Genomic DNA, 115,343 nt, shown 5'->3' on the forward strand with positions numbered 1-115,343 from the left:
GCTTTTCTCCCTTATAACAACCAAAACAACAGAAAAATAAAAGAAAAGTATAAATAGTAACCATCGCCAGATTGAGATTGTTTGCAAGGTCTTTTGAAGCCCGTTGCCGGACTTCGTTGCCGACACCCTCTGTCTGGCTATTTTCATGTATGGAGGATAACTGCCTATGGCAAAAAACAAAACAGAGATTCATGTGACCACTGTATTTGACGGGGAACTGGACGCAACCGATGTGTTCGTCAGCCTGATTTCCCAGAAATACGGTAAAATAAATACAAAAGAATATCTTGCTAAAAAGAAAGATATAGGCTATAATGAAGATGAGGTTCAAAAGAGCCAGATACCGTCTGGATTGTGTGGGTAAATGGCTATGATGAACGAAATGGAATACAGAACAATCGGTTCGGCACTTGCCGGGGGCTATCGTGCGGCGGTCTATTGCAGGCTGTCAAAGGACGATGACCTGCAAGGCGAAAGTGCCAGTATCGCCAACCAGCGGGATATGCTGGAAAAATACTGCGAAAAGCAGGGATGGGAGGTTGTGGCAGTCTATCAGGACGATGGCTTCACAGGTCTTAATATGGAGCGTCCTGATTTACAGAGGATGTTGAGAGCTATTGAGCGCAGGCAAATCAACCTTGTCATCACGAAAGACCTCAGCCGACTGGGGCGTAACTATCTGCAAACCGGGCATTTGATTGAGGACTTTTTCCCAAGAAACGGTGTCCGCTATATTGCCATGAATGACGGTATCGACACCCTGCGGGATAACAACGATATCGCCCCGTTCAAGAATATCCTGAATGAGATGTACAGCAAGGATATTTCCAAGAAAGTCCATTCCTCTTATCTTCTGAAAGCGCAGAAAGGACAGTTTACCGGGTGTCTTGCCCCGTTTGGGTATCGGAAAGACCCGGAGGACAAAAACCATCTGCTCATTGACGAGGAAACCGCCCCGATTGTGCGGCTGATTTTCGGATATGCCCTGAACGGTCATGGTCCGAACTATATCCGCAGACGGCTGGAGGAAGAAAAAATCCCCTGCCCCACATGGTGGAACCGGGAACGGGGGCTTCGCAACACCCGAACCAAATGGGAAAAGAAAGACCCGGAAAACGGGCGGTATATGTGGGACTTCTCCGTTATCAAAGACCTTTTGATGAATCCCGTCTACACCGGTGCGATTGCTTCCCAGAAAAAAGACTACCGTTTCAAAATCGGCACAATTGGGGAAAAGAAGCCGGAGGACTGGATTGTGGTGGAGGGACAGCATGAACCGCTGATTGACCGCATGAGCTTTGACATTGTGCAGAACAAGCTGAAATCCCGCCAGCGTCCGGGGCAGACCGATGAAATCAGCCTGTTTGCCGGATTGTTAAAATGCGGCGAGTGTGGGAAGTCGCTGACGGTACGCTACACAAACGCAAAACATCCCCAGCGGATTTATTCCTGCAAGACCTACAACGCCTTTGGAAAGAACCACTGCACCCAGCACCGGATTGACTATGACACCCTTTACAGCCATGTGCTGCGGAAAATCCGGGAATGTGCCAGAGCTGCCCTGATGGACGGGGAAGCGGTTGCCGACCGCCTGACCAATACCTGTGAAGCAGAGCAGCGGGAACAGCGGGAAGCAATGGAACGCTCCCTTACAAGGGACGAGGAACGGATTGAGGTTCTGGACAAAATGGTCATGCGGCTTTATGAGGATATGATTGCAGGGCGTATCAGTGAGCAGAATTTCAACACCATGCTGGAAAAGACACAGACCGAGCAGACGGAGCTTAAAGCAAAAGTGTCCGAGGGCAGAAAGCGGCTGTCTGATGAAGTCCAGCTTGCCAATGACGCAAAACAATGGGTGGAAGCCATTCAGGAATATGCCAACATCACAGAGCTGGACGCAGCCACCCTTAACCGCTTAATCAAAGAAATCGTCGTGCATGAACGCATTGACGAAGATAAAACAAGACACATTTCTATCGAAATTCATTTTAATCTCAAACCCATCCCGGAGGTGGAACAGGTCACTGCCTGACCTGTCCCGCCGGGACGGTTCTCTAAAAAACACCATATAGATTTTTTGTACGCCGCCGCCCGCCATCGAGCAGAGTTTTACACCTAATTGGGGATAAAACAGCTCATGGCTGGCGGCGGTGTCGTTCTGATCGGTCTTCAGCTTATCCCTCTGCTGTCCGGCCTGTTCAGCTAAGTGTCACCCGTTGTCCCTTTTCCAGAAAAGGAGCTGATGTATGGACTTTATCATCGACGCAATCGTTGAATGGCTGAAAGGTCTGCTCGTCGATGGTATCATGGGAAATCTGGATGGCCTTTTCGATAACGTCAATCAGAGCGTTGGCGAGATCGCCACACAGGTAGGCACGACCCCGGCGGACTGGAACGCCGGGGTCTTTTCCATGATACGACAGATCTCTGAAACTGCCATCCTGCCAATCGCCGGGGTCATCCTCACTTTTGTAATGACTTATGAGCTGATACAGATGCTCATAGAACGCAACAACCTCCATGAAGTTGACACATGGATGTTTTTTAAGTGGGTGTTCAAAACCTTTGTGGCTGTGATGATCCTGACGAACACCTTCAATATCGTGCTGGCGGTCTTTGATGTGAGCCAGCATGTGATACAGCAGTCAGCGGGCATTATCCAGAACGGGACAGAGATCACGCCGGATGTGCTGGACAGTTTGCGGACAGAGCTTGAGGCGATGGAGTTAGGTCCTCTGTTCGGACTCTGGCTACAATCCTTCCTGATCCAGCTTACCATGATTGCCTTAAACATCGTGATCTTCGTCATCGTATATGGCCGTATGATTGAAATTTATTTACTCACAAGTTTAGCGCCTATCCCGTTTGCCACAGTCCCCAACAGGGAAACCGGACACATGGGGCAGAACTATTTCCGCTCCCTCTTTGCAGTAGGCTTTCAAGGCCTATTGATTTTAGTCTGTGTCGCCATCTATGCGGTGCTGATCCAGAGTATCGCCACCGACGGCGACCCCATCGGGGCAATCTGGGGCTGTGTGGGATATACGGTGCTGCTGTGTTTTACCTTATTCAAAACAGGCAGTCTTGCAAAATCCATCTTCGGCTGCCATTAAGAGACTTCGGGCCATGCTGACCCGAAGCGGAAAGGAGGCGGTATGCCTCGGCGTTACAAACAGGGTGCGGACGGACAGCCGCACCCGGCTTTCTACGGAAAGCTCCCCGAAGAATTTTCTAAAGCAGACACCATGCGCTTTATGGTGGAAACCGATCTGAAACTGTCCGGGTGCGTATCGGCGGACACGCTGGCGGCACTCCGGGCGGAAGGCTATGACTACAAGGACGGGAACCTTGTTCCCGCCGGAAAGGAGGAAACCATGCAGGAAAAGGTTGCAAACACCACCCCGGCCGCACCGTTGAAGCTGGATGTAAGCGTGCGGGTCATCGAACCTGTGAAAAATCTGATGGGCTTTGCCAGCGTGAAATTCAATGACTGCTTTGTGGTGGAAAATCTGAAAATCGTACAGGGCAGCAAGGGCCTCTTTCTTGGGATGCCCAGCCAGCCGGACGGCAAAGGCGGCTACCGGGATATGGCCTACCCTGTCACAAAGGAGTTCCGAGAACAGCTCAACACCGCTGTTCTGCAAGCCTATGAGGCAAAGCTGGAACAGATGGCGGAGCGCGGCTCTGTGGGGCGTGCGTCCATCAGCGACCAGCTCAAAGCCGGGAAAGCGGCTGCTGAGCAGGCAAAGACAGAACGGTCCCCAAAGGAAAAGACCAGCCGTGGTGCGGAGCGTTGATTTCGGGCCATGTTGGCCCGAAGCAGAAAGGAGGCGGGAACCATGCCACGCAAACGGACGGGCTATGACGCGGCCTGCTATTACGACGGAAAACTGCTGGGCCGCTGTACCAAAGCGGACAGCGATGCCTATACCCTGTTGATGAACGCCTGCGGCGGGGACGCCGCCCGTGTCCTTCGGGAATATGCCTATTTTTCCCCGGAACTTCGCGCCATCTTGGAAAAGGCGGCGCTCATGCAGGCGGACCGGAGCCGGACGGGCGGAATGTTCCATGCGCCGAAAAGCTCCCCGTGGGGCGAGGTGCAGAGCTGTGAAACCCTCTGTCCGGGGGTGTTTCTGGTATCTACCGCCAGCCACGGCGGAACGATGGTGGCAAATGAGGTAGCCGCCGTCCTCTCCCCAGCAGCGAAAAAGTGCGGCTTCAAGGACAAGGGCTATATTTGCTATGAGGAGGACGCACAGGAAAGCGTAGTGCTCCGGGAGCTGCTGGACAAAAAGCTGTGGAAAATCCCTGACCGCATTAAGGACAAAGGACAGTTTGAAGAAAAACTCAATCAGTCCATCCGGCAGTATCACCCCGAATACTGGCGGGCAAGGCAGAGCGGACGAGAGGCCGCCGAAGCTGCCCGCAGCACAGCCCCGGCCAAAGAGGCCGCAAGATAACCTCGGGCCATGCTGGCCCGAAGCAATAAAGGAGGTGTACCAAAATGGCCTATGTGCCAGTACCAAAAGACCTTTCCAAAATCAAGACAAAGCTGGCCTTCAACCTAACGAAGCGCCAGCTTGTTTGTTTTTCCAGCGCGGCGGCGGTGGGCCTCCCGGCTTACCTGTTTTCCCGTGGCAGTATCGGGAACAGTGCCGCCATGTTCCTGATGATCGGCCTCATGCTCCCGTTCTTCTTTCTGGCTATGTATGAGCGGGACGGCCTGCCGTTGGAAAAAGTGCTGAAAAATATCATCCGCACCCGGTTCCTCTATCCCCGTGTGCGGCCTTACAAAACCGAAAACTTCTATGCGCTGCTTAGCGCCAGAAAGGAGGCGCAGCCGATTGCGAAACAGCAGAAGGGCCGGAAAGCCCGCAGGCAGAAAGCCTGAAAAGCAGGGCCTTACCGGCCTGTTCACAAAAGGAAAGAACATTCCCACCACCGCCCAGCAGACCCTCCCTTACCGGGAAATGTACCGGGACGGGGTGTGCCGGGTAGCGGACCGCTATTACACCAAAACCATTGAATACGAGGACATCAACTACCAGCTCGCACAGTCCGAAGATCAGGCAGCCATCTTTGATGGGTGGAGCGCCTGCCTCAACTACTTTGACAGCAGCCTTCCGTTCCAGCTTTCCTTCCTCAACCACCGAAGCCACCCGGGCAGCCGGTACAGCGTGAACATCCCCATGCAGGATGACGATTACAACAGCGTCCGGTGTGAGTATGTGGAAATGCTGGAAAACCAGATCGCCAAAAGCAACAACGGCATTGTTCGCACAAAGCTCCTGACCTTCGGCGTGAACGTGGACGACCTTTCCACCGCCAGGGCAAGGCTGGAACGTGTAGAGGCGGACATTTGCGGGAACTTCAAAAAGCTGGGCGTCAAGTGCCGCTCCCTTTCGGGGCTGGAACGGCTGGAGCTTCTTCACGGGCAGCTTCACCCCGGCAGCGGCTCCCCCTTCCGGTTTTCATGGGATATGATCCCCAAAACCGGACTTTCCACCAAAGACTTTATCGCCCCGGACAGTTTCGACTTCCGTTTCAGCCGTCTGTTCCGGGTGGGGACGACTTGGGGCGCTGCCTCCTACTTGCAGATTTTGGCCTCGGAGCTCTCGGACAAGCTGCTGGCGGAGCTTTTGGAAATGGATGCGGAAATGACCATCACTCTCCATATCCAAACCGTCGATCAGGCCGCCGCCGTAAAATCTATCAAGGCCAAAGTCTCCGACATTGACAAGATGAAGGTGGAGGAACAAAAGAAGGCAGCCCGATCCGGGTACGACATGGACATACTTCCCCCCGACCTTGTAACGTACAGCAACGACGCAAAGACCCTTCTGGAAGATTTACAGAGCCGGAATGAAAGAATGTTCCTTCTGACCTTCCTTGTGGTAAACATGGCCCCGACCCGCCGGGAGCTGGACAACGACCTGTTCACGGTGTCCGGTATCGTCCAGAAATACAACTGCACCTTGAAGCGGCTGGACTTCCAGCAGGAGGACGGTTTTCTTTCCAGCCTTCCGCTGGGCCATAACGGCATTGAGATCAAGCGCGGCATGACGACCAGTTCCACGGCCATTTTCGTTCCCTTTATGACGCAGGAGCTCCGCATGGATGGCGAAGCCGTCTATTACGGGCTCAACGCACTTTCCCATAACGTCATCATGGCAAACCGGAAAAAGCTCAAAAACCCCAACGGCCTGTTCCTCGGCGTGCCGGGCTCCGGCAAATCCTTTGCCGCAAAGCGGGAGCTTGTGAACGTGTTCCTTGCCACCCGTGACCGGATCATTGTGGTGGACCCGATGGGCGAATACTCGCCCCTTATCAAGCGGCTGGGCGGTCAGGTCATCGAGATCGCCCCGGACAGCCCCCACCACATCAATCCGATGGACATTGACCTGAGCTTTGACGAGGAAAACCCGATGGCGCTGAAAGCCGACTTTATCCTGTCACTGATGGAGCTGATCGTTGGCGGCAAGGATGGCTTGCAGCCGGTGGAGCGGACCGTCATTGACCGCTGTGTACGCCAGATGTACCGGGAACACTTGCAGGACCCGGAAACAAGCAAAATGCCGACCCTCCAAACCCTGTATGACCTGCTCTGTTCCCAGCCGGAGGGCGAGGCGGTACGGCTGGCAACTGCCCTTGAAATCTATGTGTCGGGTTCCCTTAACGTGTTCAACCATGAAACCAATGTGGACCTGAACCGCCGTCTGGTATGCCTTGACTTGAAAAAGCTGGGGGCCGGGCTTCGGACGATTGCCATGCTCATTATGCAGGACTTGGTAAACTCGCAGGTGTCTATGAATTTCCTGCGCGGTATCGCTACATGGTGCTACTTCGACGAGTTCCATGTGCTGCTCCGTGACCGGCTGACGGCAAGCTACTGTGTGGCGATCTGGAAAATGCTGCGAAAAAAAGGGTGCGTTCCCAGTGCTTTAACGCAGAACGTGAAGGATTTTCTGGCAAGCCCGGAGATCGAGAATATCTTTGAAAACTCGGACTTCCTTGTGCTGCTCTCGCAGGCACAGGGGGACCGGCAGATTTTAGCCAAACAGCTTGGGATCAGCCCCCACCAGCTTTCCTATGTGACCCATACCAATTCCGGCGAAGGGCTGCTGTTCTTCGGGAACACCACCATCCCGTTTGTTGACCGCTTCCCGCAGAATACCGAGCTGTACGCCATTATGACCACCCGCCCGGAGGACAAAAAACAGGAAATGAACCGGGCATAACGCACTTCGGGCCATGATGGCCCGAGGTTTGGAAAGGAGGGATACATCATCGGAAAGAAACCGGACAAACGGAATTTTCAAAGGCCGGGGCCGACGGAGGATACCGGGGGCAATCGCCTCGGACCGGCTGAACGGGAAGGGCCTTCCCCCGCACCGTCCCGACGCCTGCGGTTTGAGGACGAGGATGCCGGACAGGACAGCCCTTCGGGCCACGATGGCCCGAAGTCCAAAAGCGGCAAGTTTCAAGAGGACAGCCGGAAAAGCCGTCTCTCTGACCGCATGAGGCAGGAAGATGAAGCGGGCGGGCCGCAGGATACCGGCAAGGCACAGGAGCCGGAGGGCCCCGCCGAGAAGGCCGGGAGCAAAAAGGACAAGTACCAGAAAGCACAGGCAAAAGCGGAACACGCCGGGAAAAAGCTGGGAAAGGCTCGGGAGAAACTGGACAAGACCGAGGCAAAACGGGCAGCGAAGAAACCGCCGGGGCTTGCGAAGAAAGCTGTCCGGGGAGCCCGCACCGAAGCATGGTTTTATCTCCACAACAAAATCCACGAAGTTGAGCAGGAAAATGTGGGTGTGGAAGGAGCCCATAAGTCGGAACTTGTGGCCGAGGCCGGAGCCCGGAAACTGACCCGGTATGCCAAACGGAGATACCGGGAGCACCCGGCCCGGAAGGTGGCAAAGTGGGAACGGAAGGACATAAAAGCCCGGGCCAATGTGGATTTCCAGAAGATGGCCGCCGAGCACCCGGAGCTTGCCAGCAATCCGCTTTCCCGTGTGCAGCAGAAGTGGAAACTGAAACGCCGGTATTCCAAAGAGGCAAAGGCGGCGGCAAAGCAGAGCGCAAAGGCCGCAAAGAAAGCCGCTGCCGCTTCGGGGAATGTGACCCGTCGGGCGGCGCAGTTTGTGACCCGTCATCCTGTGGCGGTGCTGGTCCTGCTCCTGCTGTTGCTGCTCTGTTTTCTTGTGTCGGCGGTAAGCTCCATCTTCCCCACGCTTGGCAGCGGCCTTGCCAATGCGTTATCCGGCACCTCCTATGCCTCGGAGGATACGGATCTGCTGGGGGTGGACGAGGACTACGCGGCGCTGGAAAACGAGCTGGCGCAGACGGTAGCGAACATTGAAAGCACCCATCCCGGCTATGACGAGTACCGCTATTCCGTGGACGAGATCGGCCATAACCCCTATGAGCTGGCGTCCTATCTCTCGGCAAAGTACCATGTGTATTTCCGGGAACAGGTGCAGGACGAACTGCGGGAAATCTTCGAGGCACAGTATGAGCTGACCTTGACGGAGGAAGTCGAGATACGCTACCGCACCGAAACCAGCACCGACCCGGAGACCGGGGAAACCACCACCGAGGAAGTCCCCTATGAGTATTACATCTTAAATGTGACCCTCACAAACAAGACACTGCCTGCCGTGATCCTGCCGAGGCTTAACGAACAGCAGCGGGAAATCTACACCGTTATGCAGCAGCTCAAAGGCAACAAGCCCTATCTGTGGGAAGGAATTTACAACGGCGGCGAAGATACCGGCCCCAGCTATGAGATACCCGGCGAGGCGCTGGATGACCCGGCTTTTGCGGCGCTCATGGAAGAAGCCACAAAGTACATCGGCTGGCCCTATGTGTGGGGCGGCTCCAGCCCGTCCACCTCCTTTGACTGTTCGGGCTTTGTCTGCTGGGTGTACACGGCCAGCGGCGTCCACAACCTGCCCCGTACCACGGCGCAGGGCATTTACAACCAGTGTGCTATCATTTCCCCCTCCGAGGCAAAGCCCGGCGACATTATCTTTTTCACGGGAACCTATGACAGCCCCGGCCCTGTGTCCCATGTGGGGATTTATGTGGGCGACGGGATGATGCTTCATTGTGGTTCGCCCATCCAATACGCAAATATCAATTCAAGCTACTGGCAGACACATTTCTATGCCTTCGGGCGTTTGTGAGCCAGAGGAAAGGAGTCCTTGCATGAACAAGATCGACAAGCTCGATAAGGAACTGGAAAAAGCCCGGGAGAAGGCTGCCGAATGGCAGGCCAAAATCCGGGAGCTGGAAAAGCAGAAACAGGAGGAAGAAAACAGCCAGATCGTACAGGCGGTGCGTTCTCTCAAACTGACCCCCGCCGAGCTGATGGCCTTTCTGAACGACCCCAAAAACAGCCTTACAGCTTCGGGCCATACTGACCCGAAGCCGGAGGCGCCCGAAAAGGAGGACACAGCCCATGAAGAAAATTAAATACCGCAGGCTGGCGGCGATGGCTGCCAGCCTTTTGTGTTGCCTGATCTTTACAGTCCCGGCTTATGCACAGAGCAGCGAGCCGCAGCCGGAGACAGCTCCCTCCCCGGCAGAAACCGAAGCAGAGCCGGAAACCCAGAACCCCTTTACCACGGACGGGACGGGAACCGTGGTGGACAACGCCACCGACGAGGATGGAAAGGAGTTCTACACCATCACGACCGCAGACGAGAGCGTGTTTTATCTGGTGATCGACAAACAGAAAACCAGCGAGAACGTCTATTTCCTCAATACCGTTACCACAGACGACCTTCTGCCTCTTGCCGAACAGGGTAAGGAACCGCCCAAAGAAGTGACCCCGGAGCCAGAGCCAAAGCCCACCGAACCGGTGGAGGAAGTACCGGAACCCGAGCCGGAGAAAAAGGACAGCCCCCTTCTCTCTCTGCTCCTGATCGGTGCGGTGGTGCTGGCCGGCGGTGGAATTGGTTACTATTTCAAGATTTACAAGCCGAAGCATGAAGCCCCGGATTTGGAAGATGATTACTGCGAATATGAGGACGGGGAGCTGGAGGAGATCGCAGAGGAACCCGAGGACGAAGATACCCCGCCGTGGGAGGAAGATACGGAGGAATGAGAATGAATTTTACAAGCAGCCCTTTTGAACGAATGATGAAGGAAGTACCGCACCCCGGCTGGGACAATGACGACCCTTGTAAGGGATGCCGTTACTACAAGGAGTGCAAAGGAAAGAAAAAACAGTGCCGGAAGAAGTTCCGGGCGCTGATCGTGGAGCCCCGCCCTTCGGGCCATCGTGGCCCGAAGTCTTAAATGGACGCCCGGGAGCTGACCCGTGACGAGAAGAAGAAAATCCGCACTCTGGTCACGGGGATGTGCGCCAACTATGACCGGGAAAGCGGCCTGTGCCTTCCTCTTGACTGTGCCTGCTATATGCTGCACAAGTGCTGGACAGGGGCGTACTGCCGTTATTTTCGTGAGTCTGTCCTGCCCCTTAACCCGGAGCTTCAAGCGGCGCTGACAACGGAAGGCATTTCCCCGGAGCTGCGGGCCTGTGCGGCCTGCGGAAAGGCGTTTTTGCCCGAGGGGCGTCAAGCCTACTGTTCCGACGCCTGCAAGGCCGAAGGGAACCGCCGGAAAAGCCGGGAACGCATGAGGAAAATGCGGGAGAAAAGGCCGGGCGGCTGTTACGATTTGCCGCCTCCAAAGGCTTGACATTCCGGGCTTTTTTGAGGGTGTTTCCGGGGTGGGAATATCTTATTACATTTCTCCCCGGTCTGCCCTCTTATTTCGTAACATCCAGCACTTCGGGTCATGTTGACCCGAGGCACAGAAAGGAGGGATCTCTTGGAGACAGTACAAGGATATGTGATTTTGAAAGCTGCCACCTTTGAAACCGGACACGGCTTTGCGCTGGGGCATAATCCGGGAGCGCCGAGCCCCTTTGTGACCTGGCAGTTTACCGAGGGGGAAAACGGCCATCGGGATTACTACTGGGGCCGCTATGGAACCAGTCAGGCGTGGGTGCAGAGGGACTTTGACCGCCGGGTGGACGACTATCAGCAGCTTTACCATGCGGCGGTCAAGCATACCGAGCTGGGACCGGAGGGCGTTTACCGCTATTATTCCACCCAGCGGCCCGTGGACATAGGAACTTACCCGAAGCTGCCGGATAACCAGCCTCTTTCCATCGTCAACTACGACGATGACAGGCGGCGTCCTGTGGCAGACGGCAGTCTGATGGCATGGGGCGAACTGACCTACGCAAAGCCGCTGACCGAAAAGCAGATGGAGGATTATGAACTGAAACCAGCACCGGGCAATCCTGACCTGGTGCGCCCATCCATTACCTCCCGGCTTAAAGAAGGAACCAGAGGGCAGAAACCCCCGAAGGAGCCCGGCCAGAAGCGGAGCCATAAAAACCATGAGGAACGATAAAGGAGGAACGCCATGCACGAAAAAGACAACTATCTGAAAACCGCCGAGCTCTCCACGGAGCAGAACTGCAACATGATCGACGGCGTACCCAACAACACGCCCATCCCACCCACGCCCCCGGAGCTGGACGCAAAGCCGCTGGACAAGGTAAAGGAGCCCAAAGAGCGCCGGAAAGGCCGGGAGCTGGAACGCTGATGGAGAACCGCAAGCGGAATGTCCATCTGCACGTCATGGTAACACCGGACGAGCTGGCAGCCATCCATAAGCGGATGGCCGAGGCGGGCATTTCCAACGCCGGGGCTTATGTACGGAAAATGGCTCTGAACGGGTATATCCTGCACATCGACCTTGCGCCCGTAAAAGAACTGATCTCTCTGCAACGGCGCTGTTCCAACAATCTCAATCAGGTCGCCGTACACGCACACACCTATGGCGTGTACCCGGAGGAAATCGACGGATTGAAGCGGGACTATGAAAAGCTGTGGGGCGAGGTGTCAAAGGTGCTGCGGGAGCTCTCCGAGCTGGTGGTAAAGTAAGACGAGGGCGGCAGGCTTCCGTTGCGGGGCTTGCCGCTCTGCTCTTTTTTTACCACTTCGGGATATGCTGGCCCGAGGATTGACGGAGATAGAGTTCAGGTGTAGACTAAAATAAAAAACCTCAAGATGGATAGGGGAACAAAAATGAACAATACAAAAAATTATGCAAATCAATGGGATATAAGCGCTCAATTCTTTTATGAAAAGGGTTATTACTCTTGGATGGCACAGAGAATAAATAAATTCCAAACCGTTGTCGAAGTTGGATGTGGTACTGGATACAGTACACTGGCATTAGTCGAAAACGGACACAAAGTAATTGCGATTGATAAAAATCGTGATTGTATTGCAAAAGCAAAGCAATTACTTTTGAATAGAGGTATTGCAGAAGATAGCGTAATATTTATAGAGGGAGATATTGCGGAAGATTCTTTTAGAAGTAGGATTACTTCTACATTTGAATTTGATGTTGTACTCTGCTGGAATGTTGGCTCTTATTGGAGCAAAGAAATGATCGAATACTATCTTCCATATATGCTTGAATATGGTTTGAATAGATTTCAGATAGTGCAAAACCCTGAATCGTCATATTCAGAGTTGATTTTATGGGAAACGTGCAGATTAGCTAAGGCAAAGCAAGTAGCTGTTCATATTGTCGATAGAGGGGCTGAAACCCTCAATGAACAGAACGACCCGTATTACAAGACACTAAGGGATGAATTTGGATACAAAGAAATTATATATGCAAATCAAAATGCGCTAACTATATCAAAAGGAGGTCGCATGTTAGCAACCAATGGTGTTGTAAACACAGAGAATTTCTTGGATATTGTGTTCGTTTCGATACTAATGCAATAATGATTTTGAATACGCATAAACAAGGGAGTGCCAGTAGGTACTCCCTTGTTTATTTCCCTTCGGGCCAGCATGACCCGAAGTTTTGGGACAGGATTTACTAATCTTTCGCAACATTTATGTCCCCGGGCAGGCATGATAAAATAGAGGTAGGAAGGATAGATAAAGGAGGTTTTGAAGATGAAGATACTGCTGAAAATATTGGTTGCGCCCTTCGCTCTGGCGTTGTCCCTTCTGGCGGCTCTGCTGGTGTTCCTGTTTGATATTTGTGCCGTCCTGCTGACGATTGCCTCTGTGATCCTGGTGGTGCTGGGTATCGCTCTCTTTTTCACGCCGACGCCCATAGGCGGGATTGTATTTCTGTTTCTTGCCTTCCTTCTTTCGCCGTATGGACTGCAAGCGGCGGCGGGCTCCCTTCTCTGGGCGCTGGACGGAGGCAAATCCGCTCTGTACCGGTTTCTGACAAGTTAACTTCGGGTCAGCATGGCCCGAAGCAGGAAAGGGTGACTTGAGGCCACCCTTTCCTGCTTTATTCTATATCTACATACGAAAAAGATTGCGGGGCAAGTGTGATATTGTAATCTAATAAATCTCGTGGAGGATCAAATATTTCCACTTTTCCTAATTTATAGGCGTATGCTGTTTTGCACCCATGAAAATATTCCCGATATTTTTTTCTGCTAATGCCCGCGTTACTTTTAGTCTGTTCCCATAAGGTGGAGGGAGCTGCACAAATAGTCCCCAGTATTTCAACTTTTGCCACTACTTTCATTACCGGAGATGTGCTATATACAAGTAGAACAGAACTGTTACTTCGTGCTAGCCGTTTACGATATTCATATTTTTTTGTACCAGCCAATATCCTATCAACATATTCTGGTTTTATTGATAATAGAATCGCCTTCAAAATTAAATCCTCATCATTCTACATACTTAATTTCCGTCTCAGAATCGTGCATAATCTGATTATACTGTTCATCACTCAATTTCATAAACGATCTAGGCCCCCTTGGAGCACACACAATGTCATGGTCCCAAAGGTAGCCCAATGTTAATCTTTTGCTCAGGCTTTTGACAAATATAAATTTTAAAACTTTTAAATTACGCCTATGATCACGCCAAAAGCCTTTCAATTCTTCGGTAGAAAAGACACTTCGATTCTGACAGATACTAAGCAGTTCCTCCTGAGAATGAATATTGCTAATAATTTCATCCACCATAGCGACTGTTGTAACAACCGAAGTATATTTTTTATTTGAACCTTCGGGGCCTGTTCGATAAAACAGAATTAGATCACCGGGCTTTACACCATTTCCGGGAGCCCACGAGATATAGACCTTTTGTAATGCATACCTATGAGGTTCTCTTCCGAGAAAATCAATTTTATTCTCGTTGTTCAGTTTGGAATCCGGGAGTAGTGTGGTGTGATATTGTGGGAAAATCGGCAAAATATACTTATTGCAATCATACTGAATGTTGGGAAAGTTTTTGCGAAAAGAAATATTATGATCAAAATCTTTCATCCTTTTTACTAAAACTTGTTCTTCTTTCCCATTTCCAATTTTTACTCCATATTCAGTGAAGCCCCACCTTTTCAGTAATGCAGCCAAAGCGGACAGTTCTTCTCTATCTGTATAGAGTGTTACATAAATTTCGTCAACATTGCGTTGTAAGGCATTGTCAAAAATAATTTTAACAAAACGCTCACCCAACCTAAATCCGGTAGATTCAACTTTAAATGTTCCTACTTTTAATCTACGCATCGGTTTAAAGGGCGGAACAATATCTGAGTAATTCTCATCGACACCTTCTGTTTTTAAGTAGAGGAATCCCAGTACTTTTCCAGCATCCGTATTACATATGTAAGCTTCTTCATCGCACTTGCGAGCAAACCACTTATCAAATCCTGGATAAGCGATACGGAAACTGTCAAAGAAAGAATCGGTTAAATCAACATTTCCGAAATAGGTTTTTTCAACGGCAAGCATTTTATATTCAATGAGACTTGGGTTTTCAGCCGTCGCTGCACTGATAAATGCATTTATTGAAAAAACTCTATCACTTAAACCTAGCTTTATAGCTTTATTTCTTAGTCTCCGATCCTCCGTGATTAGTATGTCAACTCTGTTTGAATATACTTCAAACAATAGGCAATCATCAATCATGTCATTTTGCGATTTTTCCGGAATTCCGATCAATTCTAAAAAAGAATCGTCTGGTTCCTTAATGGTTTTGATTACCTCATATGATTCCAGCTTTACCGAAATAGCCTCTTGCGTTTCTGGATCTCGATATTTTTTTATTTCGGATATAGAGTATGGATGGATTACTTTATCATATTTTAACTTATCCAACCATCGAAAAAGGTGTCCAATACTATAATTGGAAACACGCTTGTTTTCTCTATGGATGATTATATTTGTGTCAAGCAAAGCTCTCATGATTTGGGGCCCCTTTCTATATAAGATAAGCAACTCGTAATATCAGTTTCATCAAAAAGCATATGATGAACATACAGATTACAATTTATGCTTGTAGCAATCTCATGTGCCTTTTCGTGTTCTGCTTTTTGTAAAAGTAAAATTTGACTTTCGGAATACTCTTTTTTGTCTCGCATGGACAAATTTTTTATAATTTGTAAGGACGAGGCCTCTAGCAAAAGTATGGTTTCTATTTCCAGATCATAGAACACCCTACTCGGCAAAGTATCAACATTACCATTTATATCAAATATGCAAAAATGTCCGGCAAGAATAATACTAGGGGTCGATTTCAGAAGTTGCTTGACTTGTGAGGCCAAAATATTCTGATTAGCATCTTTGTCTCTAACCACTTTATTTGCTCCATAAGTTTCACCGTTGACTGCACTAATGAGATCACCGGCAGAAAAATCTGGGATTTTTAATGCGGTTGACAATTTATTACATAATGTGCTTTTCCCTACACCGTAAGTCCCGGCAACAAATATCGTCCCCATATGTATAACCCCCGTTTAACAATCCTTTATTATATATATTTTACATCAAAATCAAGTTGGAGTCTATCGTGTTTTTGGCAAATATCTTATGTTCGGGCCATGTTGGCCCGAAGTCGGGGCGGTCTGAATGGGCCGCCTCTTTCTTATGGAAAGGAGGGATGATTTTTGGCTACTACAACTTTGTTGCAGCGCCATGCGGCCGAAGGCGAAACGATTGCTGAGGCTATCCGGGATTGTCTGGACTATGGCAAGAACCCGGAAAAAACAGAAAGTGGAAAGTACATCTCCGCTTATGAATGTGATCCGGCCACCGTGGCGGACGAGTTCCTTTTGGCAAAGGCCAGCTATGCCGCTATGACGGGCCGGGAACAGAAGAAAGAAAATAATGTGCTGTGCTATCAGATACGACAATCCTTCTATCCGGGCGAGATCACCCCGAAGGAGGCGAACCGTATCGGCTATGAGCTGGCTATGCGCTGGACAAAGGGGCGGCACGCTTTTATCGTTACCACGCACACCGATAAGCAGCACATCCATTGTCACATTTATTACAACTCCACCACCCTTGACTGCACCCGGAAATTCCGAAATTTTTGGGGCTCCAGCTTCGCCCTTCGGCGGCTCTCTGACAGGCTGTGCCTTGAAAACGGGCTGTCCATCGTGGAGAACCCGAAGCCCCGGAGCAAGAGCAAGTATCGGAACTATGGGGAGTGGCAGAAAGACCGGAAAGGGCCGCTTTCCTATCAGGACCGACTGCGCCTTGCTATTGATACTGCGCTGGCGGAACGCCCCGCTGATCTGGACGAATTTCTCAATTTGATGAAGGGGGCCGGGTATGAGGTCAAGACGGTTCGGGGCGGCGGTATCAGCTTCCGGCTGACCGGGCAGGGACAGGAACGCTTCACCCGTCTGCGTGCCTCCACGCTGGGGGACGGCTACGACTTGCAAGATGTTCTGTCCGCCATTGAGGGCAAAGAAAAACGCTCCGGGCGCTCGGGGCGGAAAATCAGTCTGGCGGTGGATATTCAAGCGAAGCTGGCTGCCGGTAAAGGGCCGGGATATGAACGCTGGGCGAAGGTATTTAACATTAAGCAGATGGCCGCCGCTCTTGCCTATATACAGGACAATGGCCTGACCGATTATGAGCAGTTGGCGCAGAAGGCCACCGAGGCGGCAGACCGTTTCCATGCCATTTCCGAGCAGATCAAGCAGACAGAACAGACCATGAAAACCAATGCCGGGCTAAAGGCCGCAACGGTTCAGTATGCCAAAACCCGTCCGGTCTTTGAGCAGTATAAGGCGACGAAGTACAGCCGGAAATTTCTTGCGGAGCATGAGGCCGACCTTGAACTGTACCGGGCTGCACAAGCGGAAATGCGCTCTCTGCTGGGCGGGGCAAAGCTCCCCAAAATGGATGTGCTGAAGGAAGAAGGCTGTAAGCTCACAGCAAAGAAAAAACAGCTCTATGGAGAATACCAGAAGGCACGACGGGATATGCAGGAGATCGTCACAATCAAGGCGAACATTGACACTCTGATGGGCTACACCGAGCCGGGAAGAAAGCAGGAAAAGGAGCGTTAAGGTTATGAAAATAAGGAGCATAGCGACGCTGACACTTCGGGCCATGTTGGCCCGAAGATACGGGTTTGGGGCGAGCCCCAACAAGCCGCCTTTGTGCCACTTGTGGCCACAGAGGCATTGCTTGCCACTTAGCGGCAGCCCCTAAAATGGCGCAAAAAAACAGAGGCCCTTATTGATATGTACCCAGAATTCTGGACACATGAAAAATTGAATTAGGTGCACATGGATGCCTCTCTGAATTTTGTAGGAGGCATCCATTTTGTTTTCTCTTGGATTCTTTCGTTGTTGTAGTAATTTATGTAGCCGTCAACAGCCTTGGCAAATGTTTCAAAAGAGGAATACTCTTTTTCATGCCCGTAGAACATCTCGTTTTTCATCCGTCCAAAGAAGGTCTCCATGATGCAATTGTCGTAACAGTTGCCCTTCCTTGACATGGATTGAATGATTTTGTGATCTTTAAGTGCCTGCCTGAAGTACACGTGCTGGTACTGCCACCCTTGATCAGAGTGAAAGATCAGGCCATCTACAGAGGGAAACTTCGTAAAGGCGCCGGCCAACATTCTCTGGATCTGTTCCATATTGGCACTTTGAGATAAATCATAAGAAATGATTTCGTTTGTGTTCATGTCGAGTATGGGAGAGAGATAACACTTCCCCCACGAAAAACCGAACTGAGATACATCGGTAGTCCATTTTTGCATAGGAGCTGTCGTGCTGAAATCCCGGTCAAGGATATTCTCAGCAACCTTGCCGACCTCGCCCCTGTAGGAATGATACTTTTCCTTTGGGCGCTTTCCTGCCAACCCCATAGTGTGCATAAGCCGTTGTACCCGCTTATGATTGACCTTGTGGCCGCGCTTTATCAGTTCCTGATATACTCTTCGCACACCGTAGCGGCCTTTATGCTGTGAGAAAATGTCTTTGATTTCATCTGCCAAGCAATGGTTTCGAACAGCAACTTGATCGGCCTTGCTCAACTCAAAATAATAGGTAGACCGTGCCATCTGCATAGATTTCAACAGATATTTCAATTGGTATCCTTTTTCACGCAGCTCTTTGATGATCGCTGCTTTCTCGCCTTGAGTTGCGCTGCGTGCCTCTCTTCTCTCAAGGCGATCTCTTTTTTTATAACTTCATTCTCCGCCTTTATATACTCGTTTTCTGCCCGAAGCCGGATCAATTCTTCTCGTTCGGATTCATTCAGTGGCCTTGCTTCTTCCTTTTTCATTTGGGGTACCCCTTTACTTGGACGTCCTTTTTTCATTTCTACCAGGCCATTATACCCCTTTGTTTTATAGTTTTGAACCCATTGATACAATAGTCTATCTTGAATACCGGCCTCGATTGCCACTGACACACAGGATTTTCCGGACATTACTTGGGATACTAGTTCCAGCCGTTCTTCTGGTGTCCAGTTCCTGTTGAAATTTTTGTGTTTCAGTGCTTCTGGACCGCGGCTATCCTCTGCTCTTACCCATAGTCTCACTTTATCCCGAAAGGATTTATCGCTAACACCTTCCGGCGTTTCTGGCCATTTTCCTTCTCGATACAGTTCTACACATTTCCTTTTGTACTCATATGTGTACCGCATAATAATACCCCCTCTACTGGGTGTCCAGTAAAGGGGGTACATATCATATTCTGGAACCTCCGTTTCTCTGGCTTTCTTAATGCCCTCGGCTGTGGCTTCTATTACAACAAGCTCTTTTTCATTCATAGAATTTAGGAGCACATCAATGTGCTTTCTGCAAGAACTTGACCTTGCCCCTCCGTCCGCATGAATAAACTGGTCAACTGAAACGTCAAACATAGTAATAAGTTTAACAAAAAGGTCGAAGCTGGGATACTGACCTTTGTTCTCAATATTCATAATGGTACGGGAGTCACGGTCTACTAATTCCGCAACATAGGCTTGTGTCCAGCCCTTTTCTTCTCTGGCTCGTTTGAGAGCTGCCCCGAGGCCGTGAAAGTCAAACCCTCTTTCATCTTGGTTCATTCTCATATCACCCTATATCATTCTACATTTCGGGTTAAATTATGAGAATGTAATGAGATTTTACATTAAGTAGTATTTTATTTCGCATCCATGTGGGCTCTAACTTGTATTATTCGAGGTAGAGAACTATAATATATCCTGTGGAGGTGCGAAATGGACTATATGACATTGAAAGAGGCCGCCGAAAAGTGGGGCGTGACAGCTCGTAGGGTAAATTATTATTGCGCCGGTGGGCGTATCCCCGGCGCTGTGAAAATGGCTGGTGTTTGGCTGATCCCTAAAGCTGCGGAAAAGCCGATTGATGGCCGGACAAAACAAGGGAGGTTGCTGAAACATGAATAGTGTTTTGATTATAGACGATGACAAGAAACTTTGTGCCTTGATGAAAAAATGTGTGGAACAAGAAAATTTATCTGCGGTAGTAGCACATGGCGGCTTAGAGGGTCTGAGGCTACTGGAAAAAAACAAGGATACCTGTTCACTAATTATTCTGGATGTGATGATGCCAGATATGAACGGGTTTCAAGTATTGCAGAAAATCCGAGAGAAAAACAATGTGCCGGTGCTGATGCTGACCGCCAAAAGCGACGAAGAAGATAAGGTTTCTGGTCTGCGGCTGGGAGCAGACGATTATCTGACAAAGCCGTTTGGAATTAACGAACTGATGGCTCGTGTCAATTCTCTAATCCGGCGCTATACCACCTTAAACCCTGTGACCGGAAACGAAGCCGCCACCATGCTTCTGAAAGATATGGTAATTGATAAAATCAACCGAACCGTAACGGTTCAAAATCTCCCGGTAGACTTGACCGGCAAAGAGTTTGATTTGCTTCTATTTTTGGCGTCCAACAAGGGTCGGGTCTTTACTAAAAAACAACTTTATACGCAGGTGTGGACAGAAGAATATGATTTTGACGACAATAACCTCATGGCATTTATCAGTAAACTGCGAAAAAAAATCGAGCCAAATCCAGAACAACCTTTTTATATTCAGACTGTCCGCGGTGTAGGGTATCGCTTTAACAAGGAGGCATGAGCATGGAAATTAACCTTTATCTATTGTTGTCCTTATTGATTGCTTTGCTGGTAATCAGCTATCTTTTGGGAAAACTTCACCGCGTCCGTGGTCAGCTTTTTCTTATTAGGGATGCCCTAAACGATATAAAAGCCGGGAATTTGAACCGCCGTGTATTGGCGCGGGAAAGCGACCTGACAAAACAAATCTGTTATGATATTAACGAGATTGCCATGAGCAGCCAATCTCGGCTTATACAGCAAAAGCAATCCGAACAGGCTTATAAACGGCTTATGACAAGCCTTTCCCATGATGTAAAAACCCCTCTAGCTTCTCTGGTTGGATATTTGGAGGCTGTGGAAAGCAAGATGGTAACAGGAGCTGAGAAGGAAGAATACATTCAGGTGGCTATGGAAAAAGCCCACCACCTGAAAGATTTTGTGACCGCCCTGTTTGAATGGGTGAAGCTGGATGCCGGGGAACAGATTTTTCATTTTGAGGTCTGCGACCTGAATGAGCTTTCCCGTGACATCATGGCTGATTGGGTGCCGCTGCTGGAAAACCACGATCTTAGCTATGAAATTGAGATACCTGAAACAGAATACATGACACGTGTTGACTCTACCGCCTACACTCGTATTCTCAATAATTTACTGCAAAATATCCTGACGCACAGTGATGCAAGCAAAGTTTTCCTGACCGTGACTGAAACTGAGCAACAGGCAAAAATCGTTGTTGCTGATAACGGCAACGGGATTGCCGCCTCTGATCTCCCGCATATCTTTGAACGGATGTATCAATGCGATCACTCCCGTTCTGCCAAAGGGAACGGGCTGGGCCTTTCGATTGCCAAAGAGTTAGTCAGTATTCATAAAGGAACGATTACAGCCGCTAGTGTTCCCGGAAACGGAACAACCTTTATCATCATACTTCCGAAAGCTCTGTGATCCCACAGAGCTTTTTTTGAAAAAATTTTATCTCGGCAAGGTTATGGCAAGGTTTGCGTTTTATAATTGGAACCATGAAAGGAGGAAACCGTATGACGATTATTACAACTGAAATCCAGAAATGGAAACGGAATAAAATTGTCTGGTGCATTTTGGCTCTAACACTTCTGCTTGGAGCGTTTGCGATTGAAAGGGCTTGCAGCATTTCAAGGAGCAGTCCCTTTATGGATAGTTTTGGCGACCTTTATACACTGGCCTTTAAGAATCTGTCCAGCCTGTTTCTGCCGATTGTGCTGGGAATGTTTGCAACGACACTGTTTTTCGATGAACACAAAAATGACACGATGAAAGAACTGCTTATCATCCCTATTACAAAAGCACAGCTATACTTTTCAAAAGTCGCTGTGGTTATTCTGATGTCCGTAGGACTGTGCCTGATTACTTTTCTTTTGTGTGTTGTCGGTGGGCTGATTGCCGGAGGCTTTCCCGATCTGAACGCCCAAACACTGATGGACGCTGGTCTTTTGTATCTGGCAGGTGGTATTCTGATTCCCATAGCCATGCTTCCGATTGTGTTTCTTTCCGCGCTGTCAAAGGGATATATCCTGCCCATTGGCGCAACGCTGCTTTATCTGATTCCCGTAGTCATTGCCCCGGCTTATCTTACGGGAATACACCCGCTGGCAAGCGTGATGGGGATTTATCCCCATATTTCCGAAGCGGCCGCAGCTATGGTAGAAAGCCTGATGCAAGGCGTTTTATTCAATACTTCGCCGCTTGTTTGTGTCGGTTCGCTGCTCTTGATCGGTGCTACATTTGCCGCCGCATCCGTAGTGGCTCTAAAAAAGCAATCTTACTGAAAGGAAAGACCTATGAAACGATTGAGTTGTTTATTACTCGGTATTCTGCTTGCTTTTTCTCTTTGTGCCTGCCAGCAGGCCGCTCCATCTTCCGGCGAGGCTCCTGACCAACAGGCCATTACGGAAGAAGCAACCGAATACTTTAACCAAATGATGGATGGAGATTTTGAAACTTTCTTCAATGCGTTGCCGCAGGGCGTACAGGACAATATTTCTGCGGAAACGATACAGGAAACATGGGAAGAAGAAGTCGATAAGCTGGGCGGGCTGCCGGAGAACACTTCCCCGGATGTGTCCTGCTATGTGCCGGAACACTCTGACCAAATCCGTGTTGAATTTGTCATTCCTTGTGACAAAGGCAATTTCAAAGTATTCATCAACTATTTCCCGGATGGCAGCCTTTACAACTATGTTATCTGGAAGAACGAAACAAAATGAGAAAGCGAGGTATTTTTATGAGTGATCTTGTGATTGAAACCAAAAAGCTGACAAAGATTTACGGGGAACAAACTGCCGTTAATTCTGTGAATCTTCATGTGAAACCGGGTCGGATTTATGGACTTTTAGGACGCAACGGAGCTGGTAAAACCACAATTATGAAAATGATTTTGGGCCTTACACCAATCACTTCCGGCGAAGTGGATGTGTTCGGACAGAACATCAAAGGCCATGAGAAACGCATTTATCCCCGTATTGGGGCCATCATCGAAACTCCCGGTTTTTATCCGAATCTGACCGGCACAGAAAACCTTGAAATTTTTGCGAAGTTGCGAGGGGCACCCCAGCCCAATGCCGTCAAGAACGCGCTGGAAGTTGTGGGATTGCCCTACAAGGACAAAAAGCTGTTCAGTAAGTATTCCCTCGGCATGAAGCAGCGCCTCGGTATTGCCAACGCTATTCTGCATGACCCGGAGCTTTTGATTTTGGACGAGCCGACCAATGGACTTGACCCTATCGGTATAGCCGAAGTGAGGAACTTTATTAAGAATTTAAGTGTGGAGCGTGGCAAAACCATCCTAATTTCCAGCCATATACTTTCCGAAATTTCACTGTTGGCAGATGATATAGGCATTATCGACCACGGGGTTCTGCTGGAAGAAAGCAGCATGGATGAATTAGAAAAGAAAAATCGGAAATACATCCAGCTTCAAGTGTCGGATATTCCAAAAGCCTCTTTAATTTTGGAAAGGCAATTCCATGTGACCGATTATGCGGTGCAGGACGAACACAACCTGCGGCTTTATGACACCGCACTGGATATGGCGGCAATCAACAAGGCCCTTGTGGTGCAGGATGTAGCTGTTATCAGCTCCCAAATCTGCAATGATACCCTTGAGGATTATTTCAAACAGATCACAGGGGGAGAGGGAATTGCTTAAACTGATACAAGTTGAATTTCTAAAACTGCGCCGGAGAAAGTTTATCTGGCTCATGCTGCTGGCGGCGCTCTTTATGCCACTGGCTGCCGTATTTTACTTTTCAAGTGTCAAAGGAACCGGTGTGGACCCCATTATGTTTTACAAATGGACAGCGTTCAGCTATACCCCGTGGATCATCCTACCGGTAGTGCTGGGGATGTTGTGTACCATGCTGATGTATAACGAAAACCAGTATGATATGCTCAAACAGCTTTGGATTGTACCGGTCAATAGAATGGCATACTTTTTCAGCAAGTTTGCTGTGGTGCTGGTGTATTCCATTTGCTTTATGCTAGTCACCGCAACGGCGTCCATTCTGACCGGCGTACTATCCGGTTATATTCCCTTTGACAGTGAAAGTGTCCTTTATCTTTTGCGGAAGTGTATGGAAATTTCTCTGTTGACCGCCTTTGCGGTGTTACCAGTACTGGCGGTTGCCGCAGCGCAAAAGGGCTATATTCTCCCTGTTTGCCTGACGCTGATTTATACATTCCTCGGCTTTATCCTCTTGATGGTGAATATGTACCTACATCCGCTGTCCAGTATGACCGCTATTGTTATGTATGATATTCCGGGTGTTGTATTCGATCAGCCATTAAATATTCCAGCCGCATTTCTGTGTATTGGTGTATGGGCTGCTGCTTCGGCTGTATTGGCGAATGTGGCATTGGTTCGGAGAAAGTGAGGTGCAAAAAATGATGAAAGATTTGCTTTGGGCGGAGAGCCAGAAACTCCACCGTTCCAAAATACTCTGGATTGCTGGGTTTGCAACAGTCATGGTAGGGTTAATCGTCTTTGCACAGGGACAGTTTACATTCTATGACCGCCGATATATTGACGGGGCTGGATGGTTTATGACAGCGGCCCAATCCCTTGCTACCTTTTATGTTCTGCCTGCTGTAATTGCCCTATTGGGAAGTTATATGATTTGCCGGGAGGAACAGGAGGATACCTTAAAATCTCTGCGGCTCATTCCCGTAGATGAAGTGAAACTGACACTTGCCAAAATGATACTTGCCTTTGTGTTCAGCGTTCTGATTTACCTTTTACTTTTTGCAATTACCTTTCTTGTCGAGGCAGTTTTGCATTTAGAAGCACTTTCCGTTGGCCTTGTGTTAGAAAATCTGAAAATATATTTTCTGGATGGGGTAGGCGTATTCTTTGCAATTTCGCCTATTATCGCTCTGGTAGCGCGGATGAAAAAGGGGTATTGGCTGGCTCTGGTATTTGCAGAAATTTATTCGTTTGCTGGATTATTTGCGAGTATGTCCCAGCAGTTAAAGACGGTATATCCCATGACAGCCGTTTTCAATATCTCTGGTTATTATAATGCAAATATGTTTCAGGTTTTAATCGGCGTTGTAATTCTGATGGTTTGTGTGATTTTGTCATTGTTAATTTTGAAAGGATTGAACCGCAAGACTAAATAAATGCAATATATCTAATGATCTGCCGGACGACGGCAAAAGAAAAAAAGCCGTCGTAAAGCAGACACATTTTCACGCGCCTATGAAGCGGCGGCTTTGATTTTCAGAGCCGCCGTTTCTTTTCGTCTATCCTAAACCAACGACGACCTAACACCGTGTAAATCCACGGCGGCATATAGGAGGATTGCCGCCGTGTCTATTTTTGTCTTTTTTCACAGTACCCATGATCTGCACCAGCTAAAAAAAGCGTAGCTCCCCCTCCGGGTTATTCCGGCTATGTATGCGAAATTTGTTGGAACCTTAACTATTATGTCATTTCATGCGTCCGTGTGGATTCATGCCGCCCGGGCGCTTTTACGTTCTTATGGGGCGGCTTCGGGTCATGTTGGCCCGAAGCCATTCCCCGGTGCCGCTCCCCGCCACCTTCGTTTCGGTCACTCGTCAACCAACAACCGAAACGGAGGTCAATATGGCTATTATCAATTTGCGGGACTATTACCCATTCTATACATCGGATTGCTTCATGGAAGTATCGGACGAAGTTGCTGAAATGTTCAAAGAATTTGACCGCAAGGAGGCTGCTTACCGTCTGCGTACATACCGGCACAAGGCGTACTACTCCCTTGACCGGAATGACGGCATTGAGCATGAGGCTGTCTTTGTCGCCTTATCTCCCCATGAACTGTATGAGCGGAAAGTGACCATGCAGGAGCTTCATGCGGCGATTGCCAGTCTGCCGAACAAACAGGCAAAACGGATTTACGCTCATTTCATTCTCGGCATGACCAAACAGGATATTGCCCGGGCAGAGGGCGTCCATGAAAAAGTGGTTCGTGTCGCAATCGAGCGAGGTCTGCGACGCTTAGAAAAAATTTTGAAAAATTCTTTGTAAGGCGTACCGATTTAGGCCGGAAAATGAAATGGCTTATGAGAGGCAAAACACTTCGGGTCACAATGGCCCGAGGTTCAGACAAGCCTCATGCAGATTGAAAATTGAATAAAAAGACACCCGGATACGAAGGGAAACGCGCTGTGTGACAGACCCGCCATGACCTCGGATTTCAGAGAATACAGTCTTTGTAAAACTGAGCGAGCGAACAGGTCCATGCCATAGGTGGGGCAAGGCTGGCTCCACCGGAACAGGCGCAGAACCCGGATACTTGCGTTTAGTCACAGTCCGAGCGTTGAAGCGGTCTTGCAAGCCGTGAGCCGTCGCAGGCAATGAGAACGCCTTGCCATCAGAATGGGGAGAGTTGAAATACTATGGGGCATGAAGCCTATGCCCGTCCGGTGTGTCTGAAATGAAGTGAAAACCTATGGGGAGCCCCCGGCAATGCTGTCTGATGATAGGCCAACCGATCCGGCGTGGCTCCCCATCTTTTCAAAAAAGGAGCACTTTATGGGAAATGCGTTTGGAATGATCCCCGGCTTGGAAACGGACGAATGGAGCAATGACGCCTGCCGCGGTTATGTCATTATGGCAATGGAGGACTGCGGATTTTCAAAGAAGGATATACGGCGTGTTGTGGGGCAGCTTTATGAAGTATTTGACCTCAACAGCGTGGAGGACGCCAAAGAAAAGTACCATTCCAGTCCTTACTGAGCTCGGGCCATATCGACCCGAAGTGGAGAAAGCTCAAAGGGCGGCACCTGCGGAGCGCCGTCTTTTGACATTTCCCCACGGGACAAGTGGGAAAGGCTGGCATATACACGCACTTTCGCAAAGGAGGTTTTCAATGACGCAAGCTGTCACTTATGAACGAGAAACAAAGTCTGTCGCATTTCAAGGGAAGATCATTGTGCTGGAAAGCCTCACGCCGGTACTTCCCCCGAAGGAGAAAGAACAGCGCAAAAAAGAAATTGAGCGCTGTCTTTTTGAGGTGTTCAGCAAATATGGGGACAGATTTCCCTAATCATTCGCAACATTGTTGTCCGGGGCTGCTGATGGTATAATATAGTTGTAAGGTTGGTAGCTCCATTCCAACAAGGAAAGGAGCCCAATATGGAATTTATCAGAGAAGATTGTATTTACGCAAGACAGTCAGTAGACCGCAAGGACAGTATCAGCATTGAAAGTCAGATCGACTTTTGCAAGTATGAATTGAAAGGCGGGAGCTGCCGGGTATTTAAGGACAAAGGCTATTCCGGTAAGAATACGGACAGACCGGAGTTTCAAAAGTTGCTGGGCGAGATCCGCAAAGGAAAGGTCCGGCGGGTCATCGTGTACAAGCTGGACCGTATAAGCCGCTCTATTCTGGACTTTGCAACGATGATGGAGCTGTTTCAAGAGTACGATGTGGAGTTTGTATCCTCCACGGAAAAGTTTGATACTTCGACCCCGATGGGCCGGGCCATGCTGAATATCTGCATTGTATTCGCCCAGCTTGAACGTGAGACAATTCAGAAGCGTGTCACAGACGCCTACTATTCACGGTGCCTGAAAGGCTTCCACATGAGCGGGCAGGCGCCATACGGTTATCAGTTAGAGCCTACTGTGGTAGAGGGTATCCGCACAAAGAAAATGGTTGCCGACCCCGTAGCCGCCGACCATGTTCGGCTGATGTTTGAAATGTACGCTGAACCGGAAACCTCCTTCGGAGATATTACCCGATACTTCGAGGAACATGACATAAAAATTTATGGAAAATCCATGTTCCGTACATTTCTTTCCCAGCTTTTAAGAAACCCCGTTTACGCACAGGCCGATTTGGAGCTGTACGAATTTTTCAAGAGTCAGGGTGCAGCGATTGTCAATGACGCTTCTGACTTTGCCGGAACAAACGGCTGCTATCTCTATCAGGGGCGGGATGTGAAAGAGGACAAGGACAGGTGCTTAAAAGACCAGATACTTGTTATCGCTCCCCATGAAGCACTCATTTCCTCTGACACATGGCTGAAATGCCGGAAAAAACTTATGGCAAATACCACCTTCCAGCAGGGACGGAAACCGAAGAACACTTGGCTGGCCGGAAAAATCAAATGCGGGCATTGTGGGTATGCTCTGAAAGCCACCCATGTACCAAACAGCACCGGATATTTCCGCTGTACCAAACGGACGGAAAACAAAGGCTGTCCGGGCTGCGGGAAAATCCGCAAAGAAGAATTTGAGCAATTCATTTTCTCGGCCATGCAGGAAAAGTTCAAAGACTTTCAGATACTCCACAGCAGAGAGGAAAAAGTCAATCCGAAACTGACCGCCTATCAAGTGGAGCTGGCACAGGTGGAGGCAGAAATTGAAAAGCTGCTGGATACGCTAACCGGAGCCAATGCGACCTTGCTTGCCTACGCTAACAAAAAAATTGAAGAACTGGACACCCGACGCCAGACCATTTCAAAGGCAATCGCTGAATTGAGCGTTGAAACCATATCTCCCCAGCAGATAAAGAAGTTATCCTATTATCTCGATAACTGGGACAGCATAGATTTTGACGACAAAAGAAAAGCCGCCGATGGTTTGATCTCTACGATCAAGGCCACCAGCGACCGTGTTCAGATAGAGTGGAAAATCTGACATTTCCGCTCTATCGCCCCTCATTTCTATTTTATCTTGTTTGTACCCCTTGTACACCGATGTTTACATTGTTTTCGAACTTATTGTGATTGTATCATTATCAGGAAATGTATAATTATGCATACATTCAATGCATTTTTTCTTCCCGTCTGTTCATTATTGATGTAATTCGCTTGCATTCCCGTTCAGCTTGTGTCGATAAATAATAGTTACCATATTGTGTAGTAAATATTAGTTCGGGATAATCTTTCAGCAGCGAATTATTTACACCCCATTTTTTCTTCAATTTCCGTTTATCTGCGTTCTGTTTTTCTCGCCAGCTTTCTAATGCGTCCGCTACAACTTTCAGCAAAGGAACTTTCCGTACACTAGCTGCTTTTTTAGGGGTTGTAATTTGCACTGTGTAATAATGTTCTTCCAATTTATTACCATGCTCATCATAGTATATAGGTGTTCGATTTAATGTTTTATAGACGTCTATATAGCCTTTTTCAAAATTGAAGAGAATTCTCAGTGTAACTGCTTTTTCTAAACAGGAATAGATTACAGAAACAGAACTTTTGATTGTTGATATCGTATAACCTTTTTTGTAAAGGTCATTTATCATGTATTGGATATTTGTCATTTGTATATCCTTTAACTTCATGTAACCTATGTATTCTTCACAACGCCTGTAAGAATTTAAATAATTGGAGATTGTTGTCTTTTTTAAACGGGTGATCATGTAAAGACTCATCCACTGTTCAAACCATTGATTTAGTGTAATCTTTTCAGTTTCTATTTTTAATCCCAAATTTCTTTTTTGTATTGTTTCTTCTTTTTTATTTCTTTTAAATTTTTTGAATATAGGTAAATAGGTTTTCCATATCCTCTTTGATAAATACAGGCTTGATAATAGCCATCTTTACGTTGGATAATACCCTTACCTATTTCTTTTCCTTTTAAGTCCTTTCCCATGGCAATCACCTATCCTTTCTTTCTAACTCACCAGGATAGATATTGACCGTATCATCTTAACAAATTTTAAATTGCTTTTCAAGATATGAACCGAGAATTTGCTTTCATCCAGCACCGGAAATCCTACTTTCAATGATTACGACAAAATCCTAGTGAAGTCGAGTTTGTGCATCGATCCATTTCTCAAGTTTTTTTCTATGGATCAAGACTCTTTTCCCAATACGGACTTGAATATTTAATTCATAAGCAAGATTTCTCATGGTCTTTTCTGATATGCCAATTAATCGGCTTGCTTCCTTTACGGACATATAGAAGCTTTCCGTTATTAGGTACATTCGTATCGACCAAATAATCACCTCCTAGTGTTCTGAAAAAACCACAAACAGTATGGAAGATTCATATAAAAAGGACCGTATTCCGGTCCTTAGAATAATAGGGAAATAATTTTTGTCATTCCATAATCAATTCCCCTGTATACTGCTGCCCCGACAATGGCGATCATCAGAACAGCAAGGGTATTTATAAACGTGTTCTTTAGTGTTGGATGAATAAATACACCGATCGTGGGCAACCTCAATTGCATTAAAGATAATCCCTGTATAAAAGTAAGAATATACTATGATAAGTAACAGATAAATGAGGGCTCCTGCGGTATAAACTGGCTCTTTGCTGTTAAACTGGCTGTATTGATCACTTTGATAAATGGTAGATCCTGTTTTCCAATTAAGCTCGCAACGGATAATTGATTTTGCATCAGAAGGATAGGATACAATAATGTTAGCGGTCAAAATTAAAGAAACCCCGTTTCCAACAAAATAATCCTTTTTATCACTCATTTTTTTCCAATATAAGATTAGGGTGCCAAAAGATACGTTAATCTTATATTGGAAAAAATATCTCACCTGCTTTTTGATTCATGGGGCGGCCTCCCTTCATATTTTAAATTTCTATTCTCCCAAATGATATACCTTATCAAATAGCGGAAGATTTTCTTCTTTCATATGATGTGTAATCAGGATCAATGTCAGATTTTTGCATGCCAAAAGTGCCTGCTCGATTACCATTGCATTTTCAGCATCAAGCGCAGATGTGCCTTCATCGACAAATAAAATCTGTCTGTCATGGGCAAGTGCTCGGGCTATGGCAATCCGCTGCTTTTGTCCTCCGGAAAGATTTTTCCCATTTTCCCCTGCTTTTGTTTCAAGTCCATCCGGGAACTTTTTGACTTCTTCTTTTAAAGCACTCATTGCCAGAATCTCTTCCAATTTTTCTGCACTGACGCCATCACCCAGAGTAATATTATCATGAATGGATGTGTCAAAAAGGAATATACTCTGCTCTATATAAGCCATCTGCTCGTAAAAAGAATTTACATCATATGAGGAAAGTTCTTTTCCGTCATATAAGATCTTTCCGTTATATCCTTTCAGCTGACCAAGCAGCAATTTCAAAAGAGTTGTTTTACCACAGCCACTCTTTCCAACAATCGCATATTTTCCACCTTTTTGAAAGATAAGGTTTTGTCCTTTCAGGACTTCCTGCTCGCCATAAGAAAAGGACAGATTCTCAACTTTGATTTCCTTTTGTAAGGAAGGAAGTGCTGCTTCTGCCTTCGGTTCTTCGTCAGCTGATTGCATTTCGGCTTTGGCAAAATACGGGCGTGCTCCAGCCATTTTCAAACGGTAAGAAATAAGTTGTCCAAAAGAATTTCCGACCTGGTTTGTCAGATTGATACTTCCAAAAATAACCTCCGGTGCAATGATACGTAATACACAAAGAACAAATGTCAGCATGTTGATCGCATTGATTCCGAAAATGCTGATTACCATTGCCTTATAGCCTTCTTTTCCTTGTTTTTCAGCGAAATTGCATCTTTCCTTTTCCAGTTCATCACCAGAAGCGTTAATTTTGCTTTCGAAACGCTTGGCAAGTCCAAAAGCCTGTGTCACAGGTAATCCGGCAATCTGTTCTTTGATTCTGTCAGTATATTTTTCCGTTGCCGCTGATACTTTTTTTGAATACTCCTCTACCTTATCGCCAAATATCCGGCTTGTATAAAGTGAAATCACGGAAACGACAATTGTCAGCAGCAATATTTCCCATCGGATAAACAAAAGGGAAATTGCTCCGAGGCTCAGCTGTAACGCCTCTTCCATACAGCTGTAAAAAATCTGGAATCCCTGGTTTTCCGCTTCGCGAACATCATTTGTGTACCACGATAAATACTCTCCGGTATCCGTAGCGGAAAGCTTTTCAAAGGAAGTTCTCATGATCCGATTACTGATATCGTTTCGAAAATCCTGATTCATTTTCGCGATGAGATAGGTTTGATATTTATTTTGAATATAGAACAAAATACTGTTGCCAAAAATCAAAACGGTATTGCACACCACCGTGATCAGGACCATCCGGAAATTCCCTTCCATGACCTGTTTACCGATATACATCTGCAAGAAAGCGTATCCGGTCGACACTCCACTTGTAAGAACTAAAAGCAGAAAAAGAAGGAAGTTTTGCCATTTATATTTGATCAGATATTTTTTCATGCGCTCACCTTCTCTCCAAGATGATATACCTTTGTGTATTTTTCTATTTCATTTTTATCTAGATGATGACTTACCAAAATCAGCGTAATATCCGGTTCTTCCAGCAGAGATTCCTCAATTATTTTTGCATTCTCCTTATCCAGAGCGGAAGTTCCCTCATCCATGATCAAAATCTTACGGTTATGGATAAGTGCCCTGGCAACAGCAATCCGCTGCCGTTGTCCACCTGAGAGCTTTCTTCCGTTTTCTCCAACATCTGTATCCAAACCATTCTCAAAAAGCCTAAGGTCTTTATAAAGCGCACTATTTCTTAAAGCCTCTTCAATCTGTTCCTCTGTGAAATCCCCTCCCAGAGTTATGTTTTCTCGAATAGTTGTGTGAAAAAGAAATACATTTTGTTCAATGTATGCCATCTGGTCACTGAATGATTTCGGGTCATAAGCACACGCATCCGTCTGATCGAATAAAACTGCGCCTTTATTTACCTGTAATTGTCCCAATAATAATCTGAGAAGCGTTGTTTTTCCACTTCCACTCTCTCCGACAAGGGCATATTTTCCACCAATCTTGAAATCCATATTCAAATGCTCAAAGACTACATGACCTGGATAAGAAAACCCAAGGTTTTTGATTTCGATTTTTTCCTTTACCGGCGGTAATGGTTCTTTTTTCTTGTCGTTCTTTTCCTGATAAATGATTTTATCGAAATATGGTTTTGCTCCTGCAAAAGCAATCTTAAGTTCTGAAAGAGAGAGTATTGCATCTTTTACCTGATATGTCAGGTTACCTCCACCGAAAAAAATTTCAGCCGGTATGATCCTAAAGGCACACATTCCAAAAAGGACAAGATTATTAATCAATCCCGCCAGTGCGTTTACCGCTTTCATTTTTAGCGATGCTTTACCCTTACATTTTACATAGCGGTATCTTTGATTTTCCAGTTGCTCTGATGCCTGGCCAATCCTGTTTTTGAAATCCTTTTGATGTCCGAAGTATTTTAGAACAGTTACCCCCTGCAGCTGTTCTTTTACAATCTGTGTAAATGATTCCCATTCATCGGATACTTTCTTTGATTCTTCACTCACATCTCCAGGAAAAAAATGAGTATATAAATATACCATTCCTGTTGTCAAAACAGTGCACAGAAGCAGCTTCCACTGAATCATGGCAAGTGTTACCGTTCCTATAATCAGTTTGATGATTGCATCAACAGCATTATAAAAATTTAAAAATCCCTGATTTTCCGCCTCTTTCAAATTGTTCGTATACCAGGAAATATATTCTCCGGTGTCATTCTCTCCCAATTCCTGTGTTCCTGCTGCCAGAATCCTACGGTTAAGATCCCTTCTCATATCCTGATTCATGCGGGCAATCACTTTCGTCGTATGCACATCATTTTTCCAAAACATGAAATGCAGAATCAGATAAATAACGATTATCAGCAAAGAACAGATAACTATTCCCTTAAAATCGCCATCCATAACCAGCCTTGCCATCCGCATAGTGATAAGTGTACTTGCAAGCAACAGCAGGTTTGTGCAAATCAGCTCTAAAATAATGAGCAGATTCTGGAATTTATATTTTTTTAGATATGTTTGCAATTATTCTCTCCCTTAAAAATCGTTTAATGTAGTTTGTGTAAAAAAACTTTGGTATTCATTACATTTATACGTTTTGTCAGTTACTTTTTTTAGTGGGCACATTTTATTTAAACAAGTAAAGATTTTATTACAAGAATAACAATCTTTTGCAATATTATTATCAGACCATATTTTATTTTTCTCTTCGTTTATGTGTAAGTATCCATGCGAATCTAAATATCCTACTTCATTCGCATCTAAATCAAACGCAACTGTACATTTTTGCACCTTTCCGTTTGCTCGAATTGTATATCCATTTTTATATGATGCATAACACATTCCTCTACCTATATCAAGATTTTTTTCAATTCCATTGTTATCACATCTAATTCTAAGTTTATCTATATATTCAACATGTTTTTGTATAAGCAACTTTCCTTCTTTTTCGGACAAGATATTTTTCGTATCAATATCTCCACCTAAATTTCCTACTTGTCGCACAAGAATTCCGAAACGTTCGTCATCTCCATATTTTTCATCTAAAAATTTATACCATGTAAAATCGGAATTATCTGCATAAATATTGTTTCTAATCATTATATTAAATTTATATATATCACTAGGCAATCTATGTATGGCATCTAAATTAATTTGTTGTCATGGAAAATGAATACTTTTTTTCACAATTAAGCAATTTTTTGACTTTTTGATTGATTCTTAAAATTGTTTTTTTGCACAATGTCGGTTCTCCTCCAAACCAACTAATGCTTATATGATTATATTGATGATAGCTATTTTCTATATATTTTTCCAACCCTTGTATAATGTCTTCATTCATAACAATATCATCATGATTCTCATAGCAATATGCACACCTAAAGTTACAAGATTCTGTCGGCATTATAGTTAATAACAATATTTCATTGTAATGCTTTGTTAATGTTGAAGTTATTTGTTTGATTTCATATTCATTCAATAGCATTCCTTGCATATTTAACTCTTTTTCTAAAAAAGAATGTAAACTCTTGCAGCCGTTCTTTTTTAAACTATAATACTCTTTTTTAAATATTTCATCTGATAGTTTAATTTCGCTATCATATAATGTTGATTTTAATATAATATCATTCTGTTCTCTTTCTTCAAGACATCCAACTATATAGTACATTTTTATTCCTCATTTTTGTATTTTCAAAATAGTAGCTTTCCTATATGCTTTAATAAAATGTGTGAGTTTAGTCATATTATATAGTAATAACCAACTCACACATTCTATTACTTATTAGTTTCTGCATTGATTACCACAAGCACCTGGTCCACAATTTCCATTTGTAGCCATGTTAACATGTTTAATTCTTTCAATCAAATTATCATTCTTTTGCTTGAGAATTTCCATATTTATACACCTCCTCCTTTGTTTGTTAGAATTAAATTATCATTATATAATGTATTTTTCTACGATATCTGATAAAATATTTATTTCAACAAATGTCATAGACTTTTATTAACTTATAAGTTTATCTATCTAAGTATTTCATTATCAGTTCATATCTTTTATAATTTTTCATTAAGAATAAAATATCAGCAGATAAATTAAAATAGTACTTACACTCTGCCTTATTCTCTTGCTCTAAGGCACACGCCATAGTGGATAATGCCCTTCCAAGATCGATTCCTCTACCTATTTCAAGGGATGTTTTAATACGATTTTTTGTTAATTTTATTGCGTTTTGAGGCTGATTATTTATTTCTAAAAAAGAAGCCTGATTAGACATAACCAAATCCCAATCCTGCATACGAAAAACCACTTCTAACTCACTTTCATCAAGATTACGCAATATTTCTTCATATATTCCAATTCCCAAATCGATATTTCCGTTCTTTGAATATATGATGGCTATCTGATTTAATAAATTGATCTCATATGAGGTAAGTGTATACTCAAAAATATTTTCCACATTTACTGTTAAATTTAAAATTTCATATAAAAGAATTACAGCTTCTTCATATGAAAGAATTCCATCACGTAATTTTCTCCGGAGTACTTCACCTAGAATGTATTGTTTATTTTTTAGAATTGTTTGATCTAAATCTTCTTTTAATTCTTCTAAAATCAAATCCGCTTTATCATATTCTAAACGATAAACATATGTTGAATATTTTTTCTTTTTTTCTAACACGTTAAAATCAGTTATAATCTCAGTGTCTACTCTCCTTCCTTCGCGATTTAATTTCAATAACAATTTTTCTAAATTTTTTTGTGTTGGACAGGTTACGCCCCTCTCAATTCGTGATAATGTTTCTCTCGTACAAACTTCTTCACTCATTTTTTCTTGTGACATTTTTTCTGCAATTCTATTCTTACGTATTATTTCATAATCCAATTTAAAATCTCGGCTTATTTGTTCAAATAAACGCAATTTATTATAATTGATTTGGTATATTTTCCCAATTTCAATCAAAGATTTTCTAGCATTTATGAATCGAGTTAAATCACTTTTTTCTGTAATAATGTTATTATACTTTTCATATTCTTTAATAATCTCTGGCAACAAAAATAGCTTTCCTTCATCTCTTAATAATTCTATTGCCTTTCTAAGAATAAGTACTATCTCATCATTGCTAAAAATAGAAGAAGGATATTTTGCTGCCAACAAAGCAGCATAAGGATATACTCGAGCTAATTCTTCATGATCTACAAAATGATATTCCGAATATGTTAAAACATCTTTTATTTCTTTAGTTGCTTTTCCTTTCCCTCCTTCGTAACTTATCTCCCAATAAAACAAGATTAAATTAAGTTCATCCGAACTTAGCAGAGAACGATTTTTTGGTATATCTGTATCAAATATTGTTCTATGAATAGCCTGCTCACACAAATCTATTATTTCATTAAAATCTTTTTCTTCCATCCATGCAATTTGAGCCTTTTGCATCTCGATAAATTGTCTGTGCAGAGGTTCTTTTGATTGTTTCAAACTTTCATATTCATTTAAATAATACTTTGCCTTATTAAGTGATCTAGTTGCAACATTTTTCTCTATGTAATATCTGAGTTTATAAATCTCATAAGCTTCTTTTGAAAGCACGTATTCAAGCTTTGTAGGTGTTTTTCCAAGTCTGGAAAATAATCTATCTATTTGAAAAAAGTTTAACATAATCTCATCCGATTCAAATTTCGACAATTCTGAAACAGAACATACACCTTTAGCGAGTTGGTTTAATGTGTATTCTGATTTTACTCGCAAATCAAAAATCATTCTTCCTATTCCGCTTTCTTTTACTTTAGCCATCTTTCACCTCATCTCTAGTGGATAAAGAGTAATCTTGAATCATTTGTTTTTTAGTATAACATAACTGTCTTTTCCCGTCATTATAGAAGAGAGCTTTACTTTTATTTCCTCTTTTTCGATTACATTTCCTTCCCCGTTCTCCACATAAACCCAAGAAAAGCCACTATGCCTCACAGGCTTGCTCTTTTTGCACTTAGGACACTCCTTTATTGCAAAATGTTATAGAATTATAAAATCCTTGCCGGACATCTCTGCCTGCCAAGGATCTTTTTTTGATACTTTTTATTATTTCTTCTTTAAGAGGACATTTATTTGATTTATTCTCGAGAAACTTCCTACGCTTCTCTTTCCATTCCCATTCCTTCTGCAAGCTTCTTGCTGAATACAAGTACAACTGCACCCAGAATCGCTACCACCGCGCCGATTCCGATGAAGAACGGCACTTCGCTTCCTTCTTTATAGAAGTTAACGAGGATCATGTTAAGAGCAGCTCCTACTGACTGAGACATTGACCATACAGTCATCATCTGTGTTACAAAGGCTTTTGGCGCTGCTACTGCTGTGATCGAATATCCGATCGGGCATGTAAATCCTTCAGCAAACATCAGTACTGCATAGAACAATACGATCCACCATGCATTTACTTTTGCATCGCCTGGGTAGATGATATAAAGGAGTGCAATGATCATTGCGCCAAGTCCCCACAAAATCGTTCCGAATCCCATCTTTGTTGTTCCGAATGGCTGTTTCTTGCCAAGTTTTGTCCAAAGCATAGTAAGGAAGCTACCAAAGCAAACCGCAAAGATTGCCGGGATTGTCTGGAAGGAAGCTGCCGGAATTTCTACTCCGAAGATCACACGGTTTACTTTTTCTTCATAGAAGATAGCAAGGATTGAAATTGTCTGTGTCCAGATCAAAAGTGTAACGGCATTACAAATAAATGGCGGAAGCAGACAAAGCACTTTCTTTTTCTCATGCTTTTCTGTCTTCTTGCTTGAGTAGATGAAGACAAGATAAGCAAGCGGGATAAAGATAGAAATAGTACTTACTACGTTTGCAAAGGAAGATATTTTCAGCTTTCCTGTTGCAAATGAAACTGCTAAAGCTGTTCCTACGATAGCAACAACAATAAGCATTTTTACAACGAAAGAACGTTTCTTATCTGCCGGAAGCGGATCATCCGGTTCCAAACCGATATTTCCGAAGAATTTTTTGTAAGTAGCAATATAAGCAACAGTACCTAAGAATGAGAGAACTGCTGCTAATGCGAATGCTGCGTGGTATCCGCATTTCGCTGCAATTACACCCGCAAGAGCCGGAGCTGCTGCACCGATGTTGGAAATTACGTAAGAAATTGTGAAGGCACTGTCACGTCTTCCATCGTTCTCATCATAGAATTTACCGATCAGAGTTTCGATACATCTTCCTGCGAAGAGCGAACCGAATACCATACATCCCATAGCTGCTGCATATCCTACTACCCCAAGTGGAAATGCAAGTAAAGTATAACCGATAAATCCGGTAACTCTGGCTACAAGCAGTGACCTACGACATCCAAGGATACGATCGCAGACATAGCTTCCGATGATGGTTGTCATTCCGACTACAGTTGCGTATAAAGAAATCAACTGTGCTGCATCCGCTTTATCGAATCCAAGACCTGCAGGTGCATTTGCATACAGGTAATAGATCATTATAGCACTCATTGCGTAACTTGAAAAAGATGAACAAAGCTGTACAAAACTGAGAGTCCCCACTCCCCTAGGCTGACCTAAAAACGCGGTCTCCTTTTTTAAGGCTTCATCATATTGATTCATTTTTATTTTTCCTCCAAATAACATATACTTCTCATTCAATAAAAACAGTTTATATTTTCCCCGATTTTTCCTGCTTCCCTCCTTTTTCCATGATTATATTCACTTGTTTTTTATCTTGAACCTTTCTTGTATCTTACTGAATTCTTCGAAAATTGTCAACATTTTACATTTAACAAAATGCATTTATGCTCATTTTTGTAAACATCCACAAAAAAGATGAAAAGAGTTTGGTTTCCCACGACTCTTTTCATCTTAATTTCGTCATTTTTCACATATCAAAAAATGCTTAAGTCCCTTTTACAATACATGAAACTCCGGCTTTTCCTCCCCATATACACCCCAGAGCACCACTCCTCCAAGCACGATCGCCAGGCACAAAAGTCCTGAAAACATCACCATAAATGGCAGACAGATCTGACCACACAGTTGGAACGGCTGATCCCGGTAATCCCAGATCCCGATCTTCAGCCATTTATTACAGATAATCCCCGTCACAAATTCCAGGGATGTCAGGAAAAGCACTGCCCGGATAATTTGAATCCACATCGGCTCAGACCAGTGCATTACCTCGCCCTGAAAACTACAAAATGTCAATGTAACTCCCCCAAGCACAAACATGGTCCAATGAGAAAATCCACGAAACCAGATCTCGATCAGATAATAGATGCTTCCCCCTGCTGCTATCAGAAAGACTATCTCACTTACCCTTTTACTCACTCTTTTCACCATAAAAAACGCCCTCACTATGCAAATCTCTTACATAGCATGAGCGTTTCTTTTGGATTTTATCACAAATCATTGGATTTATTTACAGAGTTCTCCCATATAATAGAAACCTTTTGCCTCTTTTAAGTAAACTGTCACGATCTTACCGATCATGCTTTCATCTCCCGGGAAATGTACCAGGAGGTTGTTGCTCATTCGTCCTGTCATCAATGACGGATCATGATCGTTGACACTTTCTACCAGCACATCCTGTGTGGTTCCCTGATGTACAGAGCATACTTCCGCTGAAATCTGCTGCACCTCTTTTAAAAGGCGATCAAAACGGTCTTTTACCACGTCGTCAGGAACTTGATCTTCCATTGCTGCCGCAGGGGTTCCTGTTCTCTTGGAATAGATAAAAGTAAAGGCACTGTCATAACGCACCTGTCTTACAATATCCAGAGTATCCTGGAAATCTTCCTCTGTCTCCCCAGGGAATCCGACGATAATATCCGTTGTAAGGGAAATATCCGGCACTGCTTCGCGGATCTTTCTTACCACCTCAAGATAATGCTCCTTGGTGTAATGGCGGTTCATCTTCTGCAGGATCCTGCTGCTTCCTGACTGGACCGGAAGATGCAGATGCTTGCAGATTTTCTTGGAATGTGCCATTACATCAATCAGTTCATCTGACAAATCCTTTGGATGGGAAGTCATAAAGCGGATTCTCTCCAGTCCTTCAATCTTCTCAATCTCCTGAAGAAGCTGTGCAAATGTCATCGGCTCTTCCAGATTCTTTCCATAAGAGTTTACATTCTGACCAAGGAGCATAACTTCTACCACACCATCTGCCACAAGTCCTTCAATCTCGCGAATGATATCTTTTGGATTACGGCTTCTCTCACGTCCACGCACATACGGTACGATACAGTAGCTGCAGAAATTGTTACATCCGAACATGATGTTAACACCGGATTTGAAGGAAAATTTACGTTCGCTTGGAAGATCCTCCACAATCTTATCGGTATCCTTCCAGATATCGATCACCATTCTCTCAGATTCAAATCTTGTCACGATCAGTTCTGCAAATTTATAAATATTGTGAGTTCCAAAGATCAGGTCAACAAACCGATAGCTCTTCTTGATCTTCTCTACAACAGTCGGTTCCTGCATCATACATCCGCAGAGTCCGATGAACATATGCGGATTCTTTTTCTTCTTTGCACCAAGCTGTCCCAGACGTCCGTAAACACGCAGATTCGCATTTTCACGGACGGTACAGGTGTTGTAGATAACGAAGTCTGCTTTCTCTTCATCCGGCTCTTCCTTGTATCCGATCAGTTCCAGAACACCGACCAGCTTTTCGGAGTCACGAGCGTTCATCTGACAACCGAAAGTCGTCACGCAAAAAGTCAGATCTCTTCCGATCTCCTGTGCTTTTTCGCTTACATACTTCCGCGCTTTGGCAATGTAATAGTACTGTCTCTCCGGCTCAGTGACCGGAGCTTCTTTGGTAAGATCTATTGCATCAAAATCAATATTATTCATATGTTATTAACCTCTCTATACAAACTGGTTCAGCCCTGCATCATATTCATAATCAATGGATGCCAGTTTCTCTGTCAGTTCTTTTTTCTCAATCTGCATCTCCTGGCAAAGAGTATCCAGATCTGCATAAAAATCCCGTAATTTTGTATTGACCACACTCAGAAGAATCATTGGATCCTTTGGTAAATCTGCCATGTTTTTATCCTCTTTTTCTAATAATCTCTCGTTTTCAACACGGTATTCCGGATATAATCAAAAGTTTTCTCTTCCCCGTCTGCCGCAAGCATATAGAGAAGTTCTTCCAGAAGTGCCCTGGTATCCTTATGCATCCAGTCCCCTGCAATACCGTGAAGATAATATTCAAGCGGTGACGTATCCGTATATTTATCTTTCATATAAATCTTGGATGCTGCGATCCGGTCCATTAACATCTCGACCACATACTTTTTGGGCATCTTCATCCCGGTAAGCATTGGTTCCCCTTCCAGTCCGTAGTCAATCCAGTATTCATAATGATGTTTATTGCGCCCTTTATGGTGCAGCCATGCCGAAGAATAGCCCTTTTCTTCTCTTTCTGCGTTATTCGGGCTCCGGTTTCCCTGGAAATACCTGCACCCAACCCAGAACTCCGCCGGAGAGTACTTCGACATATCATGCAAAAGTCCCTGTCTGTAAAGTCCTACCTTAAAGCAGTTCTTCATAACCAGATATTTGTGATGTGTTATGGTGCAAAAATGTTTCCAGATTTTCATTCTTTAGCCTGCCTTCCAACAAAAACTTTGATCGTTCGCTCCTCCAGCTGAACCTTCTTATCTTTTACCGGAACTGCTTCTTTTTCATCCAGGACTCCTTCTTTTGTCCCTGCTATGCACACCCATTCCATTCCTTTTGGAAGGGAAGGAAGTGCAAATGAATGCGAAAGCCAGTGCATATTATATGCAATATAAAAGTCCTTCTCTGTACTTTCTTCATGATAGAATACACCAAGCTGTCTGCTTGCACGCCCTGCCGGCATCTGCCACGCATCCTCCCCATGATAGGAAATCTGAGGGATTCCGCTTCTGCCCATCGTGTCTTCTGATTTTTTCGCTATCTGCTTCATACAGGCTTTGCGAAGTGCAATCAATCGACATACAAATGTATATAATTCCTCCTGTCTGGAAAGCTGGTTCCAGTCAAGCCATGATATCAGATTATCCTGGCAGTATGCATTATTATTTCCTTTCTGGGTATTCATAAATTCATCCCCGGAAAGGATACACGGCATTCCCTGTGCAAATAAAAGTAAAAAGAACGCATTAAATATCTGATTCTTCCGCAACTCGTTAACCGCCTTTTTCCGGCTGTTCCCTTCTGCCCCACAGTTCCAGCTGTAATTATAATCCGGACCATCCAGATTATTCTCACCATTTGCTTCGTTGTGCTTTCCGTCATAGGAAACTACATCACAGAGCGTAAATCCGTTGTGGCTTGCAATATAATTATACAGCTGTGTATCCTGATTCTTCAGCTGGCAGATCACATCCCGGATCATGCCCTCATCTCCCTTTAAGAAACGGCGCATCACATTCTGGAATCCGTCTTCTTTTTTGAGGATCTTACTTTTCGCAAGCACAGGATCCTTTGCAAGTTCATCCGGATTGCAGATATATGGATTCACAATAAATCCATCCACATGATACTGCATCACCCAGTAACGCAGGCAATCTAAAATCAGAGAAAACGTAGTTCCCTCTGTGAAAGGCATCTCAAGAATAACTTCAATCCCTGCAAGATGCATCTGACGAACAAGTGACTTCATCTCATTCACCGGATCTCCTGCTGCATATGATGCTTTTGGTGCAAAGAAATATGCTTTTCCATATCCCCAGTAATTCACATGCCTCTGATTCTCATCAAATTCATAAACCGGCATCAGATGGATCTGGTTAATCCCCAATTTTTGAAGATAGGGCAGTTTCTCCGTAACTCCGTCAAACGTTCCTTTGTGTGCGACTCCGGACGAACTGTGTTTTGTAAATCCACGGACATGAAGACTGTAGGCGATCACATCTTCCTTTTTCAGATGCGGAAATTGCGACTTTCCCCAGTCAAATGTATCTGTTACGATCCGGGTACGCAGTTTTCTCTTTTCCTTTCCCTTTGACACAGACCAGTGTTCTCTGCCTGAAAATGCTTTTCCATATGGATCCGGAACTATCTTTCCACCGATTTTATAACAATATTCATAATCTTCCGGTTGTTCCAGCACCACGGAGAGAAAGTGCAGATTTCCTGCCACATCAGAGTATGGCATCTCCTGTGAAAATGCTGAAGCCCTGGCACCTTTTTTATAAATAATCAGTTCACATGTCTGTCCTTCCGGAACTGCTACCGAAAAATTCGCTGTCTGTCCTTCCACAGTACATCCCTGTGGAAACGGAAATCCCACTGCTGTCTTCATATCCACTGTTCCCCCTGTTACTGCCATCCGTCAACTCCATACATATCTACATTCGAGGCATCAATAAAAAATACATCCAGATACGTTGTCTTTTCATAATCATCCCCGTTTAAAATAGCAAAACCGATTTTGGCCGATTCTTTTCCGAGTTTGATCGGTGATTGCGCACTTGTTCCGCGAATCAGGGAATCCGTCTTCTGAAGTTCTTTTTTCAGATCTGGAGAACCATCTACCCCGTAAATCTTTACATCAGTAAGACCGGCTGTTCTTGCTGCAACCAGTGCCCCAAGCGCAATCTGGTCGTTCCCGCACATTACTGCCGTAACATCCTTATTCTCTGCAAAAATCTTGTTAGCTGCTTCTCTTGCCTCGTTCAAATCTCCACTGACATCTGCTCTTCCTACAATCTCAAATCCCTTTCCGGCAATTGCTTCCTCAAAGCCTGTAATCCTCTCTACAATAGAATTCTGTGTAAGACCTTCAAGAATTACAATCTTTCCACCATCCGGACTCTGCTGTATCAGATCTTCTCCACAAAGCTGTCCGGCAGCTTTATTATCCGAACCAATAAAAGCTTCAATATAATCCGTATCCTTAACTTCCGTATCAATATTGATGATCTTAACATCGGCTTCCTTAAGCTCTTCCAGAGCAGGTGTGATCGCATCTCTTGATACCGGACACAGAAAAATGGCATCCAGTCCGTCTTTGATCATCTGATGGATCTGCTCGATCTGGGTGTCTACATTCAGTGCCGGATCTTTTGTCACCAGCGTACTTCCCTGTGCTTCGACTGCTTCTCTCAGTGCCTGCTCAAGTGTAATATAGTATGGATTTTCCATGGTAATACAACTAAATCCAAAACGATAGCTTTTTGCCTCTTCCTTGCTGTCATCGTCCTCTTCTGCTATTGCATTGTCCTGGCTTGTCCCAACATTCTTCTTACAGCCTGCAGTCATGCCAATACAGAGAACCATCACAAGAAAGATAGAAAAAATCTTTTTCTTCATATAGATAAACCTCCCTGAAACCTTTCTTTTATTGTATCTTTTTTACCGCTAATGTCAATACTTTTCCCCTTGCAAATATCCCCATACTCTGTTAGAGTGATAGTATCAGATTGAAAGGAGAACTGAACAATGGAAAAGGAACATAATCTGCTTGAATCCGATGTTGTCACACTGACACTTGATGACGATGTGGAAATCGAATGCGCCATTATCACAACTTTTAATATGGATTCTACCGAATACATTGCACTTCTTCCGCTTGATGAAGACGGTGGAAATGAGGACGGAGACGTATGGATCTATCGCTTTATCCGTGATACCACAGGCGGCTCCGATCATGATCTTCAGAATATCGAAGATGATGATGAGTATGACCGCGCTGCGGATAAGTTTGATGAATGGCTTGATACACAGGAATTTGAAGGCTTTGATATTGAAGAATAATTATTTTATTCTCTGACCTAAAAGTTCTTCCACAAAACGGGACGGTTTGATACTGTTCCTGTTTTTTTGTGTAATATAGGAAATGCAGAGATTATTCTTCGCACGGGTTAATGCTACATAAAAAAGTCTTCTCTCTTCTTCAATCTCGTCTTTCTTTTCTGCCTTCTGATGCGGAATCTCACCCTCATTGGCATGGATCACAAATACATCCTCAAATTCCAGTCCTTTCGCTGAATGGATCGTCATCAGCTGTACCTTATTCTCCCGCTCTCCTTTGATCTTCCTTGCCTTTGCCTGCTGTTCTTCCAGCTCCTGCGTATATTTTGCAATATGGATTTCCCATTCATCATAGGATTTGAAGTTTTTACTCCTCTCCTCAAGCTCTGCCATCACATCCATCAGCTGCTTCCACGAAATCTGATGTTTTTCGGCATATTCCTTCAGAAAATCATCATATCCGATCTTTTTCCGGATATACTGGATTGCCGCATAAGGTGCCATATTCTTCATCATACGGACATCCACATCAAACTGGTCAATAATATCCAGCATCCAGTCCTTATCGCAATAAAATTTACGCAGATCCTCAAAATTTACCTGCCGGTTCTCCATACTGTTCCGTGCCAGATACCTGAGTGGTCGGTTACAGATTGTCAGGAAAAGCGACCTGTCCCGCTTTCCTGCTGCCAACTGCAGATATGCCATCATATCTTTTACAATAAAATGCCTGTAAAAATTGGTCACATAATCTCGCATTTCAAACGGGATACGGTGTTCGCTTAATATTTCCGAAATCATTCGCGCCTGGACTGCTGCCCGGAAAAGTACAGCAATTTCTCCCGGCTTTATTCCCTGGTCCAGTTTTTTCTGGATCTCTTCCGTTACATACTGCGCCTCTTCCTGTTCATCCAGGACTTCCTGCACATGAACATTCTGTCCTCTTCCCCGAAATGACTGTACACGCTTATAAAAACGGGTATCATTATGCAAAATCACTCTTGCCGCTGCTCCGGTAATAAATTCGGTAGAACGATAATTCACCGTCAGCGAAATGGTCCGAAGTGACGGGAATTCCTGCTTCATATAAAGCATCAGCTCCGGCTTTGCTCCACGAAATCCATAAATGGACTGATCATCATCCCCGACTACAAACAAATTGTACCTCGGTGCTGCAAGCATCCGGATCACTTCATACTGCACACGGTTGATATCCTGGAATTCATCGATCAGGATATACTGGAAACGCTTCTGCCATCCTTGCAGAATCTCCGGCTTTTTCCGGAAAAGTGCATAACACTGTACCAACATATCATCAAAATCAAATTTTTTCAGTTCTTTTTTCTGATGCTCATAGCTGCGGAACACTTCTGCAAACTCATCTTGTGTAAGATACTTACTGTGAAAATCTTTCAGATGACAAAGTCCGTTCTTTACCATGCCGACTTCCCGCAGAAGTTCTCTCACCAGTTCCTCTTCATCTTCTACCTCAGGTGTTGATTCGATATCGGTCTGGTCTAAGACCTCCTGTAAAAGTACAGAGGACTCTTTTTCAGACATCAGATTATTCGCACCAATCCCATAGGCACATTTTAGAATCCCATAAAAAATACTGTGAAAGGTCCCAAACGTTACCGGATAATTTTTTCCGGCAGTCAGCCTTTCAAAACGTTCTTTCATTTCACGTGCTGCATATCTTGTAAAAGTAATTACAAGAATCTGATCCGGGCGTACTCCGCTCTCCTCAATCAGATAACGGGTACGTTCTGTGACAATAAGCGTCTTTCCCGAACCCGGAGGTGCCAGCACCATACACGGTCCATTCCCGTGCTTTATCGCTTCATCCTGTCCTCTGTTTAGTTTCATGAACTCCCCTTCTCATATGTAATACAACAGAACGGATTCCTCTTCCGCATTACGCGAAAAAAGAAATCCGTCCCCCATGCATACTTTTATATCTGTATATTATCTGCTTAATAATTCTATTGCATTCTTGATTCTTTCTACAGATTCTGCCTTACCAAGAACTTCCATGATCTCAGTCGCTCCACCCGGAGTATTCTGCTTTCCTGAAACTGCAGTTCTTACCGGCCACATCACATATCCGTTCTTATAACCTTTTTCTTCTGCAAATCCCTTCAGCAGCCCGAATAATGCGTCATTACTGTAATCATCCCATGCTTCCAGTCTTGGAAGAATTTCTTTTAATACTTCCAGAGAAGTCTCTTCGTTAGTCTTCATCTTCTTATGGCAATACATTGCAGTATCATATTCCGGAACAGCTTCAAAGAAATCAATCTGGTCTTTGATATCAGGAAGGATTTCGATACGGCTCTTGATCAGAGACGCAATCTTTTTCAGATCATAATCCTTTGTGATCACTTTCTTGATATACGGCTCTGCAAGTTCATAGAATTTATCAAAATCCATAGCCTTCAGATATTCCCCGTTCATCCACTTCAGCTTATTGATATCAAATACAGCCGGTGATTTGCTCATATGATGATAGTCAAATGCTTCAACAAGTTCCGGCAGTGAGAAGATCTCTCTGTTATCCTGCGGACACCATCCAAGAAGTGCCACATAATTTACAATTGCTTCACTTACAAATCCCTGATCCAGAAGATCTTCGTAAGAAGAATGTCCACATCTCTTGCTGAGCTTTTTGTGGTTCTCATCTGTAATCAGCGGGCAATGTACATAGACCGGTACTTCCCATCCAAATGCTTCGTAAAGACGGTTGTACTTCGGTGCTGAAGAAAGATATTCATTTCCTCGGACAACGTGTGTAATATTCATCAAATGATCATCAATAACGTTCGCAAAATTATAGGTCGGATATCCGTCTGATTTGATCAGGATCATATCATCCAGTTCCGCATTCGGAACGGTAATATCTCCATAAATTTCATCATGGAAAGTTGTGGTTCCCTCTGTCGGCATATTGATGCGGACAACATATGGCTTTCCGGCTGCAAGGTTTGCTTCTATCTCTTCTTTACTCAGATGCAGACAATGCTTGTCATAATTCACAATCTGTGTTCCATCCTCTGATACAGAAGTTTTCAAAGATTCCAGACGTTCTTTATCACAGAAACAGTAGTATGCATCTCCCTGTTCAATTAACTGCTTAGCATACTTCATGTAAATTCCTGAAGCCTGTCTTTCACTCTGAACGTATGGTCCGACACCGCCATCTTTATCTGGGCCTTCATCATGAACAAGGCCTGTCTTCTCCAGTGTTCTGTAAATAATATCCAATGCACCTTCTACATATCTTTCCTGATCTGTATCTTCAATACGGAGCATAAAATCTCCGCCTTCATGTTTTGCGATCAGGTATGCATATAATGCAGTACGCAAATTACCGACATGCATTCTACCTGTCGGACTCGGTGCAAATCTTGTTCTGACTTTTTTCATTTTAGTGTTCCTCTCTTTAACTTCTGTTTTATTTTCACTGTGAAAATAAACTATTCACAGTTCTCTATGACATTCAAATATATGTTCATCTTTATTATACTAACACATTCCCTTTTTTACTTCAAGCATTCCGAAGCCACTATTTTCCCCGTTTTTCTGTATTTTGCGGTTCCTCAGCTCCAGGAACGATCTTTCGGACATACTTCATGGAATTCTGCTTCCACTCACTCTTCTGAAAAGCCTGGAAAAAGGTATCCACGACAAAAATTGCAAGAGAGATCACGCCTGCGATCTCTAATGTCTGGATCAGATAAAATTCGGACATCGCCTCGTTCCCGTCGATCAGATAATGAACCGTCTGGTACATCCCGTTTCCGGGAACAGTCGGAAGAACCCCGGCAATCAGAAACAACGTAACCGGTGTCTTATAAACTCTCGCAAAAATATGCGAAACAACTGCAGCTGCAACTGCTGAATATAAAGATGCCATCAAATCTCCTCTGCCAAAATGTATTGCAAGCAGATAAACAAATCCACCAATTGCTCCTACAATACCAGCCTGAAGAACAAAGCGACGCGGAACCTGAAGGAGAACCGCAAAACTGTAAATAGATAAAAACGCTCCAAATACCCGGATGATCATTTCAAAAACAGTACTGTTCATTTTTTGCTCTCCTTCCTGCTAAAAAATCTTTGCGCAAAGCGCCAGCCCAATACCAATTCCAATTGCAATCCCAAGTGCTTTTAAGAAAGCTTCCATCACTCTTGCACCACCGGAAAGATAATCCCCCCGCAAGGTATCCCTGACAGCATTGGTGATTGCCATTCCCGGTACAAGAGGCATGAAACTTCCTATCATAACAGTATCCATATTCATCTGATCACCCAGACCTTCTTTTAGAAGGCAGCAGGCAAACGCAACACCAAATCCTGCGAAAATATCCTGAATAAATGGGTGAAATTTCAGATCCTGTCCCGCTGATACAAAGGCAACAAGAAAAAGTCCTACAACGATGGCTGCCCCGGTATCTGCAATGGATCCACCAAAAAAAATTGTAAATCCCACACCAACCCCCATCATTGCCAGGTTAGTTGTCTTGCGGCTGAACTCGAACTGTTTTAACGTCGAAAGCTTCTCATATGCCTGCTCTAGTGTCAGATCATCTCCACAATACTGCCTGGAAATCTCATTAACATTTACGACGAGCTTTAGATTGGTATCCCGTTCTTCTACTCTCTTTGTAACAGTAACTGCCTTTTCGTTCTCCAGTTTGATCGTCGCGGAAATTCCGGTCATGATCACCAGAACTTCTGCCATCTCGATGTGATCCGCCGTCTTCAGTATATGATGCATGGTATCTTCCACACGATACGTTTCCGCTCCGCTTCGCAGCATTATTTCACCGGCAAGCATCGCCGTTTTTAGTAATAATTGCGTATCCATGACTTTCTCCCTCTCACTTTTTTGGATTTATAACTGTCATGATACTATTTCCTATTCTAAAAATCAACCAAAAATTTTTTCGTACACAAAGCAGTACAATCATTACTGTTCACAGTATCTGTGACAAACAACGTACAATCTTTCTGCAAAAACAGTTTTTCGCAAGGAAAAAGGCTTCCCGGTCTTATGACCGGAAAGCCTATCTTCCTGAATTAGAGTGAGAGTGTTTATAAAAAGGCAGATTTTATTAGTTAATATATCCGCTCTTTTTCAGTTCTTCCTCAGCTTTTGCGAGATTTGCGTCTGATACACGGATGATTGGTCCTGTGCATCCCATTCCGCTTTCTGCGTAAATGCCGAGTTTCCACAGTACTTTAACTGCGTCTTCCAGATCCATTACTTCAATACCTGGAATCTGTGCTGTAACGATTTCCTTCGGTGGCTCTTTTACTTCTTCTTCAGCCGCTGCCGGTTTCTGAGAAGCTTTGTGCTCATCAAGGATTTCTTTTAATCCAGCTTTCTTAACAGCTGCAAATTCTTCTTTCGCTACTTCAAATACTTTTCCTCTTACCAGCTGTGCTGCGTAACGGATTGCATTTGCGATAACCGGTGCTCCGGATGCTCTGGATACGATCATGACAAGCTGTTCATATCCTTCTCCGATTCCTGGTCCATATCCAAATCCTGTAGCTTCAAAGCTTCCGCCTGTTGTGAAAGAAGAAAGCATTTTCACCATGATATTTCCGGTAAGGGAATCTGTTACCATGATGTCCGGGGATGCCTGAAGGACGTCATTTCCTCTCATAACGCATCCACCATCTGCTCTTCCTGATTCTGCAAATTCGATCGGATATCCGTTCTCCTGCAGTTTCTTCAGAGCTTTCTCTGTCTGACGTGCACCGTCTACATTCAGGATACCAACGGTCGGATTCTTCTTACCACAAGCTTTTGCAGCGATGATTCCGTAGATCGCATTTTTGATCATTCCTTCAATACGGTCTGTGCTGGATGTTCCTGTTGTATTAGCGATGAACATTTCTTTTGCAGTTGCCGGTGTTACACAGCGTCCTACTGTAGATACACCGATCGGGAATGGGAAGTGCATGGTTACTGCTGCATCTACTTCTCCATTCTTCAGCATTTCTTCCATCTTATCATGACCTTCTTCATCGTTAGCCACTTTAACAGTTGTAACGCCTTCTGCTTCTAATGTTCCGATATAATATACATCAATTCCGTCTTTTGCCGCTTCAATTGCCGCTGCCATAGAGTTTTCTTCTCCATGTTCGCTTCCCATTCCGGTCAGTGCAACTTTCGGGCGCTTTCCGAAGCTTCCTGTCTCCAGTCCCTGCGCCATCTCCATAAAGGTGTCGGCAATCATTCTTTCAATTCCATTTGCCATTTTGTTTGTCCACCTTTCTTATTCTTCTGTTGCCATTAATGATGCTGCAAAATCTTTCATTGCTTTTGCGATCAGTCCTTTTACTTCTTCTTCTGATACGCCGCTGTTATCTTCTGCACCAGTATTTGCCTGAATTACGAAAGATACACCGTCGAAGAGGTTGGTCATACGTCCAAGGAACAGACTTCCTTTTCCGATGATCATGGCTTTATTGATCTTTCCTGCAAGGATATCTTCTCTTGCAAATCCGATGTACGGTACACCTGAAGGAATATGTCCCTGAGTCGGAGCCCATCCTGTCAGTCCGTGTTCTCCTGCAAAACTTGCAAGTTCTTTTCTGTCAAGTTCGCCTCTCTTAACTGCGAGAGCTGCAATCATCTTGTAGTTAGCAAGCGGTACATCTCCAGCTCCTGCCGGTTTTGTGATATCCGGGTTCTGCATTTCCGGAGAGAATTTATCGATATCTGTGATCTTAAGTCCTGCTCTTTCCAGTGGATCAGCTACAAGGCTTCCGATTACGTTCTGCGGAGCACTTCCTGTTCCTACTGTATGGCGTCCAAGGATATCCAGGTTGATTTCCGGGTTTACGCCATCGTTTTCTGCGATGATTACACAGAATCCACCAAGGCAGTCTTCCAGGATTGGAAGGCCTTTCTTTACATGGTCTTTACCGTTCATACCAAGTTTTGCTGTACAACCACCAGCTGTTACAGCTACACATTTGTATGCGCCTGATTTTACGAGAGCTGCTGCTTCGATCAGTGCGTGAGATGGTCCGGCACAGAATCCACGTGAGTCAGAACCTGTTGCGTTCAGAAGTCCTGCAACTTCAGCTGCTGCTTTTGCGAAGTTACCGCCACCACGCTGGTTCATATCACCACAAGCTTCTTCTGCACAGTCGATGACATACTCAACGTCTGTCTTTTCGATTCCTGCGTTTCTTACACCATAGAGGAGGGCGAGCACGCTGGATGCCTTACTCATAATGTTTTCATGCATAACATGAGCTGAAAGGTTTGCATCAATGTCATGCGCTCTCTTTACACAGCCTACCAGTTTGTTTTCATGATACAGACCTTCAGCATGCTCTTCATTTACAAAGTGTTCGATCTCTGAGATTTCAAATCCCTCGATTACTTTTTCTACGATATCATCTGTGATGATCGGATCTGCTGCAAATTTCTCCTTTGTAGCTGCTACAAATCCTTTCTCAAGCATAACAACTTCGAACATATCGCAAGCCTGAGCTAAAAGAAGGAATTCGTCTTCCGGCATGATTTCACCGTATTTTCCGTAACGCTCTGCGCCTTCTTTTACTTTGTCGTAGTATGGAAATTCAACCTGGGCAAGATCGTCCGGTGTTGCATTTCCGATATATACCTGATTCGGCCAATAATTTACACATGTTTCATATGACCGAAGATGATCTCTAAGTTCTTTTAAATATTCTGATTCCGGATTGACAACTCTTTCTGTTGTCTGTGTTGTTCCGTTGTAAACTACCATTTCCGGGGTATGTACGAGTACATATCCTGCTCCTTTAATTACACTGTTCATCGCTGGTTTCCACCTTTCCTGACATTCTCTTTTTACGAATGTCACCATCATTCATTTCTCCGTGATATGCGCGTATAATCTACCTGTCCTGATTTAAAAGATTTTGGGCAGAATGCGCTAAACAAGCTTTTATCAGAAGCGCATCACTGGCACGCTTCCGAGATGCTAGGCAATTCACTAATGCAATACCAGCATGTTCCCGTTATGCCTGGCAATAAAACAGGCGACAGGAAGAATCCTGCCGCCTGTACCTCTATCTCAGATATTCCGCTTTGAAAATATCCCCCTCTTTATCTTAGAGGTATTTGCAATATTCGTCGCGGATTGCTGACATTTCGTCTACGATATCATCAACATCAAGCACCATTTCCATCATGCCTACCTGTTCATCGTAAACAGCCGGGTCAAATTCTTCTTTTAACTCTGGTTCACATACGTGATAAGTTGTGAGTCCAAGCTGGACCCCTGTCAACGGACCTGCGAATGTCGGGTCTCCTGCTGTAACGGTTTCTGCAGCAAGTCCTGCTGCTTCTCCTTCAGCTGCGCCTACGATTACGACTACGTTTTCCGGGCCGTACTCCTCAGCAAATTCTTTTACCCTTTTCTGATTCTCCAGATCCATTGCGCCTGCGCTAGTTCAGACGAAACATTCTGTTGAAGAAAAAACTACATCTCCGCCAGCTGTCTTTACGCATTCTGCGATTGCTGGTCCCGGTACACCGTCACGGTCACCGATAATAACAACTTTTTTATCTTTTAAAATTGCCATGATGTCTTTTCCTCCTTCCTTTCTTTTAAAATTTTGTTTTGTTAATAGTTTTACACGCTTTACGCGATTATATATTGTGAGCACACAGCCGAATCTCTGCCGGCTGTGCGCGGCTCACCTAATTAAATAATGATTAGATATATTTCTTAATCATTGCTTCGATGCTTTCCTGTGTAGCATCATCTTTTACTACTTCTTCTACTTTTTCGCCATCTTTGTAAATAGCCATAACCGGAAGACCAAGGATCTTCTGTCCGATAGCAAGACGACGAGCTTTTGTTGTATTCAGAGATGTGAATTTGATCTTATCTCCGTATTTGTCTGCCATTTCATGTACGAACGGCATCAGAGCCTGGCATGGAACACATCCATCACCAAAGAAATCTACGAATACATAACCTTCTGCTTTTAAGACTTCGTCTTCAAATGTTTTCTTATCTACTTCTAACATGTCAAATGTCCTCCTCACTCTATAAAAAAGTGTGTTCTTATAATTCGTTAATGTACTTTTCTGCCTGTGTAGCTGCAATAGCTCCATCTGCAGCGGCTGTAACAACCTGTCTTAAGCTCTTAACGCGAATATCGCCTGCTGCGAATACGCCTGGGATATTAGTGTGCATATCTGCATCTGTCGGAATATATCCTCTTTCATCCATCTCAAGACCTGTTCCTTCATAGATCTTTGAGTTTGGAAGTGTTCCGATAAATCCGAATACACCAAACATTCCGTCATCTTCATCAGCTACGATCTTAGTGAGTTCACCTGTTTTCACATTTTTAACAGTCATCTCAGAAAGGATTCCGTCACCGCCAACTTCTTCTACAACCGTATCCCACATAAAGTGAAGTTTTTCGTTCTTGAAAGCTTTTTCCTGGATGGATTTTGCTGCACGAAGCTCATCACGTCTGTGAATAATGGTAACTTTTCTTGCAAATTTTGTAAGGTACATAGCTTCTTCTACAGCAGAGTCTCCTCCACCTACTACGTATACTTCAAAATCTTCAAAGAAGTTTGCATCACAGGTAGCGCAGTAAGAAACGCCCTTACCCATGAACTCTTTTTCGCCTTTGCATCCGATCGGTCTTGCAAAAGCTCCGGTTGCGATGATAACCGTCTTTGACTGATATTCAGCCTTCGCACTCTTCAGTACTTTGATATCGCCGTCCAGGTGTACTTCGTTAATTACATCTGATGCTCTCTCAACGCCGAATTTTTCACACTGCTGTGTCATTCTTGCGATAAGTGAAGGACCGCTTTCCCCTTCTACGATCTGTCCAGGATAATTTTCGATGTCATCTGTGATTGCGATCTGTCCGCCATCTTTACCTTTCTCAATAACCAGTGTTGAAAGACGGCTTCTTCCTGCGTACAGACCTGCAGCTAAGCCTGCAGGTCCCGCACCCAGGACGATCACGTCATAAACTTTGCTCATAACGTTCTCTCCTTTTTTAATAAAATTACATGACCTTCTAACTAAGATTTAGTTGTCAAAGATTGTCTGTCCGTCTACTTCTGTTGTAAGAGCTTTCAGAGCTTTTTCAACAAGACCCTTACGAAGAGCATACTCTTCATCTTTTTCAAGAGCCGGATTTCCAAGTGGATGAGGAATAGCAATCGTAGGAACGATTCTGTTCGCACCAACTGTCATGGAAATCGGAGTTACTGTACACATATGAACTACCGGGAGTCCAGCTGCTTCAATTGCTTTTACCATTGTTGCACCGCAACGTGTACAGGTACCTCAAGTAGAGGTCATGATAACTGCGTCAACACCGTCTGCTATAAGTTTCTGAGCATATTCCTCAGCGAAAGCTTTCGCAGAAGCTACGGCTGTACCGTTACCAACTGTTGTATAGAATTTGTTGTGAAGTTTTCCGATAACGCCTTCTTTTTCGAATTCACGCATAACGTCTACAGGAAGTACACGGTCTGCATCTTCGTTTGCATATACCGGGTCATATCCACCATGAGCTGTTTCGTATGTATCTTCTGTAAGATCCATAACGCCTGTGATGTCATATTCTCCGTAATGTGAAGCATTTGAACTTTCGATGTGGTCCGGGTTTCCTTTCGGAACGATTCCACCTGAAGTACAAAGTGCGATTGTAGCCTTGCTAAGATCTTTGACAGCTGGCTGTGGATCAACACGGTCGAATGATGGCATTGGATACTCTGTCTCAAACGGCTTGTCTGCCAGTTTCTTAAGGAGCATCTTAACAGCTCTCTTAGATCCACGTTCTTTTTCGAAGAAGTTTACACGAACTCCGTTCGGCATATAACCTTCCTGGCAAGAAGCACCGATCTTTTCGCCTTTAGCGATCTTAAGAGCAAGAGGAGCAAGTTTCTTAACTGCATCTCTCATACCAGCTGCGCTGTTCTTTGTAGATACTGTGTAAACTTTGTTCTTGAACATATCAGCACCTGGGTTTTCAACGTACATACCAGTTACTGCCGGGATTCCGAGTTCTTCCTGTACTGCATCACAGATAGTTCCGCATGCAACACCGTAACGTCCAGCATTGAAAGCAGGTCCAGCGATGAAGATATCAGGATTCTGGCTCTTAACCATTTCAAGAATATCAGCTTTTGCTTTGTCAAGGTTTTCATTGAAGTAAGAGTCACCGCAAACGATTGTAGCTACGATCTCTGCTTCTTCTCCAAACTGCTGTGTCAGAGCCTGTCCAGGTCCAACGATTTCGCCTACGCGAAGTTCAGCAGGATAATCAGCTTTTTCTTCTCCACCAATCTGAGCGAAGAACTGATTGATATAATGTACAACTTTAATTTTACTCATTATCTTTACGTCCTCCATTCCTAGCGTGCACTCAGATATCCAAATCCGGTTTCATTTGTAGCACCGGTAATGGCCTGAATTTCAACTTCGATTGTTCCATCTTCACGATGAGAATGTTCATTACCACCAGCAATGATTGTAACGAAATCTTCTGTTCCGATTACTTTATCCATCTTAGGAAGTACGATTACCTGGTTAGCATTTCCACCAGTTACAACTGCATCTGCAGCCGGATCAGCGTCAGCGAGTGACTGAGATTTTCCGTCACGTCCAGCATATTCGTCTGTAATGATTACAGTCTTAACACCTTCAGCTTCGATCTTCTTGCAGTTCATGATAAGGTCAGTATCCGGGTTTCCAAATCCTTCCTGTGAAACGATAACTGCATCAAGGTCTAACAGACGACACATTTTAGCTGTCCAGTCAGATGAACGCATCTTATCTGCAAGGTATACGTTTTCGTTTGTAAGAATCTGGCAAACAAAGTTAATTGTTTTTCCGTGTTCTTCGAACAGGTCATGTACAACCGGGTTGTTTTCATGAACGTATGTTGGGTTTTTATCACATGCTGATACACAGTTACCAGATACAATAGCTCCGTCCATAACTTCTGTCGGATTCATGATAGTAGAGAGTGTTCTCTTAGCATCAACACCGTATACATATGTGTCATGAAGAAGTCCCTGGCTCTGAAGCATCTGTACATATGCAACTCTCGGAAGATTCGGGAATTTTTCTTTTCCTTCCATGATTCCGTATGTTTCATATACTTTTGTTTCATCTGGTGTAAGTTCACGAGCAAGTTCTCCAAGGTAAACTGCTACTCTGAATCCAGCAAGACGAACAGCTTTTTCATATTCATGCTGTTTGATTCCTTCAACCGGTTCGCAGACAACAACTAAGTTGTTCAGCTTTGAAAATGGAGTGTATTCTGCACCTGGGCCTGACATATCGATGATACCTTCCTGGAAACCAACGATCTTACCAGCTGTTACAACAGCCATTCCCTTTAATGCATATGTCTTACCACTTCCTACAGTGTCAACTTTTGCGATAACGCCCGGGAAGACTCCCCCTCTTCCTTCAACTTTAACACGTGGTTCAATAACATCTTTAACCGGTGTGATACGAACGCTTTCACCTGGTTTTGCGATATCAAATTTAACACTTTTGATTTTTTCGTCCTCGAGAACGATTGCCTTTACAGCTTCTTCGTCAACATAAAGAACACCATTTTCGATCTTTGATTCAGATGCGAACTGAATGTCGTTAATAAAAATGTGACCTACTTCTAATTTCACTGTAAATTCCCTCCTTTTTTGAATGTGTTTGTTGTATGCTCAAAAGTACACCAAACCGCATGTACTTCTACAGCCTTTTTTCTAGCGCCAGCTTTCCGCTGACGGCAGAGCACTTGAGATCAATGTGTAATCTACAAGTTGAAAGTCTGCATAAACCTGTGGTTTATAAAGATCAGACTTAAACTGAAATTTGCCGCACGCCTGAATAGCGCTTGCAATGATCTGCATTGCCTGTGCATCCAGACCTTCCGGCGTTTCCGAGAGCATAACCGACTTATATGGAGTCTCATTCGGTTTTACGCTTCCGGACAGCGGATGTGTCAAAAGTCTGTATCCCTGGAAGATCATCTTCTGAACTTTTTTAAGTGTGTCCTCATAAGAAAGCTCTTCGTATTCCACATGATAATCTTTCCCAAGTTTTTCTTTTACCAGTGGATTATTTGTGATAATCATAAATCCAGTATTCATAGCCGCTTCTTCCTTTCGTCCCCTGTCCGTTTATGCGGTCTTTTTTGACTCCCTGTGTCTGAAATACTCCAGATAATTTTTTAACATATATCTGGTATCAAAAAAGGACGCCAAAACAACTTCTCTGTTTTAAACGCCCTTTCTGTTTCCTTGCAAATTCGGTAATTCCGGATTCAGAGTGTAGTACCTTTCCCGATCCTTTTGCCTGAAAGTTTCACCATTCAGCGAGCTTCACTGCTCTACGGCTTGCATCTTCGGCGACCATTTATCAAATATCTTTATAAATGATTCTCTCGCAGGAAATATCAACCTACTATCTAATTGACTGCATCTTTTTATTTATTTTGCAGCATCTTTCTTGCTGACATGATAACTATAACACACTTTTATACAAAATGCTAGTCTTTTTATAGATTTTTTTGTATATTTCTTATTGTTTTTTTCTATAACTGTTTTCCAGCTATTATACAAATTATCTATTTGCCTTTTTTCCGATTTGGCAGGAAATTATTATAGTAATCGTCATGTGTCTTCTTAACAAGACCACTGAGTGCTATCAGTGCAATCGCATTCGGGATAACCATTAAACTGTTGAAGCAGTCTGCCATATTCCATACAAGTTCTACTTCCTGAAGTGATCCAAGCACTACGCAGATACATACAATGATTGAGTAAATTTTAACAGCTTTTGCTCCAAACAGATAACGGATGTTTGCTTCACCGAAGAAATACCATCCGATGATCGTTGAGAATGCGAAGAATAACATACAGATCGCGATAAAGATCTCACCGAACTTACCATATAAAGTAGAGAAAGCATACTGGCTAAGTTCTGCGCCTGTAAAACCGCTTGTTCTTGATCCTGTTGTAATAATAACAAGTGCTGTCAGGTTAAGAATTACGAATGTATCAATGAACACACCGATCATAGCTACAAAGCCCTGTTCAACCGGATGGTTTACTTTTGCTACTGCATGTGCGTGTGGTGTAGAACCCATACCAGCTTCATTGGAGAAGAGACCTCTTGCCACACCTTTCTGTACTGCAAGCTTCAAGGTTGCGCCCATTGCACCACCTGCTACTGCTGCCGGTTTAAACGCACCGATAATAATGTCATGGAATGCTGCCGGGATTGCTGTAACGTTTGCAAAAATTACGATCAAAGAACCTAATATATAAAATGCTGCCATGATCGGCACAATCAGTTCAGTAACTTTTGCGATTCGCTTCATACCACCTGTGAATACAAACAGGGAAACAACTGCTACAAAAATACCCATTGCAATCTTCGGAATTCCGAATGCAGTGTTCCATGATGCTGCGATCGAGTTAGACTGAACCGCATTGCCCATGAACCCAAGTGCAAAGATTATCAGGACTGCAAAAATAGCTGCCAGAACTTTTCCGAACGTTCCTTTAAATGCCGCTCGTATGTAATATACCGGACCACCTGTTACGGTTCCGTCATCACTGACCTGTTTGAACTTCTGAGCCATAACCGCTTCTGCAAAGATCGTTGACATTCCGAGGAATGCGCTGATCCACATCCAGAAGATTGCTCCCGGACCACCGACTGCAATTGCAGTTGCAGCTCCGGCGATATTACCGGTACCAACCTGAGCAGCGATCGCCGTTGCAAGTGCCTGGAAAGAAGACATTCCGTCTTTTCCGGCATCCCCTTTCTTACTAAAAAGACCTCCAAAGGTTCTGTTCCATCCATCTTTAAAACCACGGATCTGGATAAATCCAAGCTTAAATGTGAACAGCAAGCCAATACCTACAAGTGCTATGATCAGCACCGATCCTGTTAGGACATCATTTACCTTTAATACTAAATCGTTAATACTCATACATTAACCCTCCTTTTTAATAGACATCCCTTATAGTTTTTATCTGTTGAATCTATAATAACCTATTTATAGTTTTTATGCAATATTTTCAGTTAACTTATTTATTTTTTGTGTATTATCACCATGTTATTGCGATAACATAATAAATTTGCTCTAAATAAGTGCCTTTTTTCGCGCTTTTCTATGTTTGTCAAAAACTCAGTTTTCATATTTTTCGTCAAATTGTCTAATTAATGACGATTTAATATCTATACATTTCCATGGGATTTATAGATTCCTTCAGATGAACGCATTAATTCTTTACTATATTGATATTTCAAAGAAGTTAATTTCAGACCATGAAACATAAATAAAAAGCAGGAAACAATCTTCCGTCTTACCCGGAAATCTGCTTCCTGCTCTTCCATTCTGTTTATTCAGTTATTCTATACATTGATCTCTGCTTTTACACCAAGCAGCTCTTTATTTTCATCCAGGATCGGCCGGATCACATTCTTAAGGAATGCTTCGACCTGTTCTTTGGAACGTCCTACATATTTGGATGGATCCATTGTTTTCTGAAGATCTTCCAGACTCAGATTAAATGCATCATCTGACGCGATCAGTTCAAGAAGGTTGTTGTCCAGACCTTTTTCTTTAACATTCTTTCCTGCTTCCATTGAAAGTTCACGGATTCTTTCATGCAGTTCCTGACGGTCTCCACCAGCTTTTACTGCATCCATCATAATATTCTCTGTTGCCATGAACGGAAGTTCAGACATCAGACGTTTTTCAATTACTTTCGGATATACAACCAGTCCGTCAACGACATTCAGGCACAGATCCAGAATACCGTCAATCGCAAGAAAACCTTCCGGTACACTCAGGCGCTTGTTCGCAGAGTCATCCAGAGTACGTTCAAACCACTGTGTAGCAGAAGTGATCGCCGGGTTCAGTGCATCAATCATCACGTAACGGGACAGAGATGCGATTCGTTCGCTTCTCATTGGATTTCTCTTATATGCCATTGCAGAAGATCCGATCTGTGTCTTTTCAAACGGCTCTTCCACTTCTTTCAGATGCTGGAGAAGACGGATGTCATTAGAGAATTTGTGTGCACTTGCTGCAATTCCGGCAAGAACATTCACAACTCTTGTATCCACTTTACGGGAATAGGTCTGTCCGGATACCGGATAGCATGCTTCAAATCCCATCTTCTTAGCAATCATCGGATCGATCTTATCAATAGTCTCCTGATCTCCCTCAAACAGTTCCAGGAAGCTTGCCTGTGTACCGGTTGTTCCTTTTGATCCAAGAAGTTTCAAGCTTCCAAGCACATAATCAAGATCTGCAAGATCCATAGAAAATTCCTGCATCCACAGAGTTGCTCTCTTTCCAACCGTTGTCGGCTGTGCTGGCTGGAAATGAGTAAATGCAAGTGTCGGAAGATCTTTATACTGATCTGCAAACTTTGAAAGTTCATCCAGAACATTAACCAGCTTTTTCTTAACAAGTTTCAGAGCCTCTGCCATGATAATGATATCGGTATTATCACCTACATAACAGGAAGTTGCTCCCAGATGAATGATCCCTTTTGCTTTCGGGCACTGCTGTCCATATGCATATACATGAGACATCACATCATGGCGCACTACTTTTTCACGTGCTTTTGCGACATCGTAATTGATATCCTCTGCATGCTCTTTCAGTTCTGCGATCTGTTCATCTGTAATATTGAGCCCCAGCTCTTTTTCTGTCTCTGCAAGTGCGATCCAGAGTTTTCTCCATGTCTTAAATTTCATGTCCGGAGAAAAAATATACTGCATCTCCTTGCTGGCATACCGCTCCGAAAGCGGACTTACATACTTGTCGTATCCCATAGTCTTATCCTCCCTATTCTTCTGACTCAAACGCGTGGGAAATATCTTTTCCCGGAACGCGCATCGGGTAATTTCCTGTAAAACATGCATCGCAGTATCCAAGATCTCCAACCATGTCTTTCAGCTTATCTATTTCCATATATCCAAGAGAATCTGCTCCGATCATTTCACGGATCTGCTCCGTTGTATGCGAATGAGCAATGAGCTGATCATTCGACGGTACATCTGTACCAAAATAACAAGGATGTAAAAACGGCGGCGAACTGATTCTTACATGAACTTCTTTTGCTCCTGCTTTCTTGAGCATCTTGATGATATTTGCACAGGTCGTTCCACGGACGATGGAATCATCTACCATAACAATACGCTTGCCCCGTACAACCTCTTCAATAACATTCAGTTTGATCTTCACACTGGACTCTCTCTGGCTCTGCTTCGGCTTGATAAAGGTTCTTCCTACATAACTGTTCTTGTGGAATGCCATACCGTAAGGGATTCCGGAATATTCCGAATATCCTTTTGCCGCAACCAGTCCGGAATCCGGCACACCGACAACCAGATCGGCCTCTACCGGATAAGACTGTGCAAGAGCCTTTCCTGCAACAATCCTTGCATGATATACATTGATGTTGTCGATCACGCTGTCCATACGTGCAAAATAAATGTACTCAAAAATACAACGTGCCTGCTTTTCAAGTGGAATCTGCATACTTTTGTCCGAAGATACTCCATGCTTTGTAAAGCTGACAATCTCTCCCGGTTCCACGTCACGGATAAAGTCTGCACCAACTGCTGCAAGGGCACAGCTTTCCGATGCCAGGAACCAGGTATTATCTCGCTTGCCGATACAGAGTGGTTTGAGACCAAATGGATCTCTCGCTCCAATCATCTTACGCGGGCTTGATACAACCAGTGCATATGCGCCTTCAATTTTCTTCATTGCATTCCTGACCGCATCTTCTGCCTTTGAAACCTTCAGACGCTCTCTTGCAATATGATAGGCAATCACTTCCGAATCAATCGTTGTCTGGAAGATTGCTCCGGTATATTCCAGTTCATGACGAAGCTCGATTGCATTCGTCAGATTACCATTATGGGCAATCACCAATGTACCTTTCACATAATTCAGAACCAGTGGCTGTGCATTTTCCGCACGAGTTCCCCCTGCTGTCGAATACCGCACATGTCCGACACCAAGGTTTCCCTTTAATTTGCCAAGTTCTTCCTCATCGAATACTTCATTGACAAGTCCTAGTCCCTTTCTGAAATGAACTTTCCGCTTGCCATAGGTATCTGTCACTGCAATTCCGCAGCTTTCCTGCCCTCTGTGCTGAAGGGCAAACAAACCATAGTACACTGACGGCGCAACATCGCCACCATCCATATCATAGGCACCGAATACACCACATTCTTCACCTAAACCAGTCTCTACTCTTTCAAGTTCGCTCATCGTTTTGTCTTCTCCTATTTGTTGTATCCGCTTAATTTTTACATAGAGAGTATAATACATGATTTTCCGAAAATCAATACACAGCCTTGAACTTTCTCCCGTACACTATGCTCTTCTGTACTCTTTTTTCCATTCTTCAAACAATTCCTTTGACGGTTCGATGTTGATATTTTCTCTCACTTTTTCTATCTTTTCTGTAAGTTTGTTGTCAATTTCCAAAAGGATTTCATTGCCCATAACCATCTTCTGATATTCATCCTGCGGCATGTATCTGGAACTTGCATACAGGTAACCTTCGAGCATTTTATTATCTTCACAGATCTTATACGCCTTCTCATACATTCTCGCCGACTCTTCATACAGAAATGCTCTCCCATATGCTCCGGCAAGGCACGCAGACACGCGACCATAAAAACGCTTATCTACTGAATCATCCTTTTCTCCGTTGACGATCGACATGTAAACCAGGATTGCCGATTCCAGTTCTCCACTTTCCATCAGCTTATCTGCTTTGTATTTCTGACGTTCTACTTCTTTCTGGTTCTTGAGTTTCTCCAGAACATTCTGGATGTGTGCCATTTCACCCGGTGTGTAGATTCTGGATTCATGTAGCACAAGAACCACAAATTTCTCCACGGAACCATGATTCCGGATCAGTTCCACCAGCTTTACTGCAAGATCCTGCATTTCCAGTTCATCTGCGATCCATCTGCAGAGTTGCTCATTCATGATCGTATAATCAATCAGATACAGATTGTTGCACAGATAATAACACAGTTCTTCCAATGTACTGATCCTTGTATGGATCCTCGAAATTTCATAGGGATGTTTTGCCTTTTTCTTATGACAAAGAATTAAACTGCCCATTGCTGCCTCCTAATTCAATGATCTTCTCCACCCGGAATCCTGACGGCGCAAAGAATTCGCCAAATCCCATATCTTCAAAAATAATATGACAGGTCTTTTCATCCGAGAAAAATGTATTAATCTTCAGACGAAGCGCATAATTTTTCCGGTCCGGCATACCTTTCAGGGAAACCGGCTCCACAAGATGTCTGCCGGTCACCAGGGAATCCACATGGATCTCAATATCCTCTGTATCACCAAGAAGTACCTCGAACTGTCTGTCTGATTCGTACCAGTGATTGCCCCAGGATACAAGTGGGTACCAGCCTTCTTCTCCATTCACGCGCATCCGCACGGAAATCTGCTCGGTCAGTTTTGTCTCATCCAGGTAGACTGGTGCATCTGACTGTTCCTCTTTTCTGCGCTGCGCTGTATAACACGCTCCTTTACTGTACAGATTATTTCCCATAAACGCACGGCGTCCGTTACAGAGAACGCGCAGAGAATTCGGATACCAGTTATTTTCAAATCCATCTCCTGTCAAAAAGACAGAAGAGATCATCTTCTTGTTAAATACACTCTGGATAAAACGTTTAAAATGCTCATCTGCTGCTTTTGCCTTCTCAACATGCAGCACCGGATAAACTGCTTCCAGTTCTTCCATACGTGCATCTGCCACCTTGTCCACCGTCACAAAGCTTTCTCTGCTTTTCTGCGAACTGTTCTTCAGTTCCCGCAACATATATGCCCGGATCACATCCTCGTCACAGTAAAAAAGTGCCGCTTCATACTGCCATAATTCTTTCGGCTGGTTAAACATATAATGACAGAAGCTTTCCTTGTAGTCCTGAACATAAATATTTTCCTTTGCCACTCCGAGTTTCTGTCCGATTCCCTTCAGCAGGACGCGGATGTCTTCGTTTTTCTCCGGGACTGTAAACGTGATGCTTTCAATTTCTTCAAATCCATTCAACGTATACTTTACAAAATCCGCCAGCAGCTGGACGCCTTCATATTCCTGTCCGTCTACCTCAATTTTCCTATTGCCAAGCGCACACTCCCAGATCCCTTCCACGCTGATACTGTCCCTTACCGTAGACATCCTTCTTGCCTGTCTTCCGTAAGTCCAGGTCTCTTTATAATAGTTCATCACCAGAGGAATCTGATTGTTCTCTTTTTCAATTCCGGTATCCACCGTCTCCGGTTCCTGTGTTTTTTCATTATAATAACTGATCTGACACATCTTTGCATTGATGTCATATCCTATAATACTTCCATGTGTCATGAAGTATTTCCTCCTTTAGTAAGCAACAAAAATATCCTCAGCAAGCTGTTTTTCTGTTGCAAATTCCTTCATCGCGATTGCCAGTGCTTCATTCTTCAGTGATGTCATATCATTCAGTCTTCCAAATTTTCCGATTGGTCTCACCTCACGCGGCTTATAGTCACATTTTTCCGTAACCGTCACCTTATCCTTATTCGTCTCTGTAAAATAATAACGCAGAGATTCATCACCAAACAAAATAAAGCTCTTGATATAAGTGTCTTCATATGCCGGAAGCAGTATTTCTTCCTGATAATTCATATTATCACTTTCGCCTTTCCGTATCTGGTAGGAAATTGCCACTTTGCTTCCAGGTTTTGCGTGATATTCAATCATCGTCTTATCATAAAGCTGCACTTCTCTGAGCCAGTTCTCCGGATATTTCAAATAGAAAGAAAAATACAGCTGTTTTTCACACATTTCGCGCAGGAATTCCCGTAGCATCGGTTCCAGTTCCTGATGCACTTCCCTGCTGGAATAATATTTTAGCAGGGCGATCTTACAGATATCCGGAAGATCTTCCTCTTTGCGGTATTCATTTGCGATGATTACAAAAATACATCCTTTTACCTGACGTCCGTTCACCACATATTCTCTTGAAACATAAGCAAGATATGCTCTCTTTAAACGGAAATACGTTCTTCCTTCATAATAATCCGCAAAAATTTCTTCCTCACCAAACATAGTTTCCGAGAAAAGCATCTGCGTAATGATTCTTTCTGAAAGCTTGTAGGTTGTAATATCATAATCTCTTGCCACATGCCAGAGTTTCTTCATATTACGGGTCGATCCACAATAATACTCAGCAAGATAAGACAGCGTCTGCTTATCATACTGATCTTTCAGAAACAGTTCAAAGCATAATGCCAGAAGAAAATCATCCTCCTCCGTACCTTCTTCACGCAGGCGCATACTGCACATTTTAAACACTTCTTTTTCATCTGCCATCTCCAGCCCGTGCTCTCTAAGCATATCCCAGGTCAGTTCTTTTTTCTCTTTCTTCCGTTCCTCTTCCTCATGCTCTTCCTGATATTTTTTGCAGATTTCCATATACCGGTTCTCATAGAACATCCTCATAGTCTCATATGGAATGGAATCAATGTAATGGCGGCCGTCTTTTGATTCCCAGACAATCCGTGCGTCTTTATTGTATAAATATACAATCACTCCATCCGCACTGTACTGTACCTTCTGACTGATCGTTCCGTCAGGCTCGATCACCATGACAAACGCCATGTTCTTTACCGTTGTCTTAATCTCATAAGCATGGCAGATATCATAAACTGCCCGAATTCTTTCTGGTGTCATATCCCGCTCAGTACAGCAGCGTTTGTAAATAATATGCAGAATATCATTGATCCTTCGATTCTCAAGCTGCATCCAGGCAAACCGCTCCATCTGCTCTCTGTAAGCACTGTAAAGCTCACTGCTTTCTTCCTCACAGTTAATCAGATTTGCATACAACACCGCTGCTTTTTTATATTCCAGTGTATTTCCATGCCGGAAGTAAAGTAATACGGATTTTGGAAACTGTCTGTCCAGATATTTGTCATCCACAGTCATCATATAATATTCAAAAAGCTGCGCAATCTTCAGATCTTCTTTTACTGCCAAGGCATACCACTTGAAGCATTCCGGTGTTGTCCGATTGCCACGGATCAGATGGGTACAAATTGCTGCCAGAATCTGTGGATCCGGGAAAATCCGATAAACCTTCCGCATCACAACATCCAGATTCTTATCATAAGTCCGCTGTTGGGATGCAAGGTTCGCCATATAAAGCGCAATTTCCTTTGTCAGAACTCCGTGCTTCTGCGCAAAATTGAGAATCTGTACTTCAAATGCCGAGAGCTTTTTCAGACAGGTTGGCTTCTCCAGAAAACACCGGTATGCCTGCCAGTACAGAATTACCTGGTTCGCACCGTTGCTGCAGTGGCGTTCCAGAACCTGTAATTTTTTGCTGTAGTTTTTATATTCCGGATCAATGTCAATCAGCATACACACAAGTTGCCACGATGTCGGTTCTTTCATATATGCCTTATTCAGTTCTTCAATCGCTTTGTTGACCTGGCTGCCTGATTTTCTTAAAAGTGCAGTCAGATACAGATAATACGATGAAATGACGGAATCCTTATTCACTGAAAAACGGCTGTAATTGTAATCATCCAGAATATCACTGGCCTTGTCCGGCTCCTTACAGAGCAGGTTAAGATGTGCATCAAACAGTGGATAAACATCTCCGTCTTCTGAATATATATCCAGTCCCTTCAGTTTTTCTCTTGTTGCGTCCGCCCAGGCTGTCAGATCCTTTCCTTCCGCATTGCACGCAAGGAAATCCTTTATGATTGATGCAATCGTCTTATCTGCCACACGTCTGTTCTCTGCATGATCCTTGTGATTGGCCAACATTACCTCATAGGTCAGCGATTCATACGGACTTTCAAAAACAATCTGTCCATAATTATTTCCCGCATGAGCCTTTTCCGGATGAATGATATAACTGAAATCAAACAGATTTCCCACAAAATCGTCCGTTGTAAAGTTATCCCTTCCAATCTGGATAAAATCACCGCTCACATGCACCTTCACAGGCATAAATCCCCAAGTATTCTTTGTAAAATGAATAATCTCACGGGTTGCTTCTTTTAAATTGCGGAAGGTTCTCTGATTCCGTCCCATTGTCAGGAAAATACATTCTTTCTGTTTGATTCCGACCAGAAATTCTTCCATCGCCTGCTCACCGAGAGACCATTTCCTAATATTATCATAAAGTGCCTTTATCCTTGGCTCTTCATACTTTATCACGTCATAAAAATCGCGTGATCTGAAAAGGCGGTGTGCCTCAATAAAGTTCTCCATCGCCAGCCTTTTAAAATCACGGATATTCTGTACTCTTCCACAGGAAGTCTCGACTGATGGTTTTTCAATGATCGCAGTAAAGTTTACCTCAAATTCTCCACCATTACATACAATCGTAAACTTTCCCTGTTCAACATGCCCGGGAGCAAGTCCGCTTCCATCATAAGTAAAACGGAGCTCCACCGGGTTGCCCTCAAATCCCTGTTCTTCTAAATGTATACGAAAAGAAGAAGAATATACAAGTCCTCTGATATCTCCTTCTTTCCTGTTCTTCAAAATGAAACTTCCCTGGCAGGACTCTCCTTCCCCGATCGTCATCTCAAGATTCGTTACCGGCAGTACAATCTCCGGATGAACGGTTCGAAAATCTCCTTTGGAAAATTTTTTTATTTTATTCTTCAAGCTTGCCACCTACTTCTGCATTGCATTTTTTCAAAAAGACATTATAATAAATTATAACATTATTCTGCATATCAGGCAATGCGGAATACCCGTTTTTTTTAATTCACAGATTTTTGTTATACACAAAGGAGAATACTATTTATGGAAGCAAAACCGCAGTTTCATGGAAGTGACACCGCTGCTGTCGCCGCATTTTATCATGTACCGGTGGACGAGATCGTCTGCTTTGGAGCCAATGTCAACCCACTTGGATTATCCAAAAACCTGAAAAAAGATCTTGCTGCACATCTGGATCTTCTCAGTAGTTATCCGGACCGAAATTACACTACTTTGAAAAAAGTGATTGCCGATTACTGCCAGATTTTACCGGAACATGTAATCGTCGGAAATGGTTCTACCGAGCTGATCTCTCTCCTGATCCAGACACGGAAACCACAAAAAACACTGGTTCTTGGACCAACTTATTCCGAGTATGGACGTGAACTGGATCTGGTGGGAAGTTCCATCCATACTTACCTGTTAAAAGAGTCAGATCAGTTCCATCTTGATATCCATGCCTTCTGCGAAGAAATCAGGAAAGGCTATGATCTGGTGATATTATGTAACCCGAACAATCCGACTTCGTCCGCTCTCAAAATGCCTGAGATCCAGACCATTCTGGACTGCTGCCGGGAGGCTGGCTCTTTCTTGATGATCGATGAGACTTACGTTGAATTCGCACCGGATATTAATGAAATTTCTTCCATGTCTCTGATCAGCAGTTTTGATAATCTGATGATTCTCCGTGGCGTATCCAAATTTTATGCCGCACCTGGTCTCCGCCTCGGCTACGGTGCAACCAGTAACAGCCAGTTTCTTCAGGATCTTCTGCTGATGCAGAACCCATGGAGTCTGAACACCCTCGGCGCTTACGCTGGTGAGAAGATGCTCCAGGATCAGGAGTATATCCGGAAAACACGGGATCTGATCCTCTCCGAGCGAGACAAAATGTGCACTGAAATCTCCAAAATCAATGTGCTGACTGTGTATCCTGCTTATGCGAATTTTGTACTGGTAAAGATTGAAAAAGAGGGAGTTACTTCTGCGGATGTGTTTGAATTTCTGATCAAGCAGGGTCTGATGGTGAGAGACTGCTCCAGCTTCAAAGAACTGGGCGGGGAATACTTCCGGTTCTGCATTATGGCTCCGGAAGATAATAAGAGACTGCTTCAAGGAATACAGGATTTCTTTGCATAATGTTTCCTATCCCCACAAGAAGACCATTCACTAAATCACCAACTCTTATTTCTAAAAATTTTGAGCAGCACAGGATCCCGGCGCAAATGATATTGAATCGTTGCGACTAAGAGCACACAAAAATAGGGGTGGTGTCCGTGTTCACACGAACATCATCCCCTTTTTTGTACAAGTTTCGGAGTTACCATGCATCCGTATGAAACTGCCAGTGACAGTTTCATAGGTGACGATCAATATCATTTGCGCCGGGATCCGTCCCTCTTCACACTATTCTTTCAAAATAAGCGCCACAAACACAAGATCTTCTTCCCCCGCATTCTTGATGCCATGTCCATTTCCGTCTGCGCAGAAAGTCACATCACCAACTTCTACCGGATATTCTTTGCCATTATCATTGTAAATGCCTGCCCCTTTTGTCAGATAGTAAGTCTCAGTCTCTCCATGATGCTCATGATATCCGATCTCACATCCAGGTTTTAACGTTACTTCATTGAACATCTTGCAGTACGCGCCGAGCTGTTCACCTTTGATCAGTTCTTCCTTCAGGATATAGCCTGCGCCACCCGCTACATTTTCTGCTTTGATTGGTTGTCTTTCTGATTTCTTTGTCATGACTCTTTTCCTCCTGTCTGATCAGATTTCTTTATCTGTCATTGTGACACGATTATTGAATTGCGTCAAGTGCCGCAGAAATATCTGCAATCAGATCCTCTTTATCTTCAAGTCCCAGACTGATACGAATCAGTTCTGCCGGAACTCCTGCTTCTTTTAACTGCTCATCATTCATCTGGCGATGTGTGGATGTTGCCGGGTTCAGGCAACAGGTTCTCGCATCTGCCACATGGGTTTCAATCGCTCCAAGCTTCAGATTCTGCATGAATACGGAAGCAGCTTCTCTTCCACCTTTCAATCCGAAAGATACCACTCCACAGCCCCCGTCTGGCATGTATTTCTTTGCTCTTTCATAGTATTTGTTAGATGGAAGTCCTGGATAATTGACATAAGCAACCTTTGGGTGCTGCTCCAGAAATTCTGCGACAGCCTGTCCGTTCTCCACGTGTCTTGGCATACGCACATGAAGAGATTCCAGTCCGAGATTCAGGATAAATGCATTCTGTGGTGCCTGGATCGATCCGAGATCACGCATCAACTGAGAAGTACATTTTGTGATAAATGCGCCTTCTTTTCCGAATTTCTCAGCATAGGTAATTCCATGATAGCTTTCATCCGGTGTGCAAAGTCCGGGATATTTATCTGCATGAGCCATCCAGTCAAATTTACCACTGTCTACGATTGCTCCACCGACTGCTGCTCCATGTCCATCCATATATTTTGTAGTCGAATGTGTCACAATATCTGCTCCCCATTCGATCGGATGACAGTTGACCGGTGTCGGGAAGGTATTATCCACGATCAGCGGTACACCATGCGCATGTGCAACCTTTGCAAAAAGCTCAATATCCAGAACAGTAAGTGCCGGATTGGCAATCGTCTCACCAAACATCAGCTTTGTATTTGGCTGGAATGCCGCATTTAATTCTTCTTCTGTTGCATCCGGAGAAACAAATGTTGCGTCAATTCCCATTTTCTTCATTGTCACACTGATCAGATTGAAGGTTCCACCATAAATCGAAGATGAAGCCACAATATGATCTCCTGCTTCACAGATATTGAACATAGCAAAGAAATTCGCTGCCTGTCCGGAAGAAGTCAACATTGCAGCTGTTCCGCCTTCCATCGCCGCGATCTTTGCCGCTACGTGGTCGTTAGTCGGATTCTGCAGACGGGTGTAGAAATATCCGGATGCCTCCAGATCAAATAATTTTCCCATATCTTCACTTGTATTGTATTTGAATGTCGTAGACTGAATGATCGGAACCTGTCTCGGCTCTCCATTTCCAGGTGTATATCCTCCCTGTACGCATTTTGTTCCCATATGATAAGTATTCATGAGAAAGTTCCTCCTTTTTCTTTTACACATTTCCTCTAATGTATATTCATTAAGTATGTTTTCTATTATAGCAGAAAACGGGAGATTTTGTTTAAAAATCTCCCGTTTGTTTTATATTTTTCGTAGAATATGCAGTTTTTCTTTTATTTTCCTCTTACGGTTTACATCTCCCACACGGGCTATACCCCTCTTTAATCAGTTCTTCTCTTGAACCTGTAAATGTTTTTTTATTTCCTTCTTTGATATCTTTTATCCCTGAACACTCCGGCGTATGGAACTTCTTTGTATTTTCATTCAACACATACGTCTTTTTCTCTGTATTTCCACTGGTTTTTCCCGTACCCGCTGACGCATCCGTATCGGAAAGTACTGCCTTTCCCGTTGCATAATCAATCGTAATTCCCGGCTGTACATTATAGACATACACATTAAATTTCACACCTTCTCCATGATCCTCCACGGATTCTGCTTCCATTAAAACTCCGGATGCAACCAGATTCTCCCCTTCAAATACCGGTGTGACACGATACATTACATGATTATCTGTCTCTTTGATGTAGTCGGCAACCATATTTTCAAATGGCAACATCCCATCCACATTCATATAGCGAGTTCCTGTAATCAGATTCTTTTCGTTTGCATTTTCTGCCGTCAGCTGATAGCCTATCAGATGACAACGGTTGTAAAGATATTTTCCATCCACATTGTCAAATTTTATTGTCTGCCACCCGGACGGTTTCACCTGGCCAATCTTTCCCCTTTTCCCGGTCGGCATCAGATCTGTCCCAATGTTGGACGCGGCAACGCCGCATCGTCCCAGCTCATCCAGATCACTGTAGCTTTCATAAGACTGATCTGTCAGCTCATCTTCGGTAAAATCCGGTTCATTATCGTCAATCACTACATATGGTGTTCCGCTGTATGCCGGAATATTATCCAATGTAGCGTTCACCGGATCCTGGCTGCCACCTGCTGTCGATTCATTTTCTCCGCTACCTGACTGCCTTTCAACTACTGCTGCCTGACTGTTTCCATATGATGCACTTTGCGCATCTGCTCCACCTGTGCCACACGCTGTCAGAAACAATACAAACGTCAGAAGCAGCACACCTCTCATTTTCCCAATTTTCTTCTTCATAGCAATCCCTGCCTGTTGTAAATTTCTTTTGTAATCTTCTCATGGGAGTAACCGGAAAAATCTTTTCTCTCTTCCAGTCTCCACTTGCTTAAATCTACCTCAAAAAATACATCTGCCGGATAATCCCGGTTCCATTTATACAGAACAATCTCTGTAATCTTCCCCTCATATCCAGCCAGATTCTCCCCCTCAACAAAACAGAAATCCTCTTCTTCTGCCTTTTCCAGAAAATTCCGGTCAACCTTCCACATTTTTTCATCCTCCAGGTGCCCTACGTCCTGTATTTTCTTCCCAGTCCCAGTTTCCTGGCATACCTCTTCTTTTGCTTTAAAGACTTCTTTAAAAAGCTTATCTGCCTCCGGCGCCATCCAGAGCACATTCCCTCTCGTCATCTCAAGAATATCCTCTGACACCATCCGGTCCCGGCTCACTCTCCTGCCATTAAAGCATATCCCCATCCGGTTATCCACACATACAATAGTTTTCACACTACCAAACTCCTTCCCCGCAATTCCAGCCAATATCCGAAATTCTCTACACAGATTCACATTCTTTTGCCACTGTAGCGTCCGTCTCGTCCCTGCATTTTCCATAACACAAACAGGCAGAGAATCCAATCCCTGCCTGTCCGCATTCATAACATCTTATTCAACTTTCGCAATATCAATCAGTGTAAGCTGACGGATATCTGTATTTTCCAGACTTGTCACAAGTGCTCTTGCAGTATCCATAGCTGTCAGTACATTGACACCTGTCTCGATTGCATTACGACGGATTACAAATCCATCTCGTGCATGATCTGCTCCCTGTGGAGGAGTATCAATTACAAGGTCGATCTCGTGTCCAAGGATCAGATCCATCAGGTTCGGTGATTCCTGCTCAATCTTATTGACCGGAATTGCTTTTACGCCACCTTCTTTTAATGCATCAGCTGTACCGCGTGTTGCAAAGATGCGGTAGCCAAGTGCCTCAAATCTGCGTCCGATCTCGACAGCTTCTCCCTTATCCTCATCACGAACAGTCATGATCATGTTCTTATATTTTGGAAGGTTGATTCCAGCTCCAAGGAACGCTTTGTAAAGTGCCTCGTTAAATGTAGTTGCAATTCCCAGACACTCACCTGTAGATTTCATTTCCGGTCCAAGGCTGATATCAGCACCACGGATCTTCTCAAATGAGAATACCGGCATCTTGATTGCAATATAATCAGCTTCTTTCTGAAGTCCCGGTGTGTAACCCATTTCTCTGATCTTATGTCCGATGATCGCTCTTGTAGCAAGCGGAACGATCGGGATACCTGTTACCTTACTGATATAAGGAACGGTACGACTTGAACGTGGGTTTACTTCGATGACATAAACATCTTCGCCACATACGATGAACTGGATGTTGATCATACCAATTACGTGAAGGGCTTTTGCAAGACGCTTTGTATATTCTTCAATTTTACGCTTTGTCACTTCAGAAATGCTCTGCGCAGGATATACAGAAATACTGTCACCAGAATGGATTCCGGCACGCTCAATATGTTCCATAATACCAGGGATCAGAATGTCTGTTCCGTCACATACTGCATCGACCTCAATTTCTTTACCGACCAGATATTTATCAACCAGAATCGGGTGATCCTGTGCAATACGGTTGATGATTCCGATAAATTCATCAATATCATGATCGTTGATTGCAATCTGCATTCCCTGTCCGCCAAGTACATAAGAAGGACGAACCAGTACCGGATATCCGAGACGGTTGGCAACCTCTTTTGCTTCTTCAGCGGTAAATACTGTATCTCCCTTCGGACGTGGAATATTGCACTGTGCAAGGATCTCGTCAAAGAGCTCTCTGTCCTCTGCAGCATCTACATCTTCTGCGGAAGTTCCAAGAATCGGCACTCCCATCTTCATCAGGGATTCTGTTAATTTGATCGCAGTCTGTCCACCAAACTGAACAACTGCTCCGTCCGGTTTTTCCAGGTCTACAATGCTCTCTACATCTTCCGGAGTAAGTGGTTCGAAATACAGCTTATCTGCGATATCGAAATCGGTACTTACAGTTTCCGGGTTGTTATTTACGATAATAGTCTCGTATCCTTCTTTTGCAAATGCCCATGTACAATGTACAGAACAGAAGTCGAACTCGATACCCTGTCCGATACGGATCGGTCCTGATCCAAGTACTAGAACTTTCTTTTTGCCGGAAGTCTCTTCTACTTCGTTCTGGCTTCCGAATACAGAATAATAATATGGGGTCTCTGCCGCGAACTCAGCCGCACAGGTATCAACCATCTTGTATGCTGCAACGATTCCGTTTGCATGACGCATATCGTGGATTTCTCTCTCATCTTTTCCGGTCAGTCGTGCAATAACATTATCCGGGAATTCAATACGTTTTGCTTCTTTCAGAAGTTCCGGTGTGAGTTCCTGTGTCTTCAGAGCCTGTTCCATCTCAACAAGGATTGCGATCTTGTCGATGAACCATTTGTCGATCTTTGTGATCGCATGGATCTCGTCATAAGAAATTCCTTTGCGGAGTGCTTCTGCGATCATCCAGATTCTGCGGTCATCTACGATTTCCAGTTTTTCCAGAATTTCTTCTTTGGAAAGTGCTGAGAAATCATAAGAAAGCAGGCAGTCTACATGCTGCTCCAGAGAACGGATTGCTTTCATAAGAGCTCCTTCAAAGTTATCGCAAATACTCATAACTTCTCCGGTAGCTTTCATCTGTGTCGTCAACATTCTCTTTGCACTGATAAATTTATCGAACGGAAGTCTCGGCATCTTAACAACACAGTAGTCAAGCATTGGCTCGAAGCTTGCATAAGTTTTCTTTGTAACTGCATTCTTGATCTCGTCCAGTGTATATCCAAGGGCAATCTTTGCAGCAACCTTTGCGATCGGGTATCCTGTCGCTTTGGAAGCCAGTGCAGAAGAACGGCTTACACGCGGGTTTACCTCAATTACACAATATTCAAAGGAGTCTGGATGTAATGCGTATTGTACGTTACATCCACCAGTAATATTCAGTTCTGTAATGATATTCAGTGCCGAAGTACGCAGCATCTGATATTCTTTATCTCCAAGAGTCTGGGAAGGTGCAACAACGATACTGTCACCGGTATGAACTCCGACCGGATCAATATTTTCCATATTACATACAGTAATACAGTTTCCGGCACTGTCTCGCATTACTTCGTACTCGATTTCTTTCCATCCTGCAATGCAGCGCTCTACAAGAACCTGTCCTACACGTGACAGACGGAGTCCGTTCTCAAGGATTTCTTCCAATTGTTCCTGATCATGTGCGATACCACCACCGCTTCCGCCGAGGGTATATGCCGGACGAAGAACAACAGGATATCCGATCTTATCTGCAAACGCGACACCATCTTCTATATTTTCAACGACCAGCGAAGCTGCAACCGGCTCACCGATCTTTTCCATGGTATCTTTAAATTCCAGACGGTCTTCTGCTTTCTTGATGGTTTCCGCCGTTGTACCGATCAGTCTCACATTATGTTCCTTAAGGAATCCTGCTTCTTCCAGTTCCATTGCAAGGTTCAGTCCGGCCTGGCCTCCAAGGGTAGGAAGTACGCTGTCCGGTTTTTCTTTAAGGATCAGCTGTTCTACAACTTCTACCGTAAGTGGTTCGATATAAACGCGGTCTGCAATATCTTTGTCCGTCATGATCGTTGCCGGGTTCGAATTCAGAAGTACAACTTCAAGTCCTTCTTCCTTCAGTGAACGGCATGCCTGTGTTCCGGCATAGTCAAATTCTGCTGCCTGTCCGATTACGATTGGACCGGAACCAATAACTAATACTTTCTTTATGTCTTTATTTCTTGGCATTATTTTGTTCCTCCCATCATATCCATAAATCTGTCAAACAAGTAACCAGAATCCTGTGGTCCCGGGCAAGCTTCCGGATGGAACTGTACTGTGAAAATATTCTTTCCAACGTATGACATTCCTTCGTTTGTATTGTCATTTACGTTCACAAATGCAGGTACTGCAACGCTTTCCGGAATGCTATCAGCATCTACAGCATAACCATGGTTCTGGGAAGAAATATAAACTCTTCCTGTCTGCAGATCTTTTACCGGATGGTTTCCGCCCCTGTGTCCGTATTTCAACTTATAGGTCTTACCACCGTTGGCGAGTGCCATCAGCTGATGTCCCAGACAGATTGCAAAGATTGGGATCTCTGAATCGTATAATTTTCTGATTTCTTTAATAATGGAAGTGCAATCCGCCGGATCGCCAGGTCCGTTCGACAGCATGATACCGTCCGGATTTGCGGAAATGATCTCTTCTGCAGGTGTATTTGCCGGGTAAACGGTAACTTCACATCCACGATCATTTAAAGACCTTGCAATGTTGTTCTTAGCACCAAAGTCCATCAATGCAACTTTTGGTCCATTGCCTTCTAAGACATATTTTTCACTGCAAGTTACTTTGGAAACTACATCTCCTACTTTGTATGCATGAAGTTTCGGAAGTACCTCGTCCAAATTGTAATTTTCATTCGTTGTGATCATACCATTCATTGTACCCTTTTCGCGGAGGATTTTGGTAAGTGCTCTGGTATCAATTCCTGCAATTCCCGGAATATCCTGTTCTTTCAGGAAATCCTGAATTGTACCTTCACAACGGAAGTTGCTTGGCATTCTGGACAATTCTCTTACAATATAACCATCCGGCCACGCCTTCTTGGACTCCATATCCGGTGTAATACCATAGTTTCCGATCAGCGGATATGTCATGACAACGGCCTGTCCGGCGTAAGAAGGGTCTGTCAGCACCTCTAAGTATCCAGTCATTGAAGTATTGAATACAATCTCACTAATCATATCTTTTGTTGAGCCGATGCTTGTGCCTTCAAACACAGTTCCGTCTTCTAAAATTAGAAACGCTTTCATATGTTCACCTTATCCCTTCGTAATACTCTTTTATTCTCAAAAAAGGGGCACTCTTGGAGTCTTTTCAATTCCAGAGCGCCCACACTTTCTCAAATTGTAAAAAGTTTACCATATCTGGTTACAGATTTCAATACCTATTTTTTATGTTTATTTTAAAGTGTAATTTTTTTAAAAAAGAGTTGCTTTTATTCAAAAATTTGATATAATATAATTCGTGACTGCGAAAGCAGTACGAATGCTGGAATAGCTCAGTCGGTAGAGCACTTCACTCGTAATGAAGGGGTCGTCGGTTCAAGTCCGATTTCCAGCTTAGTGGTCAGAGAAAAAGGGAGTGCCTGTTTATCAGACATTCCCTTTTTGTATCCGGCAGAAATGCCTGTGATACCTTCACTGACTGTCCCTATCGACCGGACATCTGTTTTTCCTGTTCTTCGATCATTTTCTTGACCATATAACCTCCGACAGATCCGTTCTGTCTTGAAGTTAAGTCTCCGTTGTACCCGTCTGATAACGGTACTCCCAGTTCACTTGCAACCTCGTATTTAAATTTGTCCAGTGCACCTTTTGCTTCTGGCACGGCTGCTCTGTTTGATGAACGACTTGCCATATTCATTTCCTCCTTTTTTGTAACATTTTGTTTTGTGTTACGCTCCTAGTATATGGAGAATAAATTCAGATTACACTGGGAGGTTTTGTTAATTTTAGCATTTTTTATTTTGCAGTAATCTGCACCAGATGAGTATGAAACATTTTAAACTGAAGCATGACACATTTGGTATTCTTTGCATAAAAGCAGACTTTGGGAGAAACCTTAGATCATAATATAAAATCCAAGTCAGGACAATTCTGCAATTCTGGATACACCTACATAAATTTCGGAAATTTTATACCATGTACGGTAATCAACAGTTCCGGTTACCGGAAGCCCGAACACCGACTGGAATTTTCTGACGGACGATGCTGTTGCCGGACCATAAATACCGTCAACTGTGATTTTCGGAATTGCCGGGTATGCACCGGCAATGACATTTAGCTGTTCCTGCATTTGCCGGACTTTTGTACCAGAAGAGCCCTGTGAAAGGGTATACCCTGGCCATGAAGACGGAATGCCTGAAATTTCTTCAGCGGTATTGATGTAAATATCATCTCCGTAATAATAGCGGAGGATTTCCGACGGAGAATACCCCTGATCACCAAGTGCTTTAGAACCCCATTGGGTCATCCAGTTCGGACACTGAACCTGTCTTCCGTCACAGTATTGTGTCAGAATCGGCTGCCTTACATTCGGTCTGGAAAGATAATCTGCAAACAGTTCGTCCACCACTGTAGAAATGGAGTCAAAAACATTCCGTTCCGGAATCCATTTGTGATCAAAAGCCGTAGAAGATGTAATTGTGAAATCATAGCCCTGATTGCGATACCATTCGGTGTAAACCCGGTTCAGCGTAAAAGACATGATTGCCAGTACATTTGCCCGGATCGTATTTTCCGGCCAGGTTGCATAGATTTCACTGGAAGCAACATTTTTGATATAATCTTTATATTTTACATAATAATTCTGTGCAGTAGAATCGCGTGGTGAGCCATTGTGAACAACGATGTATTCCGGCACGACAACTCTGCTTAGCACAATTTCACCGGTTTCGTTTACCGGTTTGATCTCGTTTTCCGGGATTTTCGGCGGATACACACCGTACAGAGTATGTGCAGGAATCACAAAGATTTCCGGGGTCTGGTCTTCCGCGACAAGTGGACGCAGACGAATCTTCTGAATTGCCGTCACACCGGCCAGTATTTCCGTTCCTGCGATGTTGACCGGCTCGAATCCCGGAGCGTTTACTTCCAGAGTATATTCCGCATATGGCTGTTCTTCATTTGTTACATCCAGGCTATACTCCACAGGCGGTGCGTCAAGCTCAATGGTTTCACTTTGTCCGGAACTATCGGTTGTCAGTTCTTCCAGTGTGTTTTCAGGAATACCTGTATAGGAAATACGGATTGACGCATCTGGAACAGGAAAAGAATCAACAGACGAAGTAATCTGTATCTGCAAATTCCCCCGGTCAGAAGTCTGCATGGCTTTCAAAAATCTCATAGCTGATATCCTCAAGGCTTTTTATACTGTCAGAAACATTATATGTAAAAAATGTCCGTGTTGTGCAAAAATGAAGGGTATGTTATGATGAAACATACAGATGAGTATTTGGAGGAATTAAATAGATTATGCGAAAAAAGATGCATCAAACAGGGAAATTTTTTTCGTTCATTCTTTTGGGACTTGGCTGTCTTTGTCTTATATCCGGAGGAATCCTGATCGGCAGACAAATGTCAGCCAATCCGAAAGCAGAGAATTCTGCGCAGGAAGAAGTTCCTTACGAACAGGAAAAACTTACGGATGCAGAGGTTACCGGGAAATTCTACTATGAACAGCTTTCTGATAAAGAGCAAACGGTTTACCGGGAAATTCTTCAGGGTATCCAGGAAAATAAAAAAGAAATTTATCTGCATTGCAGCAGCGCGGATACTGCAAATGAAGTATTTCAGAATGTGTTAAATGACAGACCGGAAATTTTCTGGTGTGATGGAAATGCAACTTCCACAGAATATTCTCAGTCTGAAGGACAGAGCCGATATGTAGTAATAGAACCCAATTATCTTTATGAGGGAGAAGAAAAAGAACAACGGAATCAGGAGATTGAATCGGCAAGAGCCACCTGTCTTTCTGGCATTTCAGACCTTTCAGATGAATACGAAAAGATAAAATACATTTACACCTATCTCATAAATAACGTAGATTATGATCTTGATGCACCGGATAACCAGAATATTTACAGTGCTCTTGTCGGAAAAAGATCGGTTTGTGCCGGCTATGCAAAAAGCTGCCAGTATCTGCTGCAACAACTGGGTATTTACTGTATCTATGTAACCGGACAGACTACAGATCCAAATGGAGGCGTCGCAGACCATGCATGGAATATTGTTCAGTGCAATGGTCAGTATTATTATGTAGATGCAACCTGGGGAGATCCGATTTTTCTCGGCGAAGATAATGGCTATCAGATACCGAACCTGATTGCTTACGATTATCTCTGCTGCAGCGAAAAAGAGCTAGAAAAAACACATATGATCAGCACGGACTATGTATATCCGTCATGTCAGTCTGAAAATCTGAACTATTATCAAATGAACGGCATGTATTATGATACCTATGAGCCTGGTATGCTGCGAGAAGTGACCGACAGATCGATTGAGAGCCAGGAGGCTTATACGATATTTAAAATGTCAGATGATGCAGTCTATCAGGAGGTCGTGGATGAAATGCATGAAACCCTCATGGAAGAAGGGGCAGGATACCTGGGTGAGCTATATGGACTTTGGCAGGTTTCTTATTCATACAGTGAAGAAGCATCCCTTAACAAATTTATTATTTACTGGTTTTATGAATAAAAAGATAGTGGGCAGAACAATTCGCCCACTATCTTTTTATCTACAACGTCGTTTCCAGATTGTTTCCCGAAACGTATGCCGCAAGCTTTTCACCAAGCAGTTTATATTTTTCGCCTTCTAACAGTGGATCTTCCCTCAGGATTTCCCCCGATGCTTCTCCTGCTTTTTTCAGAAGCTCCGAATCCTGGAACACATCTCCGATCCGGAAATCCATTAATCCGCTTTGCCGGATTCCAAAAAGATCTCCTGGTCCCCGAAGCTTCAGATCTTCATTCGCAATAAAAAATCCATCATTGGATTTGTTCAAGATCTCAAGTCGTTTTTTTGTCTCTTTCGTCTTCGAACCACTCATAAAAATACAATAGGACTGGTGTCTGCCACGTCCTACGCGCCCGCGAAGCTGATGAAGCTGCGCCAGCCCAAAACGCTCAGCATTCTCCACCATGATCACCGTAGCATTCGGCACATTGATACCAACCTCGATAACTGTTGTCGACACCAGGACCTGGATCTCATTCTTTGCAAATGCTCCCATGATCTCGTCTTTTTCTGCCTGTTTCATCCGCCCATGAAGCGCAGCGATCCGAATCTTGTCACCCATTTCACTTTGCAGAAGCTGCGCATAGTCAAGAACATTCTCTGCATCCATTGCCTCGCTCTCTTCTACCATCGGACAAATCACATAGCACTGTCTTCCTTCGGCGACCTGCTTCTGCATAAAGCGGTAAGCAGTCGGTCGGTAACTGGTATCCACCACACAGTTCTTGATTGGCAGACGGTTTGCCGGAAGTTCATCAATCACCGAAATATCCAGATCTCCATATAAAATGATTGCCAGTGTTCGAGGAATCGGTGTCGCACTCATTACAAGAATATGAGGAATTTGTCCTTTCCCGGCAAGTGCCTCTCTCTGACGGACACCAAATCGGTGCTGTTCATCGGTAACAACAAGTGCCAGATTCTGGTATTCCACCTTCTCCTGGATCAGTGCATGGGTTCCCAGAACAATCTGCACTTCTCCCGCAGCAATCCTCTGATAAGCTTCCCTTTTTTCCTTTGCTGTCATCGACCCGGTCAAGAGCTCGGTTTTCACCGGAATCTGATACTTTTCCAGCATCTCTATGATTGATTCGTAATGCTGCTTGGCCAGAACTTCTGTCGGAGCCATCATTGCGCCCTGATAACCGTTCAGTGCCGCCAGAAGAAGAGCCAGAAGCGCTACTATTGTCTTACCAGAGCCAACATCCCCCTGGATCAGGCGTGACATCACTAGCTTTCCGCACATCTCCTCCTGGATCTGTTCCCAGACTCTCTTCTGTGCTCCGGTCAGTTCATATGGCAGATTTGCAAGAAAGCGGTCGATTTCCGACCGCCTTTTTATCACAAATCCGTTTTCGGCACGCTCATTTCGCTCCCTCGTCCTGCGAAGAGCAAGCACGAAAACTAAAAATTCTTCAAATACAAGTCTCTCTCTTGCATGGTAAAATTCTGCCTTATCCAGTGGAAAATGTATCCCGCGGATCGCATAGTTATACTCAGCCAGATGATATCGAAGGCGCAGATCTTTCGGTAGATCATCAGAGACGAGATCCAGATATTCCATCGCACCTTTAACCGCTTTTGCTACCGCATTGTTCGTCATACCGGCAGTTAACGGATAAATTGGCTGAAGAGTTCCACACTTTTTATCGTAACTATCCGGTGGTGAAAATAACTCTGGATGCTCCATAATCAGCTGATCCTTTTTTGAAACTACCCGTCCTCTTATGATAACTGGCATTCCCTGCTTCAATGTATTACGCAGAAATGGCATACGAAACCAGATCACCTTCAAAGTACCAGTCAGATCTTTTACGTATGCTGTCGTAATCTGCATACGCTTTCCTCCTCCAACCTGTACTCTTCCGTATATCACACCTTTTACCGTGCTGATCTTTCCTTCTTCCAGCTCTCCTACGCTTACCGGCTCTTCATATACATCATATCCTCTGGGATAATAACGGAGCAGATCGCCGATGGTAAAAATTCCCATCTTGTGAAACAGTTCCTCGGTTTTTGCCCCGATTCCTTTCAGATTACGGATTTCTGACTGCTCATTCATAAGTCTATTCTACCGCCAACACATAGTAATAAATCGGCTGTCCGCCCATGTGTGCATCTACGTCCATATCCGGATATAATTCTTCAATCTCTGCTGTCAGCTTTTCTGCTTCTTCTTCGGAAACTTCTTCTCCATAATAGAGACTGATCAGTTCAGAATCATCATTTACCAGCTGTGCCAGCATGTCCTTTGTAGTACCATCGACAGACTTACCAACTGCAAGGATACCTGCATCACCAATTCCCATGATATCACCTTCATGGATTTCTTTATCATCGATGTGGGTATCACGGACAGCATAAGTCACCTGACCTGTCTTTACACATTTGATTGCTTCCAGCATCGTCTCTTCATTTGTATCCACATCTTCTTCTGCATTGTAATTCAGAACTGCTGTGATTCCCTGCGGAACGGTCTTTGTCGGAATTACGATAATATCCTTGTCTTCTGTCAGATCACGCGCCTGATTTGCAGCCATTACGATATTCTTATTATTCGGAAGAATGTAAATATAGTCTGCATTTACATGATCGATCGCTGTCAGCATATCCTCCGTACTCGGGTTCATGGTCTGACCACCCTCGATAATATAATCCACGCCAAGTTCTTTGAAGATTTCATTTAATCCTTCTCCGATCGAAACAGCAATAAATCCGACTTTTTTACGCGGCTCTTTGGCTTTTTCTTTTTCTTTCTGGGCTGCTGCAAGCTTTTCCGCATCTTTGATCAACTTTTCCTGATGCTCTTCACGCATATTGTCAATCTTCATACGGGATAACTGTCCATAAGTAAGTGCTTTCTGGATTGCAAGTCCCGGATCATTCGTATGAACATGGATCTTAACAACGTCTTCATCAGCTACACATACGATAGAATCACCAATCGATTCCAGATAAGCCTTAAATTCTACTTCATCCTTTTCTGTAAATTCTTTGTCCAGGAGAATAATAAATTCGGTACAGTAACCAAATTTGATATCCACTGTACTCTCATTTTCAACCTTTGTTGCATTAACAGCCGGAGAAGCCGGTGCAAGTGCACTATAGTCAATCTCTTTGCCGAGGAATGCATCATATGCCCCGCGCAGCACCTCCAGAAGTCCCTGTCCGCCGGAATCTACAACACCTGCCTCCTTTAATACAGGAAGCATATCCGGAGTCTTTGCCAGAACAGTCTCTGCCTCTTCAATCAGCTTCGGGAGAAATTCTTCCAGATCCTCTGTCTCCTCTGCAAGTGTCTGAGCCTTTTCAGCCACTCCTTTTGCAACGGTAAGAATCGTACCTTCCTTCGGCTTCATAACAGCCTTATATGCTGTCTCTTTTGCACGTACAGCTGCTCTTGCAAGTGCAGGTACATCAATTTCACTTTCCGTCTTGATGGATTTTGTGAATCCACGAAGCAGCTGAGAAAGAATAACACCGGAGTTACCTCTTGCACCACGGAGAGAACCGGATGAAATTGCCTTCGCAAGAGAAGCCATATCCATGCCTTCCAGTGCAGTTACTTCTTTCGCTGCCGCCATAATTGTCATAGACATATTGGTTCCTGTATCACCATCCGGCACAGGGAACACGTTCAGTTCATTGATATATTCCTTTTTTGCTTCTATATTCTGTGCGCCTGCAAGAAACATCTTCGCAAGCAGTTCTACATCGATACTCTTTGTTGCCACAACAAGTTCCTCCTTAATTAGTCGATCACGCGGACGCCTTCGATATAGATATTGATCTTATCGACGCTCATACCTGTAAATTCTTCAACTTTATACTTCACGTTGCTGATCAGATTGTCTGTTACTGCTGAAATACTTACTCCGTAAGCTACGATCACATGAAAATTAAGTGTAATCTTATTCTCATCAGAGATTCCGACCTGGATTCCCTTTGTAAGGCTTTCTTTTTTTAAAAGTTTTACCAGACCATCTTTCATGCTGACAGCTGCCATACCGACAATTCCAAAACATTCAACTGCTACAGATCCTGCATATTTTGCGATCACTTCCGGATCGATCGTGATGATTCCTAAATCAGTACTCATACTTCCCTTCATATGCCATCCTCCAATTCTCAAAATTCATATCAATAAATCTATTTTTAAACGTTGAAAATATTATACTCTATTTCCAATGCTTTTACAACCAATGTAGCCCGATAATCAGGCATGCTGACACCTGCCTGATTATACGGCAGCTCACTTAACAGTTCACTGTCGTACATTCGCTAAATACAGATCCAATCAGATTTTTGTGCGAGCACAAATCTGGACAGCTCCGTATTTGGCTCATCGTATACGCAAAAAACCGAAGCTTAAAAGCTTCGGTTCTCATCATTCCGCTCAGATTAAGCTCTTTCAACGCGTCCGGATTTCAGGCAGCTTGTACATACGTACATTTTCTGTGTTCCGCCGTTTTCCGTTTTAACTCTAACGGATTTTACGTTAGATTTCCACATCTTAGATGATCTTCTATGAGAGTGACTTACGTTATTTCCGAAATGAGCACCCTTTTCACAAATAGCACATTTAGCCATGATTGCACCTCCTAACGATCTGAAATGTCCGCTTACAAATCTTGCAGACTCACAACAATAATTATTTTAACAGAAACTTTTAACAATTGCAAGTGTTATTTTCACTTTTATGCATTTTTTGTTTCTTCATTGTGTCCATAATAGCCCTCATACTTCTGTGAGCCATAATATTTGTTATAATATCCCTTCTGGTTCTTACGCTCTACCTTGTTAAGGACAACGCCAAGAACGGACACTCCCGAATTTTCCAGCTGGTCTTTTACATTCTGCACCAGACGGTATTTGGTCTTACCTGCTTCGACAACAATGATCGCGCCATCACTCTGATGTCCGATGATTGCCGCATCAATAACAAGACCAAGCGGCGGACAGTCAATGATAATAGAATCATAGACATTCTTCATGGACTCCAGCATACCGGTAAAACGTTTGGATTCCAGAAGCTCTGTCGGATTCGGAGCCTCCGGTCCGGAAAGAAGAATATGAAATTTCGGAATATTTGTCGCCATAATCACATCTGCAAGCACACACTGTCCGGAGAGGAAGTGTGACAGCCCTTTATCTGCACCGGTAATCTGAAGTTTCGATGCCATAACAGAATTCCTGATATCCGCATCAACAAGAATAACAGATTTTCCCATGTCTGCAATTGATTCTGCCAGCGCAACAGAAACAGAGCTTTTCCCCTCTCTCGGCACACAGCTTGTTACAAGAATGACTCTTTTATCATCTCCGCAAAACTGCAGATTGGTACGCAATGTCCGGATTGCTTCACGCACCCCGTAGCTTTTCTTTTCAATCGATAAATTAACCTTTTTCAACAAAACACCTGCTTTCTTCCCCACGCGGGGCTATCTGAATCTCTTTATCTGCTCTTCCATATCCGTCTTGGATTATCTACAAAAATCTCTTCCGCATAATCCTGTCCCATCTTTTTTCTGACGTAAGTGGCACACTTCCCGAGGTTCATCTTCCGCCCCTCCAGATTGTGTGCATCTGATCCTATAAAATCCACAAGATCATCTTTCATCAGGCCGGCACAGAACTTTTTAATCGTATGTCCTTCATATCCCAATACGGAATCTGCATTTATCTGGATCTGTGCTCCAAGTTTTTTCAGTTCCTGGATTCTCTCCGGTTCCTGACAGCAAAAATACCTTTCAACATGTGCAACGATCGGTCGATATCCCTTGGTGATCAGCTCATAAATGTAATTACGGACCGTGACAAAACTGTCATTGGTTGAAAACTCTGTCAAAACATATCTGCTTCCAAGCATCGTCGGCCGAAGCTTCTTATCAAGATGCCGGATCATCTGCTCATTCCGGTAATACTCGCAGCCAAGCCTCAGTCCAATTCCAACTTCTTCAGCATAATCGCGAAGTTCATGGTATACTCGGATCACCTTTTTCATGGAAGGCTCAAACATCTCCGGTCTGTAATGCGGAGTCGCAATGATATAACGTACTCCCTGCTCATAGGCATCCCGTATCATTGCTCTGGAAGTCTCCATATCCGGTGCTCCATCATCCACTCCCGGAAGAATATGGCAATGAATATCTACCAACAGCAAAACGTATCTCTCCTGTCAAAAAGAAAACGCCCCTCACGGTGACTACCGCCACAAAGAAGCGCTTTCAACATATGTTTGTAAATTATCTAACAGCTTTCTTTTTAAGACCAAATGCTACTGCTATTGCTGCCAGTCCAAGTACTGCAACTGCTGATACAGCTGTTGCGCTTGTAGCCGGTGAAGTAGCTGTTCCTGTAGCGGATGTAAGAGTTGTCTTGTCAACAACAAATGCAACCGGTGACAGTGAACTAAATGTACCTGTTACTGTTCCATCTGCAACAGTTGTATCAATCTTCTCCCAAGCTGATGCTGATCTATTGTAATGCAGGATCTGAACTTTAGAAGAAGCTGTTACGCCTTTCATTACGAATGTGATCTTAAGTGGGAATTTAGCTCCTTCCGGCACTGTAACTTCCTTAACATCAGCAACTGTCATATTCGCATTAAAATCGCTTCCAATTACTTCTTTCAATTTTGCTTCAGTCTTAATGTCTGCAACTGCCTGTGTGTATTCTGCCGGGATCTCAGATGTGATAGAAACATTCACTGCATTACCATCTGTATCTGTTGCGCTGCTTACAGCTGTAACAACTGTAGAAGCTGCCGGGCTTGGTGCTGCAAATGCCGTCATTCCAATGCAAGATACCATAGCTGCAATAAGACCAACTGTCTTTAAGATTCTTGACTTCATTTTCTTTGACCTCCTCACATAGTTTATTTGATATTCGCTATATCAAGCTATACTATACTACAATTACATTATTTTGTAAAACATTTTTAATATTATTTTTTTTAATTCTTTATTGTCTACCAGATACTGCGCATGTCCGTCTTTCTCAATAATCTCACCCGGAACTTTCACGGTGTCCTCTGCAATCTTATAATCTGCCAGCTCTTCCATCTCATCCGCAGTCATATTTGTTGTCATGTAATCCTCCAATTTCTGGTACAGAGAAAGATACTCTGTTTTGCTTTGAATATTCTGCATCTTCTCGATCAGAGCATCCATAAACTGTGACTGACGTTCCATGCGCTGATTGTTACTGTCAAGGACTTCAATATCTCTTTTACGGACATATTTTTCAGCAAGTTCCCCATTAAGAGTAACTTCTGCACCTTTTTCAAATGCAGGATCAACAGCTGTATAATCTTCTGGCACGGTAAGAGTAATTCCTCCAACCGCATCGGTTGCTGCAACCAGCCCCTCCAGCGTCAGTGAAAAATAAGAATCCACATTCACGCCATACATCAGTTCTGATACCTTCTCGGATGTCAGACGGCAGCTCTCTTCTACCCCGTCCCCATATGCGTACTGAAGTGCGATCTGCCCATTTTCCGTCATCAGCCTGTTACCTGTCACATCATAAATATCGATTCCCACCATAGAATCTCTGGAAATCTGAATGATCTGTGCCGTCTTCTCTTCTTTATTAAGGACCAGAAGATTCAGGCTGTCGCTCTGTCCGTTTTCTCCCGGGTTATTACCAAGATCTGCTTTTTCTTCCTTGTCAACACCCATGAACAGAACGGTCTTGATATCCGGGTTGAGTTTGTATTTCTTTCCGTCTTCTTCGATGATTCCGGACTGTGATTCCGTTTCGTCTGCACCCGCTTCTGCCGATGCCTCCTGTTTTTTCTGCGTACCGCTTTTCCCTTTTGTAACCGTATAAACGACACCTGCCAACAGCCCTGCGCAGATAACTGCAAGTATCACGATTACCAGATTTCTATTCTTCATTTGTCAGAACCGCCTCCACAAGAAGTCTATGGTTTGATTCTCCCGTCACACAGGTACTGAGCGACAGGATCCGGTCTTCTGTTCCTACGCTTTCGATATCACTGTAACGGCTTCTCAGGTCTCTGGAATCCTGAAGTGAATCCAGGAAAGCCTGTCTCTGGTCATCCATTACATAATTGAAAGAGTTGATCAGATGACGGTCGTCATAAATAACTGCCGCAAAAATCCGGTAAGTCAGAACATGATCTGGTGTATAAATGATCACATTTGGATATTTTTCAATATATCCTTCTTCCAGATAACGATCCAGTGTATGAAACATGGTATCTACACCCTCACCCATCTGATGTCCGTAAATAACCGTATTGAAATCTGTAAAATTCTTACTGTTGCATGCCTGTGTAAAAATAGCACCATCCGCCGCTTCTACCCGTTCCCAGGTATGAGATAGATAATAATTATCATCCTCATTATTCTGGCAAACCGGATAATCAACGGTTGTTCCATCAATCTTAATCCATGCGTAAATGTCCGGATTTTTTTCCTGAAGAGCAGTAAAATCAACCGGTATCTCCGGCTTTGTCTGCTCTCCGTCATCACTATCTGTTTTTGACGGTTTCACATTTTCCGTTGCCAGCTTTTTTGCATCATCATACGACTGCTTCGTCTTTGCCGCCGTGGCGTAATACCAAATCAGATAACCTGCACAGCAGACTGCTATCACAAGCAACACCGCAACAATAATCTTTCTTGTCCTGTCTTTCAAATCGATTCCCTCTTTTCTGTCGGAATCGCTGCAAGCATATGAAGTCCAAGATATTTTTTAATATCATCTTCATTCTGGACTGTATCGTTAACCAAATATTTAATCACAATAATTCCTATAGCCAAAAATGCAACCGCCAACGCTCCAATTATTGTATTTTTCATCGTATTCGGTGATGAAGCTTTTTTAGGTACCACCGCTTCCTCCACAATCTTAGGTTTATCACTAGACATAACATACGCTACTCGTTCTGCTGTCACTTCTGCAAGTTCATTTGCAATTGCCTTTGCCTCTTTTGCATTCTCATCAATTACCGTAAAGCGCAAAATTCGTGTATCAGTCTGATTATCTGTCTGAATCATTGCCACAAGCTCATCATACGAATATTTCAATTTTAACTTTTCAATCACCTCTTCTATAACTGGGCGGCTCGTCGCAAGAATTTCAAAATCAGCTGTAAGCTGCGATCCCATCTGGATATCTGCAAGAGATGTCACACTGGTTGTCTTCGTTAAAATATAAATCATCGATGAAGCTGAATATTTCGGAGTAAGGAAGAGTTTTGTCCCACTAAACGCAATCACTCCACCTACGATAAAGCACAGAATAATCACCCATAATTTATTCAGCAATAAATGAAAGATCTCGCCAAGATCAATCTCGATCTCGTCATCTCTCTGTGCCTCTAACTGTTTTAATTCATTCATATTTTTCTTTCCTCTTCTGTTTTTTACTTCCAGGATCCGTTTAATTCCACAATTTTTCCGGATAAACGCCATCTTCTGTCATCTTCTTGAATCCGGCCTGTGCAAGTTCTGTATCTTCTTTATAAGTAATACCGATCCATTTATCGTGTGTTTCCAGAACCTTTACATCCACATTTCCTTCTTTTAAAAGATCTCCTACAATATTTGGAAGAAGATATTCTTTTTTCAAAGGATCTCCTACTTCATCTTTTAAAAATTCTGCAAATCTCTCATCCAGAACCTGAATGAAATCCGGATAACCAGCCCACATATTCATAGATACATTAGAATCTGGTGTGATCCACTTCTGAACCTCTTCGCTGTCGCAGTGAACCCCGTCAGCCTGGATACTGATTCCTGTTGTCTCATGAATCTGTTCAAGCATTCCATTTTCATCTACCACGCATACGCCACGGGTAACTGTTCCATTCTCACTGACCGTATTCTTCAGAATAAATCCAGCCATGCCCATCTGCATCTTATCTGCTGTCTCTGCGTGCGCAATCAAGTAATCATGGAGAAGCTTAAACGCTTCCTTTCCATAATAATCATCTGCATTGATGATCACAAACGGTTCTTTTACTACATCTTTACAACACAGGACTGCCTGACCGGTTCCCCAAGGTTTGGTACGTCCCTCCGGAACTTCAAAACCAGCTGGAATATCTGCAAGATCCTGATATACATATTCCACCTCGATCTGATCTCCGATACGATTTCCGATTACAGAACGGAATTCTTCTTCAATATCTTTTCTGATAATAAATACAACCTTGTCAAAACCAGCTTCTTTTGCATCATAAATAGAGTAATCCATAATGATCTCCCCATTCGGAGACATCTTGGCGAGCTGCTTGATTCCTGTTCCAAATCTTGAACCGATTCCTGCTGCCATAATAATCAGAGTAGTCTTCATAATAAATTCTCCCTCACTAAAAAACTGTCAATCTACATTATATACACTGTTTTTCTCCGTCAAAACATTACATTTTAAACGCTTTATTCAAAAATCTTACATAAAAACAGCTATTCGTAATTATACTTCAATTTTTTCACAATGTCTACCACCTATTACGAAATTAAGGAACTCCCCTCTTCCTATCCATAACATTTTGATATGAATATAATTCATTATTGCTATTTTACGTTATCTTTTACTCATGATATGATGAACCCAGTTAAAAAAATAACAAAAATGAATTAGAGAAAGAGAGAGGTACTAAAATGGAAGACAATAAATTATGTCTTGAAAAGCAGCCATTATCTGATGAACTGCTCAACAAAATGAATGCCTACTGGCGTGCTGCCAACTACCTGTCAGCCGGTCAGTTATACCTTCTTGATAATCCGCTTCTGAAAAAGCCATTGACCATGGATCAGATCAAGAAAAAAATCGTCGGACACTGGGGAACCGTACCTGGACAAAACTTCATCTATGTACACTGCAACCGTGTCATCAAACGTTATGATCTGGATATGATTCTTCTTTCCGGTCCGGGACATGGCGGAAACTTCCTGATCGCCAACACTTACCTGGAAGGTTCCTATAGTGAAGTTTATCCAAACATCAGCCAGGATGAGGAAGGCATGAAGAAAATGTTCAAGCAGTTCTCATTCCCATGCGGAGTTCCGAGTCACTGTGCTCCTGAAACACCAGGTTCTATCAATGAGGGTGGAGAACTTGGATATTCAATTGCTCACGGCTTTGGTGCTGTTCTGGACAACCCGGATCTTATCGCTACAGTTGTTGTCGGTGACGGTGAAGCTGAAACAGGGCCGCTTGCTACTTCATGGCAGTCCAACAAATTCCTGAACCCGATCACAGACGGTGCTGTTCTTCCAATCCTTCATCTGAACGGATACAAGATCAGTAACCCGACCATTTTCTCACGTATTTCTCATGAGGAAGTGGAAAACTTCTTCAAGGGCTGCGGATGGAAACCTTACTTCGTAGAAGGTGACGATCCGATGACTATGCACAGAAAAATGGCTGAGACTATGGATGCCTGCATCGAAGAAATCAAAGCAATCCAGAAAAATGCCCGTGAAAACAATGACCCTACCCGTCCGTTCTGGCCAATGATCGTTCTTCGTACTCCAAAGGGATGGACAGGACCAAAGGTTGTTGACGGACTTCAGATTGAAGGATCTTTCCGTGCACATCAGGTACCGCTTTCTATGGAATCACCAGAACATCTTGACCTTCTGAAAGAATGGTTGGAAAGCTACCATGCAGAAGAACTCTTCGATGAAAAAGGACATCTGATTCCGGAACTTGCAGAACTTGCTCCAAAGGGAGATGCCCGTCTTGGTGCAAACCCGCATGCAAATGGCGGACTTCTTCTGAAAGACCTTCGTCTTCCGGATTTCCGCTCATACGGAATCGAAGTAGAACCTGGCAAGACAAAAGCTCAGGATATGATCGAACTTGGCGGATACATCCGCGACATCTTCAAATTAAATGAAGACAGTAAGAACTTCCGTATCTTCGGACCAGATGAAAGTATGTCCAACCGTCTGTACAAAGTATTTGAAGAGCAGAAACGTGACTGGCAGGCAGACTTGCTTGACACTGATGACTGCCTTGCAAGAGACGGACGTATCATGGACGGTATGTTAAGTGAACATATGTGTGAAGGATGGCTGGAAGGATATCTTCTGACAGGACGTCATGGATTCTTTGCAAGCTATGAAGCATTCATCCGTATCGTTGACTCTATGGCAGCACAGCATGCAAAATGGCTGAAGGTCTGCAACCAGCTTTCATGGAGACAGCCGATTGCTTCGCTGAACTTTATCCTGACATCTAATGTATGGCAACAGGATCATAACGGATTTACACATCAGGATCCAGGATTTCTGGATCACATTGCCAATAAAAAGGCAGACGTTGTCCGCATGTATTTACCACCGGATACAAACTGCTTACTCTCATGCTTCGACCACTGCATCAAGAGTAAGAACTATGTCAATGCAATCGTAGCGTCTAAACATCCAAGCTGCCAGTGGCTGACTATGGAACAGGCTGTAAAGCATTGTACACAGGGTATCGGTATCTGGGAATGGGCAAGTAATGACTGCGGTGAAGAACCAGATGTTGTTATGGCTTGCTGCGGTGACACTCCTACTCTTGAAGTTATGGCTGCTGTTACTATCCTTCGTGATGAAATGCCAGAGCTCAAGATCCGCGTTGTCAATGTAGTTGACCTGTTCAAACTGGAATCAGACCACAAACATCCACACGGATTAAGTGATGCAGAATACGATGCAATCTTCACAAAAGATAAACCGGTTATCTTTGCATTCCACGGATATCCGACACTGATTCATGAGCTGACATACGAACGTCACAACCACAACATTTCTGTTCATGGATATCAGGAAGAAGGTACGATCACTACTCCATTTGACATGCGTGTACAGAACCAGATCGACCGTTTCAACCTTGTAAAAGATGCAATCATGCATCTGCCACAGCTTGGCAATAAGGGATCATTCCTGATTCAGAAGATGAACGACAAACTGGTTGAGCACAAGCAGTACATCGCTGAATACGGACAGGATCTGGAAGAAATCAGAAACTGGGAATGGCATAAATAATATCAATCGTTTTCTAATCCAAAATTCTACTTTATAACTTTATACTTACAAATATAAAAATGCTCCGGAACTTTATGATCCACACATAAAAAATTCCGGGGCATTCTCCTTATATTTTTCTTTGCAGATACACATCCCGGCTGCAAAGGATACCGATTTGTACAATCCACTTTGAAAATCTATTTCTTCTTTAGTTCTTCTGACTGCTCAGAAACTTCTGAAACTCCTTCGATGCAATACTCTGAGGATACTCAGTATCATAGATCAGAATAATATTTCTGGTCGGAAGCTTCTCTTCCACTTCGATTTCAAATACATTTTCCGCCTTCTTCTCTTCTTCGGCAAATTCTTCCGGGACAAATCCAATTCCAAGATTGTGACGGACTGCCGGCAAGATCAGGTCTGTCGTCGCAAGCTCCATATCCGGCAAAAACTGCAGACCATGATCTGCAAAATAATTATTCAGGAATTTTCTGGTCAGTGCCTCCGAAGTCAGGCTGATCCAAGGATAAGCCGAAAGCTCCTCCAATGAAATCTTTCTTCCTTTTAATTCTACGTAACGACTGCCGCCGATCAGCACCTCATGGTATTCCCGCAGTTTCTTCATCCTGAGTGGCTTATTTACCTGCAGATCCGTTGACACAAATGCAAGGTCTACCTTTCCTTCTTTTACCGCGTTGACCGAGTCCATGGTACTGTTATTTAAGATTTTGAAATGTACGTTCGGATAAATGCTGTTGAACTCTCCCATTGCCCGGAACAGGAAGCAGTGCAAGGCTGTCTCAGTCGCACTGATATAGATTGTCCCGTTCTCAAGACTGATCAGATTGCTCAGATCATTTTCCCCTTTAAAAAACTGGGCGCACCCTGCCGATACATAGCTGTAAAAGGTTCTTCCCTCCGGTGTCAGCTTCATACCAGATTTGCTTCTGGTAAATAACCGGCATCCCAGTTCATTTTCCAGGTTGTGTATCGTTCTCGTCACCGCCGGCTGGCTCGTCTTCAGAACGCTGGATGCCTTTGTAAGGTTCTCATACTTCGCCACATAATAAAAAACTTTATAATATTCAAAATTAGAATTCATGTGCCTCTCCTTTGTTGTCTTATCCTGTCAGTTTTCATCTGCCGTAAGTATAGCATGCTTTTTTAGTTCTTACAATTGGAATCATAGCTTACTGAACATTCCGATGCTCTATGCAGCAAATACTTCCAAGCTAGTCAAATATAATGAACAAGCTTCTGAAACTGGTCACTTCCACACAAAAAAAGAACTGGCGACACTTTTTATCGTGCCGCCAGTTCCTTATTTGCTCAACAATTTTCGATTATAATTGTTCAGACGCCTGCGCTTCGATCTTTCTTTTTGTCCTCATCCTCGTTCATCTCTTCCTTCTGATTGACTTATTTTTATCACATTTTACAAATCTGTTGTTTTTTTCTTCGGAAGGCAGATACTTAAGATCAATGACACCACGAACACCCCTGCAACTGCATTTCCATTAAAAATATCTCCTACCTCCTTCGGAAATGCAGAAAAGAAGTTTCCGGAAGTCTGTGTCAGTCCGACACCGATACAGAATGCCAGCGATACGATGATCATAGTTCTGTCATCAAACACACACCCTTTGAGCATCTTGATCCCTTCATACATGATCGATCCGAACATCATAACCGTACATCCTCCAAGTACCGCCTGCGGAAGCGAATTGAAAAAAGCTCCAAGTGGCGGGAACAGAGAAGCAAGGATCAAAATCAAAGCCCCCATCAGAATAGTAAAACGGTTGATAACTCCCGTCATAGTGACGAGCCCGATATTCTGACTGAAAGAAGTAAGCGGCAGACATCCAAAGCATCCTGAAATCGCACTGGAAAATCCATCCACGGCAAGAGACCCCTGCAGTTCCTCCATCTTGATATCCCGTCCAAGTGCACCGGTACACACTGCAGTAGTTGCACCCGTTGTCTCCGCTGCCGATACCAGGAATACAATTGCAATAGTAAAGAATGCTCCCAGATCAAAAACCGGTTTATGGGAAGTAAAAAATACAAGCTTGGGAAGGCTGAATACACCAACCTGCTCGATCGTCTTTGTAATTCCTGAAAAATCAACCATCGGTGCAATCCCTGCCACAGTAAATATAATGGACAGAAGATACCCACAGACCAGACCAACCAATACGTTCAGGTTCTTGTATACACCTTTTAACAGATAACGGGCAGCCAGACACACAACCAGTGTGAAAAATCCGACCAGAAGATGATACCACGCTCCAAAATCTTCTGCTCCGTTTCCACCGCCCCAGGAATCCATTCCTACCGACAAGAGGGAAAGCCCAATCGCAATCACCACACATGCCGATACTACCGGTGTCAGGAACCGTTTCCAGTATTTGGCACTCATTCCTACCAGTCCCTCAAAAATACCTCCGGCGATCACCGCACCAACCATCCCTTCATATCCAAGTTCCGAATTGGTACAGATCATCAGCAGACTACCAAGAAAGGTAAAACTGACTCCCATAACAATCGGAAGCCTGGAGCCAATCTTCCATACCGGGTAAAGCTGCAGACAGGTCCCGATCCCCGCTGCAAACATCGCGCACTGCAGAAGCTGCGTAATTTCCGCAGCACTTAAGTGATTCTCCGATCCTCTCACAAATGCCGCACTGCACACGATCAGCACCGGTGCCAGATTCGACACAAACATTGCCAGAACATGCTGGAGTCCGAACGGAATCGCCTTTTTTACCGGCACTCTTCCATTCAGACAGTAAATATTTTCCTCACTCACTGCTTCTGTATTTTTCTCTTTATCCATTTTCCTTTTCCCTCATTCTCTTTTTTTATTCTGTCCTAAGCGCTGTCACCGGATCGCTCTTTGCTGCTTTCCTTGACGGAATGATTCCACCGAGCAGAGTAAGCCCGATACTCAAAAGAATCAGCACAATTGCCGGAAGCACTGGTAAAAATGCATTGATTTTGTTATTATCTGCCACCGCATGGATGATCATATTTCCAGGGATCAGAAGCAGCAGTGACAGTCCGATTCCGATCAGTCCGGCACACAGACCAATGATAACGGTTTCTGCATTAAATACCTGCGATACATTTCTCTTAGATGCCCCGATCGCGCGCAGGATTCCAATCTCCTTCTTCCGTTCAAGTACACTGATGTAGGTGATAACCCCGATCATAATTGAAGATACTACAAGGGAAATCGCCACAAACGCAATCAGCACATAGCTGATGATATCCACGATATTTGTCACGGAAGACATCAGTGTTCCGACTATATCGGTATAAGTGATGATCTGTTCCTCTTTTCCTTCTTTTTCCATCCGGCCGTTATAAGAATCCAGGATTTTCACCACTTTTTCTTTACTCTCAAAATCCGTCGGATATATGGAAATCTGACTCGGGTTCGCAAAATCCACGTATCCAAGCTTCTGCAGATTATTGTCATAGGAAGCAGTCGCGCTCATTGTCATGGATGTCATCAGCTCTTTCAGATCATCTTCTGTCATATTCATCTGAAATGCCTTTGCAAATGCATCGGTATCAATCTTCATCGAACTTCCAAGCATGTTCTGCAGCTGGGTTCCCACATTTCCCATGGCAGCCTGCATGGCGTTCCCGATTTTTTCTGTGATCTGAGTGACGATCTGATTCATTGCCGAAGTGATCTGTGTCTCAAGCACATCCGAAATTGCTCGGGTATAAGTTCCCATTGCCTTTGCCATGTAACTTCCCATTGTCGCACTTAACTGGCTCTCCAGCTGATCCATATCGATCACCTCGGAAAGCCCGTTCATCAGACGCTGTTTTCCATCTGCTGTGGCAAGGTAGTTCAGAAAATAATCTCCCATTTTGGTCGGATCTGCTTTTCCATTCGCCGCAGCATATGCCGGATAACTACTCGCCAGTTCTTTTGTCAGTTTTTTCAGCTGGTCAGAAGTAATATTTATCACCGTATCTCCAAAAATCTCCTGCTGCCAGGCATTCATAATCTCTTTTGCTTCCTCGGTCTGTAAATACTCCGCCAGGTATTCTCCAAATTTATCCGGATCTGTATATCCTTTTTCCGCAGCATACTTTTGATATCCTTCCATCACACGCTGTACAAGCTCCTGCATCTGATCAATTGTAATCTTAAACCCACCGGTGCTCTCAATGATCTCCTGCAGATTATCTTTCAGGATCTTCTGCGCTTCATCCGTCATCAGGTAATCCATAAAATCTCTCGCCAGATTTGAATAATCTGCTTCCGGATGGAATTTCACATACTCCTGATAACCTTCCATAACACTCTCAGACAACTTCTGCATTCCACCCGGTTTTACGGTAAGATTCAGGCTTCCGATCATATCGCCAAGATTCATCTGTGGCATACCGGACACGTCAAGACTGATCTGATCCAGATTTATCATCCCGGACAGATCCAGAGAATCCCCACCCATCCGGAATGCATTTTCCAGATTCAGGGAATCTGCCGACAACAGATCACCGGAAAATCCACTGTCGTCTAAAACAAATGCTTTCTGAAATGCATCCTCATCTACCGTAAACAGACTGTTCGCATCCAGTCCGTTCTTCTCTTCTGTGGTTCCGAACTGTTCTCCGGTAAATACATTCTTGGATGGATTCTCCAGCTGATCTTTTACAATCTCACTTTTTGCAGCCTCTTTTGCGACATGCTCAGTAAGTCTCTGCGGATAGCCAATCCCCGGTGTCAGAGCGGAAGCATTTGCATCTTCCGATGCCTGTACGATTCCGACGATTTTAAGTTCTTCGCCCTGATCCACGAGTTTCTTCATATATTCCTTATTATCGGATTTATCCTTCCAGATCTCGTACTGGCTGTCATATTCGTAGCAGTCAGACACATTGACCAGTTTAAAAGTTTTTCCAATAATATCCTCATAGGTATATGTTCCGATATTTGCCGGAGTGTTCACATCTTCTTCATTGATAAATTCCTGGATCATTTCGTCCAGTTCCATCTGATCCCGCAGTCCCAAAGTATAAAGGAGAAAATCACTCATGCCTCCGTCCGAAGTCAGCACCAGTACACATTCATTATAATTCTGCGGCCAGCGTCCCGCCTTCACATCATACTGGTTCTCATAAAGCCCCTCCGTCTTAGGCATTTCATAAAAAACATTCGTACTCATCATCGATGACATCAGACTGTTGGTACTTGCGCCAGAGCTGATTCCAAGCGACTCAAAGGATTTGTCCGGATTCACCTGGCGAATGGAACCATCCTTGTTCTGCCGATAGATTCTTGGTGAAATATTATAAGAATATTCAACGGCACTGGTATAGTCCTCAATTCCACTTTTTCCTCCATCCAGATATTCTTTTAAAGACTTCAGATCGTTGGAGTCCATCGTGGAAAACATATTGGTCATCATCTGCATAACCTTGACTTCCCCGTCTTTTTTTGTCTCCTTCTTATCCGAACTGCCCGAACCACTGTCCATATTGCCTACCATCATCGATGTCATATCAAATCCGGTACTCTGGATCTGAAGCGGATACTCGGAAAGAGTCTCTTCTTCAATTGACTTGATGTAGGCATTGACTCCGTTGGAAAGTGCCAGTATCAGTGCAATCCCGATAATTCCAATAGAACCGGCAAAAGATGTCAGAAGAGTCCTTGCTTTCTTCGTCTTTAAGTTATTAAAGCTCAGGGAAAGAGCCGTCAGAAATGACATGGAAGCTTTCCCCATATTCTTATGCTCCGGCTCCTTCATGACCGCTTCATTGACATAAAATTCGTCCGTATCCGAACGGATCTTTCCGTCCTTGAGCGTTACGATACGGGTCGCATATTCTTCAGCAAGCTCTGGGTTATGTGTAACCATTACAACAAGCCGGTCTTTTGCCACTTCTTTTAAAAGTTCCATAACCTGCACACTGGTCGCCGTATCCAGCGCTCCTGTCGGCTCATCAGCAAGCAGAATATCCGGATCATTGACCAGCGCACGGGCGATTGCCACCCTCTGCATCTGTCCGCCTGACATCTGGCTCGGTTTTTTATGCAACTGCTCCCCAAGACCAACTTTTTTCAGAGCCTCAATCGCTCTCTTTTTCCGTTCTTCCTTCCCGATCCCAGAAATAGTCAGTGCCAGCTCCACATTGGCAAGCACCGTCTGATGTGGAATCAGATTATAACTCTGAAATACAAAACCAATTGTATGATTCCGATAGGAATCCCAGTCTCTGTCTTTATATTTTTTCGTAGAAATCCCGTTGATGATCAGATCACCACTATCGTACCGATCCAGTCCACCGATGATGTTAAGAAACGTCGTCTTTCCCGAACCACTCGGTCCCAGGATCGCAACAAATTCATTGTCCCTGAAATTCAGGCTTACATCATCCAGTGCCTTCTGTACCAGCGTACCTGTACGGTATTCTTTGCAGATATGTTGAATTTGAAGCATAAAAATTCTCCTTTTAAGTTGTAACTCATGAAACGCGTATGTTTCATTGTACACCCTTAAAAGGAGAAAATCATGTCTTTTAGAAAAATTTTATTCTTTATTTTCTGAGAAGTTCTTTTCCCGAAATACCTGGCTCTGTCATATTGACCGGATCCAGAACGGTTTCCATCTCTTTTTCACTTAAAAGACCTTCTCTGAGGATCAGATTACGGATGGATTCCCCTGTCTTCATTGCTTTTTTCGCAATCTCCGCTGCTTTCTCATAGCCTACATGCGGACAGATTGCAGTAATTACGCCGATGCTGTTCTCTACCAGCTGACGGCATCTCTCTTCATTGGCTGTGATTCCTGTCACACAGTTGTCAATAAAAGTCTGCACTGCATATGCAAGTGTATCGATCGACTGGAACAGACAGTAGAATACGATCGGTTCAAACGCATTCAGTTCCAGCTGTCCACCCTCTGCTGCCATCGTGATCGTCACATCATTTCCAATGATGTTAAATGCGACCTGGTTCACTACTTCCGGGATGACCGGATTCACTTTTCCTGGCATGATCGAAGAACCATTCTGCTTTGCCGGAAGGTTGATCTCACCAAATCCGGCTCTTGGTCCGGATGACATCAGACGCAGGTCATTGGCAATCTTGGAAAGTGTGACTGCACACGCTTTCACTGCACCGGATACTGCCACAAACGGATCCAGGTTTTGGGTTGCATCGATCAGATCAAAAGCCTGGACAAACTGAATATCAGATATTTTTGAAAGATTCGGAACAATGCGGCTTACATAGGCTTCATCTGCATTGATTCCGGTTCCGACTGCCGTTCCACCCATGTTGACGGTACGCATCTCGTCCATCGCATTATCCATACGGTGGATATCACGCATGATGGCATCGGAATATGCCTGAAATTCCTGACCCAGACGGATCGGAACTGCATCCTGCATTTGGGTGCGTCCCATTTTGATCACATGGTCAAATTCCTCTGCCTTTTTGCAGAGCGCTCCATGAAGTCTGAGCAGTTCTTTTTTCAGATTCTGAAGAAGTCTGAGTGAAGTCATCTTGCCAGCTGTCGGAATAACATCATTTGTGGACTGTCCGCAGTTTACATCATCATTCGGATTTACTGCTGAATAATCTCCCTTTTTCCCGCCAAGAATCTCAATCGCACGGTTGGCAATGACTTCGTTTGCATTCATGTTCAGAGAAGTACCCGCACCTCCCTGGATCGGATCTACGATAAAGTACTCATGCAATTTTCCTGTAAGGATTTCATCACATGCCTGTACGATTGCTTTTGCCTTTTTCTTTTCCAGAATCCCACTCTCGCAGTTGGTGATTGCAGATGCTTTCTTTATGTACGCAAGACTGTTGATGATCTCCGGATGCATATTCAGCCCGGTAATACGGAAATTTTCCGCAGCACGCAGTGACTGTACCCCGTAATATACATCTCCCGGAATATCTTTTGCCCCTATTGAATCCTGTTCTACACGATAACCTGTCTTGTTTTCTTTTCCATTTTCCATCTCAAAATCCCTCGATTTTCCATTTTTCTCTGGCGTATTGCCTTTGTTGTTTTCATTATAGCTCTGTGTTACAATATAATCTAATACATATATTTTTATAGTAACTATAATTTTAAAACTATGTCAAAGGAGAATACCTATGTTTCAGGGAATGGAATATGTCTATGAAGTTTATCTGGAAAAAAGCTTTTCCAAGGCGGCTGAGAAGTTATTTATCTCACAGCCTTCACTCAGTGCCAACGTAAAGCGTGTCGAGCATCACATCGGATATCCGATCTTTGACCGGAGTACCAAACCACTTTCCCTTACCGAATGTGGGGTACAGTATATCAAAGCGGTAGAAAAAATAAAAAGTATCCAGAATGAATTTGAAGGATTTGCAAACGACTGGGGCGACCTAAAAAAAGGAACACTCACCCTCGGAGGAAGCAACTTGTTTTCCTCCTGGATCCTGCCTTCGCTGATCGCGGATTTTGCCCGCAGATATCCTCTGATCCAGATCAGCCTGGTTGAAGAAACCACTGCCAATCTTGCCCGTATGCTGCGACACGGGCAGCTGGATCTGATGCTGGACAGCAGTGTTCTGGATGCCACCATCTACGGCTACCGTAAATTTCAGGAAGAGCACCTGATCCTTGCTGTTCCGGGAGCATTCCCGATCAATAATACGCTGCGCTCCTATCAGCTTCCTGTAGAAGATATCCTGAGCAAAAAATTTCTGGAAGAATCCTGTCCTCCCGTTCCTCTGACACGCTTTAAAAGTGAGCCTTTTATTATGCTGAAACCGGAAAACGACACTGGAAAACGTGCCCGTATGATCTGCCAGAACAATCTCTTTGAACCAAATATCATCCTGGAAATGGATCAGCAGATGACTTCTTACAACATCACCTGCTCCGGCATGGGGATCTCTTTTATCGGAGATATCATGCTCTCAAAAGTACCTCTTACCTCTGATGTGGTGTACTATAAGCTTCCTGCAGGCGAAAGCAGCCGTGACATCCGGTTCTACTGGAAAAATGGTCGCTACCAGACAAGGGCAATGGAAGAATTTTTAAAAATGGCGTGCCAGTAAGGCACGCCACTTTCCTGTAGAACAGATACTATCCATTTATCTGCAATCTTGGATCCGACAAATAATTCTTCTCTACATAAACCTACTCACTTCTCAGTGCATCGATTGGATTCATGTTCGCCGCCTTCACCGACGGAAGGAGTCCGAAAATAATTCCGATCAATGTGGAAAATACTACTCCGACCAGAATAGACACTCCGCTGATTGCCACCGGAACTGCCGAGACTGCGGAAATAATATAGGCAAGCGCAATCCCTCCTACCACACCGATCAGACCTCCAAGAAGGGTAAGTACTGCCGCTTCCGTCAGAAACTGCGTCAGGATCCTTCTTTTTCTTGCCCCCAGTGCCTTTTTCAGACCGATTTCTCTCGTTCTTTCTGTCACAGACACCAGCATAATATTCATAACACCGATCCCGCCAACCAGAAGTGAAATGCTTGCAATCCAAAGCAGCTGCTGGTTCGTCGAGCTGCTGATCTCTTGGATCTGGTTCGCCTGTTTCAGAAGATCTTCCCCTTTATACTTTATCGTCTCATCAGACACGGTCAGGTAACTGTTCAGGATACCTGCCGCCTTTTCTCCTGCCGCAGTCATCTCATCTGTGCTTGTCGCGCGGACAACCAGATTCTGCGGTTCATCGTACTGATAAATAATCGGCCACAGTGTATCCGGAATACAGATCGTTCCACTTCCATCCGTGGATACATAACGATAATAGTCTTCCATCGAATTGATCATCGGCTGCGAATTTTCTTTTCTCGCCATCATACCGACCACCGTAAATGGCTCCCCTTTAACCTCAATAATCTTTCCAATCACATTTCCATCCGGAAATAGAGCTGTGGCTGTCGTTTTATCAAGCAGCACAACTTTTCGGTTTGCAGTAAAATCTTTTTCGGAAAAGCCACGCCCTTTTGTGATCTGAAATCCATAGGCATCCAGATAATTGGAATCTATTCCAAAAATATTACAGCTTGCCAGCTTCTGACTGCCTGCATATACAGCATCATATTCATTCCGTCTGTGATAAAGGGCTGCACTTTCCACCTCATCCAATGCCTGGATCTCACCAAGTACCTGATCTGAAATCTCCGGTATTCCATCCGGAACCTCCTGATAAGACAGATCCAGTGTCCAGTCTCCCTGATAAAGCTGGATATTGACCGCATTATTTCCCGCGCCAACCAGATTTTTCTTGATCTGCTCATTGGTCCCTTTGATCGTCGAAACAATTGCAATGATCGATCCGATTCCGATAATAATACCAAGCATCGTCAGCGCAGACCGCAACTTATGACTCCAGATTCCCTGAAATGCCAGCCTGATATCTTCAAGCATCTCCTCACCCCCTCATTAATTATAATCATACAATGACTCCACTGTCTTTGTCTTCGCACCCTCTTTTACATTTCTTCCATACGGAAATGCAATCTCATCCTCCATGGTAAGTCCAGAAACGATTTCAATGGAACCGTACATATTTTTTCCAACCTCTACATACTGCTTCTCCAGCCTTCCATGTTTTCCTTTCTTGTATACATAGGAGCGGTTTCCGTCTTCTCTTATGAACATCTGTTCCAGGTAAATCGAATTCCCATTGTCACCCGAAAGTCCGTCTACGGAAATACTGACACCCTCACCAGATGAAAGGTCTGCATCTTTCTCAACCACTGCAGTAAACGGATAGTAGGACATATTAGGATTCTCGCTGCTCTTCATACTTTCAACCGGTGAATTACCGATACTGGTGATCGTTGCCTCATAAGAGTTCCCCGTATTCCAGGAAGTCACCATCACATTCATACCCTCTTTTAATTTATCATAGCTGCTTTCGGCAATCCCTCCGATTACATAACAACCATTTTTTCCGGTCACAGATATAACCGGTTTATTCTCCAGCTTTGCCTCTTCTTCGTCAAGTACAGCTTTTACCGTTCCCTCTACTGTACTCTTTACAACACCATTATTTACTTTTTTATCCAGCTTTTTCAATTCCAATTGTGCTGTTCGCTTTTCCAGATCCAGATCCTTGATCTTCTGCTCTTTTTCCTGGATCTGCTTTGCCTGCTCTTCCCTGGTCATTCCATCTGCATCTCCCGGATCCGGCTCCTCATATCCACCAGGATTATCCGGTTCGTCCGGAATTTTCGGCTCTTCCGGTGTCTCCGGCTGTTCCGGATTTTCGGGCTTTATCACCTGTCCGGTCTTTCCGTCCAGCGTCCAGGAGTATAAAAGAAGCGTCGGTTCCTTCTCCTGATCCACTACATCAAAGATACAGACTGCCCTCTCTTCCAGCATTTTCAGCATGAACTCCGCATTTACCGTTGCTCCCGGCGCACAAAGATAGCGATACGGCTTTTCTTTTGTTCCATCTCCATCTTCATTATAAGGAGCAGCGTCCTTTGTAATCTCTTTATAAATGATCTTATCCTTCAGTTCTTCCGGAAACGGTTTCCCGATTGATGGTTTTTCCGGTCCTTCCGGATTTTCTGGTGTCTCCGGCTGCTCAGGATTTTCGGAAGTATCCGGATTTTCCCCTTCATTTTTCTTTGTATCCGCAGTCCGTATTATTCCAGGTCTGGTTCCTTTTGCAGTCATTTTTCGTAGTTCATCCTGGCTTCTTTCAAAAGACGAAACAATCTTTGCATTTTTCAACTGTTCTAATTCTGCCTTTTGATTCTGAATATTCAGTTCAATCCCCTGAATCTCCATCTGCTTCATCTCCTGCTCAAGTCCTGCAAGCGTAGTATCATAGGCAACCAGACGATCGCCGATCTTCACCGTATCCCCTGATTTGACATAAATCTCCTTGATCGTAAGGGTATCATCATGGTAAATGTCCTGGCTCGCACCTGCCTGCACCTTCGCATAATCATAAATATCCGATTCTGAATACCATCCACCATTACTCATACTTGCTACCGGTGCTACCTTGACCGCTTTTTCATTTTTTTTCATTGCAAATATAATGCCGCCTCCAATGACACATACACAGACAACCAAAGCAATCCCGATCTGAAGAATTTTTTTCTTATTTCTTTTTTGAAAAATCATCCTTTATTCCCCCTCTTCCATGCCTCCTGCCTGTACATTTTCGTTCTTCTGAACGGCTGCTCCTTCTTTACATTCTCCATCCGGCCAGACAATGTAATCCGTCTCTTTCAGTCCTTCTGTGATTTCCCATGTATCCTGCTCCTCATCATAAGCACCAAGCTTTACATTTCTCTTTTCCAGTCTGTCCTTTTTATTTGCTACCCAAACGTAAGGCTCTTTCCCGTCTGCATCTACAATATAAGCAGTCATCAGATGTAATCCCTCTGTATTTACTCCGGTTCCAGGCTCGATATATACATGCTGTCCCAGCATCAGACCATCACTGGTTTCAAGCGTTACATAAAATGGATACTTAGTTGCCCGGGCAGAAGAATCCGAACCGGAATACATCTCGCTTTGTGAACTGCTCTCCGGTTTTTCTGTGTCGATCACATCTACAGATCCCTTCCAGATTTCCTCCTGGTTATTCCTTGCCCGCACCGTCACATCCATTCCCGGCTGAAGCTCACCGATATTCTGTTCATTGATCTTTCCCTTAATTCGGTATTTTCCGGTAGAAAGAATGCTCATAAATGCCTGCTTTTCTCCACTGTAATCATCATAACCAGGATCCGGATTGATCTCCTGGATGATTCCTGCAATCGTGGATGTCACCGTGGATGATTCCAGACTCTTCTTCGTCCGGTTCACTTCCAGTTCTTTTACTTTATAATTATATTCTTCCTGTTTTACATTCGTCTGCAGCTCCTGGATCTGCGTTGTATAAGAAAGCTGCTCACCTGCCGGTGCATTCTTTTTTTCTGTCGTTAAGGCCGCAATCTGTGAATTCAGATTGGAAATACTGTTCCCTATCTTCTCCAGCTCCAGATTCCCCTGCTCCAGTGTCATCGCAAGCTCCTCTGTATCATATTCAAAGAGTTTCGTCCCAGGCTCCACTTCCTGCCCTTTTTCTACGAAAATCTCTTTCACTTTCTGTCCTTCTGAAAGTGAGATTTTCAAAGTATCCTGCGCCTCCACAACGCCTGCAAATCGGTTCACGGTTCCGCTTCCGTTTCCGGTGATCACGCTGACCTTGTCTGCATAGAGGGTGTTTTTCGCGGAATCCTTTCCCACTCCCGAAACCATGTGCAGGATTGCGGCAATCAGAGCGACTGCAAAAATAAAGCATACAATAAAAATCACCTTTTTCTTCCCCATCAGATTGTCTTTGAAATTCCTATTTACATTCATTTTCATTCCCTCCTCATCATTCTACTTTTAAGGTGTAAAAGTTTGTTGAAGTTAGTCCGACAAAGTGTATATAGAAAGTGCTGCGGCTTCCCTTCGGCAAACTATTCCGAGGAACCTCTGAAAGCGGGAATCGTGTTCAGCAAAGGCTTCCACGATTCCTGAGTTTCCTCTCCATTGCCTCAATAAGGAAGCCGCAGCACTTTCCAGATCCAATTTGTCTCTCTAAGTTATCGCACAATACCATCGCCCCATAACTTAAATTCCGATGTCCAATCATAGCTTCAGTATACTGGAAAACAGTGGAGAATACTATTTATATTTTCTTAATTTTCATTCATTTTTATATCGCTTGATTTTTTGACTGAATTTTCATTCTTTTTAAATATACATGTAATGCCCCATAACAGCAGTCCCACTACTTTTTTGAACATTGAACACCCAGAAGGGCAAAGCCAGCAAAGTAGAATGGGTGCGACATAGAAAAGTAATCCCGTAGATTCACTTTTTGCGCAATGGAGAGGAAACCCAGGAATCGTGGAAGCCTCTGCTGAACACGATTCCCGCCCCAAGGGGTTCCTTGGAATGATTTGCGCAATGGAATCTACGGGATTACTTTTCTATGTCGCACCCTCACAACCTCCCCTCCATGCCCTTCGTCCCCCTTCTACATCCACAAAAAATACACCGCAGGATTCCCCCATTTCCTGCGGTGTTTTCTTACATACTCTATTCTTCTACCATATGACAAGCTACTTTATGCCCCGGTTTCACCTCTCTGAAGACCGGCGCTTCCTGTCTGCATTTTTCTGTCGCATTCGGACAGCGTGTGGAGAACGCACAACCCTTAAAATCTTCGGTTCTGACCGGCTGTTCTCCGGAAAGCTCTGAAAATCCGTCCCGCTCAATATACGGATCCGGCACAGAAGCAAAAAGTCCTTTCGTGTACGGATGGAGTGGATTTGCAAACAATTCTTCGGTATCGGTTTCTTCTACTAGTGTTCCCAGATACATAACCCCAATACGATCTGAGATAAAACGGATAACACCGATATCGTGTGAAATAAATAAAAGGCTGAGTCCCAGTTCCTTCTGAAGCTGCATCAGCATATTCAGGATCTGTGCCTGAATCGATACGTCAAGCGCAGATACCGGTTCATCACAGACGATCAGCTTTGGTCCGATAACAAGGGCACTTGCAATACCAAGACGCTGTACCTGCCCACCGGAAAGCTCGTGCGGAAAACGGAAATAATGGTCTTCGGAAGTCTAAAAAAAGGACATTCGCAATCCGCTTTGCTACTTGCTCATAACAAAAATGAGATTGCAAAGCAATCCCATTTTCGTTAAATTCTTTTGTGAACTGTTCGATTATGCGTTCATCTGAGCTGCAACTTCAGCTGCGAAATCTTCATTTTTCTTTTCAAGACCTTCACCTGTCTCGAAACGAACGAATTTCTTCAGAGTGATAGTTGTTCCGTTAGCTTTTCCAACTTCGTCAAGGTATTTAGCTACAGACTGTTTTCCATCTTCAGCTTTTACATATACCTGATCTAACAGACAGATTTCCTTCATCTCTTTGTTGATACGTCCGGAAATCATTCCCTGGATAACCTTTTCCGGTTTCTGAGATTCTTTCGGGTCGTTCATAATCTGAGCAAGAAGAATTTCTTTCTCATGTGCGATGTAATCAGCATCTACATCTGCCTGGCTTACATACTTAGCATTTAAAGCTGCTACCTGCATAGCTACGTTTTTCAGAGCTTCTTTAACAGCATCGTTAACAACTGCTGTATCAGCTTCTACAAGAACACCGATACGTCCGCCACCGTGGATATAAGATACTACACAGCCATCTGTAACGATCTTTTCGAATCTTCTGATGCTGAGCTTTTCTCCGATTACAGAAATCTTTTCTGTAAGTGCATCGTTAACTGTCTTAGAAGCATCTTCGTTCCAAGCTTCAGCCATGAATCCTTCCATATCTGTAGCTTTTGTAGTAAGTGCCTGATTAACAACTGCTTTTACGAATGCCTGGAAATCAGCGTTCTTAGCAACGAAGTCTGTCTCAGAGTTAACTTCTACGATAGCTGCTGTCTTATCTTCTTTAACGTCTGCCATAACAATACCTTCAGCTGCGATACGTCCGGCTTTCTTAACAGCCTTAGCTTCGCCGTTCTTTCTGAGGTATTCGATTGCTGCATCCATATCTCCGTTAGATTCGTTCAGAGCTTTTTTGCAGTCCATCATACCAGCGCCTGTCATTTCTCTTAATTCTTTTACCATGCTTGCTGTGATTGCCATGATTTTTTCCTCCATCTTTCAATATGATCTTTTGGATTGTTCGAATTATTCTTCTGTTGTTTCTTCAGCTGTTTCTACGTCTTCGCCTTCGTAAACTTCTTCTGCTTCGCCCTGGTTTGCTTCGATTACAGCATCAGCCATCTTAGATACGATAAGTTTTACAGCTCTGATAGCATCATCATTTCCTGGAATTACATAATCAAGTTCTTCCGGATCACAGTTTGTATCAGCAATACCGATCAGCGGGATTCCGAGTGTGTGAGCTTCCTGAACACAGATTCTTTCTTTCTTAGGATCTACTACAAAGATAGCATCCGGGATTCTCTTCATTTCTTTGATTCCGCCAAGGTTCTTTTCAAGCTTTTCCCATTCTTTCTTGATTTCGATAACTTCTTTCTTCGGCAGTACATCGAATGTTCCGTCTTCTGACATAGCTTCGATTTCTTTCAGACGAGCGATTCTGCTCTGGATTGTCTTGAAGTTTGTAAGCATTCCTCCAAGCCATCTTTCATTAACATAGTACATTCCGCAACGTTCTGCTTCTGTCTTGATTGCATCCTGAGCCTGTTTCTTTGTTCCTACGAAAAGGATCTTTCCACCTTCTGCTGCGATGTCAGATACTGCCTGGTAAGCTTCATCTACTTTTCCTACAGATTTCTGAAGGTCGATGATGTAGATACCATTTCTCTCTGTGTAGATGTACTCTGCCATCTTAGGGTTCCATCTTCTTGTCTGATGTCCGAAATGAACACCTGCTTCTAAAAGTTGTTTCATTGAAATAACGCTCATGTTTCTTTCCTCCATTGGTTTTTTACTTCCGTGTGCTTATGTCCGCGAACCATGCTTGTCAGCTTTGGCACCACCGGGATAAACCACACACGTGTTTTTTTGCAACGCTAGCATTGTATCACAAAAGCCCTGCATACGCAAGGCTTTTTTCAGGGTTTCCCCTACAGGTTCTCATATTTTTTCAAAATCAGCAGCAAAAAAGCTGATATCCGACAAGGAGGCACAGCAGAACGATCAGAATTCCGATAAATATGCTCGGAATAAACATCATGATCACCATACCAAGTGCCACAAAAAACAGTGCAAAACCAAATACCCGTTTCATCTTCGTTCCTGCTTTTTCCTCTTTTACAATAAATATATGCCAGAAACCTACGTCTATTCCTGATTTTCCGGAGAATCTGCTTCATTTAACAGATCTGCCACATCCTCTTCGGTCATTTTATCCTCAGATGGGGATTTAAAACGGTCAATCACATCCGGGACCATATCCAGGATCTTGGTCATGGTATCCTGATTCTTGATGTTGACCAGTCTAGTTGTTCCGTTCTGGATCACAAGCACTGCACTTGGAATCATCTTGCCGCCAAGTCCGCCGGCTCCTCTGTCCTTTTTGTCCGCATGAAATGCCCCTGCCCCGATTGCAAAAGATACATCAACAAGCGGAAGAATGATCGTATCTCCGATGTGGATCGCATCTCCTACAACGGTTTTGGATGATACCACGCCGTTCATCCCTTTAAACAATGCATCTACTGTCTCTTTAAACTGATTATCTACTGCCATTTTTTCGATTCCTCCTGTTATTTTCTATCGAATGCTTTACCATTTAAACTCCCTGATATCATGATAAGTGCTGCGAATATTCTTATCCAGCAGCATCTTTGCTGCAAATACTGCCATATGAACTGTTCTTAGTCTTCCTTTTACATAAACGGAACCTTCCAGTACCCGCTTTTCAAAATCCGGTTCCAGATCCATATTTTCTCCGATAAATGCATAAAACATTCCACAAAGTGCCAGTACCTGTCCGGTATGGTAAGGATCTTCAAAACCGAAATGCAGTTTTACGCGAAGCTTTTTCGGCTTCAGAAAATGCTTCACCCAGACCAGTTCCTTTTTGCCACGTGCAAAAGCTGCTTTATGATTTTCCTGTTCCAGGAACTCCAGAATTTTATCTTTTTTATCTGCGATATTTTTTATTTTATCACATAAATTCTTCCATGTACATTTGATCTTTTCCAGGATTTCCCGAAGCTTCTGACTGAGCTTCCGGATCAGTTTTCCAAATGCTTTGACTGGTTTCTTCCGCTTTCGTGGAGTTTTGTGAGCCTTTCCGGATCCTCTCTCGTCATGAACATCCTTTTTTTCTCTGGATTCACTTTCCTTTTCCGGTGTAGCATTCTCTTCTTTTTTTTCTGAAAATGTTTTCACCTTCGTGTCAGGACTTCCCTGTGTTTCTGTTTTGGACTTCTCATCTTTCACGTCCGCATGCTCTGGCTTTGCATACGTTCCGCTTTCGGCTCTCTTTTCCGGCAGCGTCTGCGGCTTCTTTACATTTGCCGCATCATTTCTTTCTGCCGTTCTCTCACTGGCATTCTCCGCACCGGCTTTTTTTCCGCCATCCGGCTTTTTCTCCTTCTTTCTCACCGGTTTATCTTCCGCTTCCAGAACATCTCCCAACTTCTTCCAGGCAATCCGCCCCTGCCATTTCACATCGCCGTTCCGATACTCCACTCTTCCTGCAATCAGATGAAGTAGCCATGAAATCTTAAGATTCCCCTCCGCATCTTCCAGCTTCCCCGGAAACTCGGCACGCAGTTCATACCTCAGCGGTACAAAGAGAAGGACACCGATCACAAGTAGCAGGATTCCAAGAATCACCAGAAGAAAAATCCCGATAATCTTCAAAATCAATCCAATGATATGTAGAATCATGCTTCTTCCCTCTCCTGCTCTCTGATGTAGGACCGGATATCCAGATCCCCTGTTTTTTCATAAACTTCCTTCGCGATCTCTTCTACCAGATACAGCGCATCATCATATCCGCTTGCAAGACCAACTGCGAAAATATCATCATCGATCACACTTCCCTGGCGGAACATCAACGTCGAATAAAATTCCAGCTGATTTTCCCCTTCTTCGATCAGTGCGATCACATAAGTATTCAACGGATATTTTTTTTTATTCAGTTTTGCAATCACTTTTTCTTTCTTTTTTGCCATGCTCTCACTGACATAAAGATTTTTGTAAAACCTCATGTGCGCTGTCTCCCCGACCTTTAATTATTATAGTAAGAATCAAACACCTGCTTTGCGACACTGACACCAGTAATGGTCGCTGTATCTGCATCCTCGACACAAACGCTGATCGCCAGCTCCGGATTATCCATATTGGAAAATCCGACAAACCAGGAATGTACTGTATTTCCATCTTCACTGACCTCGGCAGTTCCGGTTTTCCCTGCCACTGTATAAGACGCACCTGAAAGCGCAGCTCCGGTACCATAATCCACAACCGCCTTCATGTATTCCGTAAGCTGTGCAGCTTCAGATGATGTCATAAGCTCTTTGTAGCTTTCCGGCATATATTTCTTCACCGTTGTGCCTGCATAATTTGTAATCTTGTCCACCAGATACGGCTTCATCAGCTTTCCACCATTTGCGATCGCCGAAACGATCATCGCCATATGGTACGGACTGACCTGTGTCTCTCCCTGACCAATTGCAGTCATCATCGTATCTGCATCTCCTGCATCTGTTTTCAGGCGGAAACTGCTTTCATTATATTTCACATCACCCGGAAGCTTGCTGTTAAACAGCATCTGTTTGGCAGTCTTTCTCCATTCTGCCTTATCCAGCTGCAGCCCGATATTTGAAAACGAAGAATTGCAGGAATTTGCAACCGAATCCGTCAGATTCTCTTCCCCATGAGCAGTGCTGTTATAACAGTGGATCGTCGCCCCATTCTGTGAAAATTCTCCATTACATTCAAACGAATAATTATTATAATCTGGATTCTGCCGCATAAAAGCAAGTGTTGTCACCAGCTTGAATGTCGACCCCGGTGTATACTGTCCAAGTGTAGCCCTGTTAAGAAGCGAACTGTTCTCGTCATTGTTCAGTGCATCCCAGTTTTCCGAAACATTATTCGGATCAAAAGACGGCTTCGATACCATTGCCAGGATCTTCCCTGTACTTGGCTCCATCACGACAACTGCACCTTTGTTATCTCCCAGTGCATTATATGCTGCATTCTGCAGGTTCGCATCCAAGGTTGTGACCACCGTATCTCCCGTATTCTTCTGGTCTTTAAATTCATTCGCCAGCTTTTCCAGGAAAAAGGCATTTGAAGTCAGAAGATTGAAATTCTGTGAGGATTCCAGTCCGGATTTTCCTTTTGCGGCATATCCGACAACATGTGCAAACACTTCTCCTTCCGGATATTCCCGTGTTTCCGATCCATCGTCATTTGTCACAGTCTGTGCAAGCACTTCTCCATTTTTATCTGTAATACTGCCACGCAGCACACGGTCCGCAAGAAGATCCTGACGGATATTGTACGTGCTGTTGACAACCTCTTTACTTTTTACCACATTAAAATAAACCAGATATCCCATCAGTACCAAAAACAGTGTTACAAAAATATAAGTAACTCTCGTCAGTTCTTTATTGGTCATCTGCTTCTCTTTTTTCTTACTGGCTCCGCTTCTTTCTGCCTGTGCTTCTTTCGGACGCCGCTGTCCGTTTTTTAGGCTGCTGCGTTCGGCCTTTTTCTTCGGTTCGCCATCCGTTCGTCTGCTGCGGCTTTTTCCTTCTGCCTTCTTCTTTTGGTCGTGATACCCGCTCTCGTCTGGCAGGCTCTCCAGCTGCTGATCCAGATCTGGAAGTTCGTCTTCTCTGTAATTTTTTTCTTTCAATGTCTTCTTCCTCGTCTTCTCTTAATACATACAGTCCCTGAATGATCGCAAACATAATGATCGTACTGAGGACGGAGGTTCCACCGTAGCTTACCAGCGGAAGTGTCACTCCGGTAGACGGAATGAACTTTGTCACACCTCCGATCGTCAGAAATGTCTGAAAAATATAACAGGTTCCAAGTCCCAGTGCCACCAGTTTATAAAAGCTGTCCCGAAGCTGCATCGCAATATTCAGAAACATCATATAAACACTGACACATACCAGGATCAGACAAAGTGCAAAAATCAGTCCCATTTCCTCCGCAATTGCTGAAAAAATGAAATCTGACTCTGCAACAGGTATCTGATCTGCCGCCCCTTGAAAAAGTCCCATTCCAAACCAGCTTCCTGTGCCGATCGCCATCAAGGATTGTGCCACCTGATAACCACCTTCATTGTAAACGGTAAATGGATTCTTCCATACCAGTACACGCACACGGACGTGGTTAAATAATTTATATGCCACAACTGATGCCCCACTTCCTGCAATCAGCCCGACAAGTACATAAAGTGGCTGTCTGCTTGCCACATAGAGCATCACCAGATATACAGCAAAAATGATCAACGCCGCACC

The 115,343-nt window shown here is 43.9% G+C and carries 111 protein-coding genes, 1 tRNA gene, 3 pseudogenes and 1 riboswitch (1 of these 116 running past the window's edge); of the genes and pseudogenes, 37 read left to right on the plus strand and 78 right to left on the minus strand.

Going from position 1 to position 115,343, the window contains the following annotated elements; translation table 11 throughout:
* On the minus strand, nucleotides 1-193 hold a 193-nt coding region (locus tag PGZ10_RS16580; RefSeq protein ID WP_330674194.1), incomplete at its 3' end, for a tweety protein.
* Between PGZ10_RS16580 and PGZ10_RS00005 the strand changes: the two genes are divergently transcribed.
* The 18 genes and pseudogenes from PGZ10_RS00005 (at nucleotide 167) to PGZ10_RS00090 (ending at nucleotide 13,292) form a co-directional block, all read left to right on the plus strand.
* Nucleotides 167-364, plus strand: coding sequence for a hypothetical protein (locus PGZ10_RS00005; protein ID WP_003533377.1), 198 nt, complete (start codon nucleotides 167-169; stop codon nucleotides 362-364). The two genes, PGZ10_RS16580 and PGZ10_RS00005, sit on opposite strands and share 27 nt — an antisense overlap.
* Nucleotides 365-2,035 carry a recombinase family protein gene (locus tag PGZ10_RS00010; RefSeq protein WP_055262334.1) on the plus strand — a complete coding sequence of 557 codons (1,671 nt, stop codon included), beginning with the start codon at nucleotides 365-367 and terminating at the stop codon, nucleotides 2,033-2,035.
* A gap of 90 nt (nucleotides 2,036-2,125) precedes the next feature.
* Nucleotides 2,126-2,209, plus strand: a pseudogene (locus PGZ10_RS00015) (Maff2 family mobile element protein); the annotation flags it as partial.
* 40 nt (nucleotides 2,210-2,249) lie between these two features.
* Nucleotides 2,250-3,116: a VirB6/TrbL-like conjugal transfer protein, CD1112 family gene (locus PGZ10_RS00020; RefSeq protein ID WP_005927637.1), complete on the plus strand. Its 867-nt coding sequence runs from the start codon at nucleotides 2,250-2,252 to the stop codon at nucleotides 3,114-3,116.
* Between the two features lie 42 nt (nucleotides 3,117-3,158).
* Nucleotides 3,159-3,800, plus strand: a complete 642-nt coding sequence (locus tag PGZ10_RS00025; RefSeq protein WP_270540406.1) for a septation protein SpoVG family protein — start codon at nucleotides 3,159-3,161, stop codon at nucleotides 3,798-3,800.
* Between the two features lie 9 nt (nucleotides 3,801-3,809).
* On the plus strand, nucleotides 3,810-4,463 hold the full coding sequence (locus PGZ10_RS00030) for a DUF7007 domain-containing protein (protein WP_270540407.1): 654 nt from the start codon (nucleotides 3,810-3,812) through the stop codon (nucleotides 4,461-4,463).
* A 44-nt stretch (nucleotides 4,464-4,507) separates the two neighbouring features.
* Nucleotides 4,508-4,894: a PrgI family protein gene (locus PGZ10_RS00035; RefSeq protein WP_003500106.1), complete on the plus strand. Its 387-nt coding sequence runs from the start codon at nucleotides 4,508-4,510 to the stop codon at nucleotides 4,892-4,894.
* A complete protein-coding gene (locus PGZ10_RS00040; RefSeq protein WP_442872538.1) occupies nucleotides 4,812-7,241 on the plus strand; it encodes a VirB4-like conjugal transfer ATPase, CD1110 family in 2,430 nt (809 codons plus the stop codon). The genes PGZ10_RS00035 and PGZ10_RS00040 overlap by 83 nt, the downstream gene beginning before the upstream one ends.
* Nucleotides 7,242-7,520: 279 nt before the next feature.
* Nucleotides 7,521-9,188: a C40 family peptidase gene (locus tag PGZ10_RS00045; protein ID WP_270540408.1), complete on the plus strand. Its 1,668-nt coding sequence runs from the start codon at nucleotides 7,521-7,523 to the stop codon at nucleotides 9,186-9,188.
* 22 nt (nucleotides 9,189-9,210) lie between these two features.
* On the plus strand, nucleotides 9,211-9,477 hold the full coding sequence (locus PGZ10_RS00050) for a DUF4315 family protein (RefSeq protein ID WP_118595621.1): 267 nt from the start codon (nucleotides 9,211-9,213) through the stop codon (nucleotides 9,475-9,477).
* Complete coding sequence (locus tag PGZ10_RS00055; protein WP_270540409.1) at nucleotides 9,464-10,111, plus strand: DUF4366 domain-containing protein; 648 nt, start codon at nucleotides 9,464-9,466, stop codon at nucleotides 10,109-10,111. The genes PGZ10_RS00050 and PGZ10_RS00055 overlap by 14 nt, the downstream gene beginning before the upstream one ends.
* A gap of 2 nt (nucleotides 10,112-10,113) precedes the next feature.
* The gene (locus PGZ10_RS00060) at nucleotides 10,114-10,305 is read left to right on the plus strand and encodes a hypothetical protein (RefSeq protein WP_003500082.1); all 192 of its coding nucleotides are present in this window, start codon (nucleotides 10,114-10,116) and stop codon (nucleotides 10,303-10,305) included.
* Nucleotides 10,306-10,707: a cysteine-rich VLP protein gene (locus tag PGZ10_RS00065; RefSeq protein ID WP_270540410.1), complete on the plus strand. Its 402-nt coding sequence runs from the start codon at nucleotides 10,306-10,308 to the stop codon at nucleotides 10,705-10,707.
* Between the two features lie 132 nt (nucleotides 10,708-10,839).
* Complete coding sequence (locus tag PGZ10_RS00070) at nucleotides 10,840-11,430, plus strand: hypothetical protein (protein WP_270540411.1); 591 nt, start codon at nucleotides 10,840-10,842, stop codon at nucleotides 11,428-11,430.
* A gap of 12 nt (nucleotides 11,431-11,442) precedes the next feature.
* The gene (locus tag PGZ10_RS00075) at nucleotides 11,443-11,625 is read left to right on the plus strand and encodes a DUF4316 domain-containing protein (protein WP_003500078.1); all 183 of its coding nucleotides are present in this window, start codon (nucleotides 11,443-11,445) and stop codon (nucleotides 11,623-11,625) included.
* Nucleotides 11,625-11,966, plus strand: a complete 342-nt coding sequence (locus PGZ10_RS00080; RefSeq protein ID WP_270540412.1) for a plasmid mobilization protein — start codon at nucleotides 11,625-11,627, stop codon at nucleotides 11,964-11,966. Before PGZ10_RS00075 ends, PGZ10_RS00080 begins: the two co-directional genes overlap by 1 nt.
* 144 nt (nucleotides 11,967-12,110) lie before the next feature.
* Entirely contained in the window at nucleotides 12,111-12,824 is a 714-nt protein-coding gene (locus PGZ10_RS00085) for a methyltransferase domain-containing protein (RefSeq protein WP_175301782.1), read from the plus strand.
* A gap of 177 nt (nucleotides 12,825-13,001) precedes the next feature.
* On the plus strand, nucleotides 13,002-13,292 hold the full coding sequence (locus tag PGZ10_RS00090) for a CD1845 family protein (protein WP_175301783.1): 291 nt from the start codon (nucleotides 13,002-13,004) through the stop codon (nucleotides 13,290-13,292).
* Between the two features lie 58 nt (nucleotides 13,293-13,350).
* Here the strand turns inward: PGZ10_RS00090 and PGZ10_RS00095 are convergent, their stop codons facing one another.
* Genes PGZ10_RS00095 through PGZ10_RS00105 form a run of 3 tightly spaced genes read right to left on the minus strand, consistent with a single transcriptional unit; the run spans nucleotide 13,351 to nucleotide 15,798 of the window.
* The gene (locus tag PGZ10_RS00095) at nucleotides 13,351-13,728 is read right to left on the minus strand and encodes an ASCH domain-containing protein (protein ID WP_270540413.1); all 378 of its coding nucleotides are present in this window, start codon (nucleotides 13,726-13,728) and stop codon (nucleotides 13,351-13,353) included.
* Between the two features lie 13 nt (nucleotides 13,729-13,741).
* Nucleotides 13,742-15,262 (minus strand): hypothetical protein, encoded by a 1,521-nt coding sequence (locus PGZ10_RS00100; protein WP_178105406.1) that lies wholly within the window; start codon nucleotides 15,260-15,262, stop codon nucleotides 13,742-13,744.
* Nucleotides 15,259-15,798 carry an ATP-binding protein gene (locus PGZ10_RS00105; RefSeq protein WP_117891143.1) on the minus strand — a complete coding sequence of 180 codons (540 nt, stop codon included), beginning with the start codon at nucleotides 15,796-15,798 and terminating at the stop codon, nucleotides 15,259-15,261. Before PGZ10_RS00105 ends, PGZ10_RS00100 begins: the two co-directional genes overlap by 4 nt.
* A 165-nt stretch (nucleotides 15,799-15,963) precedes the next feature.
* Between PGZ10_RS00105 and PGZ10_RS00110 the strand changes: the two genes are divergently transcribed.
* On the plus strand, nucleotides 15,964-17,379 hold the full coding sequence (locus PGZ10_RS00110) for a relaxase/mobilization nuclease domain-containing protein (RefSeq protein WP_270540414.1): 1,416 nt from the start codon (nucleotides 15,964-15,966) through the stop codon (nucleotides 17,377-17,379).
* Nucleotides 17,380-17,591: 212 nt separating this feature from the next.
* Here the strand turns inward: PGZ10_RS00110 and PGZ10_RS00115 are convergent, their stop codons facing one another.
* From PGZ10_RS00115 to PGZ10_RS00125, 3 genes and pseudogenes are all read right to left on the minus strand, one after another.
* The gene (locus PGZ10_RS00115) at nucleotides 17,592-18,443 is read right to left on the minus strand and encodes an IS3 family transposase (protein WP_330674206.1); all 852 of its coding nucleotides are present in this window, start codon (nucleotides 18,441-18,443) and stop codon (nucleotides 17,592-17,594) included.
* On the minus strand, nucleotides 18,407-19,012 hold the full coding sequence (locus tag PGZ10_RS00120) for a helix-turn-helix domain-containing protein (RefSeq protein WP_081029182.1): 606 nt from the start codon (nucleotides 19,010-19,012) through the stop codon (nucleotides 18,407-18,409). Before PGZ10_RS00120 ends, PGZ10_RS00115 begins: the two co-directional genes overlap by 37 nt.
* A 6-nt stretch (nucleotides 19,013-19,018) precedes the next feature.
* A pseudogene (locus PGZ10_RS00125) lies at nucleotides 19,019-19,375 on the minus strand (helix-turn-helix domain-containing protein); the annotation flags it as partial.
* Nucleotides 19,376-19,528: 153 nt separating this feature from the next.
* Between PGZ10_RS00125 and PGZ10_RS00130 the strand changes: the two are divergent.
* From PGZ10_RS00130 to PGZ10_RS00185, 12 genes are all read left to right on the plus strand, one after another.
* Nucleotides 19,529-19,717 (plus strand): helix-turn-helix domain-containing protein, encoded by a 189-nt coding sequence (locus PGZ10_RS00130; protein WP_270540415.1) that lies wholly within the window; start codon nucleotides 19,529-19,531, stop codon nucleotides 19,715-19,717.
* Entirely contained in the window at nucleotides 19,710-20,411 is a 702-nt protein-coding gene (locus tag PGZ10_RS00135) for a response regulator transcription factor (RefSeq protein ID WP_005945175.1), read from the plus strand. The genes PGZ10_RS00130 and PGZ10_RS00135 overlap by 8 nt, the downstream gene beginning before the upstream one ends.
* A gap of 2 nt (nucleotides 20,412-20,413) precedes the next feature.
* Nucleotides 20,414-21,337, plus strand: a complete 924-nt coding sequence (locus PGZ10_RS00140; RefSeq protein ID WP_270540416.1) for a sensor histidine kinase — start codon at nucleotides 20,414-20,416, stop codon at nucleotides 21,335-21,337.
* A 92-nt stretch (nucleotides 21,338-21,429) separates the two neighbouring features.
* Entirely contained in the window at nucleotides 21,430-22,197 is a 768-nt protein-coding gene (locus PGZ10_RS00145; RefSeq protein ID WP_270540417.1) for an ABC transporter permease, read from the plus strand.
* A 12-nt stretch (nucleotides 22,198-22,209) separates the two neighbouring features.
* Nucleotides 22,210-22,635, plus strand: a complete 426-nt coding sequence (locus PGZ10_RS00150; protein WP_270540418.1) for a DUF3887 domain-containing protein — start codon at nucleotides 22,210-22,212, stop codon at nucleotides 22,633-22,635.
* 17 nt (nucleotides 22,636-22,652) lie between these two features.
* Nucleotides 22,653-23,576, plus strand: a complete 924-nt coding sequence (locus tag PGZ10_RS00155) for an ABC transporter ATP-binding protein (RefSeq protein ID WP_117962495.1) — start codon at nucleotides 22,653-22,655, stop codon at nucleotides 23,574-23,576.
* Nucleotides 23,569-24,300 carry an ABC transporter permease gene (locus PGZ10_RS00160; RefSeq protein ID WP_270540419.1) on the plus strand — a complete coding sequence of 244 codons (732 nt, stop codon included), beginning with the start codon at nucleotides 23,569-23,571 and terminating at the stop codon, nucleotides 24,298-24,300. Before PGZ10_RS00155 ends, PGZ10_RS00160 begins: the two co-directional genes overlap by 8 nt.
* A gap of 10 nt (nucleotides 24,301-24,310) precedes the next feature.
* Complete coding sequence (locus PGZ10_RS00165) at nucleotides 24,311-25,045, plus strand: ABC transporter permease (RefSeq protein WP_158403957.1); 735 nt, start codon at nucleotides 24,311-24,313, stop codon at nucleotides 25,043-25,045.
* Nucleotides 25,046-25,511: 466 nt separating this feature from the next.
* Nucleotides 25,512-25,934, plus strand: coding sequence for an RNA polymerase sigma factor (locus PGZ10_RS00170; protein ID WP_270540420.1), 423 nt, complete (start codon nucleotides 25,512-25,514; stop codon nucleotides 25,932-25,934).
* 507 nt (nucleotides 25,935-26,441) lie between these two features.
* A complete protein-coding gene (locus PGZ10_RS00175) occupies nucleotides 26,442-26,645 on the plus strand; it encodes a hypothetical protein (RefSeq protein ID WP_118709570.1) in 204 nt (67 codons plus the stop codon).
* A gap of 133 nt (nucleotides 26,646-26,778) precedes the next feature.
* Nucleotides 26,779-26,955, plus strand: a complete 177-nt coding sequence (locus PGZ10_RS00180; protein WP_167541534.1) for a hypothetical protein — start codon at nucleotides 26,779-26,781, stop codon at nucleotides 26,953-26,955.
* A gap of 89 nt (nucleotides 26,956-27,044) precedes the next feature.
* Nucleotides 27,045-28,553, plus strand: a complete 1,509-nt coding sequence (locus PGZ10_RS00185) for a recombinase family protein (RefSeq protein WP_015553871.1) — start codon at nucleotides 27,045-27,047, stop codon at nucleotides 28,551-28,553.
* 127 nt (nucleotides 28,554-28,680) lie between these two features.
* Here PGZ10_RS00185 and PGZ10_RS00190 read toward each other — a convergent pair whose 3' ends face one another.
* From PGZ10_RS00190 to PGZ10_RS00260, 16 genes are all read right to left on the minus strand, one after another.
* Nucleotides 28,681-29,346, minus strand: a complete 666-nt coding sequence (locus PGZ10_RS00190; RefSeq protein ID WP_270246710.1) for a hypothetical protein — start codon at nucleotides 29,344-29,346, stop codon at nucleotides 28,681-28,683.
* Entirely contained in the window at nucleotides 29,337-29,510 is a 174-nt protein-coding gene (locus PGZ10_RS00195) for a hypothetical protein (RefSeq protein ID WP_270246709.1), read from the minus strand. The genes PGZ10_RS00190 and PGZ10_RS00195 overlap by 10 nt, the downstream gene beginning before the upstream one ends.
* Before the next feature lie 149 nt (nucleotides 29,511-29,659).
* Nucleotides 29,660-29,845, minus strand: coding sequence for a DUF6462 family protein (locus tag PGZ10_RS16920; RefSeq protein ID WP_442872539.1), 186 nt, complete (start codon nucleotides 29,843-29,845; stop codon nucleotides 29,660-29,662).
* 126 nt (nucleotides 29,846-29,971) lie between these two features.
* Entirely contained in the window at nucleotides 29,972-30,346 is a 375-nt protein-coding gene (locus tag PGZ10_RS00200; protein ID WP_270246708.1) for a hypothetical protein, read from the minus strand.
* Nucleotides 30,347-30,457: 111 nt separating this feature from the next.
* The gene (locus PGZ10_RS00205) at nucleotides 30,458-32,056 is read right to left on the minus strand and encodes an ATP-binding cassette domain-containing protein (RefSeq protein ID WP_270246707.1); all 1,599 of its coding nucleotides are present in this window, start codon (nucleotides 32,054-32,056) and stop codon (nucleotides 30,458-30,460) included.
* Entirely contained in the window at nucleotides 32,053-33,657 is a 1,605-nt protein-coding gene (locus PGZ10_RS00210) for an ABC transporter ATP-binding protein (protein ID WP_270246706.1), read from the minus strand. Before PGZ10_RS00210 ends, PGZ10_RS00205 begins: the two co-directional genes overlap by 4 nt.
* A 12-nt stretch (nucleotides 33,658-33,669) precedes the next feature.
* Nucleotides 33,670-34,233: a hypothetical protein gene (locus PGZ10_RS00215; RefSeq protein ID WP_270246705.1), complete on the minus strand. Its 564-nt coding sequence runs from the start codon at nucleotides 34,231-34,233 to the stop codon at nucleotides 33,670-33,672.
* Nucleotides 34,234-34,282: 49 nt separating this feature from the next.
* Entirely contained in the window at nucleotides 34,283-34,801 is a 519-nt protein-coding gene (locus PGZ10_RS00220) for a radical SAM protein (protein ID WP_270540421.1), read from the minus strand.
* A gap of 349 nt (nucleotides 34,802-35,150) precedes the next feature.
* On the minus strand, nucleotides 35,151-36,926 hold the full coding sequence (locus PGZ10_RS00225) for a helix-turn-helix domain-containing protein (RefSeq protein WP_270246703.1): 1,776 nt from the start codon (nucleotides 36,924-36,926) through the stop codon (nucleotides 35,151-35,153).
* 335 nt (nucleotides 36,927-37,261) lie between these two features.
* Nucleotides 37,262-38,767, minus strand: coding sequence for a peptide MFS transporter (locus PGZ10_RS00230; RefSeq protein WP_330674199.1), 1,506 nt, complete (start codon nucleotides 38,765-38,767; stop codon nucleotides 37,262-37,264).
* A gap of 273 nt (nucleotides 38,768-39,040) precedes the next feature.
* A complete protein-coding gene (locus PGZ10_RS00235) occupies nucleotides 39,041-39,472 on the minus strand; it encodes a putative ABC transporter permease (protein ID WP_270540422.1) in 432 nt (143 codons plus the stop codon).
* A gap of 75 nt (nucleotides 39,473-39,547) precedes the next feature.
* Nucleotides 39,548-40,996 (minus strand): tRNA (N6-isopentenyl adenosine(37)-C2)-methylthiotransferase MiaB, encoded by a 1,449-nt coding sequence (gene miaB / locus PGZ10_RS00240; RefSeq protein WP_270540423.1) that lies wholly within the window; start codon nucleotides 40,994-40,996, stop codon nucleotides 39,548-39,550.
* Between the two features lie 15 nt (nucleotides 40,997-41,011).
* On the minus strand, nucleotides 41,012-41,191 hold the full coding sequence (locus tag PGZ10_RS00245; protein WP_008375347.1) for a DUF4250 domain-containing protein: 180 nt from the start codon (nucleotides 41,189-41,191) through the stop codon (nucleotides 41,012-41,014).
* Nucleotides 41,192-41,208: 17 nt separating this feature from the next.
* The gene (locus PGZ10_RS00250) at nucleotides 41,209-41,748 is read right to left on the minus strand and encodes a DUF5662 family protein (RefSeq protein WP_008375346.1); all 540 of its coding nucleotides are present in this window, start codon (nucleotides 41,746-41,748) and stop codon (nucleotides 41,209-41,211) included.
* A complete protein-coding gene (locus PGZ10_RS00255; protein WP_243271927.1) occupies nucleotides 41,745-43,466 on the minus strand; it encodes an alpha-amylase family glycosyl hydrolase in 1,722 nt (573 codons plus the stop codon). The genes PGZ10_RS00250 and PGZ10_RS00255 overlap by 4 nt, the downstream gene beginning before the upstream one ends.
* Nucleotides 43,457-44,449, minus strand: a complete 993-nt coding sequence (locus PGZ10_RS00260; protein WP_117558217.1) for a sugar ABC transporter substrate-binding protein — start codon at nucleotides 44,447-44,449, stop codon at nucleotides 43,457-43,459. The genes PGZ10_RS00255 and PGZ10_RS00260 overlap by 10 nt, the downstream gene beginning before the upstream one ends.
* A gap of 129 nt (nucleotides 44,450-44,578) precedes the next feature.
* On the opposite strand from PGZ10_RS00260, the gene PGZ10_RS00265 reads away from it, so the two are divergent.
* Entirely contained in the window at nucleotides 44,579-44,893 is a 315-nt protein-coding gene (locus tag PGZ10_RS00265) for a DUF1292 domain-containing protein (RefSeq protein WP_008375343.1), read from the plus strand.
* Here the strand turns inward: PGZ10_RS00265 and PGZ10_RS00270 are convergent, their stop codons facing one another.
* From PGZ10_RS00270 to PGZ10_RS00355, 18 genes are all read right to left on the minus strand, one after another.
* Nucleotides 44,894-46,756, minus strand: a complete 1,863-nt coding sequence (locus PGZ10_RS00270; protein ID WP_270540424.1) for an ATP-dependent helicase — start codon at nucleotides 46,754-46,756, stop codon at nucleotides 44,894-44,896. It lies immediately after the preceding gene.
* A gap of 99 nt (nucleotides 46,757-46,855) precedes the next feature.
* Complete coding sequence (gene gltX / locus PGZ10_RS00275) at nucleotides 46,856-48,313, minus strand: glutamate--tRNA ligase (RefSeq protein ID WP_055157834.1); 1,458 nt, start codon at nucleotides 48,311-48,313, stop codon at nucleotides 46,856-46,858.
* A 139-nt stretch (nucleotides 48,314-48,452) separates the two neighbouring features.
* Entirely contained in the window at nucleotides 48,453-48,977 is a 525-nt protein-coding gene (locus tag PGZ10_RS00280; RefSeq protein ID WP_243034355.1) for a threonine/serine exporter family protein, read from the minus strand.
* 18 nt (nucleotides 48,978-48,995) lie between these two features.
* Entirely contained in the window at nucleotides 48,996-49,757 is a 762-nt protein-coding gene (locus PGZ10_RS00285; protein ID WP_118198298.1) for a threonine/serine exporter family protein, read from the minus strand.
* Nucleotides 49,758-50,004: 247 nt separating this feature from the next.
* Nucleotides 50,005-51,159 (minus strand): glycine/sarcosine/betaine reductase complex component C subunit alpha, encoded by a 1,155-nt coding sequence (grdD, locus tag PGZ10_RS00290; protein ID WP_118217888.1) that lies wholly within the window; start codon nucleotides 51,157-51,159, stop codon nucleotides 50,005-50,007.
* An 18-nt stretch (nucleotides 51,160-51,177) separates the two neighbouring features.
* Entirely contained in the window at nucleotides 51,178-52,716 is a 1,539-nt protein-coding gene (gene grdC / locus PGZ10_RS00295) for a glycine/sarcosine/betaine reductase complex component C subunit beta (RefSeq protein ID WP_118198485.1), read from the minus strand.
* A 295-nt stretch (nucleotides 52,717-53,011) separates the two neighbouring features.
* On the minus strand, nucleotides 53,012-53,485 hold the full coding sequence (gene grdA, locus PGZ10_RS00300; RefSeq protein WP_117558227.1) for a glycine/sarcosine/betaine reductase complex selenoprotein A: 474 nt from the start codon (nucleotides 53,483-53,485) through the stop codon (nucleotides 53,012-53,014).
* Nucleotides 53,486-53,618: 133 nt separating this feature from the next.
* Entirely contained in the window at nucleotides 53,619-53,936 is a 318-nt protein-coding gene (trxA, locus tag PGZ10_RS00305) for a thioredoxin TrxA (RefSeq protein WP_008375313.1), read from the minus strand.
* Between the two features lie 37 nt (nucleotides 53,937-53,973).
* Entirely contained in the window at nucleotides 53,974-54,918 is a 945-nt protein-coding gene (gene trxB / locus PGZ10_RS00310; RefSeq protein ID WP_173825759.1) for a thioredoxin-disulfide reductase, read from the minus strand.
* A 48-nt stretch (nucleotides 54,919-54,966) separates the two neighbouring features.
* Nucleotides 54,967-56,280 carry a glycine reductase complex selenoprotein B gene (gene grdB, locus PGZ10_RS00315; protein ID WP_270540425.1) on the minus strand — a complete coding sequence of 438 codons (1,314 nt, stop codon included), beginning with the start codon at nucleotides 56,278-56,280 and terminating at the stop codon, nucleotides 54,967-54,969.
* A 20-nt stretch (nucleotides 56,281-56,300) separates the two neighbouring features.
* Complete coding sequence (locus tag PGZ10_RS00320) at nucleotides 56,301-57,581, minus strand: glycine/sarcosine/betaine reductase component B subunit (protein ID WP_173825755.1); 1,281 nt, start codon at nucleotides 57,579-57,581, stop codon at nucleotides 56,301-56,303.
* A gap of 81 nt (nucleotides 57,582-57,662) precedes the next feature.
* A complete protein-coding gene (locus tag PGZ10_RS00325) occupies nucleotides 57,663-58,049 on the minus strand; it encodes a GrdX family protein (protein WP_117823617.1) in 387 nt (128 codons plus the stop codon).
* 183 nt (nucleotides 58,050-58,232) lie between these two features.
* Nucleotides 58,233-58,357, minus strand: a riboswitch (glycine riboswitch).
* A 168-nt stretch (nucleotides 58,358-58,525) separates the two neighbouring features.
* Nucleotides 58,526-59,899, minus strand: coding sequence for an alanine/glycine:cation symporter family protein (locus tag PGZ10_RS00330; protein WP_270203800.1), 1,374 nt, complete (start codon nucleotides 59,897-59,899; stop codon nucleotides 58,526-58,528).
* Nucleotides 59,900-60,324: 425 nt separating this feature from the next.
* Nucleotides 60,325-61,758, minus strand: a complete 1,434-nt coding sequence (gene purB, locus PGZ10_RS00335; protein WP_044999258.1) for an adenylosuccinate lyase — start codon at nucleotides 61,756-61,758, stop codon at nucleotides 60,325-60,327.
* Nucleotides 61,759-61,771: 13 nt separating this feature from the next.
* Nucleotides 61,772-63,208, minus strand: coding sequence for an amidophosphoribosyltransferase (purF, locus tag PGZ10_RS00340; protein WP_022220912.1), 1,437 nt, complete (start codon nucleotides 63,206-63,208; stop codon nucleotides 61,772-61,774).
* A 105-nt stretch (nucleotides 63,209-63,313) separates the two neighbouring features.
* On the minus strand, nucleotides 63,314-64,075 hold the full coding sequence (locus PGZ10_RS00345) for a hypothetical protein (RefSeq protein ID WP_008375292.1): 762 nt from the start codon (nucleotides 64,073-64,075) through the stop codon (nucleotides 63,314-63,316).
* On the minus strand, nucleotides 64,050-65,339 hold the full coding sequence (locus PGZ10_RS00350) for a DUF5716 family protein (protein WP_270246693.1): 1,290 nt from the start codon (nucleotides 65,337-65,339) through the stop codon (nucleotides 64,050-64,052). The genes PGZ10_RS00345 and PGZ10_RS00350 overlap by 26 nt, the downstream gene beginning before the upstream one ends.
* Nucleotides 65,340-65,354: 15 nt before the next feature.
* Entirely contained in the window at nucleotides 65,355-68,648 is a 3,294-nt protein-coding gene (locus PGZ10_RS00355) for a DUF5717 family protein (protein ID WP_442872540.1), read from the minus strand.
* Nucleotides 68,649-68,780: 132 nt separating this feature from the next.
* Between PGZ10_RS00355 and PGZ10_RS00360 the strand changes: the two genes are divergently transcribed.
* Nucleotides 68,781-69,875: a pyridoxal phosphate-dependent aminotransferase gene (locus tag PGZ10_RS00360; protein ID WP_270540428.1), complete on the plus strand. Its 1,095-nt coding sequence runs from the start codon at nucleotides 68,781-68,783 to the stop codon at nucleotides 69,873-69,875.
* A gap of 267 nt (nucleotides 69,876-70,142) precedes the next feature.
* Here PGZ10_RS00360 and PGZ10_RS00365 read toward each other — a convergent pair whose 3' ends face one another.
* From PGZ10_RS00365 to PGZ10_RS00390, 6 genes are all read right to left on the minus strand, one after another.
* Nucleotides 70,143-70,487 carry a cupin domain-containing protein gene (locus PGZ10_RS00365; protein WP_008375282.1) on the minus strand — a complete coding sequence of 115 codons (345 nt, stop codon included), beginning with the start codon at nucleotides 70,485-70,487 and terminating at the stop codon, nucleotides 70,143-70,145.
* Nucleotides 70,488-70,539: 52 nt separating this feature from the next.
* Nucleotides 70,540-71,826: an O-acetylhomoserine aminocarboxypropyltransferase/cysteine synthase family protein gene (locus PGZ10_RS00370; RefSeq protein WP_117558238.1), complete on the minus strand. Its 1,287-nt coding sequence runs from the start codon at nucleotides 71,824-71,826 to the stop codon at nucleotides 70,540-70,542.
* Nucleotides 71,827-71,980: 154 nt separating this feature from the next.
* Nucleotides 71,981-72,964, minus strand: coding sequence for a DNA/RNA non-specific endonuclease (locus tag PGZ10_RS00375; RefSeq protein WP_270540429.1), 984 nt, complete (start codon nucleotides 72,962-72,964; stop codon nucleotides 71,981-71,983).
* Entirely contained in the window at nucleotides 72,961-73,452 is a 492-nt protein-coding gene (locus PGZ10_RS00380) for a ribonuclease Z (protein WP_270540430.1), read from the minus strand. Before PGZ10_RS00380 ends, PGZ10_RS00375 begins: the two co-directional genes overlap by 4 nt.
* Nucleotides 73,453-73,608: 156 nt before the next feature.
* A complete protein-coding gene (carB, locus tag PGZ10_RS00385; RefSeq protein ID WP_270540431.1) occupies nucleotides 73,609-76,809 on the minus strand; it encodes a carbamoyl-phosphate synthase large subunit in 3,201 nt (1,066 codons plus the stop codon).
* Nucleotides 76,809-77,879 (minus strand): carbamoyl phosphate synthase small subunit, encoded by a 1,071-nt coding sequence (locus PGZ10_RS00390; protein ID WP_117558244.1) that lies wholly within the window; start codon nucleotides 77,877-77,879, stop codon nucleotides 76,809-76,811. The genes carB and PGZ10_RS00390 overlap by 1 nt, the downstream gene beginning before the upstream one ends.
* A gap of 237 nt (nucleotides 77,880-78,116) precedes the next feature.
* Between PGZ10_RS00390 and PGZ10_RS00395 the strand changes: the two genes are divergently transcribed.
* Nucleotides 78,117-78,189, plus strand: a tRNA-Thr gene (locus PGZ10_RS00395).
* A gap of 90 nt (nucleotides 78,190-78,279) precedes the next feature.
* On the opposite strand, the gene PGZ10_RS00400 is transcribed toward PGZ10_RS00395, so the two are convergent.
* Both PGZ10_RS00400 and PGZ10_RS00405 read right to left on the minus strand, forming a co-directional pair.
* Nucleotides 78,280-78,486, minus strand: coding sequence for an alpha/beta-type small acid-soluble spore protein (locus PGZ10_RS00400; protein WP_022220917.1), 207 nt, complete (start codon nucleotides 78,484-78,486; stop codon nucleotides 78,280-78,282).
* A 228-nt stretch (nucleotides 78,487-78,714) separates the two neighbouring features.
* Nucleotides 78,715-79,974, minus strand: a complete 1,260-nt coding sequence (locus PGZ10_RS00405) for a peptidoglycan-binding protein (RefSeq protein WP_270540432.1) — start codon at nucleotides 79,972-79,974, stop codon at nucleotides 78,715-78,717.
* A 128-nt stretch (nucleotides 79,975-80,102) separates the two neighbouring features.
* On the opposite strand from PGZ10_RS00405, the gene PGZ10_RS00410 reads away from it, so the two are divergent.
* On the plus strand, nucleotides 80,103-81,326 hold the full coding sequence (locus tag PGZ10_RS00410; protein ID WP_270540433.1) for a transglutaminase domain-containing protein: 1,224 nt from the start codon (nucleotides 80,103-80,105) through the stop codon (nucleotides 81,324-81,326).
* Between the two features lie 40 nt (nucleotides 81,327-81,366).
* On the opposite strand, the gene recG is transcribed toward PGZ10_RS00410, so the two are convergent.
* The 12 genes from recG to PGZ10_RS00470 form a co-directional block, all read right to left on the minus strand.
* The gene (recG, locus tag PGZ10_RS00415) at nucleotides 81,367-83,427 is read right to left on the minus strand and encodes an ATP-dependent DNA helicase RecG (protein ID WP_173689768.1); all 2,061 of its coding nucleotides are present in this window, start codon (nucleotides 83,425-83,427) and stop codon (nucleotides 81,367-81,369) included.
* 4 nt (nucleotides 83,428-83,431) lie between these two features.
* Complete coding sequence (locus PGZ10_RS00420; RefSeq protein WP_270540434.1) at nucleotides 83,432-85,099, minus strand: DAK2 domain-containing protein; 1,668 nt, start codon at nucleotides 85,097-85,099, stop codon at nucleotides 83,432-83,434.
* Between the two features lie 17 nt (nucleotides 85,100-85,116).
* Nucleotides 85,117-85,476 carry an Asp23/Gls24 family envelope stress response protein gene (locus PGZ10_RS00425; RefSeq protein WP_173687587.1) on the minus strand — a complete coding sequence of 120 codons (360 nt, stop codon included), beginning with the start codon at nucleotides 85,474-85,476 and terminating at the stop codon, nucleotides 85,117-85,119.
* A 44-nt stretch (nucleotides 85,477-85,520) separates the two neighbouring features.
* Nucleotides 85,521-85,643, minus strand: coding sequence for a hypothetical protein (locus tag PGZ10_RS00430; protein ID WP_270540435.1), 123 nt, complete (start codon nucleotides 85,641-85,643; stop codon nucleotides 85,521-85,523).
* 123 nt (nucleotides 85,644-85,766) lie between these two features.
* Nucleotides 85,767-85,955, minus strand: a complete 189-nt coding sequence (gene rpmB, locus PGZ10_RS00435; RefSeq protein WP_022219990.1) for a 50S ribosomal protein L28 — start codon at nucleotides 85,953-85,955, stop codon at nucleotides 85,767-85,769.
* 107 nt (nucleotides 85,956-86,062) lie between these two features.
* The gene (locus PGZ10_RS00440; protein WP_270540436.1) at nucleotides 86,063-86,776 is read right to left on the minus strand and encodes a CpsD/CapB family tyrosine-protein kinase; all 714 of its coding nucleotides are present in this window, start codon (nucleotides 86,774-86,776) and stop codon (nucleotides 86,063-86,065) included.
* Nucleotides 86,777-86,820: 44 nt separating this feature from the next.
* A complete protein-coding gene (locus tag PGZ10_RS00445; RefSeq protein ID WP_243002833.1) occupies nucleotides 86,821-87,528 on the minus strand; it encodes a CpsB/CapC family capsule biosynthesis tyrosine phosphatase in 708 nt (235 codons plus the stop codon).
* Nucleotides 87,529-87,610: 82 nt separating this feature from the next.
* On the minus strand, nucleotides 87,611-88,219 hold the full coding sequence (locus tag PGZ10_RS00450; protein WP_181974545.1) for a hypothetical protein: 609 nt from the start codon (nucleotides 88,217-88,219) through the stop codon (nucleotides 87,611-87,613).
* Between the two features lie 63 nt (nucleotides 88,220-88,282).
* The gene (locus PGZ10_RS00455) at nucleotides 88,283-89,266 is read right to left on the minus strand and encodes an LCP family protein (protein ID WP_270246615.1); all 984 of its coding nucleotides are present in this window, start codon (nucleotides 89,264-89,266) and stop codon (nucleotides 88,283-88,285) included.
* On the minus strand, nucleotides 89,256-90,032 hold the full coding sequence (locus PGZ10_RS00460; protein WP_055247232.1) for a class B sortase: 777 nt from the start codon (nucleotides 90,030-90,032) through the stop codon (nucleotides 89,256-89,258). The genes PGZ10_RS00455 and PGZ10_RS00460 overlap by 11 nt, the downstream gene beginning before the upstream one ends.
* Nucleotides 90,029-90,739, minus strand: coding sequence for a YveK family protein (locus PGZ10_RS00465; protein WP_118198326.1), 711 nt, complete (start codon nucleotides 90,737-90,739; stop codon nucleotides 90,029-90,031). Before PGZ10_RS00465 ends, PGZ10_RS00460 begins: the two co-directional genes overlap by 4 nt.
* Before the next feature lie 40 nt (nucleotides 90,740-90,779).
* Entirely contained in the window at nucleotides 90,780-91,694 is a 915-nt protein-coding gene (locus PGZ10_RS00470; RefSeq protein WP_270540437.1) for a sugar phosphate nucleotidyltransferase, read from the minus strand.
* Nucleotides 91,695-92,002: 308 nt separating this feature from the next.
* On the opposite strand from PGZ10_RS00470, the gene PGZ10_RS00475 reads away from it, so the two are divergent.
* The gene (locus PGZ10_RS00475; protein WP_055157865.1) at nucleotides 92,003-94,378 is read left to right on the plus strand and encodes a phosphoketolase family protein; all 2,376 of its coding nucleotides are present in this window, start codon (nucleotides 92,003-92,005) and stop codon (nucleotides 94,376-94,378) included.
* Between the two features lie 190 nt (nucleotides 94,379-94,568).
* On the opposite strand, the gene PGZ10_RS00480 is transcribed toward PGZ10_RS00475, so the two are convergent.
* The 4 genes from PGZ10_RS00480 to PGZ10_RS00495 all read right to left on the minus strand — a co-directional run bounded on the left by PGZ10_RS00480 (nucleotide 94,569) and on the right by PGZ10_RS00495 (nucleotide 102,361).
* Nucleotides 94,569-95,462, minus strand: coding sequence for a LysR family transcriptional regulator (locus tag PGZ10_RS00480; protein WP_270540438.1), 894 nt, complete (start codon nucleotides 95,460-95,462; stop codon nucleotides 94,569-94,571).
* A gap of 333 nt (nucleotides 95,463-95,795) precedes the next feature.
* Nucleotides 95,796-97,196 carry a uracil-xanthine permease family protein gene (locus PGZ10_RS00485; protein WP_195250249.1) on the minus strand — a complete coding sequence of 467 codons (1,401 nt, stop codon included), beginning with the start codon at nucleotides 97,194-97,196 and terminating at the stop codon, nucleotides 95,796-95,798.
* A gap of 25 nt (nucleotides 97,197-97,221) precedes the next feature.
* Nucleotides 97,222-100,827: an ABC transporter ATP-binding protein/permease gene (locus tag PGZ10_RS00490; protein ID WP_270540439.1), complete on the minus strand. Its 3,606-nt coding sequence runs from the start codon at nucleotides 100,825-100,827 to the stop codon at nucleotides 97,222-97,224.
* A 97-nt stretch (nucleotides 100,828-100,924) separates the two neighbouring features.
* On the minus strand, nucleotides 100,925-102,361 hold the full coding sequence (locus PGZ10_RS00495) for an aspartate ammonia-lyase (protein WP_117834154.1): 1,437 nt from the start codon (nucleotides 102,359-102,361) through the stop codon (nucleotides 100,925-100,927).
* 139 nt (nucleotides 102,362-102,500) lie between these two features.
* Here PGZ10_RS00495 and PGZ10_RS00500 point away from each other — a divergent pair, with 139 nt between their 5' ends.
* Entirely contained in the window at nucleotides 102,501-103,436 is a 936-nt protein-coding gene (locus tag PGZ10_RS00500) for a LysR family transcriptional regulator (protein WP_117824725.1), read from the plus strand.
* An 82-nt stretch (nucleotides 103,437-103,518) separates the two neighbouring features.
* On the opposite strand, the gene PGZ10_RS00505 is transcribed toward PGZ10_RS00500, so the two are convergent.
* The 13 genes and pseudogenes from PGZ10_RS00505 to PGZ10_RS00565 form a co-directional block, all read right to left on the minus strand.
* On the minus strand, nucleotides 103,519-104,775 hold the full coding sequence (locus tag PGZ10_RS00505) for an ABC transporter permease (protein ID WP_270540440.1): 1,257 nt from the start codon (nucleotides 104,773-104,775) through the stop codon (nucleotides 103,519-103,521).
* Nucleotides 104,776-104,790: 15 nt separating this feature from the next.
* Nucleotides 104,791-106,491 carry an HlyD family secretion protein gene (locus PGZ10_RS00510; RefSeq protein ID WP_270540442.1) on the minus strand — a complete coding sequence of 567 codons (1,701 nt, stop codon included), beginning with the start codon at nucleotides 106,489-106,491 and terminating at the stop codon, nucleotides 104,791-104,793.
* A gap of 3 nt (nucleotides 106,492-106,494) precedes the next feature.
* Nucleotides 106,495-107,721, minus strand: coding sequence for an efflux RND transporter periplasmic adaptor subunit (locus PGZ10_RS00515; RefSeq protein ID WP_270540444.1), 1,227 nt, complete (start codon nucleotides 107,719-107,721; stop codon nucleotides 106,495-106,497).
* A gap of 726 nt (nucleotides 107,722-108,447) precedes the next feature.
* Nucleotides 108,448-108,828 (minus strand): oligopeptide/dipeptide ABC transporter ATP-binding protein, encoded by a 381-nt coding sequence (locus PGZ10_RS00520; RefSeq protein WP_270540445.1) that lies wholly within the window; start codon nucleotides 108,826-108,828, stop codon nucleotides 108,448-108,450.
* Between the two features lie 51 nt (nucleotides 108,829-108,879).
* Nucleotides 108,880-108,951 (minus strand): annotated as a pseudogene (locus tag PGZ10_RS16710) (hypothetical protein); the annotation flags it as partial.
* 138 nt (nucleotides 108,952-109,089) lie between these two features.
* Entirely contained in the window at nucleotides 109,090-110,022 is a 933-nt protein-coding gene (gene tsf / locus PGZ10_RS00530) for a translation elongation factor Ts (protein ID WP_044999250.1), read from the minus strand.
* A 45-nt stretch (nucleotides 110,023-110,067) separates the two neighbouring features.
* Nucleotides 110,068-110,811, minus strand: a complete 744-nt coding sequence (rpsB, locus tag PGZ10_RS00535; protein ID WP_044999249.1) for a 30S ribosomal protein S2 — start codon at nucleotides 110,809-110,811, stop codon at nucleotides 110,068-110,070.
* Nucleotides 110,812-110,998: 187 nt separating this feature from the next.
* A complete protein-coding gene (locus tag PGZ10_RS00540; RefSeq protein ID WP_008375213.1) occupies nucleotides 110,999-111,136 on the minus strand; it encodes a hypothetical protein in 138 nt (45 codons plus the stop codon).
* Between the two features lie 53 nt (nucleotides 111,137-111,189).
* Nucleotides 111,190-111,597 (minus strand): GerW family sporulation protein, encoded by a 408-nt coding sequence (locus PGZ10_RS00545; protein ID WP_055155563.1) that lies wholly within the window; start codon nucleotides 111,595-111,597, stop codon nucleotides 111,190-111,192.
* 36 nt (nucleotides 111,598-111,633) lie between these two features.
* Nucleotides 111,634-112,749 (minus strand): DUF2953 domain-containing protein, encoded by a 1,116-nt coding sequence (locus PGZ10_RS00550; protein WP_270540446.1) that lies wholly within the window; start codon nucleotides 112,747-112,749, stop codon nucleotides 111,634-111,636.
* Nucleotides 112,746-113,072 (minus strand): hypothetical protein, encoded by a 327-nt coding sequence (locus PGZ10_RS00555; protein WP_270540447.1) that lies wholly within the window; start codon nucleotides 113,070-113,072, stop codon nucleotides 112,746-112,748. Before PGZ10_RS00555 ends, PGZ10_RS00550 begins: the two co-directional genes overlap by 4 nt.
* Nucleotides 113,073-113,092: 20 nt before the next feature.
* The gene (locus PGZ10_RS00560) at nucleotides 113,093-114,430 is read right to left on the minus strand and encodes a peptidoglycan D,D-transpeptidase FtsI family protein (protein WP_270540515.1); all 1,338 of its coding nucleotides are present in this window, start codon (nucleotides 114,428-114,430) and stop codon (nucleotides 113,093-113,095) included.
* A 76-nt stretch (nucleotides 114,431-114,506) separates the two neighbouring features.
* On the minus strand, nucleotides 114,507-115,343 hold the 3' portion of the coding sequence (locus tag PGZ10_RS00565; protein WP_270540448.1) for an FtsW/RodA/SpoVE family cell cycle protein. It continues 696 nt past the right edge of the window; 837 of the gene's 1,533 nt are visible here — the last part of the coding sequence; the start codon falls outside the window, past its right edge — the gene reads right to left on this strand; the stop codon is at nucleotides 114,507-114,509.

Origin of the sequence: Coprococcus sp. AF102-57 (assembly GCF_027686195.1) — a bacterium.
Lineage (GTDB): Bacteria > Bacillota > Clostridia > Lachnospirales > Lachnospiraceae > Allocoprococcus > Allocoprococcus comes.

What these genes read in the sequence shown, in the direction of transcription:
- PGZ10_RS00005 (WP_003533377.1), top strand. Translation starts at nt 167, where the DNA reads ATGGCAAAAAACAAAACAGAGATTCATGTGACCACTGTATTTGACGGG.
- PGZ10_RS00010 (WP_055262334.1), top strand. Translation starts at nt 365, where the DNA reads ATGGCTATGATGAACGAAATGGAATACAGAACAATCGGTTCGGCACTT.
- PGZ10_RS00020 (WP_005927637.1), top strand. Translation starts at nt 2,250, where the DNA reads ATGGACTTTATCATCGACGCAATCGTTGAATGGCTGAAAGGTCTGCTC.
- PGZ10_RS00025 (WP_270540406.1), top strand. Translation starts at nt 3,159, where the DNA reads ATGCCTCGGCGTTACAAACAGGGTGCGGACGGACAGCCGCACCCGGCT.
- PGZ10_RS00030 (WP_270540407.1), top strand. Translation starts at nt 3,810, where the DNA reads ATGTTGGCCCGAAGCAGAAAGGAGGCGGGAACCATGCCACGCAAACGG.
- PGZ10_RS00035 (WP_003500106.1), top strand. Translation starts at nt 4,508, where the DNA reads ATGGCCTATGTGCCAGTACCAAAAGACCTTTCCAAAATCAAGACAAAG.
- PGZ10_RS00040 (WP_442872538.1), top strand. Translation starts at nt 4,812, where the DNA reads ATGCGCTGCTTAGCGCCAGAAAGGAGGCGCAGCCGATTGCGAAACAGC.
- PGZ10_RS00045 (WP_270540408.1), top strand. Translation starts at nt 7,521, where the DNA reads ATGAGGCAGGAAGATGAAGCGGGCGGGCCGCAGGATACCGGCAAGGCA.
- PGZ10_RS00050 (WP_118595621.1), top strand. Translation starts at nt 9,211, where the DNA reads ATGAACAAGATCGACAAGCTCGATAAGGAACTGGAAAAAGCCCGGGAG.
- PGZ10_RS00055 (WP_270540409.1), top strand. Translation starts at nt 9,464, where the DNA reads ATGAAGAAAATTAAATACCGCAGGCTGGCGGCGATGGCTGCCAGCCTT.
- PGZ10_RS00060 (WP_003500082.1), top strand. Translation starts at nt 10,114, where the DNA reads ATGAATTTTACAAGCAGCCCTTTTGAACGAATGATGAAGGAAGTACCG.
- PGZ10_RS00065 (WP_270540410.1), top strand. Translation starts at nt 10,306, where the DNA reads ATGGACGCCCGGGAGCTGACCCGTGACGAGAAGAAGAAAATCCGCACT.
- PGZ10_RS00075 (WP_003500078.1), top strand. Translation starts at nt 11,443, where the DNA reads ATGCACGAAAAAGACAACTATCTGAAAACCGCCGAGCTCTCCACGGAG.
- PGZ10_RS00080 (WP_270540412.1), top strand. Translation starts at nt 11,625, where the DNA reads ATGGAGAACCGCAAGCGGAATGTCCATCTGCACGTCATGGTAACACCG.
- PGZ10_RS00085 (WP_175301782.1), top strand. Translation starts at nt 12,111, where the DNA reads ATGAACAATACAAAAAATTATGCAAATCAATGGGATATAAGCGCTCAA.
- PGZ10_RS00090 (WP_175301783.1), top strand. Translation starts at nt 13,002, where the DNA reads ATGAAGATACTGCTGAAAATATTGGTTGCGCCCTTCGCTCTGGCGTTG.
- PGZ10_RS00100 (WP_178105406.1), bottom strand. Translation starts at nt 15,262, where the DNA reads ATGAGAGCTTTGCTTGACACAAATATAATCATCCATAGAGAAAACAAG.
- PGZ10_RS00105 (WP_117891143.1), bottom strand. Translation starts at nt 15,798, where the DNA reads ATGGGGACGATATTTGTTGCCGGGACTTACGGTGTAGGGAAAAGCACA.
- PGZ10_RS00120 (WP_081029182.1), bottom strand. Translation starts at nt 19,012, where the DNA reads ATGTACCCCCTTTACTGGACACCCAGTAGAGGGGGTATTATTATGCGG.
- PGZ10_RS00130 (WP_270540415.1), top strand. Translation starts at nt 19,529, where the DNA reads ATGGACTATATGACATTGAAAGAGGCCGCCGAAAAGTGGGGCGTGACA.
- PGZ10_RS00135 (WP_005945175.1), top strand. Translation starts at nt 19,710, where the DNA reads ATGAATAGTGTTTTGATTATAGACGATGACAAGAAACTTTGTGCCTTG.
- PGZ10_RS00140 (WP_270540416.1), top strand. Translation starts at nt 20,414, where the DNA reads ATGGAAATTAACCTTTATCTATTGTTGTCCTTATTGATTGCTTTGCTG.
- PGZ10_RS00145 (WP_270540417.1), top strand. Translation starts at nt 21,430, where the DNA reads ATGACGATTATTACAACTGAAATCCAGAAATGGAAACGGAATAAAATT.
- PGZ10_RS00150 (WP_270540418.1), top strand. Translation starts at nt 22,210, where the DNA reads ATGAAACGATTGAGTTGTTTATTACTCGGTATTCTGCTTGCTTTTTCT.
- PGZ10_RS00155 (WP_117962495.1), top strand. Translation starts at nt 22,653, where the DNA reads ATGAGTGATCTTGTGATTGAAACCAAAAAGCTGACAAAGATTTACGGG.
- PGZ10_RS00165 (WP_158403957.1), top strand. Translation starts at nt 24,311, where the DNA reads ATGATGAAAGATTTGCTTTGGGCGGAGAGCCAGAAACTCCACCGTTCC.
- PGZ10_RS00170 (WP_270540420.1), top strand. Translation starts at nt 25,512, where the DNA reads ATGGCTATTATCAATTTGCGGGACTATTACCCATTCTATACATCGGAT.
- PGZ10_RS00175 (WP_118709570.1), top strand. Translation starts at nt 26,442, where the DNA reads ATGGGAAATGCGTTTGGAATGATCCCCGGCTTGGAAACGGACGAATGG.
- PGZ10_RS00180 (WP_167541534.1), top strand. Translation starts at nt 26,779, where the DNA reads ATGACGCAAGCTGTCACTTATGAACGAGAAACAAAGTCTGTCGCATTT.
- PGZ10_RS00185 (WP_015553871.1), top strand. Translation starts at nt 27,045, where the DNA reads ATGGAATTTATCAGAGAAGATTGTATTTACGCAAGACAGTCAGTAGAC.
- PGZ10_RS00195 (WP_270246709.1), bottom strand. Translation starts at nt 29,510, where the DNA reads ATGGGAAAGGACTTAAAAGGAAAAGAAATAGGTAAGGGTATTATCCAA.
- PGZ10_RS16920 (WP_442872539.1), bottom strand. Translation starts at nt 29,845, where the DNA reads ATGTACCTAATAACGGAAAGCTTCTATATGTCCGTAAAGGAAGCAAGC.
- PGZ10_RS00200 (WP_270246708.1), bottom strand. Translation starts at nt 30,346, where the DNA reads ATGAGTGATAAAAAGGATTATTTTGTTGGAAACGGGGTTTCTTTAATT.
- PGZ10_RS00205 (WP_270246707.1), bottom strand. Translation starts at nt 32,056, where the DNA reads ATGAAAAAATATCTGATCAAATATAAATGGCAAAACTTCCTTCTTTTT.
- PGZ10_RS00215 (WP_270246705.1), bottom strand. Translation starts at nt 34,233, where the DNA reads ATGATTAGAAACAATATTTATGCAGATAATTCCGATTTTACATGGTAT.
- PGZ10_RS00220 (WP_270540421.1), bottom strand. Translation starts at nt 34,801, where the DNA reads ATGTACTATATAGTTGGATGTCTTGAAGAAAGAGAACAGAATGATATT.
- PGZ10_RS00225 (WP_270246703.1), bottom strand. Translation starts at nt 36,926, where the DNA reads ATGGCTAAAGTAAAAGAAAGCGGAATAGGAAGAATGATTTTTGATTTG.
- PGZ10_RS00230 (WP_330674199.1), bottom strand. Translation starts at nt 38,767, where the DNA reads ATGTTATTTGGAGGAAAAATAAAAATGAATCAATATGATGAAGCCTTA.
- PGZ10_RS00235 (WP_270540422.1), bottom strand. Translation starts at nt 39,472, where the DNA reads ATGGTGAAAAGAGTGAGTAAAAGGGTAAGTGAGATAGTCTTTCTGATA.
- miaB (WP_270540423.1), bottom strand. Translation starts at nt 40,996, where the DNA reads ATGAATAATATTGATTTTGATGCAATAGATCTTACCAAAGAAGCTCCG.
- PGZ10_RS00245 (WP_008375347.1), bottom strand. Translation starts at nt 41,191, where the DNA reads ATGGCAGATTTACCAAAGGATCCAATGATTCTTCTGAGTGTGGTCAAT.
- PGZ10_RS00250 (WP_008375346.1), bottom strand. Translation starts at nt 41,748, where the DNA reads ATGAAAATCTGGAAACATTTTTGCACCATAACACATCACAAATATCTG.
- PGZ10_RS00255 (WP_243271927.1), bottom strand. Translation starts at nt 43,466, where the DNA reads ATGGCAGTAACAGGGGGAACAGTGGATATGAAGACAGCAGTGGGATTT.
- PGZ10_RS00260 (WP_117558217.1), bottom strand. Translation starts at nt 44,449, where the DNA reads ATGAAGAAAAAGATTTTTTCTATCTTTCTTGTGATGGTTCTCTGTATT.
- PGZ10_RS00265 (WP_008375343.1), top strand. Translation starts at nt 44,579, where the DNA reads ATGGAAAAGGAACATAATCTGCTTGAATCCGATGTTGTCACACTGACA.
- PGZ10_RS00270 (WP_270540424.1), bottom strand. Translation starts at nt 46,756, where the DNA reads ATGAAACTAAACAGAGGACAGGATGAAGCGATAAAGCACGGGAATGGA.
- gltX (WP_055157834.1), bottom strand. Translation starts at nt 48,313, where the DNA reads ATGAAAAAAGTCAGAACAAGATTTGCACCGAGTCCGACAGGTAGAATG.
- PGZ10_RS00280 (WP_243034355.1), bottom strand. Translation starts at nt 48,977, where the DNA reads ATGAACAGTACTGTTTTTGAAATGATCATCCGGGTATTTGGAGCGTTT.
- PGZ10_RS00285 (WP_118198298.1), bottom strand. Translation starts at nt 49,757, where the DNA reads ATGGATACGCAATTATTACTAAAAACGGCGATGCTTGCCGGTGAAATA.
- grdD (WP_118217888.1), bottom strand. Translation starts at nt 51,159, where the DNA reads ATGGCAAATGGAATTGAAAGAATGATTGCCGACACCTTTATGGAGATG.
- grdC (WP_118198485.1), bottom strand. Translation starts at nt 52,716, where the DNA reads ATGAACAGTGTAATTAAAGGAGCAGGATATGTACTCGTACATACCCCG.
- trxA (WP_008375313.1), bottom strand. Translation starts at nt 53,936, where the DNA reads ATGTTAGAAGTAGATAAGAAAACATTTGAAGACGAAGTCTTAAAAGCA.
- trxB (WP_173825759.1), bottom strand. Translation starts at nt 54,918, where the DNA reads ATGAGCAAAGTTTATGACGTGATCGTCCTGGGTGCGGGACCTGCAGGC.
- PGZ10_RS00325 (WP_117823617.1), bottom strand. Translation starts at nt 58,049, where the DNA reads ATGAATACTGGATTTATGATTATCACAAATAATCCACTGGTAAAAGAA.
- PGZ10_RS00330 (WP_270203800.1), bottom strand. Translation starts at nt 59,899, where the DNA reads ATGAGTATTAACGATTTAGTATTAAAGGTAAATGATGTCCTAACAGGA.
- purB (WP_044999258.1), bottom strand. Translation starts at nt 61,758, where the DNA reads ATGGGATACGACAAGTATGTAAGTCCGCTTTCGGAGCGGTATGCCAGC.
- purF (WP_022220912.1), bottom strand. Translation starts at nt 63,208, where the DNA reads ATGAGCGAACTTGAAAGAGTAGAGACTGGTTTAGGTGAAGAATGTGGT.
- PGZ10_RS00345 (WP_008375292.1), bottom strand. Translation starts at nt 64,075, where the DNA reads ATGGGCAGTTTAATTCTTTGTCATAAGAAAAAGGCAAAACATCCCTAT.
- PGZ10_RS00350 (WP_270246693.1), bottom strand. Translation starts at nt 65,339, where the DNA reads ATGACACATGGAAGTATTATAGGATATGACATCAATGCAAAGATGTGT.
- PGZ10_RS00360 (WP_270540428.1), top strand. Translation starts at nt 68,781, where the DNA reads ATGGAAGCAAAACCGCAGTTTCATGGAAGTGACACCGCTGCTGTCGCC.
- PGZ10_RS00365 (WP_008375282.1), bottom strand. Translation starts at nt 70,487, where the DNA reads ATGACAAAGAAATCAGAAAGACAACCAATCAAAGCAGAAAATGTAGCG.
- PGZ10_RS00370 (WP_117558238.1), bottom strand. Translation starts at nt 71,826, where the DNA reads ATGAATACTTATCATATGGGAACAAAATGCGTACAGGGAGGATATACA.
- PGZ10_RS00375 (WP_270540429.1), bottom strand. Translation starts at nt 72,964, where the DNA reads ATGAAGAAGAAAATTGGGAAAATGAGAGGTGTGCTGCTTCTGACGTTT.
- carB (WP_270540431.1), bottom strand. Translation starts at nt 76,809, where the DNA reads ATGCCAAGAAATAAAGACATAAAGAAAGTATTAGTTATTGGTTCCGGT.
- PGZ10_RS00390 (WP_117558244.1), bottom strand. Translation starts at nt 77,879, where the DNA reads ATGAAAGCGTTTCTAATTTTAGAAGACGGAACTGTGTTTGAAGGCACA.
- PGZ10_RS00400 (WP_022220917.1), bottom strand. Translation starts at nt 78,486, where the DNA reads ATGGCAAGTCGTTCATCAAACAGAGCAGCCGTGCCAGAAGCAAAAGGT.
- PGZ10_RS00405 (WP_270540432.1), bottom strand. Translation starts at nt 79,974, where the DNA reads ATGAGATTTTTGAAAGCCATGCAGACTTCTGACCGGGGGAATTTGCAG.
- PGZ10_RS00410 (WP_270540433.1), top strand. Translation starts at nt 80,103, where the DNA reads ATGCGAAAAAAGATGCATCAAACAGGGAAATTTTTTTCGTTCATTCTT.
- recG (WP_173689768.1), bottom strand. Translation starts at nt 83,427, where the DNA reads ATGAATGAGCAGTCAGAAATCCGTAATCTGAAAGGAATCGGGGCAAAA.
- PGZ10_RS00425 (WP_173687587.1), bottom strand. Translation starts at nt 85,476, where the DNA reads ATGAAGGGAAGTATGAGTACTGATTTAGGAATCATCACGATCGATCCG.
- PGZ10_RS00430 (WP_270540435.1), bottom strand. Translation starts at nt 85,643, where the DNA reads ATGTACGACAGTGAACTGTTAAGTGAGCTGCCGTATAATCAGGCAGGT.
- rpmB (WP_022219990.1), bottom strand. Translation starts at nt 85,955, where the DNA reads ATGGCTAAATGTGCTATTTGTGAAAAGGGTGCTCATTTCGGAAATAAC.
- PGZ10_RS00450 (WP_181974545.1), bottom strand. Translation starts at nt 88,219, where the DNA reads ATGAAGTCAAGAATCTTAAAGACAGTTGGTCTTATTGCAGCTATGGTA.
- PGZ10_RS00455 (WP_270246615.1), bottom strand. Translation starts at nt 89,266, where the DNA reads ATGAAGAATAGAAATCTGGTAATCGTGATACTTGCAGTTATCTGCGCA.
- PGZ10_RS00465 (WP_118198326.1), bottom strand. Translation starts at nt 90,739, where the DNA reads ATGAATGAATTAAAACAGTTAGAGGCACAGAGAGATGACGAGATCGAG.
- PGZ10_RS00470 (WP_270540437.1), bottom strand. Translation starts at nt 91,694, where the DNA reads ATGAAGACTACTCTGATTATTATGGCAGCAGGAATCGGTTCAAGATTT.
- PGZ10_RS00475 (WP_055157865.1), top strand. Translation starts at nt 92,003, where the DNA reads ATGGAAGACAATAAATTATGTCTTGAAAAGCAGCCATTATCTGATGAA.
- PGZ10_RS00480 (WP_270540438.1), bottom strand. Translation starts at nt 95,462, where the DNA reads ATGAATTCTAATTTTGAATATTATAAAGTTTTTTATTATGTGGCGAAG.
- PGZ10_RS00485 (WP_195250249.1), bottom strand. Translation starts at nt 97,196, where the DNA reads ATGGATAAAGAGAAAAATACAGAAGCAGTGAGTGAGGAAAATATTTAC.
- PGZ10_RS00490 (WP_270540439.1), bottom strand. Translation starts at nt 100,827, where the DNA reads ATGCTTCAAATTCAACATATCTGCAAAGAATACCGTACAGGTACGCTG.
- PGZ10_RS00495 (WP_117834154.1), bottom strand. Translation starts at nt 102,361, where the DNA reads ATGGAAAATGGAAAAGAAAACAAGACAGGTTATCGTGTAGAACAGGAT.
- PGZ10_RS00500 (WP_117824725.1), top strand. Translation starts at nt 102,501, where the DNA reads ATGTTTCAGGGAATGGAATATGTCTATGAAGTTTATCTGGAAAAAAGC.
- PGZ10_RS00505 (WP_270540440.1), bottom strand. Translation starts at nt 104,775, where the DNA reads ATGCTTGAAGATATCAGGCTGGCATTTCAGGGAATCTGGAGTCATAAG.
- PGZ10_RS00510 (WP_270540442.1), bottom strand. Translation starts at nt 106,491, where the DNA reads ATGATTTTTCAAAAAAGAAATAAGAAAAAAATTCTTCAGATCGGGATT.
- PGZ10_RS00515 (WP_270540444.1), bottom strand. Translation starts at nt 107,721, where the DNA reads ATGAATGTAAATAGGAATTTCAAAGACAATCTGATGGGGAAGAAAAAG.
- PGZ10_RS00520 (WP_270540445.1), bottom strand. Translation starts at nt 108,828, where the DNA reads ATGCTGATGCAGCTTCAGAAGGAACTGGGACTCAGCCTTTTATTTATT.
- tsf (WP_044999250.1), bottom strand. Translation starts at nt 110,022, where the DNA reads ATGGCAATCACAGCAAGCATGGTAAAAGAATTAAGAGAAATGACAGGC.
- rpsB (WP_044999249.1), bottom strand. Translation starts at nt 110,811, where the DNA reads ATGAGCGTTATTTCAATGAAACAACTTTTAGAAGCAGGTGTTCATTTC.
- PGZ10_RS00540 (WP_008375213.1), bottom strand. Translation starts at nt 111,136, where the DNA reads ATGAAACGGGTATTTGGTTTTGCACTGTTTTTTGTGGCACTTGGTATG.
- PGZ10_RS00545 (WP_055155563.1), bottom strand. Translation starts at nt 111,597, where the DNA reads ATGGCAGTAGATAATCAGTTTAAAGAGACAGTAGATGCATTGTTTAAA.
- PGZ10_RS00550 (WP_270540446.1), bottom strand. Translation starts at nt 112,749, where the DNA reads ATGATTCTACATATCATTGGATTGATTTTGAAGATTATCGGGATTTTT.
- PGZ10_RS00555 (WP_270540447.1), bottom strand. Translation starts at nt 113,072, where the DNA reads ATGAGGTTTTACAAAAATCTTTATGTCAGTGAGAGCATGGCAAAAAAG.
- PGZ10_RS00560 (WP_270540515.1), bottom strand. Translation starts at nt 114,430, where the DNA reads ATGGGATATCTGGTTTATTTTAATGTGGTAAAAAGTAAAGAGGTTGTC.